This window comes from Streptomyces sp. NPDC012794 (genome assembly GCF_042901085.1).
Taxonomy (GTDB): Bacteria; Actinomycetota; Actinomycetes; order Streptomycetales; family Streptomycetaceae; genus Streptomyces.
Genome location: NZ_JBIBCI010000006.1, coordinates 168801 through 283349 on the forward strand (window position 1 = coordinate 168801; position 114549 = coordinate 283349).

Annotated in this window: 96 protein-coding genes and 3 pseudogenes (2 of these 99 running past the window's edge); 43 read left to right on the forward strand and 56 right to left on the reverse strand. The window is 73.9% G+C overall.

Annotated features, from left to right (window positions below; genetic code table 11):
* The 3 genes from ACFY7H_RS14130 to ACFY7H_RS14140 form a co-directional block, all read right to left on the reverse strand.
* Positions 1-71 carry the start of a hypothetical protein gene (locus tag ACFY7H_RS14130; protein WP_388937759.1) on the reverse strand. The gene continues 1090 nt to the left of window position 1, outside the view, so 71 of the gene's 1161 nt are visible here — the first part of the coding sequence; the start codon lies at positions 69-71; the stop codon falls past the left edge of the window.
* Between the two features lie 119 nt (positions 72-190).
* Positions 191-2380, reverse strand: coding sequence for a catalase/peroxidase HPI (katG, locus tag ACFY7H_RS14135; RefSeq protein WP_388937761.1), 2190 nt, complete (start codon positions 2378-2380; stop codon positions 191-193).
* A gap of 261 nt (positions 2381-2641) precedes the next feature.
* On the reverse strand, positions 2642-2869 hold the full coding sequence (locus ACFY7H_RS14140; protein WP_388937762.1) for a hypothetical protein: 228 nt from the start codon (positions 2867-2869) through the stop codon (positions 2642-2644).
* Positions 2870-3069: 200 nt separating this feature from the next.
* On the opposite strand from ACFY7H_RS14140, the gene ACFY7H_RS14145 reads away from it, so the two are divergent.
* From ACFY7H_RS14145 to ACFY7H_RS14160, 4 genes are all read left to right on the forward strand, one after another.
* Complete coding sequence (locus tag ACFY7H_RS14145) at positions 3070-3336, forward strand: DUF4235 domain-containing protein (RefSeq protein ID WP_388937763.1); 267 nt, start codon at positions 3070-3072, stop codon at positions 3334-3336.
* Between the two features lie 160 nt (positions 3337-3496).
* Complete coding sequence (locus tag ACFY7H_RS14150; protein ID WP_388937765.1) at positions 3497-4246, forward strand: UdgX family uracil-DNA binding protein; 750 nt, start codon at positions 3497-3499, stop codon at positions 4244-4246.
* Between the two features lie 81 nt (positions 4247-4327).
* Positions 4328-4651 carry a plasmid stabilization protein gene (locus tag ACFY7H_RS14155; protein WP_388937767.1) on the forward strand — a complete coding sequence of 108 codons (324 nt, stop codon included), beginning with the start codon at positions 4328-4330 and terminating at the stop codon, positions 4649-4651.
* Positions 4652-4744: 93 nt separating this feature from the next.
* The gene (locus ACFY7H_RS14160) at positions 4745-5179 is read left to right on the forward strand and encodes an ATP-binding protein (RefSeq protein ID WP_388937769.1); all 435 of its coding nucleotides are present in this window, start codon (positions 4745-4747) and stop codon (positions 5177-5179) included.
* A gap of 60 nt (positions 5180-5239) precedes the next feature.
* Here the strand turns inward: ACFY7H_RS14160 and ACFY7H_RS14165 are convergent, their stop codons facing one another.
* From ACFY7H_RS14165 to ACFY7H_RS14175, 3 genes are read right to left on the reverse strand one after another with little or no spacing between them, the layout of a single operon-like run.
* The gene (locus ACFY7H_RS14165) at positions 5240-6079 is read right to left on the reverse strand and encodes an ABC transporter ATP-binding protein (protein WP_388937771.1); all 840 of its coding nucleotides are present in this window, start codon (positions 6077-6079) and stop codon (positions 5240-5242) included.
* A gap of 1 nt (position 6080) precedes the next feature.
* Entirely contained in the window at positions 6081-7199 is a 1119-nt protein-coding gene (locus ACFY7H_RS14170) for a FecCD family ABC transporter permease (protein ID WP_388937772.1), read from the reverse strand.
* Positions 7196-8260, reverse strand: a complete 1065-nt coding sequence (locus tag ACFY7H_RS14175; protein WP_388937773.1) for a FecCD family ABC transporter permease — start codon at positions 8258-8260, stop codon at positions 7196-7198. The genes ACFY7H_RS14170 and ACFY7H_RS14175 overlap by 4 nt, the downstream gene beginning before the upstream one ends.
* Before the next feature lie 161 nt (positions 8261-8421).
* Here ACFY7H_RS14175 and ACFY7H_RS14180 point away from each other — a divergent pair, with 161 nt between their 5' ends.
* Positions 8422-9438, forward strand: a complete 1017-nt coding sequence (locus ACFY7H_RS14180; RefSeq protein ID WP_388937774.1) for an ABC transporter substrate-binding protein — start codon at positions 8422-8424, stop codon at positions 9436-9438.
* Between the two features lie 107 nt (positions 9439-9545).
* Here the strand turns inward: ACFY7H_RS14180 and ACFY7H_RS14185 are convergent, their stop codons facing one another.
* Positions 9546-10394, reverse strand: a complete 849-nt coding sequence (locus ACFY7H_RS14185) for a (2Fe-2S)-binding protein (protein WP_388937776.1) — start codon at positions 10392-10394, stop codon at positions 9546-9548.
* 247 nt (positions 10395-10641) lie between these two features.
* On the opposite strand from ACFY7H_RS14185, the gene ACFY7H_RS14190 reads away from it, so the two are divergent.
* From ACFY7H_RS14190 to ACFY7H_RS14210, 5 genes are read left to right on the forward strand one after another with little or no spacing between them, the layout of a single operon-like run.
* Positions 10642-11838: an acetyl-CoA carboxylase biotin carboxylase subunit family protein gene (locus ACFY7H_RS14190; RefSeq protein WP_388937777.1), complete on the forward strand. Its 1197-nt coding sequence runs from the start codon at positions 10642-10644 to the stop codon at positions 11836-11838.
* Positions 11835-13604 carry an IucA/IucC family protein gene (locus ACFY7H_RS14195; protein ID WP_388937779.1) on the forward strand — a complete coding sequence of 590 codons (1770 nt, stop codon included), beginning with the start codon at positions 11835-11837 and terminating at the stop codon, positions 13602-13604. Before ACFY7H_RS14190 ends, ACFY7H_RS14195 begins: the two co-directional genes overlap by 4 nt.
* Positions 13601-14878, forward strand: a complete 1278-nt coding sequence (locus ACFY7H_RS14200) for an MFS transporter (RefSeq protein ID WP_388937781.1) — start codon at positions 13601-13603, stop codon at positions 14876-14878. Before ACFY7H_RS14195 ends, ACFY7H_RS14200 begins: the two co-directional genes overlap by 4 nt.
* Positions 14878-16683 carry an IucA/IucC family protein gene (locus ACFY7H_RS14205; RefSeq protein WP_388937782.1) on the forward strand — a complete coding sequence of 602 codons (1806 nt, stop codon included), beginning with the start codon at positions 14878-14880 and terminating at the stop codon, positions 16681-16683. The genes ACFY7H_RS14200 and ACFY7H_RS14205 overlap by 1 nt, the downstream gene beginning before the upstream one ends.
* A complete protein-coding gene (locus ACFY7H_RS14210; protein WP_388937783.1) occupies positions 16680-17888 on the forward strand; it encodes a type III PLP-dependent enzyme in 1209 nt (402 codons plus the stop codon). The genes ACFY7H_RS14205 and ACFY7H_RS14210 overlap by 4 nt, the downstream gene beginning before the upstream one ends.
* Positions 17889-17900: 12 nt before the next feature.
* Here ACFY7H_RS14210 and ACFY7H_RS14215 read toward each other — a convergent pair whose 3' ends face one another.
* Positions 17901-18443, reverse strand: coding sequence for a DUF6328 family protein (locus tag ACFY7H_RS14215; protein WP_388937785.1), 543 nt, complete (start codon positions 18441-18443; stop codon positions 17901-17903).
* Between the two features lie 130 nt (positions 18444-18573).
* Entirely contained in the window at positions 18574-18777 is a 204-nt protein-coding gene (locus tag ACFY7H_RS14220) for a CsbD family protein (protein ID WP_388937787.1), read from the reverse strand.
* A 155-nt stretch (positions 18778-18932) separates the two neighbouring features.
* Between ACFY7H_RS14220 and ACFY7H_RS14225 the strand changes: the two genes are divergently transcribed.
* The 4 genes from ACFY7H_RS14225 to ACFY7H_RS14240 all read left to right on the forward strand — a co-directional run bounded on the left by ACFY7H_RS14225 (position 18933) and on the right by ACFY7H_RS14240 (position 22886).
* Entirely contained in the window at positions 18933-19424 is a 492-nt protein-coding gene (locus ACFY7H_RS14225; protein WP_388937788.1) for a (2Fe-2S)-binding protein, read from the forward strand.
* Positions 19421-20413 (forward strand): FAD binding domain-containing protein, encoded by a 993-nt coding sequence (locus ACFY7H_RS14230; protein ID WP_388937789.1) that lies wholly within the window; start codon positions 19421-19423, stop codon positions 20411-20413. Before ACFY7H_RS14225 ends, ACFY7H_RS14230 begins: the two co-directional genes overlap by 4 nt.
* 57 nt (positions 20414-20470) lie before the next feature.
* Entirely contained in the window at positions 20471-22591 is a 2121-nt protein-coding gene (locus tag ACFY7H_RS14235; protein WP_388937791.1) for a xanthine dehydrogenase family protein molybdopterin-binding subunit, read from the forward strand.
* A 70-nt stretch (positions 22592-22661) separates the two neighbouring features.
* Positions 22662-22886 carry a DUF6213 family protein gene (locus tag ACFY7H_RS14240; protein WP_388937793.1) on the forward strand — a complete coding sequence of 75 codons (225 nt, stop codon included), beginning with the start codon at positions 22662-22664 and terminating at the stop codon, positions 22884-22886.
* 93 nt (positions 22887-22979) lie between these two features.
* Here the strand turns inward: ACFY7H_RS14240 and ACFY7H_RS14245 are convergent, their stop codons facing one another.
* Positions 22980-23558: a hypothetical protein gene (locus tag ACFY7H_RS14245; RefSeq protein WP_388937796.1), complete on the reverse strand. Its 579-nt coding sequence runs from the start codon at positions 23556-23558 to the stop codon at positions 22980-22982.
* Between the two features lies 1 nt (position 23559).
* A complete protein-coding gene (locus ACFY7H_RS14250) occupies positions 23560-24102 on the reverse strand; it encodes a hypothetical protein (RefSeq protein WP_388937797.1) in 543 nt (180 codons plus the stop codon).
* Between the two features lie 130 nt (positions 24103-24232).
* Here ACFY7H_RS14250 and ACFY7H_RS14255 point away from each other — a divergent pair, with 130 nt between their 5' ends.
* The 3 genes from ACFY7H_RS14255 (at position 24233) to ACFY7H_RS14265 (ending at position 28643) form a co-directional block, all read left to right on the forward strand.
* Complete coding sequence (locus ACFY7H_RS14255) at positions 24233-26674, forward strand: SpoIIE family protein phosphatase (RefSeq protein ID WP_388937799.1); 2442 nt, start codon at positions 24233-24235, stop codon at positions 26672-26674.
* A 63-nt stretch (positions 26675-26737) separates the two neighbouring features.
* A complete protein-coding gene (locus ACFY7H_RS14260; RefSeq protein ID WP_388937801.1) occupies positions 26738-27295 on the forward strand; it encodes a nucleotidyltransferase domain-containing protein in 558 nt (185 codons plus the stop codon).
* A 109-nt stretch (positions 27296-27404) separates the two neighbouring features.
* Positions 27405-28643 carry an acetyl-CoA carboxylase biotin carboxylase subunit family protein gene (locus ACFY7H_RS14265; protein ID WP_388937802.1) on the forward strand — a complete coding sequence of 413 codons (1239 nt, stop codon included), beginning with the start codon at positions 27405-27407 and terminating at the stop codon, positions 28641-28643.
* A 61-nt stretch (positions 28644-28704) separates the two neighbouring features.
* Here the strand turns inward: ACFY7H_RS14265 and ACFY7H_RS14270 are convergent, their stop codons facing one another.
* The gene (locus ACFY7H_RS14270; protein ID WP_388937803.1) at positions 28705-29673 is read right to left on the reverse strand and encodes a glycosyltransferase family 2 protein; all 969 of its coding nucleotides are present in this window, start codon (positions 29671-29673) and stop codon (positions 28705-28707) included.
* Between the two features lie 228 nt (positions 29674-29901).
* On the opposite strand from ACFY7H_RS14270, the gene ACFY7H_RS14275 reads away from it, so the two are divergent.
* The 4 genes from ACFY7H_RS14275 to ACFY7H_RS14290 are packed head-to-tail and all read left to right on the forward strand — an operon-like array spanning position 29902 to position 36890.
* The gene (locus ACFY7H_RS14275) at positions 29902-31179 is read left to right on the forward strand and encodes a FrbG (RefSeq protein ID WP_388937804.1); all 1278 of its coding nucleotides are present in this window, start codon (positions 29902-29904) and stop codon (positions 31177-31179) included.
* Entirely contained in the window at positions 31176-33008 is a 1833-nt protein-coding gene (locus ACFY7H_RS14280) for an aminotransferase class I/II-fold pyridoxal phosphate-dependent enzyme (protein ID WP_388937805.1), read from the forward strand. Before ACFY7H_RS14275 ends, ACFY7H_RS14280 begins: the two co-directional genes overlap by 4 nt.
* The gene (locus tag ACFY7H_RS14285) at positions 33008-35470 is read left to right on the forward strand and encodes an HAD-IIIC family phosphatase (RefSeq protein WP_388937807.1); all 2463 of its coding nucleotides are present in this window, start codon (positions 33008-33010) and stop codon (positions 35468-35470) included. The genes ACFY7H_RS14280 and ACFY7H_RS14285 overlap by 1 nt, the downstream gene beginning before the upstream one ends.
* Positions 35463-36890, forward strand: coding sequence for an SDR family NAD(P)-dependent oxidoreductase (locus tag ACFY7H_RS14290; protein WP_388937808.1), 1428 nt, complete (start codon positions 35463-35465; stop codon positions 36888-36890). Before ACFY7H_RS14285 ends, ACFY7H_RS14290 begins: the two co-directional genes overlap by 8 nt.
* A gap of 8 nt (positions 36891-36898) precedes the next feature.
* Here the strand turns inward: ACFY7H_RS14290 and ACFY7H_RS14295 are convergent, their stop codons facing one another.
* Positions 36899-37648: an HAD family hydrolase gene (locus ACFY7H_RS14295; RefSeq protein ID WP_388937810.1), complete on the reverse strand. Its 750-nt coding sequence runs from the start codon at positions 37646-37648 to the stop codon at positions 36899-36901.
* Positions 37649-37707: 59 nt separating this feature from the next.
* Between ACFY7H_RS14295 and ACFY7H_RS14300 the strand changes: the two genes are divergently transcribed.
* The 5 genes from ACFY7H_RS14300 to ACFY7H_RS14320 are packed head-to-tail and all read left to right on the forward strand — an operon-like array spanning position 37708 to position 43072.
* Positions 37708-39609 (forward strand): amino acid adenylation domain-containing protein, encoded by a 1902-nt coding sequence (locus ACFY7H_RS14300; RefSeq protein WP_388937811.1) that lies wholly within the window; start codon positions 37708-37710, stop codon positions 39607-39609.
* Entirely contained in the window at positions 39606-39851 is a 246-nt protein-coding gene (locus ACFY7H_RS14305; protein ID WP_388937813.1) for a phosphopantetheine-binding protein, read from the forward strand. The genes ACFY7H_RS14300 and ACFY7H_RS14305 overlap by 4 nt, the downstream gene beginning before the upstream one ends.
* Positions 39852-39863: 12 nt before the next feature.
* The gene (locus tag ACFY7H_RS14310; protein ID WP_388937814.1) at positions 39864-41183 is read left to right on the forward strand and encodes a condensation domain-containing protein; all 1320 of its coding nucleotides are present in this window, start codon (positions 39864-39866) and stop codon (positions 41181-41183) included.
* Complete coding sequence (locus ACFY7H_RS14315; RefSeq protein WP_388937816.1) at positions 41176-42408, forward strand: MFS transporter; 1233 nt, start codon at positions 41176-41178, stop codon at positions 42406-42408. Before ACFY7H_RS14310 ends, ACFY7H_RS14315 begins: the two co-directional genes overlap by 8 nt.
* 58 nt (positions 42409-42466) lie before the next feature.
* Positions 42467-43072: a hypothetical protein gene (locus ACFY7H_RS14320; RefSeq protein ID WP_388937817.1), complete on the forward strand. Its 606-nt coding sequence runs from the start codon at positions 42467-42469 to the stop codon at positions 43070-43072.
* 6 nt (positions 43073-43078) lie between these two features.
* Here ACFY7H_RS14320 and ACFY7H_RS14325 read toward each other — a convergent pair whose 3' ends face one another.
* Together ACFY7H_RS14325 and ACFY7H_RS14330 are read right to left on the reverse strand one after the other, a co-directional pair.
* The gene (locus ACFY7H_RS14325; RefSeq protein WP_388937819.1) at positions 43079-44059 is read right to left on the reverse strand and encodes a hypothetical protein; all 981 of its coding nucleotides are present in this window, start codon (positions 44057-44059) and stop codon (positions 43079-43081) included.
* A 5-nt stretch (positions 44060-44064) separates the two neighbouring features.
* Positions 44065-45807 carry a hypothetical protein gene (locus tag ACFY7H_RS14330; protein WP_388937821.1) on the reverse strand — a complete coding sequence of 581 codons (1743 nt, stop codon included), beginning with the start codon at positions 45805-45807 and terminating at the stop codon, positions 44065-44067.
* 244 nt (positions 45808-46051) lie between these two features.
* Between ACFY7H_RS14330 and ACFY7H_RS14335 the strand changes: the two genes are divergently transcribed.
* From ACFY7H_RS14335 to ACFY7H_RS14345, 3 genes are read left to right on the forward strand one after another with little or no spacing between them, the layout of a single operon-like run.
* Positions 46052-48214, forward strand: coding sequence for a CHAT domain-containing protein (locus ACFY7H_RS14335; protein ID WP_388937823.1), 2163 nt, complete (start codon positions 46052-46054; stop codon positions 48212-48214).
* A gap of 11 nt (positions 48215-48225) precedes the next feature.
* On the forward strand, positions 48226-49653 hold the full coding sequence (locus ACFY7H_RS14340; protein ID WP_388937825.1) for an esterase/lipase family protein: 1428 nt from the start codon (positions 48226-48228) through the stop codon (positions 49651-49653).
* Positions 49654-49659: 6 nt separating this feature from the next.
* Positions 49660-50019, forward strand: coding sequence for an NTP pyrophosphohydrolase (locus ACFY7H_RS14345; protein ID WP_388937827.1), 360 nt, complete (start codon positions 49660-49662; stop codon positions 50017-50019).
* Positions 50020-50295: 276 nt separating this feature from the next.
* On the opposite strand, the gene ACFY7H_RS14350 is transcribed toward ACFY7H_RS14345, so the two are convergent.
* The 3 genes and pseudogenes from ACFY7H_RS14350 to ACFY7H_RS14360 all read right to left on the reverse strand — a co-directional run bounded on the left by ACFY7H_RS14350 (position 50296) and on the right by ACFY7H_RS14360 (position 52673).
* Positions 50296-50985 (reverse strand): hypothetical protein, encoded by a 690-nt coding sequence (locus ACFY7H_RS14350; RefSeq protein ID WP_388937829.1) that lies wholly within the window; start codon positions 50983-50985, stop codon positions 50296-50298.
* Between the two features lie 169 nt (positions 50986-51154).
* Positions 51155-52014, reverse strand: a pseudogene (locus tag ACFY7H_RS14355) (IS5 family transposase).
* A 77-nt stretch (positions 52015-52091) separates the two neighbouring features.
* Entirely contained in the window at positions 52092-52673 is a 582-nt protein-coding gene (locus ACFY7H_RS14360; RefSeq protein WP_388937831.1) for a hypothetical protein, read from the reverse strand.
* Between the two features lie 478 nt (positions 52674-53151).
* On the opposite strand from ACFY7H_RS14360, the gene ACFY7H_RS14365 reads away from it, so the two are divergent.
* Together ACFY7H_RS14365 and ACFY7H_RS14370 are read left to right on the forward strand one after the other, a co-directional pair.
* Positions 53152-57096 carry a Pls/PosA family non-ribosomal peptide synthetase gene (locus ACFY7H_RS14365; RefSeq protein ID WP_388937832.1) on the forward strand — a complete coding sequence of 1315 codons (3945 nt, stop codon included), beginning with the start codon at positions 53152-53154 and terminating at the stop codon, positions 57094-57096.
* A 36-nt stretch (positions 57097-57132) separates the two neighbouring features.
* Complete coding sequence (locus tag ACFY7H_RS14370; protein WP_388937834.1) at positions 57133-58476, forward strand: M1 family metallopeptidase; 1344 nt, start codon at positions 57133-57135, stop codon at positions 58474-58476.
* Between the two features lie 188 nt (positions 58477-58664).
* On the opposite strand, the gene ACFY7H_RS14375 is transcribed toward ACFY7H_RS14370, so the two are convergent.
* From ACFY7H_RS14375 to ACFY7H_RS14425, 11 genes and pseudogenes are all read right to left on the reverse strand, one after another.
* Positions 58665-61424 (reverse strand): SpoIIE family protein phosphatase, encoded by a 2760-nt coding sequence (locus ACFY7H_RS14375; protein WP_388937836.1) that lies wholly within the window; start codon positions 61422-61424, stop codon positions 58665-58667.
* Between the two features lie 105 nt (positions 61425-61529).
* Positions 61530-62523: pseudogene (locus ACFY7H_RS14380) on the reverse strand (cyclase family protein).
* Positions 62524-62582: 59 nt separating this feature from the next.
* Positions 62583-63545, reverse strand: coding sequence for a TauD/TfdA dioxygenase family protein (locus ACFY7H_RS14385; protein WP_388937838.1), 963 nt, complete (start codon positions 63543-63545; stop codon positions 62583-62585).
* Positions 63546-63638: 93 nt separating this feature from the next.
* A complete protein-coding gene (locus tag ACFY7H_RS14390; protein ID WP_388937840.1) occupies positions 63639-64589 on the reverse strand; it encodes an AEC family transporter in 951 nt (316 codons plus the stop codon).
* Positions 64590-64647: 58 nt separating this feature from the next.
* Positions 64648-65562 carry an aminotransferase class IV gene (locus tag ACFY7H_RS14395; protein ID WP_388937842.1) on the reverse strand — a complete coding sequence of 305 codons (915 nt, stop codon included), beginning with the start codon at positions 65560-65562 and terminating at the stop codon, positions 64648-64650.
* Between the two features lie 13 nt (positions 65563-65575).
* Positions 65576-66406 carry a hypothetical protein gene (locus ACFY7H_RS14400; protein ID WP_388937843.1) on the reverse strand — a complete coding sequence of 277 codons (831 nt, stop codon included), beginning with the start codon at positions 66404-66406 and terminating at the stop codon, positions 65576-65578.
* A gap of 14 nt (positions 66407-66420) precedes the next feature.
* The gene (gene asnB, locus ACFY7H_RS14405; RefSeq protein WP_388937845.1) at positions 66421-68235 is read right to left on the reverse strand and encodes an asparagine synthase (glutamine-hydrolyzing); all 1815 of its coding nucleotides are present in this window, start codon (positions 68233-68235) and stop codon (positions 66421-66423) included.
* Between the two features lie 3 nt (positions 68236-68238).
* On the reverse strand, positions 68239-69210 hold the full coding sequence (locus tag ACFY7H_RS14410; protein WP_388937846.1) for a peptidase: 972 nt from the start codon (positions 69208-69210) through the stop codon (positions 68239-68241).
* Entirely contained in the window at positions 69207-70499 is a 1293-nt protein-coding gene (locus ACFY7H_RS14415; RefSeq protein ID WP_388937847.1) for an ATP-grasp domain-containing protein, read from the reverse strand. The genes ACFY7H_RS14410 and ACFY7H_RS14415 overlap by 4 nt, the downstream gene beginning before the upstream one ends.
* Complete coding sequence (locus ACFY7H_RS14420) at positions 70496-74293, reverse strand: amino acid adenylation domain-containing protein (RefSeq protein ID WP_388937849.1); 3798 nt, start codon at positions 74291-74293, stop codon at positions 70496-70498. The genes ACFY7H_RS14415 and ACFY7H_RS14420 overlap by 4 nt, the downstream gene beginning before the upstream one ends.
* 317 nt (positions 74294-74610) lie before the next feature.
* Entirely contained in the window at positions 74611-75831 is a 1221-nt protein-coding gene (locus ACFY7H_RS14425) for an MFS transporter (RefSeq protein WP_388937850.1), read from the reverse strand.
* A gap of 416 nt (positions 75832-76247) precedes the next feature.
* Between ACFY7H_RS14425 and ACFY7H_RS14430 the strand changes: the two genes are divergently transcribed.
* From ACFY7H_RS14430 to ACFY7H_RS14440, 3 genes are all read left to right on the forward strand, one after another.
* On the forward strand, positions 76248-76733 hold the full coding sequence (locus ACFY7H_RS14430; protein ID WP_388937851.1) for a DUF6328 family protein: 486 nt from the start codon (positions 76248-76250) through the stop codon (positions 76731-76733).
* A 5-nt stretch (positions 76734-76738) separates the two neighbouring features.
* A complete protein-coding gene (locus tag ACFY7H_RS14435) occupies positions 76739-77074 on the forward strand; it encodes a DUF3040 domain-containing protein (protein ID WP_388937852.1) in 336 nt (111 codons plus the stop codon).
* An 85-nt stretch (positions 77075-77159) separates the two neighbouring features.
* Positions 77160-77414: a hypothetical protein gene (locus tag ACFY7H_RS14440; protein WP_388937853.1), complete on the forward strand. Its 255-nt coding sequence runs from the start codon at positions 77160-77162 to the stop codon at positions 77412-77414.
* Positions 77415-77441: 27 nt separating this feature from the next.
* Here the strand turns inward: ACFY7H_RS14440 and ACFY7H_RS14445 are convergent, their stop codons facing one another.
* The 6 genes from ACFY7H_RS14445 to katG (ACFY7H_RS14470) all read right to left on the reverse strand — a co-directional run bounded on the left by ACFY7H_RS14445 (position 77442) and on the right by katG (ACFY7H_RS14470) (position 84756).
* Positions 77442-77666 (reverse strand): hypothetical protein, encoded by a 225-nt coding sequence (locus ACFY7H_RS14445; protein ID WP_388937854.1) that lies wholly within the window; start codon positions 77664-77666, stop codon positions 77442-77444.
* A gap of 10 nt (positions 77667-77676) precedes the next feature.
* Entirely contained in the window at positions 77677-78516 is an 840-nt protein-coding gene (locus ACFY7H_RS14450; RefSeq protein WP_388937855.1) for a class II glutamine amidotransferase, read from the reverse strand.
* A gap of 183 nt (positions 78517-78699) precedes the next feature.
* Positions 78700-79002 carry a DUF1876 domain-containing protein gene (locus tag ACFY7H_RS14455; protein WP_388937857.1) on the reverse strand — a complete coding sequence of 101 codons (303 nt, stop codon included), beginning with the start codon at positions 79000-79002 and terminating at the stop codon, positions 78700-78702.
* Positions 79003-79100: 98 nt separating this feature from the next.
* A complete protein-coding gene (locus tag ACFY7H_RS14460) occupies positions 79101-80435 on the reverse strand; it encodes a cytochrome P450 (protein WP_388937858.1) in 1335 nt (444 codons plus the stop codon).
* A gap of 108 nt (positions 80436-80543) precedes the next feature.
* A complete protein-coding gene (locus ACFY7H_RS14465; RefSeq protein WP_388937860.1) occupies positions 80544-82337 on the reverse strand; it encodes a protein kinase in 1794 nt (597 codons plus the stop codon).
* A 187-nt stretch (positions 82338-82524) separates the two neighbouring features.
* Positions 82525-84756 carry a catalase/peroxidase HPI gene (katG, locus tag ACFY7H_RS14470; RefSeq protein WP_388937862.1) on the reverse strand — a complete coding sequence of 744 codons (2232 nt, stop codon included), beginning with the start codon at positions 84754-84756 and terminating at the stop codon, positions 82525-82527.
* Between the two features lie 303 nt (positions 84757-85059).
* Here katG (ACFY7H_RS14470) and ACFY7H_RS14475 point away from each other — a divergent pair, with 303 nt between their 5' ends.
* Positions 85060-85473: a Fur family transcriptional regulator gene (locus tag ACFY7H_RS14475; protein ID WP_388937864.1), complete on the forward strand. Its 414-nt coding sequence runs from the start codon at positions 85060-85062 to the stop codon at positions 85471-85473.
* Between the two features lie 29 nt (positions 85474-85502).
* Here the strand turns inward: ACFY7H_RS14475 and ACFY7H_RS14480 are convergent, their stop codons facing one another.
* The 5 genes and pseudogenes from ACFY7H_RS14480 to ACFY7H_RS14500 all read right to left on the reverse strand — a co-directional run bounded on the left by ACFY7H_RS14480 (position 85503) and on the right by ACFY7H_RS14500 (position 90486).
* Positions 85503-87008 (reverse strand): cellulose binding domain-containing protein, encoded by a 1506-nt coding sequence (locus ACFY7H_RS14480; protein ID WP_388937866.1) that lies wholly within the window; start codon positions 87006-87008, stop codon positions 85503-85505.
* Between the two features lie 227 nt (positions 87009-87235).
* Positions 87236-87442, reverse strand: a pseudogene (locus tag ACFY7H_RS14485) (SDR family oxidoreductase); the annotation flags it as partial.
* Positions 87443-87495: 53 nt separating this feature from the next.
* Positions 87496-87666 (reverse strand): hypothetical protein, encoded by a 171-nt coding sequence (locus ACFY7H_RS14490; protein WP_388937868.1) that lies wholly within the window; start codon positions 87664-87666, stop codon positions 87496-87498.
* A gap of 106 nt (positions 87667-87772) precedes the next feature.
* A complete protein-coding gene (locus ACFY7H_RS14495) occupies positions 87773-89344 on the reverse strand; it encodes an alpha/beta fold hydrolase (RefSeq protein WP_388937870.1) in 1572 nt (523 codons plus the stop codon).
* A 179-nt stretch (positions 89345-89523) separates the two neighbouring features.
* Positions 89524-90486, reverse strand: coding sequence for an AraC family transcriptional regulator (locus ACFY7H_RS14500; protein ID WP_388937872.1), 963 nt, complete (start codon positions 90484-90486; stop codon positions 89524-89526).
* A gap of 103 nt (positions 90487-90589) precedes the next feature.
* On the opposite strand from ACFY7H_RS14500, the gene ACFY7H_RS14505 reads away from it, so the two are divergent.
* Both ACFY7H_RS14505 and ACFY7H_RS14510 read left to right on the forward strand, forming a co-directional pair.
* Positions 90590-91525 (forward strand): MBL fold metallo-hydrolase, encoded by a 936-nt coding sequence (locus tag ACFY7H_RS14505; protein ID WP_388937874.1) that lies wholly within the window; start codon positions 90590-90592, stop codon positions 91523-91525.
* 78 nt (positions 91526-91603) lie between these two features.
* Complete coding sequence (locus tag ACFY7H_RS14510) at positions 91604-92128, forward strand: GNAT family N-acetyltransferase (RefSeq protein WP_388937876.1); 525 nt, start codon at positions 91604-91606, stop codon at positions 92126-92128.
* On the opposite strand, the gene ACFY7H_RS14515 is transcribed toward ACFY7H_RS14510, so the two are convergent.
* Together ACFY7H_RS14515 and ACFY7H_RS14520 are read right to left on the reverse strand one after the other, a co-directional pair.
* Positions 92118-92837, reverse strand: a complete 720-nt coding sequence (locus tag ACFY7H_RS14515; RefSeq protein WP_388937878.1) for a hypothetical protein — start codon at positions 92835-92837, stop codon at positions 92118-92120. The two genes, ACFY7H_RS14510 and ACFY7H_RS14515, sit on opposite strands and share 11 nt — an antisense overlap.
* 76 nt (positions 92838-92913) lie before the next feature.
* Complete coding sequence (locus ACFY7H_RS14520) at positions 92914-94170, reverse strand: serine hydrolase domain-containing protein (RefSeq protein ID WP_388937880.1); 1257 nt, start codon at positions 94168-94170, stop codon at positions 92914-92916.
* A gap of 529 nt (positions 94171-94699) precedes the next feature.
* Between ACFY7H_RS14520 and ACFY7H_RS14525 the strand changes: the two genes are divergently transcribed.
* Positions 94700-95524: a PP2C family protein-serine/threonine phosphatase gene (locus ACFY7H_RS14525; protein ID WP_388937882.1), complete on the forward strand. Its 825-nt coding sequence runs from the start codon at positions 94700-94702 to the stop codon at positions 95522-95524.
* A gap of 57 nt (positions 95525-95581) precedes the next feature.
* Positions 95582-96535 (forward strand): MASE1 domain-containing protein, encoded by a 954-nt coding sequence (locus ACFY7H_RS14530; protein WP_388937884.1) that lies wholly within the window; start codon positions 95582-95584, stop codon positions 96533-96535.
* On the opposite strand, the gene ACFY7H_RS14535 is transcribed toward ACFY7H_RS14530, so the two are convergent.
* The 3 genes from ACFY7H_RS14535 to ACFY7H_RS14545 form a co-directional block, all read right to left on the reverse strand.
* A complete protein-coding gene (locus tag ACFY7H_RS14535; protein ID WP_388937886.1) occupies positions 96536-97501 on the reverse strand; it encodes an aldo/keto reductase family oxidoreductase in 966 nt (321 codons plus the stop codon).
* Positions 97502-97524: 23 nt separating this feature from the next.
* Complete coding sequence (locus ACFY7H_RS14540) at positions 97525-97797, reverse strand: hypothetical protein (protein ID WP_388937888.1); 273 nt, start codon at positions 97795-97797, stop codon at positions 97525-97527.
* 302 nt (positions 97798-98099) lie between these two features.
* Entirely contained in the window at positions 98100-98255 is a 156-nt protein-coding gene (locus tag ACFY7H_RS14545; protein ID WP_388937890.1) for a DUF6131 family protein, read from the reverse strand.
* Between the two features lie 179 nt (positions 98256-98434).
* Between ACFY7H_RS14545 and ACFY7H_RS14550 the strand changes: the two genes are divergently transcribed.
* Positions 98435-99643 (forward strand): cytochrome P450, encoded by a 1209-nt coding sequence (locus ACFY7H_RS14550; RefSeq protein ID WP_388937892.1) that lies wholly within the window; start codon positions 98435-98437, stop codon positions 99641-99643.
* A 63-nt stretch (positions 99644-99706) separates the two neighbouring features.
* Here ACFY7H_RS14550 and ACFY7H_RS14555 read toward each other — a convergent pair whose 3' ends face one another.
* The 3 genes from ACFY7H_RS14555 to ACFY7H_RS14565 all read right to left on the reverse strand — a co-directional run bounded on the left by ACFY7H_RS14555 (position 99707) and on the right by ACFY7H_RS14565 (position 101764).
* Complete coding sequence (locus ACFY7H_RS14555; RefSeq protein WP_388937894.1) at positions 99707-100231, reverse strand: DUF5133 domain-containing protein; 525 nt, start codon at positions 100229-100231, stop codon at positions 99707-99709.
* A gap of 87 nt (positions 100232-100318) precedes the next feature.
* Complete coding sequence (locus tag ACFY7H_RS14560; RefSeq protein ID WP_388937896.1) at positions 100319-101086, reverse strand: maleylpyruvate isomerase family mycothiol-dependent enzyme; 768 nt, start codon at positions 101084-101086, stop codon at positions 100319-100321.
* Between the two features lie 69 nt (positions 101087-101155).
* Positions 101156-101764 (reverse strand): TetR/AcrR family transcriptional regulator, encoded by a 609-nt coding sequence (locus ACFY7H_RS14565; protein ID WP_388937898.1) that lies wholly within the window; start codon positions 101762-101764, stop codon positions 101156-101158.
* Positions 101765-101914: 150 nt separating this feature from the next.
* Between ACFY7H_RS14565 and ACFY7H_RS14570 the strand changes: the two genes are divergently transcribed.
* Together ACFY7H_RS14570 and ACFY7H_RS14575 are read left to right on the forward strand one after the other, a co-directional pair.
* A complete protein-coding gene (locus ACFY7H_RS14570; protein ID WP_388937900.1) occupies positions 101915-103345 on the forward strand; it encodes an amidase in 1431 nt (476 codons plus the stop codon).
* Positions 103346-103398: 53 nt separating this feature from the next.
* Positions 103399-104673 (forward strand): DUF1266 domain-containing protein, encoded by a 1275-nt coding sequence (locus tag ACFY7H_RS14575; RefSeq protein ID WP_388937902.1) that lies wholly within the window; start codon positions 103399-103401, stop codon positions 104671-104673.
* Positions 104674-104697: 24 nt separating this feature from the next.
* Here the strand turns inward: ACFY7H_RS14575 and ACFY7H_RS14580 are convergent, their stop codons facing one another.
* The 4 genes from ACFY7H_RS14580 to ACFY7H_RS14595 form a co-directional block, all read right to left on the reverse strand.
* On the reverse strand, positions 104698-105666 hold the full coding sequence (locus ACFY7H_RS14580) for an SMP-30/gluconolactonase/LRE family protein (protein ID WP_388937904.1): 969 nt from the start codon (positions 105664-105666) through the stop codon (positions 104698-104700).
* 80 nt (positions 105667-105746) lie between these two features.
* Positions 105747-106880, reverse strand: a complete 1134-nt coding sequence (locus ACFY7H_RS14585; protein WP_388937906.1) for a hypothetical protein — start codon at positions 106878-106880, stop codon at positions 105747-105749.
* 152 nt (positions 106881-107032) lie between these two features.
* Complete coding sequence (locus tag ACFY7H_RS14590; RefSeq protein WP_388937908.1) at positions 107033-107815, reverse strand: ATP-grasp domain-containing protein; 783 nt, start codon at positions 107813-107815, stop codon at positions 107033-107035.
* A gap of 317 nt (positions 107816-108132) precedes the next feature.
* The gene (locus tag ACFY7H_RS14595) at positions 108133-108810 is read right to left on the reverse strand and encodes a DUF4232 domain-containing protein (RefSeq protein ID WP_388937910.1); all 678 of its coding nucleotides are present in this window, start codon (positions 108808-108810) and stop codon (positions 108133-108135) included.
* Positions 108811-109100: 290 nt separating this feature from the next.
* Between ACFY7H_RS14595 and ACFY7H_RS14600 the strand changes: the two genes are divergently transcribed.
* Positions 109101-110078, forward strand: coding sequence for a TAXI family TRAP transporter solute-binding subunit (locus ACFY7H_RS14600; protein ID WP_388937912.1), 978 nt, complete (start codon positions 109101-109103; stop codon positions 110076-110078).
* 222 nt (positions 110079-110300) lie between these two features.
* On the opposite strand, the gene ACFY7H_RS14605 is transcribed toward ACFY7H_RS14600, so the two are convergent.
* The 4 genes from ACFY7H_RS14605 to ACFY7H_RS14620 all read right to left on the reverse strand — a co-directional run.
* The gene (locus tag ACFY7H_RS14605; RefSeq protein ID WP_388937914.1) at positions 110301-111701 is read right to left on the reverse strand and encodes an ATP-binding protein; all 1401 of its coding nucleotides are present in this window, start codon (positions 111699-111701) and stop codon (positions 110301-110303) included.
* Complete coding sequence (locus tag ACFY7H_RS14610; RefSeq protein WP_388937916.1) at positions 111698-112414, reverse strand: response regulator transcription factor; 717 nt, start codon at positions 112412-112414, stop codon at positions 111698-111700. Before ACFY7H_RS14610 ends, ACFY7H_RS14605 begins: the two co-directional genes overlap by 4 nt.
* Positions 112415-112500: 86 nt before the next feature.
* Positions 112501-113895, reverse strand: coding sequence for an MFS transporter (locus ACFY7H_RS14615; protein WP_388937918.1), 1395 nt, complete (start codon positions 113893-113895; stop codon positions 112501-112503).
* Positions 113896-114087: 192 nt separating this feature from the next.
* A protein-coding gene (locus ACFY7H_RS14620; protein WP_388937920.1) for an exo-beta-D-glucosaminidase crosses the window boundary here: on the reverse strand, positions 114088-114549 show its end. Its footprint extends 2265 nt past the window's final position; the window shows 462 of its 2727 coding nt (coding positions 2266-2727); its start codon lies beyond the right edge, outside the window; it ends in the stop codon at positions 114088-114090.

Genomic DNA, 114549 nt, shown 5'->3' on the forward strand with positions numbered 1-114549 from the left:
TACACCGACGCCCAGGGGCCGGGACGGGAGAAGAGCGGTTTGAGGAAGCCCAGTTCCATGACGTCCCCCATTCAGGAAGGCGTGAGGGTCCTCCTCCAGAATGCCCCGCCCGCCCCCGGCGCGCCCACCGGCCGGCGGTGACCGGCGGGCCGGGGCGGCGGGGGCGGGCGGGCGTGCCGGCACGGGCGGGTCAGGAGAGGTCGAAGCGGTCGAGGGTCATCACCTTGTCCCACGCCGCCACGAAGTCACGTACGAACTTCTCGCCCGCGTCCTGGGAGGCGTACACCTCGCACAGGGCCCGGAGTTGGGAGTGCGAGCCGAAGACGAGGTCGACCGCGGTCGCGGTCCACTTGACCCGGCCCGTGGCGCGGTCCCGGCCCTCGAACACGTTCTCGTCCGTGGCCGAGGGCGACCACTGCGTCCCCATGTCCAGCAGGTTCACGAAGAAGTCGGTGGTCAGCGTCTGCGGCCGGCTGGTGAAGACGCCGTGCGGGGAGCCCTTGAAACCGGCGTTCAGGGCCCGCATGCCGCCCGTCAGGACCGTCATCTCGGGGGCCGTCAGCGTCAGCAGGTTGGCGCGGTCCAGCATGAGGGTCTCCGGCGACAGCTTCTCGCCCTGGCCGAGGTAGTTGCGGAAACCGTCCGCCCGGGGTTCGAGGACGGCGAACGCCTCCACGTCGGTCTGTTCCTGCGAGGCGTCCGTACGTCCCGGCGCGAACGGGACCGTGACCCGGTGCCCGGCGTCCTGCGCGGCCTTCTCGACGGCCGCGCAGCCGCCGAGGACGATCAGATCGGCGAGGGAGACCTTCTTCCCGCCGGTCTGCGCGGCATTGAAGTCCTCCCGGATCCGGTCGAGGGCCCGCACCGTCTGCGCCACCTCGTCCGACGCGTTGACCTCCCAGTCCTTCTGCGGAGCGAGCCGGATCCGCGCCCCGTTGGCGCCGCCCCTCATGTCGGTGCCGCGGAAGGAGGCGGCCGCGGCCCAGGCGGTGGCCGCCAGCTGGGAGACGGACAGCCCCGAGCCGAGGACCCGCGCCTTGAGGTCGGCGATCTCCGCGTCCCCGACCAGCTCGTGATCGACGGCGGGGACAGGGTCCTGCCACAGCTGCGGCTCGGGGACCCACGGGCCGAGGTAGCGGGAGACGGGCCCCATGTCGCGGTGCAGCAGCTTGTACCACGCCCTGGCGAAGGCGTCGGCGAGCCGGTCCGGGTTCTCGTGGAAGCCCTTCGAGATCGGCCCGTAGACCGGATCCAGCTTCAGCGCGAGGTCCGTCGTCAGCATCATGGGGGCGTGCCGCTTCGACGGATCGTGCGCGTCGGGCACCGTGCCCTGTGCGGCGGGGTCCGTCGGGGTCCACTGCTGGGCGCCGGCCGGGCTCCTCGTCAGCTCCCAGTCGTACCGGAAGAGGTTGTCCAGGTAGCCGTTGTCCCACTTGACGGGTTCGGTCGTCCACGCACCCTCGAGCCCGCTGGTGAGGGTGTCGGCCCCCTTTCCGGAACCGTACGAATTCGTCCATCCGAGGCCCTGCTGCTCGATGGGCGCGGCCTCCGGTTCCGGACCGACGTACTCGGGGTCGACCGCGCCGTGGCACTTGCCGAAGGTGTGCCCGCCGACGATCAGCGCGACCGTCTCCTCGTCGTTCATCGCCATGCGCGCGAACGTCTCGCGGATGTCCCTCGCGGCGGCGAGGGGGTCCGGGTTTCCGTTCGGACCTTCCGGATTGACGTAGATGAGTCCCATCTGCACGGCGCCGAACGGACCGGAGAGTTCCCTGTCGCCGCTGTAGCGCTCGTCCCCGAGCCAGGTGTCCTCGGGGCCCCAGAAGATTTCCTCGGGTTCCCAGATGTCCTCCCGGCCGAAGCCGAATCCGAAGGTCTTGAAGCCCATGGACTCCATCGCGCAGTTCCCGGCGAAGACCAGGAGGTCCGCCCACGAGACCTTGCGGCCGTACTTCTGCTTCACCGGCCAGAGCAGACGCCGCGCCTTGTCGAGGCTCGCGTTGTCGGGCCAGCTGTTGAGGGGAGCGAAGCGCTGGGCGCCCGACCCGCCGCCGCCCCGGCCGTCGGCGATCCGGTACGTTCCCGCCGCGTGCCAGCTCATCCGGATGAAGAGCGGCCCGTAGTGGCCGTAGTCGGCGGGCCACCAGTCCTGCGACGTCGTCATCACCTCGAAGACGTCCCGCTTGAGGGCCTCGACGTCCAGGTCCGCGAATTCCCGCGCGTAGTCGAAGTCCTCGCCCATCGGGTTGGACCGGGGCGAGTGCTGGTGGAGAACCTGGAGGTCGAGCTGGTTCGGCCACCAGTCCCGGTTCGTCCTGGGGCGGGTCGGCGTGGCGGCCGGGGAGGGAATTGCGGGGTTCTCGCTTTCGCTGCCGGACACGTCCGTCCTTCTTCCTGTCTCGGTGTTTCCACCTGCTGGCTGCTTTGCTCTGCGCGTCCGTATGGTCGCGCACGGTGGACGGTGCCGCCGAGAGAACACGCAGGGCGTCTCCACCCGGCGGGCGGACGAGATGCGGACCCCCACGCCGATGACCCCGATCAGGGGAGGGGAAATCCGGTGTCCCGCGCCGTGCGCGGGGTGGAACGGGTGCCGTCCCCCGGGCGGCGGCCCGGGGGACGGCGGACGTGCGGGGAACGGCGGCTACGGCTTGTTGGCGAGCGCTCCCAGGTACCGGTTGAGCTGCTTCATGCGGGCGTCGATGCCCTGGATGGAGGACGTCAGGAGCTGGAGCTCCTGCACCGCGGCGAGGACGGCCAGCAGGCCGGCCCGCGCCGACGGATCGGTGACGTCACGCAGAGCCGTCCGCGCCTCTTCGAGGAGGTGCGACGGGGCCGGGCCGGCCGTCGGTGCCGAGGGCGGTTCCATCACGTCATCCCACCTTCCGGTTGAGGCGGAGGCTCCGTCGCGGTTCGAGGATGGCCTCCACCCGGTTTCCTCGCCTGCCCCCGCCGCGCGCGGTCAAACGGCGGGTGCGGCCCGTGACGGCGGACGGGCACCGGGAGGGCGTTAGCGGCGCGCGCCACCGGGCAGATGCCGGGGGACCGGACGTGCGAGGAGGAGGAAACGCGGTGAAGGCATCGAAGATCGCGTACAAGCCCGTGGGGCTGGTGCTCGGCGCGACCGGGGGCGCACTGGCGGGCGTCGCGTTCAAGCAGCTGTGGAAGAGGCTCGGGCACGAGGACGACGCACCGAACGCCACCGACGAGGACCGTTCGTGGCGGGAGATCCTCATCGCCGCGGCGCTGCAGGGCGCGGTCTTCGCCGCCGTCAAGGCGGCGGTCGACCGGGGCGGCGCCGTCGCCGCCAAGCGCCTGACCGGCACCTGGCCCGCCTGACCCGGCCGCGGGGCTCCGGGGCCTCGGCCGCGGGGCTCCGGGCGGGCCGGCCTCCCGTTTGGCGCGGGGGCCGCCGGGAAGAAGCCGACTGCCGCCCCGCGGCCTCGAACGCGGGGCGGACCACAGCACGGGAGCCGGACCCCGGCCGGAGGTGGTGGCGATGGACGCGGGCGCGCGTACCGGCTCGGCCCCCGCGGCCGCCGGGCGGGAGCACGGACGGGAGCCCGGACCCGAGCTCGGACAGGAATACGACGCCACCCCCTACCTCCCCGCGCGGGGAGGCCTGAAGAACCTTGAGCGTGCGGCGTCGGGGTGCAGGGGTTGCCCGCTCTTCCGCGACGCCACCCAGACGGTCTTCGGCAGCGGCCCGGCCGGCGCGCGGCTGATGCTGGTCGGGGAGCAGCCCGGTGACCAGGAGGACCTGCGGGGCGAGCCCTTCGTGGGTCCCGCCGGCCGGCTGCTGCACAAGGCCCTCGACGAGGCCGGGCTCGCGGACGAGGGCGCCTACCTGACCAATGTGGTCAAGCACTTCAAGTTCGCGCTCGCCCCGCGCGGCAAGCGCCGCATCCACAAGGCCCCCAGCCTGCGCGAGATGACCGCCTGCCGGCCGTGGCTCCTGGAGGAACTGCGGCTGGTCGACCCGGAAGTGCTGGTGGTGCTCGGCGGTACCGCGGGCAAGGCCCTGCTCGGGTCCTCGTTCAGGGTGGGGGAGCGGCGCGGAGTGCTCCTGCCCATGCCCGCACCGCCCGGCGGGGAGCCGGGCCCGCCGGCCGGGCAGCTGCTGGCGACCGTCCATCCGTCGGCCGTGCTCCGCTCCGAGGACCGGGAGGGCGCCTTCGCGGGGCTGGTCGCGGACCTCTCCGTGGCCGCCGCCGCGCTGGGCCTCCCGGGCCCGAAGCCGTCTGAATGAGCCGCCCCCACCCGGGCAGGCGCACTGTACGGATCCGGTCCGGCCGGATCCGTACACACGCACCAGAGCGAAGGAGTCACCATGCCTCGCGGTTCCAGCCCCAAGCGTGAACGTCAGTACGAGCACATCAAGGAGAGCGCAGAGCAGCGCGGCGAGAGCACCGGACGGGCCAAGGAGATCGCCGCGCGCACGGTCAACAAGGAACGCGCCCGCTCCGGCGAGTCGAAGACCGCGAGCCGTTCCTCCACCCAGGACACCTCCTCCTCCAAGCGGGGCGGGCAGCGCTCTCACAGCGGCTCGCAGGGCCCCACCAAGGAGCAGCTCTACAACGAGGCGAAGCAGAAGAACATCGAGGGCCGTTCGAAGATGGACAAGTCCGAACTGAAGCGTGCCCTCGGCCGCTGACGCCTCGCCCAGTGGGCCCGGGCGGGCCGGCGTGCCGCGCCCCCGGCCATGTCCTCCCGACCGAAGCACCGAGGCTCCCGGGAGTAGGTCTCCATGCCCCTCCACCCCGTCCACCCGACACCGACGCTCCACTTGGCCCTGCGCGGGCGGGGTGCGGCCGCCGAGGCGCGCCAGGCGGTGCGTGACTTCCTCGAGCCCTTCAGGGGCGGGGAGCCGCCGTATTTTCCGGCCCGCGCCCTGGATGCGGCCCTGCTGGTGATCAGTGAACTCGTCACCAACGCCGTCCGCCACGCGACCGGCGACTGCGCGCTCGACCTGCACGTGGTGCCGGACGGCGTCGACGTCGACGTGACGGACAGCAGCAGCGCGGAGCCGCGGGCCCGGCGACCGGACGAGCGGGGGGAGGGCGGATGGGGGTGGCACCTGGTCAACCTGCTGGGGACCGATGTGGAGATCCACCACCACGACGGCGCGGAGGCGGGCAAGACCATCCACGTCCACATCCCCCGCGGTCCGTTCGTACGGTGACCCGCTCCGGGCGGGTCACCGTACGAACGGCGGCGCGGTCCGACGCCGGCGCCGACGGGGTCAGACGACCTCGCCGCGGCGCCCGCCCTCCGGGATGACCAGCGGCGTTCCGGCGACCGGGCAGCGGATCACGGCCGCGCGCAGGCCGAAGACCTCGTGGACGAGGTCCGGCGTGACGATCTCGGACGGCGGTCCGGCCGCGACGACCCGCCCGTCGCGCATGGCGACGAGGTGGCCGGCGTAGCGGCAGGCGAGGTTGAGTTCGTGCAGGACCATCACCACGGTGCGGCCCTCTGAGCGGTTGAGCTCCGCGACGAGTTCGAGGACGTCCACCTGGTGGGCGAGGTCCAGGTACGTCGTCGGCTCGTCCAGCAGCAGCACCGGCGTGTGCTGGGCCAGCGCCATCGCGATCCACACGCGCTGGCGCTGACCGCCCGACAGCTCGTCGATGGAACGCGCCGCGAGCTCCTGTGAGCCCGTCGCCGCCAGCGCCGCGTCCACCGCGGCCTCGTCGGAGGAGGACCACTGGCGCCACCACCGCTGGTGCGGGGTACGGCCCCGGGCCACGAGGTCGCGTACGGAGATTCCGTCAGGGGCGCTGGGCGTCTGCGGCAGCAGGGCGAGCCGCAGGGCGAACTCCCGTGCGGACAGGCCCGCGATGTCCTCGCCGTCCAGGTGGACGGCGCCGCCGGCCGGCTTGAGCAGCCGGGCCAGGGCCCGCAGGGCGGTGGACTTTCCGCAGGCGTTCGGGCCGACCAGAGCGGTCACCTTCCCGGCCGGGATGTCCAGGTCGAGGTCCTCGGAGACGATCCGGTCGCCGTACCCCAGCCGCAGCCCTTCCGCGCTGAGCGCGGAGGGGGCGGTGCCGGTCGGCGGGGTCTCGGTCAGCGGGGCGGTCATGTCAGCCTCCCTTTCCGGCCCGGTTGGTACGGGCGAGTAGCAGCAGCAGGTACGGGGCGCCGACGGCGCCGGTGAGCACGCCGACGGGCAGCTCGGTCGGGGCCAGGACGGTGCGCGCCCCGAGGTCGGCCAGGATGAGCAGGACCGCTCCGGTGAGGGCGCTGGTGATCAGCGGGATGCCGGCGGTGCCGGCGAGCCGCCGGGCGATCTGAGGGGCGCCCAGGGCGACGAAGGCGATCGGCCCGGCCGCGGCCGCGCCGAGCGCGGTGAGGCACGTGGCGAGGACCAGCAGCACGATCCGCGAGTGCCGCAGCGGCATGCCGAGGCTCCGCGCGGTGTCGTCGTCGTACTGGAGCAGCTGGTACGGGCGCGCCAGTGCCAGGGTCAGCGGCAGCAGTACGGCCAGCGCCAGTCCGGCCCACTGGACGTGCTCGTAGCCGCGGCCGTTGAGGCTGCCCGTCAGCCACACCATGGCGCGGGACGCCTGGTCGATGTCGGCGCGGGCCAGCATCCAGCGGGTCAGCGCGACCAGGGCGCCGTTCGCGGCGAGGCCGACGAGGACGAAACGGTAGCCGGTGATGGTCCCGTCGCGGAACGCCAGCAGGTAGATGACGATCGCGGTCAGCAGGGCGCCGGCGAGGGCTCCGAACGGGACCGCCGCGAAGGTGCCCGCGCCGGCGGCGGTCACCCCGCCGATGAGGATGGCGCTCACCGCTCCGGCTCCGGCGCCGGACGCGATGCCGATCAGGTCCGGGCTGGCCAGCGGGTTGCGGGTGACGGCCTGGAACACGGCCCCGGCCAGCCCGAACGCGGCCCCCACCAGCAGGGCCGTCAGGGCCCGCGGGAGGCGCAGCTGGTGGACGATGAGGTCGGCCGAGCCGGAGCCCGTGCCCAGGACGGCGGCCAGTACGTCGCCCACCGGAATGGCGAAGGTGCCCAGCGACACGGAGGCGATCAGCCCCGCGAAGCCGGCCGCCACGAGGGCGAGCACCACCAGCGCGACCCTGGGCCGCACGGCCACGCCGAAGGGCCCGGCTTCGAGCCTCAGCCGCGGAACGGCCTTGCGGCGGGCCGCCGGGACCGCCGGGACCGGCGTGCCGGTCGTACGCGTCACGCTCATCGGGTGTGCTCCTTGAGCTTGCCGCGCTTGACCAGCAGCGCGAGGAACGGCGCGCCCAGCAGCGCGGTCACCACGCCCGCCTCCAGCTCGCCGGGCCGGGCGACCATCCGGCCGACCACGTCGGCGGCGAGCATCAGCGACGCCCCGCCCAGCGCGGAACACGGGACCAGCCAGCGGGCGTCGGGCCCGGTGAAGGCGCGTACGACGTGCGGCACGACGAGGCCGACGAAGGTCACGGGGCCCGCGGCGGCCACGGCGGCGCCGGTCAGCAGGACCACCGCCAGCGCGCCCAGGGCACGGGTGGACCTGACCGGGGTGCCGAGCGAGCTGGCCAGGTCGTCCCCGAGGGCGAGGGCGTTGAGCCGGCCGCTCAGGCCGAGGGCGAGGGCGAGGCCGACGATAAGGAACGGGAGGAGTTCCATGCCCAGTTGGGCCTCCCGGCCGGCCAGCGAGCCGACCGCCCAGAACCGGTACTGGTCCAGGGTGCGCACGTCCATCAGTACGAGGGTGTTGGTGCCGGCGTCGAGCAGTACGGTCACCGCCGCGCCGGCCAGGGCGAGCTTGGCGGGAGTCGCGCCGCCGTAACCGGTACCGCCGACGGCGTAGGCGATGAGTCCGGCCAGCGCTCCGCCGAGGAAGGCGAACCAGATGTACTGGTACGGGCTGGTCAGCCCCAGGACACCGATGCTCGCGGCGACCGCGAACGAGCCTCCGGCGCTGATGCCGATGAGGCCGGGATCGCCGAGGGGATTGCGGGTGATGTCCTGGGCCACCGCTCCCGCGGCGCCCAGGGCGAGGCCGACCAGCAGCCCCAGGAAGGTTCTGGGCATGCGCAGTTCGCGGATGACGATCGCGTCGCCCTCCTCGCTGCCGCCGATCGCCGCGAGGACGTCGGAGAGCGGCACGGATTTCGTGCCGATCGCCAGGGAGGCGCACACCATGGCCACCACGAGGGCGAGCAGGAACGTGAGTACGAGGGTTCGGGACAGGGTTCGTCGGGGTGGCGGAACTGCCGGGACGGGGACCGCGGCGGCATCGGCGGTGACGGGCTTCAGAGACACTCAGACAAGGTAAGGGATGCCTAACCGTATCGGCTCTTCGGCCCCCGTCTGGATTTGGCCACGAAGAGCGGCTACTGTTCACCACGCATTTACTCAGGCAAGCCTTACCTAAGAGCGCCTCGCCCTTAGAGCACGCGTTCCCTCTGGAGAACTGAGAACCGATGAACAGCTTCACCCACCGTCGCCGGCCGGGCCGGATCGCCGCTGCCGTCCTCACGGCGGCCATGGCCCTCTCGCTCGCCGCCTGTGGCAGCGGGGATGACGGCAAGTCGGCCGCCGAGTCGTCGCCGAAGCCGGCCGCCGCCGAGTCCGCGGGCTTCCCGCGCACCATCACCCACGACAAGGGCAAGACCGAACTGAAGGCCAAGCCCAAGCGCGTGGTGGCGCTGGACAACAGCCTGGTCGAGGCGGTCGTGGCGCTCGACGCGCCGCTGGTCGGCGGCATCGGGTCCTACCGTGACCAGAAGGGCTTCCCGGCGTACCTGGGTGACGCGGTGAAGGACACCAAGGACGTCGGCCCGCTCGACAACCCGAACCTCGAGGCGATCGCGGCCCTCAAGCCCGACCTCATCGTCTCGGCGACCGTCCGGCACGCCGACTTCTACGACCGGCTGAGCCAGATCGCGCCGACCGTCTTCGTGAAGACCACCGGCCCGATCTGGAAGGAGAACGTCACCTTCCTCGGCCAGGCACTGGGTCAGGAGGAGAAGGCTCAGGCGAAGCTCACGGCCTACCAGACCCGCGCCAAGAAGATCGGTGACGCGATCAACGCCAAGGGCGGCGGCGCCAACGGCAAGCCCACCTTCTCGGTCCTCCGCTTCGTCGACGGTCCGACGCGCATCTACCTGCCCAAGACGTTCAGCGGCATCATCCTGAACGACATGGGGCTGACGCGGCCCGAGAACCAGCGCGACGAGTCCAAGTTCAACATCGAGATCAGCGAAGAGCAGATCCAGCAGGCGGACGCCGACCACATCTTCATGACCTCCTTCTCGGGCGGTGACGAGCGCAAGAAGAAGTTCACCGCCAACCCGCTGTGGCAGCGCCTGAACGCGGTCCAGAAGAACCAGGTCCACGAGGTCGACGACTCGACCTGGATGACCTCGGTCTCCCTCCAGGGCGCGGACATGGTCCTCGACGACCTGGCGAAGGCCTTCCAGGTCGACCCCGCCAAGTAGGCGGACGCCGGGCGGGCGGGCCCTGCCCGTCCGCCTCGACGGAAAAGACCCCGGCCGCGTACGGGAGTACGCGGCCGGGGCCTTTCGGCGTCCGGGAGGGGTCCGCCTCAGTCCGTCTCCTCGATGCGGCGGATCCGCTCGTCGTCGCAGGTCCGGGGGCAGGTCGCGCACGCCCGGGCCGACTCCAGCGTGTAGTACATGCAGCAGCCGAGCCGGGTGCGCGTCGGGTGCAAACGCCCGTCGCGCGTCTCCAGCCGCCTGAAGTCCGCACCGCCGGGGAAGGGGGCGATGGCGGTGGGGAGCAGTTCGGTCGCCTCCCGCACCGCCCGGTCCTCCTGGCCGAGGACGCGGCCGAGGTACCAGATCCCGGAGACGAGGTCGTCCGCGGCCATCCCCCACAGGGCCCGGTCGCGGCGCCGCACCAGCGGCCCGAAGGACGCCAGCAACGGCCGTACGTGATCGGCGACGGCGGCGCGCAGCTCGGCGCGCAGCGCCTCCTGCCCGGCCACGGGCCGCGCACCGGGAAGGTGCGCCGCCGGGTCGCCGGGCAGACAGGCGAACGCCGTTCCCGGCACGATCTCGAACGTGCCGGCCGACAGGTCGATCCGCACCTCGCGCGGGCGGACGCGCGGTACGCGCCGTTCCAGGTACCAGGCGCCGCTCATCAGCAGGCTGACGGACCAGAGGTAGTCGTGCAGTGCGCGCGAGGCGGCGACGTCCGGGCGCGGTTCGTGCCCGTGGCCGGACCGGATGCGTGCGGCCTCGGCGGCGACGAAGGCCTCCAGGGCCGCCTGGTCCTCCGCCAGCTCGTCGCCGCCGACGAGTCCTTCGGGCCGTGCCGCCGCGGTGGCCACCCGGACGTCGAGCGCCGGGCAGAGGTCCGCGAGGCGCCCGTAGGTCCGCGCGAGCACGGCGGCGGCCACGTTGCCGGGCGCGGTGCGCGGGAGTGCGGTCATCGGTTCTCGATCATGTGCGGCACGAAGCTCCGGTGCTAGCTGATAGGTAAGCCTTACCTTAACCCAATGGTTTACGATCGTGGGTGCCGTGTCAGGTCCCGTGTCGCAGGGGAAAGTTGAAGCTAAGGGTTGGCTAACCTAAGCTGACCTTCGCCGACGTCAGTGCAGGACGTCGGTACCACGGCGTGCCGGAAAACAGCCACCACGTGCACCGCCACTGCTCAGCACTCGGAAGGGGCTCCAGCCCATGCGGTTGTACCTGCTCGCACTCAACCCGACCGACTCGGTCACCGAGGGGTTCCTCCCCGCCGCGGCCCGGCTCGGCCTCGAGGTCACGATCCTCACCGACCAGCCCGAGGGCCACCGCCGCTCGGCGCCGGACGCCGAGGTCCTGGAGTGCGACGTCCGCGACTTCCGCGCGGTCATCACCCGCATATCCACCCACCGCACGCCCGCCGCGGTCTTCACCAACAGCGACCACCTCCAGACCCAGGCGGCCCTGGCGGCCGACTACTTCGGCCTCCCCGCCAAGGACTGGCGGGCGACGCTGCGCGTCAAGGACAAGGCCGAGATGCGCCGCCACCTGGCCGCCGCCGGGCTCGACGCCGTCTGGTCCACGGAACTGGCCGCAGGCCAGGACCCGACCGTGTTCACCGACCTCGACGTGCCCTACCCGTGCGTGGTCAAGCCCCGCGAGGGCGTCGCCAGCGAGGACGTGGTGCTGGCCGACGGACCCGGGGAACTGGTCCAGCGCTGCAAGGAGATCCAGACCCGCCGGCCGGAGGCGGCCCTGGTGGTCGAGGAGTACCTGGCCGGCGAACTGTGCAGCCTGGAGACCCTCGGCGACGGCCGGGTGCGCCACGTACTGGGCGGCTTCCGCACGCGGCTCTCCCCGCCCCCGTACTTCATCGAGCAGCGCTGCACCTTCGTCAGCGCCCACCCCGAAGCCGTCGTCGAGCAGGTCCTCGCCCAGCTCGACGCCCTCGGCGTCGGCTTCGGCATCTGCCACACCGAGTTCGTCGTGAAGGACGGCCGGGCCCGCATCATCGAGGTCAACTACCGGGCCATCGGCGACCAGGCCGACCTGATGCTCGCCCAACTGCTGGACATCCCGCTCTTCGAGCACGTCCTGCGCACCCACCTCGGAGAGCCCCTCCCCGCCGACCTCGGCATGCGCACCGACGGCGTCGCCCTGGTCGACAACCCCTGCGCCCAGAGCGCCGGCACGCTCACCGCCGCGCCCGAGGCAGCCGACCTCGTCGTGGACGGCATCGAACTCACCTACCGGCCGCTGCGCGCGGTGGGGGAGCGGCACGAGCTGTACAACACCAACCGCGACTTCATCGGCGCCCTCCGCGCGCTGGGCCGGAACACCGACCAGGAGACCCTCGACCGCGTCGTCGCCGACTTCCTCGCGGCCCAGCGCTGGGAGATCACCCCGTGAACACCACCACCCGCACCGGCACCACCGAGGCGGAGCTGCTGCTCCGCGTCCTCGGGGCGCTCCTGCGCGAGGACGTCGTAGGCCTGCGCACCCGCACCACCGCCGTCGACCGCGCGGACGGCCGCTGGCTGCGGCTGCCCGCGGATGACGGCGACGCCCTGCTCCTTCCGGTCACCGAGGACGGCTACCAGAGCGTGTACGCCGCCCGGCTGCCCCTGCTCGCCCGGGAGTCGGACGGCCGCGAGCTCACCACCCACGACGAGGTCCTCGAAGCCCTCGGCGCGCTCGCCGACCCCGTCGACCGCGGCGGCTTCGACGCCTTCGCCGAAGAGTGCCGCCAGACCCTCGCCACCATGCGCCTGCACGCCGACACCGCCGACGAGGCCGCCGACGGCCTCACCGCCGAACACGGCACCGACCCCGCGCACTGGACCGGCCTCACGGGCGGACTCGCCCACGACGCCCTCGCCGCGCGCCTCGACCACCCGGTGTACCCCACCGCACGGGGCCGCTCCGGCCTGGACGAGGACCAACTGCGCGCCTACGCGCCCGAGTTCCACCCGCGCTTCGCGCTGCGCTGGATCGCCGTGCCGCAGCGCGACCTCACGGTCGCCGGCGGGCCCGCCGCGCTGCCCGACGTCTGGCCCACGCCGGCCGCGCTCGGCCTGCCCGAGCTCGACCACAGCCACCTCGCCCTCCCCGTCCACCCGCTCACCGTCGGCGCGCCGCTGCGCGAGGCCCTGGACGCGGCGGGCCTGGCCGGCCGTGCCGTCCTCGCCGAGCGCCCGTACCTCCAAGTCGTCCCCACGCTGTCCATGCGCACGGTCGGCGTCACCGCCGACCCCACCCTGCACATCAAGGTCCCGATGGCCACCGCCACCCTGGGACTGCGCAACCGCCGGATCATCCGGCCCGGCTTCCTGGCCGACGGGGTCGCGGGACAGCGGCTGATCGAGACCGTCGTCGCGCGCGAACCCCGCTTCCAGGGCGTCATCCTGCACGCCGACGAGACCGTCTACGCCCACGCCGGCCACGAACTCCTCGCCGCCCTCTGCCGCCGCTACCCGGCCGGCCTCGACGACGCCGTCGTCACCCCGCTCGCCGCGCTCCTCGCCGAAGCCCCCGGCGGCCGGCTGCTGATCGACCACCTCGCCGACCGGTTCTACGGCGGGGACCCGATCGCCCTGCTCGACGCCTACCTGCGGCTGCTCATCGACTGGCAGACGACCCTGTTCGGCTACGGCATAGCGCTGGAGTCCCACCAGCAGAACGTCTCCCTCGTCCTCGACCACGGTCCGGCCGGCGAGACCCGCGTCCGGCTCCTGTTCAAGGACGACGACGGCCCGCGCGTCCACCCGGCCCGTGTACGCGCCACGCTCGGCGCCGACGCCCCCCTCGGCTTCGACGACCCCCGCGCCTTCTGCGACGACGACCGCCCGCTCACCGACCTGCTCACCACCATCACCCTGCACCTGTGCGCCGGTTCGTACGCCTTCGGGCTGGCCCGGCACGGCCGCGCCGAGGCCCGGGTGCTGCTGGACCTCGTACGGGACCGGCTCGCCGAGGCCGCCGAACGCCTCGGTACCGGACCGGGCGAGCCCGGAGCCGTCCTCCGCGCCCACGTCCTGGACGCCCCCCACCTGCCGGTCAAGGCGATGGTCAGCGCCGGCACCCTGCTCAGCAAGGAGCGCTCGGGCGCCGCCGACATCAACAAGCACTACACGACCGGCCCCAACTACCTGCTCCGGAGCGGGGGTCCGCGATGAGCGCCGCAGCGCCGACGGACCAGCTCCAGGCGGCCCCCGCCGCCGGGCCGCAGCCCCGTCCCGTCCTCGGCCGCAGGCAGGTGCACGCGGTGGCGGGCTGCTACTTCGTGGCCTCCTTCGCCGCGCTGGGCCTGCCGCCCTTCCTCACCGAGATCCTCCCGGAACTCGGCGACCGCGACGCCAGCTGGGCCGGCGTGCTCTACATCGTCCCCACCATCTTCGCCGCCGTCGGCGCCCCCCTGTGGGGACGGCTCGCCGACCGGTTCGGCCGCAAGCGGCTGCTGCTGAGGGCCCAGCTGGGCCTCGCGGCCTCCTTCCTGCTGGCCGGCTGGGCCGACTCGATCGCCACCTTCACCGTCGCCCTGGTGCTCCAGGGCATACTCGGCGGCACCTTCGCCGCCTCCAACGGCTACCTCGGCGCCTCGCTGGAGGGCCCGCAGCTGTCCAAGGCGCTGACCCTGATGCAGGGTGCCGCGCGCGCCGCGCTGGTCTTCGCCCCGATCGTGGTCGGCAGCCTCTCGCCCTGGATGTCACCGCACCGCCAGTACGCGCTGCTCGCCGTCCTCCCGCTCACGGCCGCGGTGCTGATCGCCGCACTGCCGGAATCCCGCGGCGTGAGCGCGAAGCCCCGTACATCCGCGCCCGCGGAAGCGGCGGGCGTGACCGCGGCCGGAGAGACGGGCCGCGAGCGCGTCACCTCCCTGCGCGGGCTCTACGCCCTGGAGTTCGCCTTCGTCTTCTCCACGGTCATCTCCTTCCCGTACCTGATCTCCCTCGTCGAAGAGCGAATACCCGGCACCTCACCGCTGGTCTCCGGCGTCCTCTTCGCCCTGCCCCACCTGTGCTACCTCGCCGCCGCGATGTGGGTGCACTCCGGCTTCCACCAGCGTCCCCGCCTCGGTGTGGCGCTCGGCTTCGCCTTTATAGCCCTCGGGCTGGCCGGGCACGGGCTCGCCCACTCGCTCGCCGGGCTCGTCGCCGTCCGCCTGCTGCTGGGCGCGGGCCTCACCCTCGGCCTCGTCTGCCTCTCCGTCATGGCTTCGGACTGCGCCAAGGGCCGGGCCGCCGGCGGGCTGTTCGGCTCGATCGAGTTCTTCTCGAAGGCCGGAGCCGTCGTCGCGGGCCTCGCCGCCGCCGTCGGAAACGGCCTGTACGGGCCTTCGGCGCCCGTGCTGACCGGCACCGCCGTGGCCCTGGTCACCGTCGGCGCGACCGCCCTCCCGGCCCTGAACGTCCGTTCCCTCCGCTCTCTCCGCACCCGCTGGAGCCGTTGATGTCCCTGACCGATGCAATCGGTGCCCACCCCGTCGCCGCGCGTGCCTCCGTCTCCCCGGCCGGGCTGCCCACCGCCGACGAGGCGGTCACCCACACCCTCCTGAACTGCCTGCTGCGCGAGCTGTCCGGACCGGAACACCAGACCGCCGTCGCCGACGGCCACCTCATGCTGTGGCTGCCCCGCCGCGGGGTGCTGCTGCGCGCCGCCCTGCGCCGCACCTCGCTGATCGGCGCCCACCGGTTCACCGGACCGGTGCGCGAGCGGCAGGAGGACGGCTGGGTCCAGGTCGGCTGGCGCCGCCTCGCCGAGTACGTCCACGACGAACTGGCACTGCGGACCGACGTGCGCAACGAGGAGTTCCTGGAGCAGATCGCCTCCAGCCACGAGGCCGTGTCGGCCGCGCTCGCCGTACGCGCCGGCCGCCCAGCCCGCGCCACCACGGTCGGCGAGGGCGACGGACTCGCCGCCTACCTGGAGTCCGAGCAGTCCCTCGTGCTCGGCCACCGCTTCCACCCCACCCCGAAGGCCCGCAGCGGCGACACCGCCTCCTGGCTCTCGTACGCGCCCGAGACCGGCGCCTCCTTCCGGCTGCGCCACCTCGCCGTCCGCGAGCACCTCCTCATCGAGGAGACCGCCGAGGACGGCGCGACGCGACCGCTCGACCGGCTCCGCGCCGAGGTCCCCGAGGGCTACCGGCTGCTGCCCGCACACCCGTGGCAGTACGAGATGCTCAGCGGCCACCCCGGGCTGCGCGACGCCCTCGACCGCGGCGACATCCTGGACCTCGGCGACGGCGGCGAGCCCTTCGCCGCCACCGCCTCGGTCCGCACGCTGTACGACGGGGACACCTTCCTCAAGTTCAGCCTCAACGTCCGCATCACCAACTGCCTGCGCAAGAACGCCAGTTACGAACTCTCCGGTGCCGTCGCCCTGACCCGCCTGCTGGCCCCGGTCCTCGCGGAGCTGGAGACCCGCTTCCCCGGCACCGCCATGCTCCGCGAGCCCGCCTACCGCAGCCTCGCCCTGCCGGGCCCCGACGGCACTCCCGACCGCGCCCTCCTCGAAGGCTTCGGCGTGATCGTCCGCGAGGGCCTGCTCAGCCGGCTCATGCCCGGCACCACCCCGCTGCTGGCCGCGGCCGTCGCCGACGAATACCCCACCGGCCCCGGGCACATCTCCCGCCTCGTCGACACCACCGACCCGCAGGCGGCCCTCGACTGGTGGGCCGCGTACGTCAAGCTGCTCGTCCCGCCCGTCCTGTCGGCGTACTTCGACCACGGACTGGTGCTGGAGCCGCACCTGCAGAACGTGGTGGTCTGCGTCGACGACGAGGGCATGCCCGCCCAGGTGCTCTTCCGCGACCTGGAGGGCACCAAGCTCGTCCCCGAGCACCACGCCGACCTCCTCGCCGCCCTGCCGGCCGAGGTCGCCGGCCCCATGACGTACGACGCCCAGCGCGGCTGGGACCGGGTCGTGTACTGCCTCCTGGTCAACCACGTCGCCGAGATGCTCGCGGCCCTCGCCGACCTGCACCCGCAGACCGAAGCCGCCCTGTGGGCGCAGGTCCGCACCACCGTCCAGGAGCACGCCGACCGGTACGGCTGCCCGCCGCGCCTGGCCGCCCTCCTCGCCGGCGTACCGCTGCCCGCCAAGGCGAACCTGCTCACCCGCTGGGAGCGCAAGGCCGACCGTGAGGCCGGCTACGTCCGCCTGGCCTCCCCGCTCACCGAGGACGTGCTCTCCCAGGTCCTGCGGAACCACACCGAAGACGACCACGCCGACGCCACCCGGAGCATCCGTTGACCGCCCCCACCCCCGCCGTGCGCGAACGCGCCCTCGACCTCCCGGCGACGGAACTGCCCGCCTACCTCTACGACCTGACGGCACTGCGCGCGCACGCCGCCGCCGTCCGGGCCGCACTGCCCCAGCGCGTCGAGCTGTACTACGCGGCCAAGGCCAACCCGGAGGCGGAGATCCTCGCCGCCCTCGAACCGTACGTCGACGGGTACGAGGTCTCCTCCGGCGGCGAACTCGCCCACGTCAGCAAGGCCGTCCCCGGGCGCCCGCTGGCCTTCGGCGGTCCCGGGAAGACCCCCGCCGAGATCGTGACCGCCCTCGAACTGGGTGTCGAACGCTTCCACGTGGAGAGCCTGTACGAACTGCGCGTGCTGGCCGACCTCGTCGCGAGCACCGCACCCGGCGGGACCGCGCCGGGAGTGCTGCTGCGCTTCAACCTGCCCCTGGCCGCCGCCTCCCTCGAAGGCAGCTCCCTGGCCATGGGCGGCCGCCCCACCCCCTTCGGCCTGGACCCCGCCGAGGCCGACACCGCGGTGCGCCTGCTCACCGACGGCACCTACCCGCAGCTGCGCCTGCTGGGCGTCCACGCCCACCTGGCCAGCGGCCTCGACGCCCCCGAGCAGCTCGCCGTCGCCGAATCCGTCCTCACCTGGGCCACCGGCCTCGCCGCCCGCCACGGCGTCGAGTTCGCCGAGGTCAACGTCGGCGGCGGCATGAGCGTCGACTACGCGGACCCGGAATCCCGCTTCGACTGGGCGGCCTACGGCGCCGGCCTCGGAGAACTCGTGGACGCCCACCCCGGCCTGACCCTGCGCATCGAGCCCGGCCGCGCCCTGACCGCGTACTGCGGCTGGTACGCCACCGACGTCCTGGACGTGAAGCACAGCCACGGCGAGGAGTTCGCCGTGGTCCGCGGCGGCACCCACCACCTGCGCACCCCCGCCACCAAGGGCCACGACCAGCCCTGCACCGTCTTCCCCGTGGCCGAGTGGCCCCACCCCTGGCCCCGGCCGGCCGCCGGCGCCGAGCGGGTCACGCTCACCGGCCAGCTGTGCACCCCGAAGGACCTGCTCGCCCGCGGTGTGGAGGCGCCGGGCCTGCGGGCCGGAGACCGGGTGGCCTTCGGCCTCGCGGGCGCCTACGCCTGGAACATCTCGCACCACGACTTCCTGATGCACCCCCGGCCCGGCTTCCACTTCCTGGAGGCCTGAGGCGGCACGTCGTCAGAGTCCCGCTCGTCCCGCTCGTCCCGCCCCGGAGCGCACCGGGGTGCGGCCGGCCCCGGCCGCCGCGGCGGTGCCCGGGCGGGTCCGGCGGCGGCGCAGCAGGGCGGCCGGGAACAGCCAGCAGGCGCCGCACCACAGTGCCAGGGCGGCGTCGAGGAGCAGCGCGGTGCCCGGAGCGGTGACCTGGCGCAGCAGCACCAGGATGCCCAGGGAGGTCATCGCCAGCAGCAGGGCCATGCCCGCCGCGACGAGCCGTGACGCCCAGACGACGGTCTCCGGCTTGAGCCGCAGCCCCGTCACCAGGCGGTGCAGGGCCACCGGCCCGGTCAGCGCCGCCATGGCGCCGACCCCGCACAGCACGCAGACCAGGTACAGCTGCCGGTCCGTCCCGCCCAGGTGCCCGAAGGCGGGCGTGAACGCCACCGCGAGGAGGAAGGCCAGCAGCAGCTGCACGGCGGTCAGCACCACCCGCACCTCGTGCATCAGCTCCAGCCAGAGCCGGTCGGCGCGCTCGTCGCAGGTCTCCTGGCGCTGACCCACGTTCGACGCCCGGGCGATCACGGCGCACCGCCGAGGGCGGGGACCGCCGCATCCGGGTGCATGGCCGCCACCTCCTGAGATCTGCGTGCCCCCTGCCGGACCGGCAGGGGGCACGCCGTACGGATGCGGGTCAGGTGTCGCGGCGACGGCCGCGCAGGGAGTCGCCGACTCCGCGTGCGCGCTGATCGGCCTTGCCGATGGTCTCCTCGGCCTTGCCCTTGGCCTGGTCGACCTTGCCCTCGGTCTTCATCCGCTCGTTACCGGACATCTTGCCGACGGCTTCCTTCGCCTTGCCCTTGGCCTGCTCCATCTTGCCCTTGGCCTTCTCCGCCATGGTGAACTCCTTTCGAGGGTCCCGCACGGCGCCTGCCCAGCTTCGGCCGTCCGAATCCGATCGGGTGGAACCGGGCGGCGCGGCGGGGCGCGGGGCCCCCGCCCGGTTAGACCTCACCGGGCGGGGGGACCGTGCGGAGAGGAAGGCGTTTCGTCATGGACGGCCACGGGGCCACGCACGCGCAGGTCACGCTCCATGTCAACGGCGAACGGCACGTCCTCGACCTGGACCACCGCACCACCCTGCTCGACGCGCTGCGCGAGCGGCTGGACCTCACCGGGGCGAAGAAGGGCTGCGACCACGGTCAGTGCGGGGCGTGCACCGTCCTCGTCGACGGGCGGCGCCTCAACAGCTGCCTGCTCCTCGCCGTCGCCCAGGAAGACACGCGGATCACCACCGTCGAGGGCCTCGCGGACGACGACGGACGGCCGCACCCCCTCCAGGAGGCCTTCGTGGCCCGGGACGCCTTCCAGTGCGGCTACTGCACGCCCGGCCAGCTCTGCTCGGCCGTCGGCATGCTCGCCGAGGCGGCCGCGGAAGAGGCCGAACTGACCCGCGAGGCCATCGCCGAGCGGCTCAGCGGCAATCTGTGCCGGTGCGGCGCGTACCCCCGGATCGTCGACGCCGTGCGGGACGTGATCGCGTGAAGCCCTTCCGTTACGTCCGTCCCGCGAGCCTCGCCGAGGCCGCCGAGGCCCACGGGGCCCGGCCCGGATCCGCCTACCTCGCGGGCGGCACCAACCTCGTCGACCTGATGAAGCTCGGCGTCGAACGGCCCGACACCGTCGTCGACGTCGCCCGCCTCCTGCCCGGCGGCATCGAGACCACCGCCGGCGGCGCGGTACGCGTCGGCGCCGGGGTCCGCGGCGCCGACCTCGCCGCCCACCCGCTGGCCGGGGCCCGCTGCCCCGTCCTCTCCCAGGCCCTGCTGTCCGGGGCCTCGGCACAGCTGCGCAACGCCGCAACAACCGGGGGCAACCTGCTCCAGCGCACCCGCTGCGGCTACTTCCAGGACGTGTCCAAGCCCTGCAACAAGCGGGCCCCCGGCAGCGGCTGCGCGGCCCTCGACGGCGTCAACCGCGAACACGCCGTGCTCGGCCACTCCCCGCTGTGCGTGGCCACGCACCCCTCCGACCTGGCGGTGGCGCTGAGCGCGCTGGACGCCGAGGTGGAGGTCACCGGAGCCGACGGCGTCCGCACGGTGCCGCTCGACGGCTTCCTGAGGCTGCCGGGGGAGCAGCCCGAACGGGACACCACGCTGCGGCACGGAGAACTCGTCACCGCGGTTCTGCTGCCGCCCGGGGCCTTCGGCGTGCCGTCCGCCTACCGCAAGGCCAGGGACCGGGCCTCGTACGCCTTCGCCCTCGCCTCGGTGGCGGCGGTCCTGGAGGTGCGGGACGGCCGGGTGGCACGGATCGCGCTCGCCTTCGGCGGACTCGCGCACCGGCCCTGGCGGGCCCGGGTCGCGCAGCAGCGGCTGCTGGGCGAGCGCCCGACGCCGGACGCCGTCCGCGCGGCCGTCGACGCCGAGCTGGAGGCGGCCCGTCCGCTGCGCGACAACGCCTTCAAGGTGCTCCTCGCCCGCAACCTCGCCCGCGAGGTACTGGGCCGGCTCGCCGCACCCGGGCAGCACTGACCCGGGCGGGCTTCCGCCCCGCCCGCCAGGGCGGAAAAGGAAAGAGGGAGACAGACCATGGAAGGCTTCCCCGCGCTCGGTTCGCCCGCGACCCGGAGGGAGGGCGCGCAGAAGGTCACCGGCGCGGCCCGCTACGCCGCCGACCACACCCCGCCCGGCTGCCTGTACGCCTGGCCGGTGGCCGCCACCGTCGCCGTCGGCCGGGTGGTCCGCGTGGACACGGCCGCGGCCGCGGCGCTGCCCGGAGTGGCGGCCGTGCTCAGCGCCTCCGACGCGCCCCGGCTGGGACCGGCCGAGGACCCGGAGCTGCGGCTGCTCCAGGACGACCGGGTGCCGCACCACGGCTGGTACGTGGCCTTGGCCGTCGCCGACACCCTGGAACGGGCCCGGGAGGCCGCCGCGGCCGTGTCCGTCACGTACGACACCGAGGGCCCCGCCCCCGACGTCCGGCTGTACGAGGACCACCCCGACGCCTACGCGCCCGAGAAGGCCAACGGCGGCTATCCCGGGCGCCGGGAGCGGGGCGACGCCGCCGCCGCGTACGCCGCCGCCCCGGTGCGCGTCGACTGCCGGTACGCGGTGCCCCCGCTGCACAACCACCCGATGGAGCCGCACGCGGCCACCGCCGTCTGGGAGGCGGACGAGGGCCGGCTGACGGTGTACGACTCCAGCCAGGGCGCCTGCACCGTGCGCGCCGACCTGTCCTCCCTCTTCGGGCTGCCCGAGGACCGGATCACCGTGTACTCGGAGCACGTCGGCGGCGGCTTCGGATGCAAGGGCACGACCCGCCCCCACGTGGTGCTCGCCGTGATGGCGGCCCGGCACACCGGGACGCCCGTCAAGCTCGCGCTGCCCCGCGGCGGCCTGCACGAGGTGGTGGGGCACCGCGCCCCCACCCTGCACCGGGTACGCCTCGGCGCCCGGCCCGACGGCACCCTCACGGCCCTGGCGCACGAGGTCACCACCCACACCTCGCGCATCCGCGAGTTCGTCGAGCAGGCTGCCGTCCCCGCCCGGGTCATGTACGCGGCCCCGGACCTGCTCACCGCGCACCGCGTCGTCCCGCTCGACGTGCCCACCCCGTCGTGGATGCGGGCCCCGGGAGAGACCCCCGGCATGTACGCGCTGGAGTCGGCGATGGACGAACTGGCCGACGCGGTGGGCGTGGACCCCGTCGAGCTGCGCGTGCGCAACGAGCCCTCCGCCGAGCCGGACGGCGGCCGCCCGTACAGCAGCCGCAACCTGGTCGCGTGCCTGCGCGAGGGCGCGCGGCGCTTCGGCTGGCCGGGGACCCGCGGGCCGCGGACCCGGGGCGCCCTGCTGACCGGTGCGGGCGTGGCCGCGTCCACGTACCCGGCCCTGGCCGCCCCCTCCCAGGCGCTGGCGCACGCCCTGCCGGACGGCACCTACCGGGTGGAGGTGGCCGCTACCGACATCGGCACCGGGGCGCGGACCGTCCTGGCCCTGGTGGCCGCCGACGCGCTCGGCGTGTCCGCCGACCGGGTGCGCTGCGAGGTCGGGCACACCGGACTCCCCCCGGCATCCCTGGCGGGCGGCTCGTCCGGCACCGCGTCCTGGGGTTGGGCGGTGCACGAGGCGTGCCGGGCGCTCGCGCTGAAACTCGCCCGGCGCGACGGGAAGGTGCCCGAGGGCGGCCTGTGCGCCTCCGCGGACACCACTGCAGCCGCCAAACAGCGCTCGCCGTACGCCCGGCACGCCTTCGGCGCCCAGTTCGCCGAGGTCTCTGTCGACACCGTGTCCGGCGAGGTGCGGGTGCTGCGCATGCTGGGCGTCTTCGCGGCCGGCCGCGTCCTCAACCCGCTGACGGCCCGCTCCCAGTTCGTCGGGGGCATGGTGATGGGCCTGGGGATGGCACTCACCGAGCACGCCCCGCTGGACCCCGCGTACGGCGACTTCACCGCCAGGGACCTGGCCTCGTACCACGTCCCGGTGCACGCGGACGTGCCCGACATCGAGGCGTACTGGGTCGAGGAGCACGACAAGCACCTCAACCCGATGGGGAGCAAGGGGATCGGCGAGATCGGCACGGTCGGCGCGGCCGCGGCCATCGGCAACGCCTTCGCCCGGGCGACCGGCCGCCGGATCCGCGAACTGCCCCTCACCCCCGACCGGGTCCTCGCCGCCCTGGATGCGGCCGACGGCCCGGACGGCACCTGAGCTCCGGGCGACGGTTGCCCTCCCGGAGCGCGGGTAGCCGCCGTTAAGGAGCCGTCCGGGAGGAAGTCCCATGATCCAGGTCTCGATACCGCTGTTCCCCGCCGAAGACGGTGGTCTGCTGATCCCCGCCGACCACGTCACCGCCCTGCTGCGCCAGCTCGCCGCGGACTGGCTGCACGCCACGGAGACGGGCGAGCTGCCGGCCGATGAGGAGACGGTGTCCGAACTGGCCGACGTACTGACCGAGCTCGCCGATCAGATCGACGTCGAGTGCATCGGCTGCGCCTCGCAGTGACCGCCCGCCGCACAGCACCACCGTAGGGGGGCGGAGGCGCGACAGCCAGTGCTGTCGCGCCTCCGCCCCCCTACGGGGTCCGCCGGGGCCTCCTCAGGTCTTCAGCAGCCGGTTGAAGAACGACCGGTACTGCTGGAGCGCCATCCGCAGGTCCTCCGTAGCCACCTCGTCACCTCGCTGCCACTGGCCCTCCAGGTCCTGCTTGTGCGCCGCGAACGTCCCGGCGAGGTTCTGCATCAACTCGGCCACCAGACCGTCCGCCGAGGTGACCGCGTCCTTGGGGTCGTCGACGAAGCGGCCCTGGATCTCGCCCCACGCGGTGCGGTACCGCTCGGTCTCGTCGGCCGACAGCAGCGGCTGGTCGTCCCCCGCGTCGGGTTCCACGGCCTCCCGCGCCGTGCTCTGGTCGCCCGCGCCCCCGGTCACGCCTCCGGCGCCCGGGACGGCCGTGACGTCGTCGTCCCGGCCGGCCAGGCCTTCGTCGTACCGGCCGGAGACGGTTTCGTCCGCGTCGTCGCGGCCCGGGACGCCTTCGTCCGCGCCGCCGGAGAGGTCCCCGGCCGCCTCGCCGGGGTAGACCGGCACGTCGCGCCCCTCGGTGTCCTGGCCCGCGAGGTCCTCCGTGCTCAGGGGGGTGCGCCCGGCCGACTCGTTCTCGTCATGGTTCCGCATCTCACCGGCTCCTCTGATCCGTGAGCAGTTCCTCGAACAGGGCGCGATAGTGCACCATCGCCCCCCGCAGCTCCTCCGTCGTCGCACGGCCGTCCACGCTCCGGGCCCGGACGTCGTGCGCCGCCCGGTAGTGCTCCAACGTCCGGCCGTGTTCGACCGACAGGTCGCGCACCGCTCCCTGGTACCCCTCCGTGGGGTAGCCGCGCTCCCGCATCAGCCGGGAGACGAGGTCATCGGCCTCCTCGACGGCACCCGCCGGCCGGTCCACGAAGTGTTCCTGGACGCCCGTCCACTGCTCGGCGTAGTGGCGCCTGCGGTCCGGGGGGAGTTCCTTGATGTCGAGCTTGTCATGCCGCGCCTCACGGGCGCGCAGTTCGCGGTCGGCGGCCAGCGAGCCGCCCTTCTCCTCGACCGTGCGCTCGTACTCCGGTCCGAAGCGGTCGCGCAGATGGCGCCGCCGCGCCAGCAGCCACATGATCGCGGCGAGTGCGATCACCACGACCACCGCGACGACGATGACCGCTATGAGTGTGCTTGTGGACATCCTGGGCCTCCGTCTCGGGGCCTTGTAACCCGTATAGCGCGGCTGCCCGTCCTGCCCCCGGACAAACCCGGCACGGGCCGGCCCGGCCGTTCCGCACGCCCACCGGAGCCGTGCGTGGCATCCTCGTCGTATGGAGGGCGAGTCCGTGCTTCGCGCCGCCGGTGACGCCGCGGCCCCGGAGGTGCTCGCGCTGGCCAAGGTGGTGGCCAAGCTGCGTGCCGAGGTGGTCGACCTGGAGGGCGTGGCGTCGGTGACGGCCGTCCTCGAGCGGGCCAAGGGCGTGGTGATGGCCCAGGCCGACGTCCCGGCCGACGCCGCCCATCAGCTGCTGCTCGACCGGGCCGCCCAGCACGGGCGCAGCCTCCTGGAGGAATGCTGGATCACCCTGGGCCGCACGGGCAGGAGCCCCGCCGAAAACCCGCCGGGCGCGGCCGGCCCCGCCCGGGCGCAGGCGCCGGCCCCCGAAGCGCCGGAGCCGGACTCCGGCTCGGTCTTCCGCACGGGCCGGTTCGTCATCGGTGCGGGACGCCCCGCCGGGAACCGGCGGATCCTCGCCCGGCTGGCCCGGGAACTGGCCGGCGTCCGCACCCCGGACGGGGTCGCGGAGCTGCTGCGCTCGGCTCTCGGTGAACCGGAGGACGTGGACGCGGTGATGATCTACAACGTGTCCCCGGCCGGCAGCCTGGAGCTGGCGGGCCACGCCGGTGCCGGGGACGCGACCGCCGAACGGTGGAGCCACATCCCGCCGCTCAGCGGGGTCGCCGCGCTGGAAGCAGCGGGCACCGGCGAGGCGGTCTGGCTGGAGGACCCGGACCGGGACGGCGGCCGGTACCTGCTGATCGGCGACCCCCCCGAGCGGTGGCCCTCGCGGGCCTGGCTCCCGGTCCCCGGCAACGGGCCCGTGACGGCGGTCGTCGGCTTCTTCCGCACCCGGCACGGCCCCTTCGACGCCCGCAGCCGCACCCTGCTCAGGCGGGCCGTCCGGCTCTGCGGCGGGCTCCTGCGCGAAGACCACCGGCTCCGCGGCCCCGACCCGGTGGTCGCGGACGTGGACGCCGTCCAGACCGTCTTCGACGCCCTGGCCGGACCCGCGGTCCTGCTCACTCCGCTGCGCTCCGCCTCGGGGGAGATCGAGGACTACCGGATCGAGGCGGCGTCGTCGGAGTCGGTCGACGTGGCGGGCCGGCGCGGCAAGGAACTGGTCGGGCGGCGGGTCCTGGAGACCTACCCGACGGTGGCGGGCACCCCCCTGTGGGAGGGGTACCTGGAGACGCTGGCCACGGGCACGGTGTACGAGGGCGAGCCCTTCGTCTACGAGGAGGTCACCGCCGGGGTGCCGCAGCAGTCGGTGTACTCCGTGCGAGCCGCCCGGCTGGGGGACCGGCTGGTGGTCTCGTGGATCCGCCACGACGCGAGCGAGCGGGAGACCCGCAGGCTGGCCGACATGCAGCGGCTGGGGAACCTCGGCTGGGCCGGCTGGAACCTGGTGACGGACACCATCACCTGGTCCGACCAGGTCTACGCGATCTTCGGCCGGGATCCGGCGCTGGGCCCGATGAAGCTGGAGGAACTGCCCCGGCACCTGCTCCCCGAGGACCTGCCAGGGCTGTCCTCGGCGGTGCGGCGGCTGCTGGGTGACGGCAGGGCGATCGACCAGCCGTTCCGGATCACCACCCGCCACGGGGTACGCCACCTGAGGATCGTGGCGGAGGCCCAGACGGACGCGGACGGCAGCCCCATCGAGGTGCACGGCTTCTTCCAGGACATGACCGCGCAGCGGGACACGGAACAGGCCCTGCTGGAGAGCGAACGCGCCAACCTGGTCCAGCGCGGCATGCTGAAGGCCGAACGCGCCCTCGCCGCCCGCCTCCAGGACACCCTCCTGCCGATCCCCCAGCAGTCGCTGGAGCTGGCCGGGCTGCGCGTGGACGTCGCCTACGTGCCCGCCGACAGCGGAGTCAACGTCGGAGGCGACTGGTACTCGGCGATCGAACTCCCCGACAAGAGCGCCCTGTTCGTCGTCGGTGACGTCGCCGGACACGGCCTGAGCGCGGTCGGCACCATGGCCCAGCTGCGGTTCACCACCAAGGGCATGACCATCACCGGCTCCCCCCTCCCGGACGTCCTGCGCCTGCTGAACACCCTGCTCATGCACACCGCGGGAGATCCGTACAGCGCCACGGCCACGATGGTGATGGGCCGCTACCAGCCCTGGGACCACCGGCTGACCTGGGTGCGCGCCGGCCACTTGCCGCCGCTGCTGATCCGGGGCGGCGAGGCCCGCTACCTGCCGCAGCCCGACGGCAGCCTGCTGGGGGCCGCGTTCGACGCCACGTACGGCCAGGACACGATCGACCTGCTGCCGGGAGACCACCTGCTGCTCTACACGGACGGTCTGGTGGAGAACCCGGGCGAGGACATCGAACAGGGCCTCGCCCGCCTGGCCGAGACCGCCCTGCGCCTCCTCCGTGAGGGCCGGGGCGACACCCTGGCCCGCTCGCTGGCGGCGCTGCGGCCGGGAAACCGCGACGACATCTGTGTCCTCGACGTCAACGTCCCCGAGGACACCTGACCCGCTGCCCGCCTCGGCGATATCGGGCTGCCAGCCGGGGGAACGCCGCTTAGCCTGCCGGTCATGGCCTCTCCGATCACGAACGTGGAACGCACCGACCGACAACTGCGCCTGATCGCCGAGACGGTCGGGATCGCCGGGGCCCTGGGGCTGGAGGTTCGGCTCCGAGGGGGCTGGGCCATGGACTTCTTCCTGGGCGAACCCACGAGGGACCACGAGGACATCGACTGGTTCGCCTGGAGCGAGGACGCCCCCGCCCTCACCGGCGCACTGCTGCGCCGCGGGTACCGGCCGGTGCCCGGTCCGCCCGCCGGCCAGCAGCTCGACTTCGTGAAACAGGGCGAGGAGAGCAGCTTCGCCCTGCTGGCCCGCGATCCCTCGGGGCGGCCCGTCGTCGCGGGCGGGCCGTGGGCCGGGCGACCGTGGCCGGACGGCATGCTGGACGCTCCCGCCGGCCGCATCGGCGCGCTGCGGTGCGCCATCGTCAGCCCGCGCGTCCAGGTGGAGATCAAGCGGATGACGCCGGTCTGGATCCCGGGCCGGCCCCGCCGGGCGAAGGACGCGGAGGACATCCGCCGCCTGGAGGAAGCCCTGCGGGCCGGGGACCCGCGCCCGGCGTGAGCCGCCTCAGCGCCCGGCCGGAGCGGGGCCGGTGAAGCGGCGGCGGGTGTCGACGTGGGCTCGACGGGAGCTCGAGCCTGCTGCCGGGCGGCCCGCCTAGCGTGGAGGCATGCGCAAACTACCCCTCCTCGCCGTGGTGTTCGACCGCGGGTCGGCCGGATACATGGAGGTCCTCGCCTCCGCCCGGAAGCTGTGTTCCGTCGTGTTCGTCTGTGACGAGGACCTGCCCGGCTCGGCCGGTGTCGTGCGCCGGCTCGGCGAGGTCGCCCGGGTGCTCGACGTCACCGGGCTCACGCCCGACCGGCGCCGCGCCGCTCTCCGGGAGCTGCGCCCCGACGGCATCACCACCTTCAGCGAATACCGCCTCGCGGCCACGGCGGAGCTGGCCCGGGCCTGCGGACTGCCCTTCCACACCCCCGAGGTGGTGGCCGCCCTGGTGGACAAGGAGCGGCAGCGGGCGAGGCTGCGCGAGGCCGGCGTCCAGTCGACCCGTTGCGTGGCCGTACGGACGGTGGCGGAGGTGGCGGCGGCCCTTGACGAGGTCGGCCTGCCGGCGGTCCTCAAGCCGCGCAGCGGGGCGGGCAGCGTGGACACCTGCCGGGTCGACGGTGCCGAACAGGCCCTGGCCGTCGCCGCCGACTTCCTGGCCGGCGGAGACGCGGATTTCGTCGTGGAGGAGCTGCTGGCCGGGGACCCGGACGCCGCCGGGCCCGGATTCGGTGACTACGTGTCGGTGGAGTCGGTCAGCTCGGCCGGCACCGTCCGCCACGTCTGCGTGACGGGCAAGCTCCCGCTCGCCGAGCCCTTCCGGGAAACGGGCATGTTCCAGCCCGCCGCCCTGCCCGAGCCGCTGGCAGGCCAGGTGCTCGAGCTGACGGACGCCGCCCTGCGCGCCCTCGGGATCACCGACGGCGTGACCCACGTGGAGATCAAGCTGACTCCGGACGGCCCCCGGCTGATCGAGGTCAACGGCCGGATGGGCGGCTACGTGGGTGCCCTGCTGCGGCGCTCGACGGGCTTCGACCTGCTGCGCGCCGCGCTGCGCGCCGCCCTCGGTCTTCCGCCGGAGATCCCGGAACTGACCTTCGGCGGCGTGGAGTTCGTCTACTTCGTGACTCCGCCCGCCGATGCCGGTGCCACCCTGGCCGGGGTCCGGGGGCTCGACGAGGTGGCCGGCATGAAGGAGGTCTGGCAGGTCAAGGCCGACGCCGCGGCGGGCCGTGCCCTGCACTGGCGCGCCGGTACGGAGGGCCACCTCGGCACCGTGCACGGCACCGCTGCCGACCACGACCGGCTCCGGACCGTCCTCGGAGCCATCGACACGGCCATCCGGCTCGACTACGCCTGACCGGAGCCGGAGCCGGAGCCGGAGCCGGAGCCGGAGCCGGAGCCGGAGCCGGAGCCGCCGGTCACAGCGGGATCGTGGGGTCCAGCGGCTCCCGCAGCCGTCGTGCCACCAGGGCGCGTACCGGCGCGGCCAGCGGAGCCAGGTCCCACCAGCGGCCCGGGAACATCAGCCGGAACAGCCGGAAGTTGCGCAGCGCCACCGCCGTCGGCCGCAGCGGCACGCACGACACCAGGAGCGCCGTCCGCAGGGCGCGCAGGTGGTGCGCGGGGCGCCGTGAGGTCAGCAGCGACTGGGCGAAGGCGTTGCGGTAGGCCCACCACATCATCTCGTGGCGCTCCGCGCCGATCTGCATCCGGGTGTTCGGCTCACCCGAGTGCGGGTCCGCCGAGTGCGCGAGGCCGTCGGCGATGTGGTGGACGTACGGGTACCGGTCGGACACCCGCCACAGCAGGGTGCCGTCCAGCCCGAGCCCGTGGCTGAACTCGAACGGCAGGTTGCTGGGCAGCTCGTCCTGGAAGACGTCGAGCAGATCGGTCCTGCGCATCAGGGTGCAGGAGGCGCTGACGGGCACCTGGTCCTCGACCGTGGCCGACCGCACCAGGAACTCCAGCGAGGACATCCGCCCCTCGCGGTGCCGGTAGCAGGTCTGCGGCCGCTCGTAGTGCCACGTCATCGCCGTGAACACGAATCCGGCGCGCGGGGACCGGTCGAGCACCTCCACCGAGCGCTCCACCGCGTCCGGGGATATCCAGTCGTCAGAGAAGAGGAGCTTGACGTATTCACCCTCGCTCAATTCGAGCGAGCGACGCCAGTTCAGGACCCGGGGCAGCAACGAATCATTGCGGTACGCCCGGACCCGCGCATCGGATTCCGCGATTTTCGTGATGACGTCCCAGGTTTCGTCCGTACTCGCATTGTCAACGACGACGACTTCAATATCGCTATAAGTCTGTTCGAGGGCGCTGCGTACGGCGCGCTCCACCTCCGCAGGCCGGTTGTACACCGGGATACAGATGCTGACCTTGGCCATCGCGCGCTCCCTTTCGTCGAGTCGGCACATTGAAGCACAGTCCGTCAACCCGCGGCAGGGTGAACGGACATGACCATTCACGGCCTCCGCGATCAAGCTGTGTTGACTTATCGTTCACCCCGTGTTTGGTTTATTCGGCGATCAGTTCAGCCATTCCCAGCGCAACTTCTGCACACCAAGCAGGCGGTTATGCCGGGACGGAGAACCATGCTCTTGGGGGAAACTCTCTTGCCGTCTGCCGACCACTCCTTCGGCTTTGTGTTCTGCGGTGGAGGACCCGCAGCACTCGGCCCGGTCATCACCGCCGCCCGCTCCGGCCGCCTCGACGAGCTGCTCGGCCGGGGCATCGCCCTCGTCGAACCAGGACCCGTCGGACCCGGCGGCCTCGCCCACTACCGCATCGGCGCCAACTCCCTCGGCGGCCCCTTTCTGGAGTGCCTCGACGGCCTCGGCGACACCGGCCCCTTCGCCGCACTCCACGACCTGCCCGAGACCCGGCTGCTGAGGGCCCACGCCGACGGCCACCCGCCGCTGTCGGTGGTCGCCCCCTTCCTGACCCGTCTCGGCGCCGTCGTGGCCGGCCTGCTGGAGGCGCACCCGCGCTGCGAGGTCCTGCGGGACCGCGCCGAGGCCGTCCGGCTCACCCCCGAAGGCGTCGTCGTCACCACCGGCTCCGGCCGCGGGATCACCGCCCGGCGCGCCGTACTCGCGACCGGCGGCCGCCCGCTCACCGGGTACGCGGACGCCGAGGTGGCACCCGGCCTGGAACTGGCCCCCCACCGCGACAAGGTCGTGCACTCCTCGTCGCTTATCGACGCCCGCCACACCCCGCCCCCCGCACGCGGCAAGGCCGTCGTCGTGGGCGGCTCGCACAGCGCCTGGTCCGCCGTCGACCTGCTGCTGGCGGGGGACACCGACGGGATCACAATGATCCACCGCACCGCCCTGCGGCTGTGGTACGACAGCGCCGACGAGGCCCGCGCCGATGGCTACGCCTTCGACGCCGAGCTCGACGTCTGTCCGGTCAACGGCCGCGTCAACCGCTACGGCGGCCTGCGCGGCCGCGCCCACGAGCTGGCCAGGGCCGCGCTCGGGCTGCCCGGCGCGGCCCCCGCACCCGTGCGCCTGCTCCGCGCCGGCGACCCGAGGGACACCGAAGCGGCCCACAAGGCGCTCGCCGAGGCCGACGTCATCGTCATGGCCAACGGCTTCGAGGCCGACCTGCCGCCCCTGCACCACGCCGACGGCACCGCGCTCACCCCGGCCACCGGCCCCACCGGCACAGTCGTCACGGACCGGGGCCACCTCGTGGACGTCCACGGCACGGCCCACCCACGGCTCGTCGCGTACGGGCTGGGAGCCGGCCTGGCCCCCTCCGCCGACATCGGCGGCGAACCGAGCTACACCCGCAGAGCCGACGGCGTCTGGCTCTACCAGCACGACATCGGCGAGATCGTCCTCGACGACCTGCTGCACACCACGACCACGGGGGAGAACCACACATGAAAAGGCCGACCAAGGCAGTCGTCCTCGCCGCGGGACTGGGCCGCCGTCTCGGGCTCGACCACGCCAAGCCGCTGCTCCCGGTGGCCGGCACTCCCATCCTGCTCCGCACGCTCGACAGTCTCGCCGCCGCGGGCGTGCGCCAGGCCGTCCTCGTCGTCGGCCACCTCGCCGACGAGGTGCGCGCCGCGGTGGGGGAGACCCACGCGGGCATGAGCGTCACGTACGTCCACTCCGACGCCTACCGCACCACCAACAACGCCTACTCCCTGTGGCTGGCCCGCGAAGAGCTGGACCAGGACGTCTACCTCGTCGAGGGCGACGTGGTCTTCGACCCCGAACTGCCCCTCGCCCTCGCCGCCGCGGACGGTGAGGTGATCACCGCCGTGGCTCCGCACCGCCCTCCGATGAACGGCACCGTCGTCACCCTCGGGGCCGACGGCACCGTCTCGGCGATGCTGCTGCCCGCCCAGCAGGGTCCCGGGATCGACCTCGGCGAGACCTTCAAGACCGCCAACGTCCACCTGCTGCGCGAGCGCTACCTGCGCGAGGAGTTCGTACCCGCGCTCACCGCCCTGATCGCCGACGGCGGCCACGGCGCCTACTACGAGCTGGTCATCGCCGACACCGTCACCGGCGGCCGCTTCCCCGTCCACGGCGTCGACTGCGGCCACCTGCGCTGGTACGAGGTGGACGACCTCACCGACCACGCCGCCGCCGAGTACCTCTTCGCCGACGACGACGACCGGCTGACCATCCTGGAGAACCTCCACGGCGGCTACTGGCGCTACGACCTCGTCGACCACCGCCTCCTGTACAACCTGTACTTCCCGCCGGCGTCCCTGGTGGACGAGCTCGCCCACGACTTCCGCGACGCCCTCGTCCACTACCCCGTCGGCCACCTGCCGCTCCAGCAGCTCCTCGGAGCCGCGATCCGCCAGCCGGCCGACCGACTGGTCGTCGCCAACGGCGCCTCCGAACTCATCAAGATCCTCGGCGGCCTGCTCGGCCGCGTCGGGCTCGTCGTCCCGGGCTTCAACGAGTACGAGGCCGTCTTCGACGAGGCCGACATCCACCGCATCCACCTGCCCGCCCCGGCCTTCACCATGGACCCCGCACGGGTCGCCGAGGAAGCAGGGCGGGCCGGCGTGGCCGCCGTGATCATCACCTCGCCCAACAACCCCACCTCGATGGCCGTCCCGCGCGCCGACCTCGTCACCCTGGCCCGCCTGCTGGCCGCCGCCGGGATCCGGCTGGTCGTGGACGAGTCCTTCGTGGACTTCTGCGCACCGGGCCACAGCCTGGAGCCCGACCTTGCCGAACTGCCCGGCCTGACCGTCGTCAAGAGCATGAGCAAGGTCTACGGCATCGGCGGACTGCGCCTGGGCTACCTGCTCTCGGCGGACCTCGGCTTCGTCGCCGACGTCCGCGCCGCCCTGCCCATCTGGAACGTCAACGGCTTCGCCGAATCCTTCCTGCGACTGCTGCCCCGCTACCGGGACGCCTTCGCCGCCAGCTGCGCCCAGGTCCGGCGAGACCGCGACGAACTCGCCGGCCTGCTCGCGGCCCTGCCCGGCGTCACGGTCTACCCCCCGGACGCCAACTACGTGATGCTGCGCCTGCCGGAGGGCACCTCCGCGCTCGACGTCGTCCGGCGCACCTTCTCCGGCCACGGCATCCTCATCAAGGACTGCGGCGGCAAGTCCATGCCGGACGGCGACCGCTACCTCAGGGTGGCCTGCCGCGCCCCCCAGGAGAACGCCCGGCTGGCCGACGCGCTCGCCGCCGTCATGGCCGAACGGCCCACCCCCCTGGCCACGGGGGCCTCCTGATGCCCGCCGCGTCCCGCCGGGACGAGATCCATGCCGCGCTGAAGTCGGTACTGCGCCCGCACGACCGCCTGATGGTGCTGCACTCCAGCCTGTTCGCATTCCGCACCCCCGCCGAGGGGCTGCGCGGGGACCTGCTCGCCGCACTGCGCGCACTGGTCGCCGAGGGCATCACCGTCGCCTTGCCCGCCGTCACTTTCGAGTTCTGCCGGACGAAGGAGTACCACCACCGCACCTCCGCCCCCAACACGGGCGTCCTCGTCGAATGGTTCCTCGGCCTGCCCGAGGTCCGCCGCACCCCCCACCCCGTGTACTCCTTCGCCGTGGCCGGCCCCCTCGCCGACGAGCTGGCGGCCTGCCCGCCCGACACCGCCTTCGGCGCGGGCACCGTCTTCGAGGTGTTCGAACGCCACGACGCGCGGATCGTCACCCTCGGCGCCGAATGGAACTCCTGCACCCAGGTCCACCGCTACGAGGAGCTCGGCAAGGTCCCGTACCGCCACCCCATGACCGTGAGCGGCACCGCCGACTTCGGCGCCGGACCCGTCGCCGTGGACCTCGAGATGATCGTCCGCGACACCGCCCTGAACTCCACCCTGGACTTCACCCCCGTCTTCGACCGGCTGCGCGAGGACGGCGCGCTCGCCCGCACCGGCCTGTGGGGGGCCGCCGTGGAGGCGGTGTCCACCCGTGAACTGGCCCGCACGTGCGACGAGCTGATCACCGCGGACCCGTACGTCCTGGTCCGCGAACCCCGCGTGATCGAGCACCGGGCCCGCCAGCTTGCCGCCGCGCCCGTACGGCTGGCCCTGCTGGGCACCCGCAACCTGGAGATCCTCGCCGCCGAGATCAGCGCCGAGGGACGGCGGGTCCTCGGCTCCGCGCCGCACACCGTCTACGCGCCCGAGTACGGCACTCTCGCCCGCCAGATCCACGACCCGGCCTCCGGCCTGCGCGGATTCGACCCGCACGTGAGCTTCTTCACCGACCGGCTGGAGGACGTCCTCGCCTCCGACACCCTCGGCCCCGCCGACGGCGAACGCCTCGCCGCGGCGATGGAGCACTACACCGGCCTGGTCCGCGCCTACGCCGAGACCACCGACCGGCCGGTCTTCGTCCTCTCCTTCGCCCCCCTCCAGCCCTCCCCGCTGTCCACCGGCCCCCTGCTGCGCGAGGCGGACCGGCTGCTGCGGGAGGCCCTCGACGGCCACGAACACGTCCACGTCGTCGAACTGTCCGAGATCATCGCCCGCGCCGGCGGCGGTCCCCTCGTCGACCAGCGGCTGTGGCTGGTGGGCCGCGTTCCCTACGGCGCCGCCCTGAGCCGCGCGCTGGCCCGCAGGTTCTGGGGACTCACCCTGTCGGTGACCGGCCGCACCGCACGGGTCATCGTCACCGACCTCGACAACACCCTGTGGCACGGGGTCGTCGGCGAGGACGGCATCGACGGCATCCAGATCGGCACCGACCACCCGGGCAACGCGCACAGCAGGCTCCAGCGCGCCCTCAAAACCCTGCGCGAACAGGGAGTCGCCCTCGCCATCAGCAGCAAGAACGACGAGGACCTCGCTCTGCGCGCGATCCGGGAGCACTCCGGGATGGTGCTGCGCGAGGAAGACTTCGTCGCGACGGAGATCAGCTGGCGGCCCAAGGCCGAAGCCATCGCCGACATCGCCGAACGCCTCAACGTGGGCCTCGGACACGTGCTGTTCCTCGACGACAACCCCGTGGAGCGCGCCCGCGTCCGGGAGTTCCTGCCCCAGGTGATCGTGCCGGAGCTGCCCGAGGACCCCGCCGGGTACGCCGACGCCCTGCTCGACAGCCCCTACACCACCGTGTTCAACGTGACCGACGCCGACCGGCGCCGCACCGAGCAGTACCGCGCCCGCGAGAAGGTGCGACGCCAACGGCGCGGCTTCGAGCGGATCGAGGACTTCTACGCCTCGCTCGGCACCGAACTGCACATCGGCCCCCTGACCGAGGGCAACACGGCGCGCGCCGAACAACTCTGCGCGAAAACCAACCAGTTCAACACGACGACCCGCCGGTACACCCGCGCCGAACTGCGCCGCCTCGCCACGGCTCCCGACTCGGACGTGTTCGTCCTCGCCGTGGCCGACCGGTTCAGCGCCCGCGAGGACCTGGGCCTGCTGGTGCTCACCCACCAGGGCACCGAGAGCACCGTGGACACCTACCTGCTGTCCTGCCGCGTCCTGGGACGCGGCGTCGAGGAGGGCGCACTGCGCTGGCTGGCGGCGTCCCTGGCCGCCGGCGGACGCACCCGCCTGCACGGGCTCGTCACCCCGACCGAGCGCAACGCGCCCTGCCGCTCCGTGTTCGCGGACGCCGGCTTCGGACCCGGAGCGGCCGAGGGGACCTGGCGGCTGGACCTGACCGGCGAGCACCACGCCCCCGCGTGGCTGCGGATCGTCGACCACACCGAGGCGGAGAACCACCGTGCATGACGTCAAGCCGGGCGACATCGCCCACAGCAGCCACACCTTCACCGCGGCCGAGTTCACGGCCTTCGCCGCCGTCACCGGAGACCACAACCCCCTGCACCACGACGCCGGGCACGCCGCCGAGACCGAGTTCGGCGCACCGATCGTCCCCCTCGTGATGACCCTCGGCCCGGTGTCCGCGCTGATCGGCATGGTGCTGCCCGGACCCGGGGCGGTCATCCTCGGCACGGAGTTCCGCCCCGTGCGCCCCGTCTCCTTCGGCCGGCCCGTCCACTACTCGCTGCGCGTGACCGCGGTCAGCGGGGCCGGCGTACTGACCTGCCGGGTGCTGGCGTACCAGGACCGCGAGGTCGTACTCGAGGGGGAGGTCCGCAGCACCGCCCGCGCCCCGCGCCCGCGCCCCGACGCGACCACCGGCGGACTGCTGATCCCGGCCGACGCGGCCCGCACCGCCGTCGTCACCGGCGCCGCCGGGGACATCGGCTCGGCCGTCGCCCGTGAACTGGCCCGCCAGGGCTGGGACCTGGCGCTCGTACACCGCGGCGGCGCCGAGGAAGTCGTACGGCAGTGCGAGGAGGCCGGAGCCACCGTGCACTCGGTGACGGCCGACCTCGCCGACCCCGCCGCCCGCGGGGCCGCGGCCGGGAAGCTCGCCGCGCTGCGACCGGCCGCCCTGGTGCACGCCGCCGCCGCACCGCTGGCCGCCGGCCACGCGGCACACCTGGAGGTGGGCTACGCGGCACTGCGCGACCTGGCCGACGCGGTCCTCGACGGGATGCTGCTGCGCCAGCGCGGCAGCGTCGTCCTGATCGGCTCGGAGGCCGTCCGCTACCATCCGCGTGGCTGGTCGGACTACATCGCCGGCAAGGCCGCCGCCGAGAGCGTGCTGCACGGCATCGACCGCCACCACGGCGCCCACGGCATCCGCGCCGTCGTCGTGGAGCCGGGCTACGTCCAGGGCCGCTACTCGGCCGATGTACGCCCCGAAGGGCTCGGCCTGCTGCCCGAGGAGGTGGCCGAGGCCGTCGCCGCCGAAGCCGCCGATACGGACGCCCCCGCGCGGCGGGTGTGGCTCACCACGGGCGGCGCCACCCGCTTCGCCCTCGACGGCACCCCCGAGGGCGCCGCCGTACCGTCACGGGACGGCGCCCCGGCCCCGCGTACGGCCGCCGCCGCACCCGCCGCCGCGCCCGGGGACCTCGCCGACCGGGTGGAGGCCGCCGTGCGCGGGGTCCTGGGCCCGGGCGTCGACGTACGCGGCGGCGGGGTCGGGCTCACCCCGGGCTGGGACTCGCTGGGCCAGCTGCAGATCGTCCTCGCGGTGGAGGCGGAGTTCGGCATCCGGCTTCCCGCCTCCGCCCTCACCGGCGCCGGCCGCTTCGACCGGCTGGTCCGGGTCGTCGCCGAGCAGGCCGGGACGTGAGCGTGCGGTCAGTTCCAGCAGGGGCAGGCCACCGGGCGGGCGGTGAACACCTTGTCCGGGTCCGGCTCGGGGGCGACCCGTCCGGCCGGCGGAACCAGCGTGAAGTCGCCGGCCGGGTCGACCTGGTCGAAGGAGGCGAACAGGTGGGTGCGCGGGAACCAGTCGCCGAACGGGGCCGTGGCCGCGCCGATGCCGATGAACTCGCTGCCCGTCGCCACGGCGGCCCGTACGTCCCAGGGGCCGTCGCCCACGCACACCACCCGCTCGAAGCCGCCGCCGTTGCGCTCGACGGCCTGGTGGACGGCCTCGCGCACCACGTGCTCGCGGAAGGTGTGCTCGCTCGCGGTGGACACCGGGCCGCCGGCCCCGCCGCCCAGCGGCGCCAGCTTGGCCGCGGTCACCTCCCGCAGGCCGCCCGTGGCGAAGGCCACCGCGTACGCGCCGTCGGCCTCCAGCGCCCGCAGGAAGGCGGCGGCGCCCGGTATCTCCTCGACGCCCTCGCGGGCGGTCACGGCCAGGAAGCGCTCGTTCAGCAGGCCGGCGAACCGCTGGACCTCGGCCTCGCCGGGGAGGCGGCCGGTGTTGTGGCGGAAGACCTCGCGGAAGATCCACGAGTCGGTGTGGTGGGCGTAGCCGCCCCACGCCGAGTCGATGTCGGTGAGCCCGCAGTCCTCCAGCGCCGCGTGGAAGGCGGCCTGATGGGGGGCGACGCTGCGCAGCAGCGTGCCGTCGATGTCGAAGACGATCAGGGTGGTCATGTCCTGCTCCCTCGGTCGGCTGAACGGACTTTTCAAGATCGTAGGGGAAGGGGCTGGACATGCCGTCGAACGTGACCGGGCACACCGCCCGGGTGATCCGGCTGGAAGCGGAAGCCGTCGCGGCGGCCGAAGCGCTCGCGCGGGCGGCGGGCACCACGGCCGAGCGGGTGCTCGGCACGGCGTGCGCGGCGCTGGTGGCGCGGCTGTGCCGGTCCGACAGCGAGACCCTCGCCGCCGGGCCGGCCGCGGGCGCGGCGGCCGACGGACCGTCCGCCCTGCGACGGCCCGACGGTGCCGCCGAGTTCCCCCTCGCCGGCGTGCCGGACGACATCGCCGTCGCGATCGCCGACGCGGCGGGCCCCTTCGTCGCCGCGGCGCTGGCCGAACCGGGCCGTCCGCTCGGCGAGCTCGACCTGACGGACGAGACCCACTGGAAGCAGCTCTCGGCCTGGTCCGGCGAGGACACCGGGCCCGTCGAAGAGCCGGTGCACCGGATGTTCGCCGCCTGGGCGTCCCGCCGGCCGGACGCCGTCGCGGTGTCCTGCGACGGCGGCTCCCTGACCTACCGCGAGCTCCTGGAGTACGCCAACGGCATCGCCCGCGCGCTGCGGGACCGCGGCATCGGCGCCGGGGACGCCGTGGGGCTGCTGTTCGAGCGGAGCGCGGAATCCGTGGCGGCGACCGTCGCCGTGGCGATGGCCGGGGCCACCGCCGTGCCGCTCGACCCGCACTACCCCGCGCCCCGGCTGCGCCTGATGCTGGAGGGCCCGGCCGTGGCCCTCACCCTGACGGCCGGGCCCCCCGAGCCCGGAGCCGCCGCGCTGCCGGGGGCCACCCTCAGCGTGCTCGGCATCGCCCCCCGCACGGAAACACCGGACGCACCGGCCCCCGAGGTGGCCACGGTGATGTACACCTCCGGGTCGACCGGGCAGCCCAAGGGCGTCCGCCTCACCCACCGGGGCATCGCCCGCCTCACCCGCGACGAACGGATCGACTTCGGCCCCGGCGACACGGTCCTGCACCTGGCGCCCGCCACCTTCGACGCGGCGCTGCTGGAGGTGTGGTGCACCCTGGCCCGGGGCGCCCGCCTGGAGGTCGCCCCGCCCGGCCCGCTGACCCTGACCGAGCTGGCCGACCTGATCACCGCACGGTCGGTCAGCGCGCTCTGGCTCACCGCCGGACTGTTCCACCAGCTGGCCGAGCACCGCCCCGACGCCTTCGCGGGCGTACGGAGGCTGTTCACCGGCGGCGACGTCGTCTCCCCGCACCACGTCGCCACCGTACTGTCCCGCCACCCCGGCCTCACCGTGGTCAACGGGTACGGCCCCACCGAGAACACCACCTTCACCTGCTGCCACCCGCTGAGGGAACCCCCGGCGCCGGGAGCGGCCACCGTCCCCATCGGCACCCCCGTCCGCGGTACCCGGGTGTACGTGGTCGACCGCTCCGGCCACCCCGTCCCCCCGGGCGCGCCGGGCGAGCTGTGGGCGGCCGGGGACGGCCTGGCGGCCGGCTACCTGAACCTCCCGGAACAGACCTCCGAGCGCTTCCCCGTACCCGCGTCCGGACGGCTGCGCGGCATCCGCTGCTACCGCACCGGAGACCTCGCCCGCTTCCGGCCGGACGGAACCCTGGAGTTCCTCGGCCGAGAGGACGGCCAGGCCAAGATCAACGGCCACCGGATCGAACCCGGCGAGATCGAACAGGCCGTCCTCGCCCAGCCCGGCGTACGGGGCGCCTGCGTCCTCGTGGAGAGCGACCCCCTCGGCGGCAAACGGCTCGCCGCGTACATCGAGGGCGACGACCGGAAACTGGCCAAGGCCGTCCGGGCGGGGCTGCGCGCCGCCCTGCCGGCCTACCTGGTGCCCGCCCGCTACATCGTCATCGACAGGCTTCCGTTGACCGCCAACGGAAAGATCGACAGGAACCGGCTGCGCGCCGGAGAGAGCGAGTCCCGATGAACACCCCCGTACGGGAGACCGTGGAGCGGATCTGGTCCGAGGTCCTCGGCACCGCCATCGACGAGGAGTCCGACTTCTTCCTCCTCGGCGGCCATTCCCTGCTCGCCACCCAGATGGTGGCCCGGCTGGAGGCGGCCCTCGGTGTCCGGGTCACCATGCGCGAGGTCCTCGAGTACCCCGAGTTCGGCGAGTTCGCCGACCTGGTCGCCGAGCGCGCCGCCACCGGCCTCCCCACCGCCTAGGAGCACACGCACATGTCCGCACCACTGTCCCTGCCGACCCTGAGCTACCAGGAGGGCCGGCTGCTGATGGACGAGCGCGGCCGCGCCCTCGGCGTCCCCTCGGTCCGTACGATCTCCCAGGCCTACCGGGTCCGCGGGCCGCTGGAGCTGCCCCTGCTGGACCATGCCCTGGCCCGGCTGGCGCAGCGCCACGAGGCCCTGCGCACCCGGTTCGACGGCCCCCGGCGGCAGACCGTGCACCCGGCCGTCACCCTGCGCGCCGAGGTGCACGACGCCCACGGCGACGAGGCCGCGGCGGTCGCCCTGGTGCGGACCGAGGCGGACCGCCCGCTCCCGGCCGAACGCGAGGAGCGGCTGAGGGTCAGTGTGGTGCGGGTCGGGGACGAGGACCACTTCGTCGTCCTAGTCTTCGACCACCTCGTCGTCGACGGCTGGGCACGCGGCGTGCTCACCGACGAACTCTCCGCCCTCTACCGGGAGCCGGCGGCCGGCCGCGAGGCGCGGCTGCCGGAGGTCGCCTACGCCTACCGGGACCACGTACGCGAACAGAGCCGCCTGCTGGCGGGCCCCGACGGCGAGCGCATGATGTCCTTCTGGCGCGAGCGCCTGGCCGGCACCGGCGCGATACCCCGCCTGGACGTTCCCAAGCGGGAGCCCGGCGCCACGCCGGAAGGCGGCTACCAGGTCCGCCGGCTGTCCCCGGAACTCGTCGCCGAGGTCCGGGGGTTCGCCGCCAGGGAGCGGGTCACCCTCTTCATGCTGGTGCTGTGCGCCCTCAACGTCGCCCTGCGCGAGCACACCGGCAAGGACGACCAGGCCGTGGCGGTCAACGTCTACAACCGGGAGACGGAGGGCCGCGAGAACCTGGTGGCCCCGCTCGCCGAACTCCTCGTCGTACGCAGCGACCTGTCCGGCGCCGGCACCTTCCGGGCGGCCCTCCGCCGCGTGCGCTCCGACAGCCTCGACGCCCAGGAGAACGCCGCCGTCCCCTTCGCCGAACTGGTGAAGGCCCTCAACCCGCAGGAGTACGCCGACCCGGACGTCCCCATCGGCGTCGTCCTCAACATGCTCTACTCCCAGCTCCACGGCGGCGGCCTCGACCTGACACCCGCCACCACCACCCCCTTCCCCCTGTCGGACGAGGGCTTCCGCCCGCGCAGCGAGCTGATGCTCGTCGGTGAAGCGGGGGGCGACGAGCTGACGCTGGCCGCGTACTACCAGGCCGACCGGCTGCCCGAGGCCTTCGTCACCGGCCTGCTGGACCGCCTGGTCGCCCTCCTGGAGACCGTCGTCCGCGAACCGCTGCTGCCGCTGGACGGCGACCGTGACTGACCGCCGCGACGAGGGCCTGCTGCGCGCCGCGTTCATCGTCTCCACCTGCGGGGACTGGGTGTTCCGCTTCGCGCTGCCGCTGCTGGTGCTCCAGCTGACCGGTTCGGCCTTCCTGGCCGCGTTCACCTACGCGCTGGAGTTCGTCCCGTACGTCCTGGTCGGGCTGTTCAGCGGAGTGGTCGCCGACCGGGCGGACCGGCGCCGCCTGATGACCGGCTGCGACCTGTGCTCGGCCGTGGTGGTCGGCGGGATCGGCCTGCTGTGCCTGCTGGACAGCCCGCCCGTGTCCGTGGTGTACGTCGCCGCGTTCGTGCTGGCCTGCATGCGCCCGCTGTACTTCCCCGCCTTCCAGGGCTTCCTGATGGAACGGGTCCCGCAGGAGCGGCGCGCGGTGATGAACGCGTGGGTCCAGGGGTCGGAGAGCCTGCTCAACATGCTCGGGCCGATCGCGGGCATCAGCGTCGTCGCCTTCCTCGGACCGGCCGCGGCCAGTGGCGTCAACGCCGTCTCGTTCGCCCTGTCGGCCCTCCTCGTCTTCCTCACCGCCGCCTCCCCGGCGACCGCCGCGAGGACCCCGCTGCGCGAGGCGGTGCGCGGGATGGGCCCCGACCTGCTCACGGGATTCCGGCTCCTGTTCGCCGAACCCGTGCTCCGGCAGGGCACCATCCTGCTGACCCTGACCAACTTCGCGGTGCACGCCGTCGAGGCGAACCTCGTGTACGTGGTCACGGACGCCACCGGCCAGTCGAGCTTCGTCCTCGGGCTGGTCGTCGCCGCCCAGGGCGCGGGCGCGGTGGCGGGCGCCGCCTTCGTGCCCCGGCTGCTGAAACGCTTCAGCGAGGGCCGGCTGCTGTCCGCCGGGATGGGCGCGCTCGCCGTGGCCCTGCTGGCCCCCGCCGTCACCGCGGACGTCCGGCTCCTCGCCCCGGCCTGGGCCGTGGCGGGTGCGGCGACCTCTCTGATCGTGGTCGGCTGGTTCACGTACCGGCAGAGGGTCATCGACGCCGAGTTCATGGGCCGGGTGGTCGCCGTGAACCGCGCCGTCTCCTTCGCGGCGATCCTGCCGGCCGCGCTGCTGGGCGGCTGGGTGGCGGCCGAGTTCGCGCCCGCCGCCCTGTTCGCCACCGCCGGCGTCGTGCAGGCGCTGGCCTGGATCGCCACGGCGGCGGGACTGGTCGGCAGGGCGGGGCGTACATCCGCCCCGGTGATCATGAAAGCCGGATGATGGGAGAGAATGCCCATCACCGGACATGACCACCCGAAGAAGGACAGGAGCGCACCCGTTGAACGAGGAGAGGCGCCAACAGGCCCGGGAGTTCCTCCAGCCGGGGGAGCACCTCATAGCCGTCTGCTCCCACGACCTCGGGCCAGGGGTCCCCACCCCTCCCGAGTCGATGCTCGCGCCCCCGGAGCCGGCCGGCCTCCAGCAGCGGATCGAGGCGAGGCTGTCCCGCCCGCTGCGGCACCTGGCCAAGCCCCGGGCGCTGGATCCGCGGCGGCCGAGGCCGGCCGGCGCGGCGGACCCCAGCGGCCGGACGTCCGACGCAACGGACGCCAAGGGCATGGAGGGCGGCTGGCAGAGCTCCGCCGGAGACTTCGTCATCAGCCGGGCCAACGTACGCGGTCCGCTCGCCTGCGTACTGGCCCTCACCGACCGGCGGTGGTTCGCCCTCGGCGACGTGTCGCCGCTGTGGCACACGACGCCGGTGATGAAGCAGTACTGGGAAGTGCCCCGTTCGGCCGTGGCCGCCGTACGTGCCAACCCGGGCGGCGCCGCGCAGTTCGGCCGTATGGACATCGAGTTCACCGACGGCTCCTGGGTCGCCCTCCTCGCCACGGTACCGGCGCACGCCATGCCCTTCGCCGCCGCCTCCGCCCGCTACCGCTGAACCTCTTCACGGTGCGGGGCAGTTGTACTGCGCCTCCATCGGCACGGTGACGCAGTACACCCCCTTGCCGCGCGTCTCCTCCACCACGGCGGCGGGGACGGTGAACACGGCCGTCCTCGACCGGGGCATCACCACCGTGCCGATCTGGCGGACCAGCGAGGCGCTGTTGGAGGAGGCGTCGGCCGCGTACAGGCCCACGGGCAGTCGCGTGCCGGGCTCGAAGCCGTGGACGAGGATGCGGTGGCTGCCCTCGTCCACGCGCATGCGGTCCGGCCTGTCGGGGAGTTCGACCGGGTGGCTGTGCCGGGCGGACAGCGCGCCCTGGGTCGCCCGGATCGTGAGCTCGCCCGCGGCGGCGAGGTCCTCGCGCGCCGTGTCGGGCGGCACGAACCACCACTTCTCGCTCTGCAGGACGCCGTTGCCCAGTTCGTGCACCGTGAGCTCGCGATGGGCGAAGAGCGAGTCGGACGGTTCGAGCGTGCTGGAGGTCAGCCCGGAAGAGGCGGGCCGTGCCGTGGTCGTGTACTGCTTGCCACCGGCCGTGACGGTGACCTCGACGGGCTCACCGGGCGCGAATCCGTTCAGGCACAGCGCCACCTCGTCCGGGGTCAGCACCCGGTCCCGGCCGCGGATGTTCCCGATCCACACCGCGGGAACCTCGCCGGCCCCCGGGATCCGCCCCAGGTCGGCGGCGCAGTCCGGGACGGCCCCGTCACCGGCCGCGAGGAGCGTGATCTGCTGCGCCAGCAGCACGTCCGTGGCCGGGTCGGCGGTCACGGACGGTGACGCGGAGGGTGACGCGGACGACGGGACGGTCGGCGGTACGGTCGGCGCGACCGAGGTGGCGTCGGCGGCGCGGCTGGTGGTGACGGGCGGAACGGGCACGTCGGTGGCACCGCCCGAGGTGCCGGAGGTCGAGTCCGAGCCGCAGCCGGTGACGAGCCAGCCCAGCATGACGATGCCGGGGAGCAGGGTGCGTGGCCTCACGTGTATCAGGGTCCTTTCGACGGGGGGACGTCCTGCGGAGCCCCCGCGCAGGGGGCCTTCGCGGCCGTGGCCTGTTGCCGGAGCGCGTCCTCGATCTCCTCGTACCGCTGAGCGGTGATCTCCCCCTTGGCGCGGGCGTCGCGGAGCTGGCCGAGCGCCTCCCGCAGGTCCGCGCAGCCCGCCGCCAGGTCCCCGCCCCGGAATTCCCAGCCGGCCGCGAGCGCCTGCCACAGGCCGCGCCGGGCGAAGCCGCGCTCCTTGGCGACCGCCTCCTTCATGGTGGCCACCGCCCCCGCCAGGTCCCCCCGCCCGTAGGCGTGCACTGCCGCGATGGAAGTGGCCAGCACCCGCAGCTCCTCGACCGCCGCGCCGCCCCCCTGGGCGGAGCGGACGCGCGTCACGGCCCGCTCGATCGTCCCGTCGTCCCGGACGAGCCGCGCCGTCACCCGGCACAGCTCCACCTGGGCCAGGTTCACCGACGCCCGCAGCCGCCCGGTCTCGGTGAAGGCGTCGTCCGCCGCGAGGGCGCGCAGCTCGGCGGAGGCGGCGGCCAGCGCCTCGGCGTCCACCGTTCCGGGGAGGCAGCCGGGCTTCGGCCCGAGCGCCAGCTGGTACCGCGCACCCGCCAGGCTGAGGCGGGCGCGCAGGGCGATCGGCCCGTCCGGGGCGATGGCCCGGTAGTCGGCGCGGGCCGCCTCGAAGTACGGTGCCCGCCCGGCGGCCGGGAGGCCGACGGCGATCTGCTCCAGGGCGTGTCCGCGGAACAGGCGCACCAGGTCGGCCGTGACGAACTCGGACCCGTCGTCGCGGGTACCGTCCGCGGCCGGTGCCAGCAGCCGGTCCAGTTCCCGCCTGGCGTCGGCGACCCGGCCCGCCCGCCAGAGGTCGAGGGCATGCGTGAAGCCCGCCAGCCCGCGCGTACGGCGGGCCAGCTCGGCGATCACGTGCCTGCGGCCGGTGTCGGAGTTCCAGTCCTGGTCGAGCCGGATCGGGCCGCTCAGGTACCACCCGGCGAGCTCGGGCGCGTCGAGCACCTGCGCGGCCCGTACGTACACGGCCGGCCGCAGTCCGATCTGCCCGGCGGCGTCGGCGCTCACCAGGCCGCCGACGACGATCCCGGCGTTGGTCTCGTCGACGAAGCCGGCCGTCCAGTCGTCCAGCTTCCGGCGGTCCCGGCCGGTTCCGGCGAGCACCTCCAGCGGAGGCGAGGTGATCCGGGCGTAGTCCCGCGCCGTGCCGCCCTCCGGCAGCCGGCCCTCCAGCAGCGTCGCGGTGAAGGCCTCCGACACGTCGTCCAGGACCCGCTGGTCGTGGCCCGGACCGACGCCCGCGAAGCCGACCACGGCCACGCCCTGCGTCCCCGGCAGCCGGGCCAGGTCCGCAGGCGGCGGGCGCGGCCGGAAGACGACCACCAGAGCGGTGCAGGCGAGCAGGAAGACGGCCAGGCCCGCGACGGAGAGCCGGCGGGCCCGGCGGGACATCGCGGGCCGTTCCTTGAAGGCCTTCCTAACGGCGACGATCCCCCCGACCAGCACCGCGAACAGCACGAGCCCGGAGGCCACGGGGCTGGAGTGGATGCCGAGCAACTGGAGCAGCGGGCCCATCAGCGCCGAGAGGAGGGTGGTCGCGAGGGCCAGCAGGGCCAGCCCCCACGGCGGATTGGAACCGCCGTCCGTGGGCCCGGGGGGACGTGGCGGCCGGTCGGCGGGGTTCTCGTCGGGGGCGTCCTGCGGCCCGGGGCCGTCCACGGCGGCCTCCCTTCGGAACACGGTCGCGGCGCGCGGCGCGCACGGGGCCGCCCCCACCCTCGGGGCATCGGGCCCGCGTCCGCGGGTGGCGCGCCCCGCGGCCCGCGCATCCCCCACGTTCGGGCGAGCGGTCCGGCGGTACCGCCCGAGCGGGGCCGGCGGGGAAACGGTGGGATAATCCGGTTGGGGGGACAGGTGCGGCGCACCCGCTACGCAAGCTCGGGCGACCCGAAGGAGGAGCGTGGTGAGCACCCCCGCCGCTCGCATCGCTGACCTGCTGGAAGGCGTACCGACGCCCTCCAACCCCCGGCCCGCCCGCTACCCCGACCCGGCTCCGGTCCCGCCGCCCCGCCCCGACGGTCCAGCCGTCACCGTCACCGTGGTCTGGGGCGACCTCGTCGAGGTCCCCGCCGATCTGCACGTCACCGGGCACTACCGGTCCGTGGTCCCCGACGCGGCGGAACTCGCACTGGACCGCGCCATATCGGGCGGCCCCCGACCGCTGATCACCGAGCACACCCGGCTCGGCTGGATCGACGCCCAGCTCGGGCAGGTCACCTATTTCCCGTGCGGGACGGGCCCGGTACGGTCGGCCGCGGTCGTCGGCATGGGGCCGATGGGCACCCTCACCGAACCCCGCGCCGTCCAGCTGTACGCCTCCCTGCTGGGCGAGGCCGCCGCCGTCGGCCACGTCACGACGATGGCGACCGTCCTCATCGGCGCCGGCACCGGGAACCTCAGCGTCGGCCAGGCGGGCCGCGCCCTCGTCCGGGGCTTCGCCGCCGCCCTGGCCTCCATGGGCCCGCCGACGCCGCCACCCCGGCTCACCGAGGTCCTGGTCGTGGAGGTCGACCGGCTGCGCGCCGAACAACTGCTGCTCGCACTGACCGGCGCCGCCGCGAACCAGCCGCAGGTACGGATCCGGCAGGAACTCCGAGAGGAGAGGGGCGGCCTGCTGTTCGTCCCCTCCGCCGCCGTGTACGCGCTGACCGCGCTGTCCGGACTCGCCCGCCCGGCGGACGCCGCCGCCCCCGGCGGCCCGGATCCCCCCGTCGCCGAGCAGGCCCTGAGCGCCGTCCTGGCCGGATTCGAACCCGGCATCCGCGACAAGGTCCGCGAGCAGCTGGCCCGCCTCGCCGAGGTGGCCCGCACCGACCTCTCGCTGACGGTCCGCGGCCCCACCGCGCTCCAGGACGGCTCCGTACCCGTGCGGATGTCCGTCCAGTCCGGCACCGGCGGCCTGCGCTGGGCGGCCCTGACCGGGCGCGCCACCGTACCCGAACGCCTCGTCCCGGTGGACACCGACCTGCTGCGCGAGCTCGTGGGCCGGCTGACGGAACCCACCGTCGAGGACGCGCGCGGACTGCCCGGCCTGCTCTCCCGCTTCGTCGTCCCCACCGACTTCCAGCGGCTGCTCACCGACGACGCCACCGTGCTGCTGGAACTGGACCGCGACACGGCCTCCGTCCCCTGGGAGTTCCTGACGGAAGTCCAGCAGGCCGGCGTCGAGCGGCGCGACCCCCTCGCCATCCGCACCCAGCTCTCCCGCCAACTGCGCACCACCTACTCGCGCGTGCTGACGGAAGGAACGGCGGACGGACCACTGCGCGCACTGGTGATCGGCGACCCGGGAGATCCCGAGACGGGCCTCCAGCTGCCGGGCGCCCGCAGCGAGGCCCTCGCGGTCGCCGCCCGGCTCTCGGCCCTGGGCGTCCAGGTCAGCCTCTTCGTCGGCGCGGCGAACTCCACCCGCCAGCCGGGAGTGGAACCCGCCCGCCGGCTCGACGTCCTGCGGGCCCTGCTGTGCGGGCGCCACGACATCGTCCACTACTGCGGCCACAGCGCCTTCGACGTCTCCGGCACCGGACGGCGCTCCGGCTGGGTCTTCGCCGACGGCCTGCTGACCGAGCAGGAACTGGCCCTGCTCGAACGGCCCCCGCAGATCGTCGTGGCCAACGCCTGCTACACGGCCCGCCTCGGGTCCGCCGGCCCGGCCGGCACCCACGCCGGAGCGCCCGACGCGGCCGGCCGGAGCCCGTGGGGGAACCCGCAGGCAGCCCTCGTACCGAGCCTCGCCGACGAGTTCCTGCGCATCGGGGTCGGCCACTACATCGGGGCGGCCTGGCGGATCCCCGACGACCAGGCGGTCACCTTCGCCGAGGAGTTCTACTCCCACCTGTTCGCACGCGGTCCCGGCGAATCCGAACCGACGGTGGGCGCGGCCGTCCGGGCGGCGCGCAAGAAGCTCTACGAGCAGCGTGCCCGGGAGGAGCAGGAGGGCGGCGCCGACCGGCAGCGGTGGAGCTCGTGGGCCGCCTACCAGCACTACGGGGACGCGTCCGAACCCTTCCTCACGTCCGGGAACCCCTCTGACCGCCAGGGGGACGGCGGGGGCACCGCCTCCTAGGAGGCCGGCTCATGGCCAGGATCCCGATGCCCGACGTCGTCGTACTGATCCCCGGCATCGCCGGCAGCGTACTGACGCGGAACGGGACGGACCTGTGGGCGCCCTCGTCCTCGGCGGTGCCGGGCGCCCTGGCGCTCCTGGGGCGCTCCCTGGAGGAGCTGGAACTGCGCGACGGCCAGGACGACTGGCGCGTGGACGGCCTCGGCGACGGCGTCGTCGCCGACCGGCTGGTACCCGGCCTGCACATGCTGCCGGGCCTGTGGAAGATCGACGGCTACACCGCCGTCGAGGAGTTCCTGCTGGACCGCTTCGACCTGAAGCGGGGCCGGAACTACTTCCCCTTCCCGTACGACTGGCGGCGCGACAACCGGGCCGCCGCCCGGCAGCTCGCCGGGCGCGGCGCCGGCTGGCTGCGCGACTGGCGCGAGAGCAGCGGCAATTCCGCCGCACAGCTCGTCCTGGTCGGGCACTCCACGGGCGGCCTCGTCTCCCGCTACTACGTCGAAGCGCTCGGCGGCTGGAAGGACACCCGGGCCGTCGTGACCTTCGGCACCCCCTTCTACGGCTCCCTCAACGCGGTCGAGTTCCTCTGCAACGGCTTCCCCCAACGGATCGGCCCCTTCGAGCACGACCTCACCCGCCTCCTGCGCTCCTTCACCGGACTGCACCAGCTCGTGCCCGTCTACCGCTGCGTGTACGGGCGGGACGGGGCCGCCACCACCCCCGCCAAGGCCGGACTGCCAGGCTGGCAGCCGCAGTGGAGCCGCCAATCCACCGCGTTCTACGAGGAGATGGAGGCCGCGGCCGCCGCCAACCGGCAGGACCCCGCCTGGGAGGCCGGCCAGGTCGTCTACCACCCCGTCGTCGGCGCGGACCAGCCCACCCGGCAGTCGGCCAGGATCACCGGCGAGGAGGTCGAGACCCCGATGGCCCGCGAGGACCACGACGAAGGCGGCGACGGAACCGTGCCCCTCGTCTCCGCCGCCCTCTCCGGCACCGAGGACGCCCGCACCTTCGTCCCGCAGAAGCACGGCGGCCTGCAGAACCACGGCGCGGTGCTCGACCACCTCGAGGGCGTCCTCCAGTCCCTGCACGACATCCGCACCGACGACCTGCGCGCCGCCGCGACCACCTGGTTCAGCCACCTCGGGGACGACCTCTACCTCGCCGGGGAACCGGTGGTCTGCGAGATCGGCGCCCACAGCGCCCAGGGCGAGAGCGAACTGCCCGAGGTCCCCGCCAGGCTGTCGGTGACCAGCCGGACCACCGGGCGACCGGCCGTCGACCTCACCGTCATCGTCCCGCGCGAGCGCCGGCGCCTCGACCTGGGCGTACTGCCCCCCGACACCTACGACCTGCTGATCAGCGCCGGCGCCGACACCTTCCCGCTGTCCGACGTCTTCGTCGTGGTGGCTCCGGAGGCGACCGTGGCAGAATGACGGAACGTGACCGAACCCCTCACCTCCGTCCTGATCGTCGACGCGGCGAACGTCGTCGGCTCCGTGCCCGACGGCTGGTGGCGCGACCGCAAGGGCGCCGCCGAACGGCTGCGCGACCGGCTCGCCCGGCGGGACACCGGCGAGGAGGTCATCCTCGTCGTGGAGGGTGAGGCCCGCGGCATCGCGTCCGTGCCCGGCGTCCGGGTCGACTCCGCGCCCGGCAGCGGCGACGACCGCATCGTGGAACTCGCCGCCGCCCACGCCGGCCGCCCCTGCGTGGTGGTCACCGCCGACCGCGCGCTGCGCGAACGGGTGAAGGCGTACGGGGCCGAGTGCGCGGGCCCCCGGACGGTCCGGCCCTCCTGAGGATCTTCTGATCGATTTCTGTGTCCGCTGGGGCTGGGGCTGGGGCTGGAGGTGGCAGGGGCTGTTCGGGTCGGTAGGCACATACCGTCTCTTTCCAAGTAAGCGGTTCGCGATGGAACTCAGGGGCGACCGGGGGTGCTCGCGGGCACCTCCACCCCGCCGCCGCGGCCAGAGGCCGCACCGGCCACGCATCCGTTCGCCACCGCGACGTTCCACGTGGCCGAGTGCTGTAATGACGTTGCGCAACGGATCTGATTCGGTGCCGCGCGGCACTGTCTATGCCGGGGGTCCCGGATTGTTGACGCGCTGTGGGTCTTGATCTGAAAGGTCACCGAGTCGCTCGGTGAGGGCATCGATGTGCTCCGGCTGAGCCAGGAGAGATATAGCCACTTCTTGTCTGCGATGGAGCGCGGCGACGTCTTGACGCAGCACGCGAAGGCGCGCATGCATCCGCAACCGCGTCTGCCATGGGTGCCACAGCGCCCGGAGCAGGTGTTGAGCTGTCGCCTGCCGATATTCCTCACACTGCGTCATGAGTTCTTCGAGCGACTCACCCAGGACACCGCCCAGGTGGAGATCGACCACTCTGATGACCTCGCATTGCAAGGCACGTTCCTCGCTGCCTCCGGCGAAGTCCAAGATCCTGCGGGGTATGCCCGCCGAGAGCGCAGCCACCACAAGATCTGAGACCGCTTCCCGCTGGGCGTGCTCGGCGTTCCGGCCGTCCTCCAGGACCGCCGTGACGCCAAAACGTGCCGTGGCGAGCAGTCGTGCCCCGGCTAAGTGCCGCGACGGACTCTCCCTCCGGCTCGGCACGATGTCGCATATCCTGTCGCGCACCGCTGCGACGCGGAGGAGCTGTTGCATGACCGCTGCTCGCTGCTGCCGACGTTCCTGGTTCCTGGAGAGGTAGTTGGTCACCGCGGCGCCGACGACACCGCCGGCCGTGGTGTATGCCAAGTCCATCCATCCAGGCATGGAAGCCGCCTCACTGTACCGGGAGCAAGCAAATCACTTGGCACCGAAACGGTCCGAGCGTAAGCGGGCTGCTGGGCCCAGGGGAAGACCGAGATCACGTGAAGGCAGTGTGGACCCAACACGACTGCCAGGCACCCGGCGGGCGCGGGCTCACCGGTCACAGCCACTCGTTGAGGACTGCGACCAGCACGGTTGCCTCGTAGCGGACGGCAAGCTTGTCGTATCTCGTGGCCACGGCCCGGTGGCGCTTGAAGCGATTGATTGCGCACTCGACGGCATGCCGCTCGCGGTAGTCCGTCTTGTCGAACCCGAGTGGCCGACCGCCTCGAGAGCCGGGCTTCTGGCGGTTGCGGACTCGGTCGGCTGGGCCCGGGATGGTCGCCTTGATCCCGCGTCTGCGCAGGTAAGCCCGTTACGGCGGGTGCCGTACGCCTTTTCGGCCCGCACCCGGCCCGGGCACCTGCGGGGCCGCCCGCGCCCCAGCCGGGGTACCCGGATTGCCGCCAAACCGGCTCGAACTGCGGAGAATCACCCCGCTGCCCAGCCGTGATCACCACCGACAAAGGCTCCTGTCCCAGCTCGACGGCGAGGTGGATCTTGGTAATCAGTCCGCCTCGGGAGCGTCCGAGCCCGACGGCAATGCCGCCGGGCGGCTCCTTCTGCAGACCCCCATTTTTCGACGCACCGGCAGCGTGCTGGTGGGCCCGGCAGACGGTGGAGTCGATGTTCACGCCCCAGGCGATCAGGCTCTCCGCGTCCGCCTGGGCCTGGAGCTGGGTGACGATCCGCGCCCAGGTGCCATCGCGCTGCCAGCGTCTGAACAGGTCGTAGACCCGGTCCCACCGGCCGTACCGCTCGGGCACGTCCCGCCATGGGGCGCCGGTCCGGGTCCGCCACCGTATGCCCGTCAACCAGATGCCGCCGTGTCCACACCGCCGGACGGCCCGGCTTGGTGCCCTTGGGCAGCAACGGCTCCAGCCGGTCCCACTGGCTGTTCGTCAGGTCACCACGCCCCACAAAGCGTGATCATCCCCGTCCAAGATTCACTTTCGCAACACGCTTCTAGGCAGACGGACCTGCCGCCACCGGCGTGCTCAGCCGGTGAGGAAGGCGCCCTCCGAGCAGGGGCGGCAGACGAAGACGTAGCCCAACCGGCCGCCGAGGTTCATCGCGGTCCTCTGGTCGATCCCCTCCTCCAGGTGTGCCGCGAATTCCGTCGGGCCGGAGCAGGAGGGGCACCTGGGCAACCGGTCGTCGTCCAGGTAGGAGGGACTGCCGCCGAGCGATCCGAGCACCTCGCGTTGCTTCCCGAACCGCTCGTCCGGCTCCCGCTTCCACCCTGAACGGGCGAGGTCGTACGTGTCGCGCGGGAGATCGCCGCTGTCATCGTCCTTGGGTTCGAGCGTCACGACCCGGGTCGTGATCGCCGACACCGCGGGCAGCAGCGTCACGCCCTTCTCGGGTACGGCCACCGGTACCAGTCCTGCGGCCGGGAAAAGAAGGACCCGGTTCGCCCCGGAGGTCGCGTCCCACAGCTCGCAGGCGCCCGGATCGTTCTGGCACACGAACACCGACAGGACGCCGTACTCGACCGGCAAATGCGCGAAGAACTGCATCGGCCCTCCGCAGTAGTCGCCGCACACCGGCCAGATGAACCCCGCGGGGGCCAGCGGCACACCCCCGGTCCGTGGCACGTCTGCATCGGGCGCGGCCGTGCCGTCGTAAATCATCAAAGTCGCCTGCATGAAAAAAGGGTACGGGCAGTCGGCAGCTCAGGATCCAGCATGCGCAGTGGGCCGTCGCGGATCATTTCCCGATGTACCCCGAGGACGGAGCACTCCGCAGGATGGCGACGCCGGCGGCGCTAAGCGTCAAGGACGCGATGGTGATCCTCGGCCAGTTTCCGCGCTTGCCACCGATCCGGCGTCTGCGCATACGCCGGCGGCGGTCTCGATCAGGGCCAAGGCTGCCGTCAGGGTCCCGCCCGGCAGGTGACGCAGGGTACCGCTTCCCGCCACGCCCGGGGGCTTCCCCGGGAAAATCCACGGCCGCGCACTAGGCTGGTGGGCCGTTCTCCGCCGGACCGGAACAACCCGGGCAGACCCGGGCTCCGCCGGCGCCCCGGACGCGTCCGGCAGCGAGACGTGAGGGCCCATGGCAGCCACACCGGAACGCGGCGAACTCACCCTGACGCCCTGCGGAGCCGCCCCTGACGGCCCCGCGCCCGGCGGGGAGTCACCCGGTGAAGCCGGGAAGGCCGCCCGGTTCTCCGCCGGGCCCGCCGCCCCGCCCCGTACCCTCCTCGACGTCTTCGAGGCCTCCGTACGGGCCCACCCCGACGAACCCGCCCTGGACGACGGCACCTCCCGGCTGACCTACCGGGCCCTGGCCGCGCGGGTCGAACGCCGCCGGCGCGCGCTCGCGGCCGCCGGGGTGGGGCTCGGCGACCGGGTCGGGGTACGCGTCCCCTCCGGGACCAACGAGCTGTACGTGGCCGTCCTCGCCGTGCTCGCCGCGGGCGCCGCCTACGTACCGGTCGACGCCGAGGACCCCGAAGAGCGGGCCCGCCTGGTCTTCGCCGAAGCCGGCGTACGGGCGGTCCTGGGCGCCGGCCGGCGCATCGACCTCACCGGCCGTCCGTCCCCCTCCGCCACCCCCACGCCCGCCGCCCGGCCCGGACCCGAACACGACGCGTGGATCATCTTCACCTCCGGCTCCACCGGCCGGCCCAAGGGCGTCGCCGTCACCCACCGCAGCGCCGCCGCCTTCGTGGACGCCGAGGCCGCCCTGTTCCTCGCCGACGAGCCGATCGGCCCCGGCGACCGGGTCATGGCCGGACTGTCCGTCGCCTTCGACGCCTCCTGCGAGGAGATGTGGCTGGCCTGGCGCCACGGCGCCTGCCTCGTCCCCGTGCCCCGCCACCGGGTCCGCAGCGGCGCCGACCTCGGGCCCTGGCTGGTGGAACAGGAGATCACCGTCGTCTCCACCGTGCCGACCCTGGCCGCGCTCTGGGAGCCGTCGGCCCTCGACGAGGTCCGGCTCCTGATCTTCGGCGGGGAGGCCTGCCCGCCCGAACTGGCCGCACGCCTCGTCACCGAAGGCCGCGAGGTCTGGAACACCTACGGCCCCACCGAGGCCACCGTCGTCGCCTGCGCCTGCCCGCTGACCGGCGAGGAGCCCATCAGGATCGGCCTCCCGCTCGCCGGCTGGGAACTGGCCGTGGTCGACGGCTCCGGCGAGCCCGTCCCCATGGGCGGCAGCGGCCAGCTCGTCATCGGCGGCGTCGGCCTCGCCCGCTACCTCGACCCCGCCAAGGACGCCGAGAAGTACGCCCCCCTCGAATCCCTCGGCTGGTCCCGCGCCTACCGCAGCGGCGACCTCGTACGCGCCGAACCGGAAGGCCTGGTCTTCCTCGGCCGCGCCGACGAACAGGTCAAACTGGGCGGCCGCCGCATCGAACTCGGCGAGGTCGACGCCGCCCTCCAGGCCCTTCCCGGGGTCGCCGGCGCGGCCGCCGCCGTACGCACCGCGCGCGGCGGCAACCAGCTGCTCGTCGGCTACCTCGTCACCCAGGACGGCTGGGACCGCGCCGATGCGGTCGACCGGCTGCGCGCCGAACTGCCCGCCGCCCTCGTGCCGCTGCTCGCGCCCGTCGACGCGCTGCCCACCCGCACCTCCGGCAAGGTCGACCGGGACGCCCTGCCCTGGCCCCTGCCGGACGCGGAGACCCCCGCCCCCGCCGAGCGGCTGCACGGCACCGAGGCCTGGCTCGCCGAACAGTGGGGCGAAACCCTGGGCGTGCCCGTGACCGGCGCCGACGACGACTTCTTCGCCTCCGGTGGCAACAGCCTCGCCGCCGCGCAGCTCACCACCCGGCTGCGCACCCGCTACCCCGCGGTGGCCGTCCTCGACGTCTACCAGAACCCGACGCTGCGGAAACTGGCCCGGCGGCTGGAGCGGTCCGTACGCGACGACGGCGCCGCCCGCACCGTCGCGCCGGTCCCGCTGCGCTCCAGGGCAGCCCAGTGCCTGCTGCTGCTCCCGCTGTTCACCCTCGTCGGCCTGCGCTGGACGGTGGCCCTGCTGGCCCTGGGCAACCTGCTGCACCGGCTCGGACCGTACCCGTGGGCGCCGACCGCCTCCTGGTGGTACGTCACCGCGGGCGCGGCCTTGCTGCTCAGCCCGCCGGGCCGCCTCGCCATCGCCGCCGGCGGCGCCCGCCTGCTCCTGCGCGGGGTCCGGGCCGGCCGCCACCCGCGCGGTGGAAGCGTGCACCTGCGGCTGTGGACGGCCGAGCGGCTCGCCGAGTGCTCCGGCGCCACCTCCCTCACCGGCCCCTGGCTCCAGCGCTACGCCCGGGCGCTCGGCGCCCGCGTCGGCCCCGAGGTGGACCTGCACTCCCTGCCCCCGGTCACCGGCATGCTCCGGCTCGGCCGCGGCTGCGCGGTGGAGGCCGAGGTGGACCTGTGCGGCCACTGGCTGGACGGGGACCGGCTGGAGATCGGACCCGTCCGGATCGGCGCGGAGGCCGTCGTCGGCACCCGCAGCACCCTCTTCCCCGGAGCCCGGGTCGGCAAGCGGGCCGAGGTGGCACCGGGTTCCGCCGTGACCGGACGGGTCCCGGCCGGCCAGCGCTGGGGCGGGGCCCCCGCCGTCAGGCTCGGCAGGGCGAAGCACGACTGGCCCGAGGAGCGCCCGCCGCGCCCGCTCCACTGGCGGGCCTTGTACGGGGCGACCGGCTTCTGCCTGACGGCCCTGCCGCTCGTCGCCGCCCTGCCCGCGCTGCTCGTGGCCGCCCGGTTCGTGCCCGCCGGCGCCGGACCCGGCAGGGCCCTGCGCGGAGCGCTGCTCGCGGCGGTGCCCGGGGCGCTCGTCTTCGCGCTGGCGTACGCGCTGCTCCTGCTGGCCGCCGTACGCCTGCTCAGCCTCGGGCTGCGCACCGGCAGCCACCCCGTCCACAGCCGCGTCGGCTGGCAGGCCTGGGCGGTCCTCCAGTTGATGGACCTGGCCCGGGCGGCGCTCTTCCCGCTGTACGCCGGCCTGGTCACCCCGGTGTGGCTGAGGCTGCTCGGCATGCGCGTCGGGCGGGGCGCCGAGGTGTCCACCGTGCTCGCGCTGCCGAGCCTGACCACCGTCGGCGACGGCGCGTTCCTCGCCGACGACACCCTCACCGCCCCCTGCGAACGCGGCGGCGGCTGGATCCGGATCGGGCGCTCCGAGATCGGCCGCCGGGCCTTCCTCGGCAACTCAGGGATGACCGCGCCCGGCCGTACCGTGCCCGACGGCGGGCTGGTCGGCGTCCTGTCCGCCACTCCGAAGAAAGCCAAGAAGGGCAGCTCGTACCTGGGGCTGCCGCCGGTCAGACTGCCGAGGTCCGCCGCGGCCGCCGACCGCGGCCGCACCTACGATCCGCCCGCCCGGCTGCTGTGGGCGCGCGGCCTGGTCGAGACGGCCCGGTTCGTGCCCGTCCTCTGCTCGGCCGCGCTGGCCGTGCTCACCCTGGCGGCGCTGTGCGCGCTGAGCTCGACGGCCGTGCTGGGCGTCCCGGGCGCCGCCCTGCTGTCCGGAGCGGTCCTGCTCGTGGCGGGCGCCGCCGCGTGCGCCGTCAGCGTGGCCGCCAAGTGGCTGCTGGTGGGCCGGCACCGGGCGGGGCAACACCCGCTGTGGAGCGGCTTCGTCTGGCGGGGCGAACTGGCCGACACCTTCGTGGAGGTACTGGCGGTGCCCTGGTTCGCCGGCGCGGTCCCCGGCACCCCGCTGCTGGTCCTGTGGCTGCGCGGGCTCGGGGCGCGGATCGGGCGCGGCGTGTGGTGCGAGAGCCACTGGCTGCCGGAGGCGGACCTGGTGACCCTCGGCGACGGGGTCAGCGTCAACCGGGGCTGCGTGTTGCAGACGCACCTCTTCCACGACCGGATCATGCGGACGGATACTGTGGTCCTCCGCGAGGGCGCCACCCTGGGCCCCGGCGGAATCGTCCTGCCCGGGAGCACGGTCGGGGCACGCACCACCCTGGGTCCCGCCTCCCTCGTGATGGCCGGGGAGTCCGTCCCGGCCGACACCCGCTGGCTGGGCAATCCGATCGAGGCGTGGCGGTCCTGAACGGACCCGGGCACGGCGCAGGGAGCGCGAGCGGCGATGATTGGCCAGACAGCGGCGGCTGACCCGTACTTCCCGGACAACGGAGACCCCCGGTACCGGGTGCACCGGTACGAACTCGCCCTGGACTACCGGCCCGGCCCCAACCGGCTGGCCGGCACCGCCCGGCTCAGCGCCATCGCCGGGCCGGCCCCGCTGGCCGAGTTCCACCTGAACCTCGCCGCGTTCAGGATCGGCCGGGTCCTGGTGGACGGCCGCGTCCCGCGCCACACCCACCGGGCCGGACGGCTCCGCGTCCGGCCGGCCGCTCCGCTGCCGCCCGGCGCCGCCTTCACGGTCGAGGTGCACTGGGCGGGCAACCCCCGGCCGGTCCGCAGCCCCTGGGGCGGCCTCGGCTGGGAGGAACTGACCGACGGGGCGCTGGTGGCCAGCCAGCCCGTCGGCGCACCCTCCTGGTACCCGTGCAACGACCGGCCCGCCGACAAGGCCGCCTACCAGATCTCCCTCACCACCCCGTCCGCCTACACGGTGGCCGCCGTCGGCCGGCTGCTCACCCGGACCACCGGGGCCAGCACCACCACCTGGGTGTACGAACAGGCCGCGCCCACCGCCAGCTACCTCGTCGGCCTGTCCATCGGCACGTACCGGACGGTGCCGCTGGGCGACCCGGACGGCGGCGGGGTTCCGCAGTTCGCCCACGTGCCCGCCCGCGTGCTGCCGCGCTTCTCGCGGGACTTCGCCCGGCAGCCCGCCATGATGCGGCTCTTCGAGGAGCTCTTCGGCCCCTACCCCTTCGGCGAGTACACGGTGGTCGTCGCCGACGAGGAACTGGACGTACCCGTGGAGGCCCAGGGCCTCTCCCTGTTCGGCACCAACCACGTGGACGGCGCCCGCGGTTGGGAACGCCTCGTCGCCCACGAGCTGGCACACCAGTGGTTCGGCAACAGCGTGGGTGTCGCCGACTGGCAACACATCTGGCTCAACGAGGGCTTCGCGAAGTACGCCGAATGGCTCTGGTCGGAGCGCTCCGGAGGCCGCCCGGCGCACGAGCACGCCGCGGCCGCGCACCGGCTGCTGGCGGGGCGGCCCCAGGACCTGGTACTGGCCGACCCGGGCCGCAAGCTGATGTTCGACGACCGCCTCTACCAGCGGGGCGGCCTCGCCGTGCACGCCGTCCGCGGCGCCCTCGGCGACGGGGCCTTCTTCCGGATGCTCCGCGACTGGACCGCCCGCCACCGGCACGGCGTGGTGACCACCGGCGGATTCACCGCGCACGCGGCCGACTACGCCGCCGGGCCGCTGGACGGCCTGTTCCGGGCCTGGCTGCACGAGCCGGCGCTGCCGCCGCTGCCCCCGGCGCCCGCCGGGGGCCCCGCCGCCTGACCGGTCCCGGGAGCCCGGCCGGGCGTCATGGCCCGGCGCGGCCGCTCACCAGGGGCCACTCGCGGTGCAGGGCGCCCAGCGGGACGCGCCGCTCGACGACCGGCGTACCGAACACGGACAGCTGGAGCTGGAGCTGCCCGCTCAGGCCGAAGCCGCCGTACAGCGCCCAGGAGCCGTTCGCCGTCGGCTCACGCCGCGTCCAGGGCGCATTCGGCCCATATGACCTTTCCGTCCGGCGTGTAGCGGGTGCCCCAGGCCTGGGCGAGCTGCGCGACGAGGAACAGGCCCCGGCCGCCTTCGTCGGTGCCGGCCGCCCGGCGCATGCGCGGGGCGGTGCCGCTGGCGTCGTACACCTCGCAGATCAGGGCGCGGTCGTGGATCAGGCGTACCCGGACCGGCCCGCCGCCACCGTACCGGATGCCGTTCGTGACCAGCTCGCTGAGCAGGAGTTCCGCCGCGAAGGCGGCCTCCTCCAGGCCCCATCGGCTCAGCTGGCCCATGGCGGCGGCGCGGAGGTCGCAGACGCGGGCCGGGTCGGCCGGCAGCTCCCAGCCGGCGATCCGGTCGGCGGGCGTGGCGCGGGTGCCGGCGACCAGGAGCGCGATGTCGTCGGCGGGGTGCTCGGGCACCAGCGCGTCGAGGACCGCCCGGCAGGTGTCCTCGGGGGAGCGTCCGGGGTGGCCGGTCAGGGTGCGGCGCAGCTCGCCGAGGGCCACGTCGATGTCGCGGTGGCGGTCCCCGAGGAGCCCGTCTGTGTAGAGGACCAGCCGGCTGTCCTCGGGGAGGCGGAGCTCGGCGGACTCGAACGGCAGACCGCCCAGGCCCAGCGGGGGGCCGGCGGGCAGGTCGGGGAAGGTCACGGTGCCGTCGGGCCGTACCAGGGCGGGCGGCGGGTGGCCGGCCCGGGCCATCGTGCACAGCTGCGTGGTCGGGTCGTAGACCGCGTACAGGCAGGTGGCACCGACGATGGCGGTACGGCCCAGGGCCGGATCGTCCCCGCCCTCCTCGCGGTCCAGCCGCACCATGAGGTTGTCCAGGTGGGTCAGCAGCTCGTCGGGGGCCAGTTCCAGCTCGGCGAAGTTCCGGGCGGCGGTGCGCAGCCGGCCCGTGGTCGCCGCCGCGTGCAGGCCGTGGCCGACGACGTCGCCGACGAGGAGGGCGACGCGGGTCCCGGACAGGGGGATGACGTCGAACCAGTCGCCGCCCACTCCGGTGTCGGCGGGCAGGTAGCGGTGGGCCACATCGACGGCGCTCTGTTCGGGCAGCCCGTGGGGGAGCAGGCTCCGCTGCAGGGCCAGGGCGAGGGTGTGCTCACGGGTGTAGCGGCGGGCGTTGTCGATGCACAGGGCGGCGCGGGCGGCGAGTTCCCGGGCCAGGGAGCGGTCGTCGTCGCCGTAGGGAGCGGGGTCGCGGGAGCGGTAGAAGCTTGCGACGCCGAGGACGACGCCGCGGGCGAGCAGGGGGGCGGTGATCAGGGAGTGGACGTTGTGGGCGAGGAGCAGTCCGGTGTGCTCCGCGTCCTGGGCGATCCAGCCGAAGGCGGCCTGCAGATCGGGTTCCAGCACCGCCTGTCCGGTGGCCAGGGCGCGCATGTGGGGCGTGGTCGGGCGGAGCTCCACCCGCTCGCCGGCCGGGTAGAAGGGACAGTCGTCGCGGATGCCGTGGACCACGGTGCGGACCAGCTCGCCGGTCGGGTCGCCGGACTCCTCACCGCGCAGCACCGACTCCGGCAGGTCGACGGTGACGAAGTCCGCCAGCCTCGGGACGGCCGTCTCGGCCAGCTCCCGGGCCGTGCGGCCCACGTCCAGCGTGGTGCCGATCCGGGTACTGGCCTCGGCCAGCAGCTCCAGGCGCCGGCGGGCCGCGACGGCGTACTTCCCCACCTCCGGCTCGCCCACCAGCACCAGCCCCCGGACGGCACGGCCACCCGGGCCGGCGGCCCCGGCGGGGGCGGCGGCCGTCCCGGACGGCGGGCGGGCCGCGTGGGCGGGCGGGGGCGCGTGGTGCTCGTCCTCGTCGGGCAGCAGCGCCTCGACGACGACGCCCTCCACCCCGTCCGCACTCGTCACGGGCCGGCTCACGAGGGTGACCCGCCGCCCGCGGGACAGCGGCACCTCGGCGGCGGCGCGGTGCGCGCCGCACAGCAGCTCGGTGGCCTTCTCCTCGAGGGTCGTGTGGTCGCTCTGCTCCAGCTCGCTCAGGAGCAGCTCCGCCAGGGTGACCGGGTGCCCGTCGAGGGCGTCCCCCCGGGCCAGGGCGAGGGCCCGGGACCGGCTCCCGGCCTCCAGGTACGCCTGGAGCAGGCCCCGCTCGCGCGCCGAACTCTGCTCCATCAGCCGCCGCTCGATGGCCTCGGCGGCCCGGCGCACGACCGCGGCCAGTGCCGGGTCGGCGTCCGTGCAGGGGTAGCCCAGGCACAGGACGCCCTCGATGTGCCCGCTGAGCTGGTCGCGGACGGGCATCGCGGTGCAGGCGCTGGACTGGGAGCGCTCGGCGAAGTGCTCGGCGCCGTTGACCTGGACGAACCGCCGTTCCGCGAGGGTCAGGCCGATCCCGTTGGTCCCCGCGACCCGCTCGGCGAAGACGAAGCCGGGCTGCGTCTGGATCGGCGGCAGCCGGCCGGGCAGGGACCTGTCTCCGAAGCGGCGTTCGAGGACGGTGCCGCGGCCGTCCGCGAGGCAGATGTTCATCGGGCGGCCCGCGAAGATCGACGCCAGCCGGTCGAGTACGGGTGTCGCGGCGCGGACGAGGGGACCGTCCGCGTCGAAGTCCTGGGTGAACGGCAGTTCGGTCTGGTCCGGCGACAGCCCCAGCAGCATGCTGCGCTGCCAGGAACTCAGGATCGGACCGCGCACGCTCCGCACGACCGATTCGGCCGACCCGCCGTGCAGGAACCGGTCACGGGACTGCACGGGGCCGGTGCCGGTGCGGTCGTCCACGACCCCCATGTGCACCACTTCCCTCGCCGCAGCAGTCGCGATGGCGTCGATTTGAGTATATTCCCCACCTTTTGCCCGGGTGTGGGGGTGGGGGGCGGCCCGCCGAAGGTCCGGTCACGGCACCGCGACCGGATTGACGGGGGATCCCGTGCCGCCCGGCACGTTCAGCGGGCCCACGACGAGCATGAAGGTATGGCGGCCGCCTCGGCGCAGGCGGCGGACAGCGCCTCCAGGTCGAGGTTGTCCAGCAGCGGCACCCCCATCGCCGTGATCGCCAGCGTGTGCACGGGGGAGTGCAGGCCCTCCACCGGTGACGGCCGTACGTCGCTGTCCCCGTCGGCGCCGAGCAGGGCGACGGCCCGCCGCGCCAGCAGCGGTACGGCGTCCACGTGCCAGCCCGCGCTGCCCGTGGCCGGGTCCCACGGGCCCTTCTCCCGCCGGCGGCGGAAGCGTCCGGAGCGCAGCAGGACCGCGTCGCCGTCGCCGATGGTCACGCCGAGCACCTCCTCCGCGGCCAGGACGTCCCGCGCCCGCACCGCGTGCCCCGGCTCCAGCCGCGGCACCCCGAGGACGGCGGGCAGGTCCAGGAGCACGGCCCGGGTGACCAGCGGGCCCAGGGCCGCCACCGAGCCGAAGCGGACGCCCCCGGCGCCGATCTCCTCGCGCGCCGTGCGCCCGTCGTAGAGGCGTCCCCGGTAGCCCATGTGCCCCAGCGCGTCGAGATGGCTGACGGCCTTGCCGTGGTAGTCCGCGCCGAGGAAGTCCATGTACGCGGACGGCTCCTGGGTCGCCACGTCACCGAGGTCGGTCATGTGGTGCAGGGCCGGCCGCGCGTTGTCCGGGCCGGGGACGGTGTCCCAGGGGCGCCCCAGCGGCACGACCGTGCCGGACCGGACCAGTGCGGCGGCCCGGCGCACGTGGTCCGCCGTCACCACGTTGAAGGCGCCGCGGCCGGGGTCCTCCCACCGGCCCCAGGTCCGGACGGCGTTGAACACAGGGCGTCGAACTCCCGGCGGGAGACGGAGGCTCCGCCCGGGGGAGTCCCGCCGGGACCCCCGCCCCCGGGGCGGGGCGGGGGAGCGGGGGCATCGGCGGCACTGGGACTCATGGGGCACTCCGGGGTCGTACGTCCGTGGCCCGAGCTCTATCCCCGCCGGGACGCGCCCTCTACCAGGCCCGCATCGGCTCGCCCTCCACGAGCTGGGAGACGAATCCGTCCGGACCCTGCGCGGGCTCCCCCAGGACCGTCACGCGGTGCATGACCCGGTCGACGTCGAGGTGGGCGAAGTCGGTCGGGGCGAAGTGGCAGGTGCTGCGGTTGTCCCAGAAGGCGATGCTGCCCGGCTCCCAGCGGAAGCGGACGGTGTACTCGGCGCTCGTCAGGTGCTGGAACAGCAGATCCAGCAGGTGGCGGCTCTCCAGCTCGGTGAAGCCGGTGATCCGGGTCGTCGAACCGGGGCTGACGAACAGCGCCTTCTCGCCGGTCTCCGGGTGGACGCGCACCACCGGGTGGACGGCCACCTGGGGGTCCTCGCAGTAGATCCGCAGGATTTCCCGGTCCCGCGCGTCGGAGTGGCGCAGGTGGACGGCCGTGAAGAAGGCGTGCTCGGCGGTCAGCCCGTCCACGAGCTCCCGCAGCGGTGCCGACAGGCCCTCGTACGCGGCGACCGTGTTGGTCCACTGGGTGTCGCCGCCGAAGGCCGGCGTCCGCTCGGCCCGCAGGATGGACAGGCTGGGCGGGTTGACGGCCTGGGTCAGGTCGCTGTGCCAGCCGGCCAGCGGCGAGGACCACTTGCGGCGGTAGTGCTCCTCGAAGTCGGCCCCGTAGCGCTCGGTGTCCGCCTTCGGGTCGACGGTGAGGATCTCCGGGTGCCCTTCGGGGTGCACACCGTGCTTCTTGCCCGGCCGCCGGGTCAGCGCGCCGAAGCGGCGGCCGAAGGCTATGTGCTGGGCGTGGGTGATGTCCTGGCCGCGGAAGAAGACGACCCGGTGGGTCAGGACGGCCTGCCGGATCTCGGCCACCGTGGCCTCGTCGAGCTCCTGGCCGAGGTCGACCCCGGAGATCTCGGCCCCGATGCGGCCGGCCACCTGCTCGACGGAGATCCTGGTGGGCTGCGCGGTCTGCGTCACGGTTCTGCCTTTCTGGTACTTTCCACGCAAATGGTGCAAGGAGCGGCGTGGGTGAACAGCCCCTCGTCCGAGGGGCTCCGACGGTTGACGGGCTCAGGCCGGCCGGGCCACCAGCTGCGTCCACAGGGGGAGCAGCAGCAGCGCGAGGACCGAGCTCTTGATGACGAGGGAGGCCGACATGTCGACCCCCACGTCGTAGCGCTGGGCGAAGATGAAGAGGTTCTGCGGCGCGGGCATCGCCGCGATGAGGACGAGGTAGCTCAGCCACTCGCCCTCCACCCCGAAGACGTAACGGCACATCGCGAAGGTGATCAGCGGCAGCGCCACGCACTTGAAGCCGATGATCCAGATCTCCTCCAGGGTGGTGCCCCGGACACTGATCCCGCTTCCGCCCAGGTGCAGGCCGAGTGCGAACAACGCCACCGGCGAGGCGCTGTCGCCGACGAAGGCGAAGCTGTCCAGCACGACCCCGGGCACGGTGACGGGCAGCAGGTTGAGCACGATGCCCGCGTTGCAGGCGATGACGACCGGGGTCATCAGCGAGGCGGCGACGGCCGATCCCAGCCGCCGCGCGGGACTCCCGGCCCGGTCCGGCCGGCCCAGCTCCATGATCGAGATGACGATCAGGGACAGCACGCACACCTGGAAGAGCAGCACCGGGAAGATGGGCGCCGCGTTCCCGAACAGCATGATGAACACCGGCACGGCGAAGTAGGCCGTGTTCACCTGGACGGCGGCCATGATGCGCAGCGCCACACCCCGCGGATCGCGTACGCCCACGGTCCAGGCGATGACCCCGATCAGCGCGGCCGCGGCGCACGCCGCGGCCGCGTAACCGCTGATGGCCCGCCAGTCGAACAGGGCCCCCAGATCACTGCGGTAGATGTTCCCGAAGAGGAAGCAGGGCACGGCGAAGAGGAACGCGTAGTCCGCGAAGACCTTGGAACTCTCGGCCGGCACCACCTTCCGCCGTGCCAGGACGACCCCGCATCCGAAGGCCAGCACCACCGGTGCGAGTTTTTCCAGAGCATCTACCGCTCCCATGCACGTGCCCTTGCTCTTGCGGCCCCCACGGGGCCTGCTTTCCCGTCGCGACGGCTTCCTACCGGGCCCGTGCGCCGGGGACGCGCAGCTCCGCGCGCCCCCGGACCAGCTCCCGGTAGGCCGTGACGATCTTGCGTGTCACCGCGTTGCCGGCGACGTCGTAGTGATGATCATCGAGGCGGCCGACGGGGAGGATCTCACACGCGGTCCCGCACAGGAACGCGCCGTCGGCCTCGCCCGCGAACGCCGGGGCCAGATCGGCGACCACGCACTCGATCCCCTCCCGCTCGGCGATCGCCAGCACGCACGCCCGGGTGATCCCGTCGATGGTGCATCGGGTCGTCGGGGTGTACAGCACCCCGCCCTTCGTGAAGAACAGGTGCGCCCCGGTCGCCTCCACGAAGTTCCCCCGGTCGTCGAGGAGGAGGGCGTCGTCGAAGCCCGCCCGCAGCGCCTCGTTCTTGCTGACCGTACCGATCATGTAGTTGCCGGCGGCCTTGCTCTTGACCGGGGCGTACTCCGGCGAAGGCCTGCGGTAGCGGCCCGTCACCAGAGAGATCCCCTGGTCGAGGGCGTCCTCCGCCGCGTAGTAGCCCGCGGGGAGCTCCCACGCGGCCACCGAGGTGTGCACCGACGTCTTCAGCGCGGCGGTCTGGATGATCTCCGAACCCCGCCAGGCGTTCATGCGGACGTAGCCTTCGGTGAGGCCCGCCACGGCGATCACCGCGCGGGTGGCCTCGTACAGCACGTCCTCGCCGTACTCGAGCTCGAAGTCGAGGATGCGGGCCGAGGCGCCGAGGCGCGCGATGTGCTCCTCCAGCATGAACGCCTCGCCGCCGTACACGCGGATGCCCTCGAAGACGCTGGAGGCGTAGTGCAGTCCGTGGCTGAGCACGTGGAGCCGGGCGTCGGCCCAGTCCACGAGGGCGCCGTCGTACCAGATCTTCCCGGTGCGCTGGTCGAAGGGGATCACTGCTGCCTCCTTCTCAGAGCGCGAGGTCGAAGAGCTGACGGGGCAGGTCCCCGACGAGGGCGACGAAACGCCGCTGGTGCCGGGTCAGGCTCCGCACCGACACCCCGTGCAGGGCCAGCGGGTTGATCGGGTACAGCACCAGGGTGTTGCTCCGGTACGGGACGGTCGTGACCTCCTCGACGTACTCGGGGTCGATGTCGAAACGGTTGTCACCGTACTCGGAGGCGCTGGTGCGGAACTTGTGCGCGCCCGGCCGGTACTTGTAGAGCACCAGGTCGCCGCCGGTCGCGTCGTCCTCGGGCAGGCGCATGTAGAACAGCCCGCCGAAGAGCTTGTGCGGCTTGTCCACGTGCGGCCCCCGGTACGCGGAGGGACGCCCGGTGACCGCCGAGTTGATGACGGCCGTGCAGTCCATGAGGATGTCGTGCGTCTCGAAGCCGTCCCGGTTGCGGCGGCCGACGCGCAGCTCGCGCAGCGGGCCCACCAGCTTCTCGGCGTCCGGGAGGTTGGCGAGCAGGTCCTCCTGGAAGAGGTCGAGGAACTCCTCGTAGAAGGCGGGGGAGGAGTGGTAGGTCACGAAGTCCTTCCACACCGCCGCCATCGTGTCGTCGGCCAGGACCATCTCGGACATGTAGTTGTAGCGCTCGTTCGAGGTGATCGGCTTGCCGATCCGCTCGCCGATGTACTCCGCGGTCGGCATCGACTTCGCCAGCGCCTCGTACAGCTCCTGGGGCAGGGCGTCGCTGATCACGATGTGCGGGAACGGGTCGCGGCGGATGTCGTCCTTGGTGACGCCGGCCAGGAGCGAGGTGATGGCGGGCCGGGACTCGGGCGTGTCGGTCATGTCCTGTCTCTTTCCTAGGGGTGGAGGGGGGCGGGGGTCAGGCCGCGTGCGGAGAGCCAGCTCTCCAGGACCAGGAGGGACCAGAGCAGCTCGGCGGCGTGCGCCCCCGGGCTCTCGGTCTGGGCGCGGAACAGCTCGTGGACGGCGTCCCGCCGCACGTAGTCGCGGCAGCGGGCGCCGGGGCCGAGGAGGAGGTCGCCGACCATGTCGTACAGAGCCTCGCCGGGCCGGATCATCGCCGCGACCGGCAGGGTGAACGGCTGCTTGGGCCGCTCGATGACGCTCCGGGGCACCCAGCGCCGCGCCGCCCGCGCCACCGGCGCCTTCACCGTGTCCCCGGCCACCTTGACGGCGGCGGGCAGCGCGTGCGCCAGTCGCATCACCGACGGCTGGAGGAACGGGATCCGGGCCTCCACCGAGTGGGCCATGCTCAGATGGTCGACCCGGCGCAGGATGTAGTACGGGAACCGCTCGGCCTGGTCGTAGCGCAGCAGCGTCTCCAGCCTGCCGTGCCCGCCCGCGCCCGCCCGGCGCGCCAGCTCGTCGCCGCTGCGGTCGCCGAAGTGGCCCCCCGACGCCCGGACGTGCGCCAGGTAGCCGGGCGTGTACAGCCGGGCGAGCGACCCCGTGCCCGCGACGGCCATCGTGTCCTGGTAGGCGCGGTGCCAGGCGGAGTCGCCGTCCCGGTCGGCCTTGACGAAGCGGGCGTACCCGGCGAAGAGCTCGTCGGCCCCGTCGCCCGTCAGGGCCACCTTGAAGCCGGCGTCGTGCACGGCCTCGAACAGGGCGAAGGTGCTCAGGCTGTGCGGGGCGTTGTTCGGCTGGTCCAGGTGGCGGGTGAACCGCTCGACGAGCTCGGGGAACCCGGCCGGGTCGAGGAGCACCTGGTGGTGCTGCGTACCGCAGTGCCGGGCCACCTCCGCGGCGTAGTGGCGCTCGTCGGCCGGCCAGTCACCCCGGTAGGCGATGTTGAACGAGGCCACGTCGGACACCAGATGGGCGGCGAGCGCGGTGGTGTAGCTGGAGTCGAGCCCGCCGCTGGTGATCACACACACCGGCACGTCCGCGTCGAGCATGCGGCCCATCTCGGTGAGCAGCAGGCCGTCCAGCAGCTCCGCCGCCGCGTCGACGGTCGCGACCCCGCCGGGCCAGTCCGGCTCGGCGGGCTCCAGGGCGGTCCGGGTCAGGGCCGGGCGTCCGTCCGCGAACCGCAGCACCGAGCCGGGCTCCAGGGTGCGGACCCGGGTGTAGACGGTGCCCGGTCCCCACACCGCCTTTCCGCCGAGGTAGCGGTCGACCGCGAGCGGATCGAGCTCGTCGGGGAAGTCCGGGAAGCGGGAGAGCGCCCGCAGTTCGGAGGCGAAGCACAGCCGGCGGCCGTCGGCGGACACGTAGTAGTAGAGCGACTTCATGCCCGCGTGGTCGGTGAAGAGCTTCAGGCACGGCTCTTCGCGCTCGTCGACGACCGCGATGGCGAACATGCCCTCCAGACGGCTGGTGAAGGCGTCGCCGTACAGCTCGTACAGCGGCAGCAGCACGTCACCGTCGCAGTCGCCCTCGAAGGAGTAACCGTGCGCGGCCAGTTCGGCACGCAGCTGCCGATGGTTGTAGATCTCGCCGTTGAACACGCAGCACAGCGCGCCACGTACGAAGGGCTGGTCGCCGGCGGAGACGCCCTGGATGGCGAGCCGGTTGTTGCCGAGCGCCCAGCCGTCACCGCGCCGGACGGTCTGCGCGTCGGGCCCGCCCTCGAACATCGCCGAGGAGACGGCGTCGAGCACGTCCCGGCCCGCGGGCTCCCCGCCGAAACAGCCGTGGATGCGGCACATGGCTCATACCTCCGTCCGAGCGGGGGCGGGGACGCTCCCCGCCGCTTCGAGGGAGAGCGCGGCCGATCCGGCGCGGCTCTGCCGCGCCCCGGGGTGGTGCCGGCCGACGAACTCGGTGACCAGCTCGACCTGCCGCAGGATGTCGTCCAGCTGCACGGGGGAAGGACTGACGCCGTGGCCCTCCAGGGCACTGTTGCCCGTCTTCAGGTAGACCGGCGACGCCACCCGGACGATGTCGGGGGCCTCGTAGGTGCGGATGAACCCGCCGGAAGACCGCGGGTTGTCCACGTGCAGGTCCAGCGGGACCGTCACCGCCTGCCGCAACGCCGCGATCATCGGCAGCGTCAGGTCGCGCACCGGGTTGAAACTGTCCGCGCCGAGCATCTCCAGCATCTGCGCGGACGCCGGATTGCCCTGACCGCAGTGCGCGGAGACCTTCAGATGGATCCCGGCCGGCAGGTCACCGGCGGTGCGCAGCCGCCCCAGCACCCACAGCAGGCCCTCGTCGTAGACGACGAACCCGCGTACGCCCAGGCCGATCCCGCGCTTGACGTCCTCGACGGCGCGCACGATCTGCTCCTGGCCGCGCAGCCGGTAGCCGATCCGGGCACCCTCGGGCGTCTGGGCCCCGGCACCGATGTCGTTCGTGGCGCGGGGGCCCACCGACATCAGGACCTCGGCGCCGAACTCCTCGCCGAGCGCGACGTACTCGCCGATCTCCCTGGCCGTGTGCCGGTACATGCCCCGGGTCTCGGTGATGCGGTTGATCGTGAATCCGCGGCGCCGGCTCTCCCGCAGCAGCCGTTCGGCGGCCGCCACCGAGTTCACCGTCGGCACCTCGATGCGGAAGTGCCCGCCGTCGGCGAAGACGGCGTCCGAGTCGGGGGTGAGCTGGGGGTCCCCGTCCGGCAGGCCCAGCCGGGCGAGCTGCCGGCGGGTCTGGTCGAAGAATGCGGTCGTGGTCGTCGTCCTCACCTCGTCACCTCGATGCCGAGCCGGTCGGCCATGCCCCCGACGATGTCCTCGGCGATGCGGATCGACGTCTCCCGGTCGGCGTGCACGACCTGGACCTCGCCGAAGTTGCCGAGGTTCCCCCGGCAGGGCAGGAGGGTGTCGCCCTCGGGGAAACGGACCGTGAGCGAGTGCAGGCTGTCGCCGTACTCCTCGGCGGCCCAGCCGAGGTCGGGCACCCGCTCGGGGGTGGCCACCCGGTCGGCGGCCCCGAACCAGCGGACCGTCGCGTACGCGTCGAAGACCGTCGGGCCGCGTTCGATCGGTTCGTTCAGGTGGATCCGGACGAGCAGTTCGAAGATGTCACCGCCGCCCGCGAGCCGGAACAGGTTCGGCAGGCAGGAGCCCATGATGCGGGGGTTCAGCTCGATCAGCCGGGGCGTGCCGTCCGCGCCCAGCATCACCTCCACGTGGAAGACGCCGAGCCGCAGTCCGACGGCGCCGACCACCTCCTCGGCGAACCGCATCACCCGCTCGTGTTCCTCCGGCGAGATCCCCGCCGGGATCGTGGTGCCGGTCTCCAGGGCCTCGTGCCGGTGCCAGGTGGACCGCTCGCTGACCGCCAGCCGCAGGAACCGGCCGTGCACGAGGCCGATCTCGGCGGAGACGAAGCGTCCGCTCAGGTACTCCTCGACGAGGATGCCGGCCGCGTACGCGTCGTGCGGGGCGTCCGCGAGGACGGCTGCCAGCCGCTCCTCGTCCGCGACCACGTGGGCGCCCTCGCTGCCGGACCCCCGGGCCGGTTTGACGACGACGGGGTATCCGCCGTCGGCCGCGAACGCGGCGGCCTCCTCGAAGCCGGAGACGACCGCGTACCGGGTGGTGTCCACGCCGGCCGCCGCGAGGATCTCCCGGCAGCGGTCCTTCTGCTTGGCCGCCTCGGCGGCGCCGGCGTCGGTGAAGGGCACCCCGATCTCCTCGGCGATCCGCGCGACGGGGACCACCAGCGCGTCGACGGTGGCCACGAACCCGTCGACCGGCCGCTCCCGGTGGACCTCCAGGACGAGGGAGCGCAGCGCCACGGGGTCGGTGGCGTCCTTCAGGACGTGGACCCGGTCGACGAACCGCGCGTACGGGGAGGCGTCGAAGTCGATGTTCTGCGCCTGCTCCATGACCAGTGAGCGGATCAGCGTCACGTGGTGGCCGAGCCGCTTGGCCGCCTCGAACGCGGGCGCGTTGCCGGCCTTCCAGGTCACGAAGACCACGTGCCGGACGGGCGCGGACGGGTGTGGGGGGTGGATCGGGTCTGTCATCGTGTCTTCCTCGCGAAGCGCTGGCCGATGCGGACGAATCCCGGGACCGCGGTACCGGGGGTGGGAATGAAGGAGATCGAACCGGCGAGGACGTTCTTCTCGGACATCGAGCTGAAGCCGCCGGCGCCGGACAGCACCAGGTCGCCCTCGTCCAGGCACAGCCACGCGCCGTCCGGCTGCCGCTCGGAGTACGCGTAGCGCAGGTGCTCCGTGCCGTGCAGCACCTCCAGCCGGTAGCCGTCGGAGGTGTACACGCCGGCGCAGTCGTCGAGTTCCATCTCGAACGGGCGCCCGGTGCGGATGAGCCCCTCGCCGGTGAGGGAGCGCAGCAGGTCCTCGTACAGACCGAAGGCCGGGTAGGCGTTGGCGAGCAGCAGCAGGAAGGAACGTTCCTCGGGGAAGATCTGGACGAAGTTGTGGTGGCCGCTGCCGTTGGAGTTGAAGCCGAAGGCGGACGGCCCGAACATCAGCCAGCCCAGGCCCCAGGCGTGCATGAAGTGGTGACCCGGAACGGGGATCTGGGGCGTGCGCATCTCCCGCGCCAGCCCGGCCGACAGCAGGCGCTCCCCGCCGGGGGCGACCCCGTCGCCGACGGCCAGCATCGCGATCCGCGCCAGTTCCTCCAGGGTGAGGCACACGGAGAACGAGCCGGCCGCGTCGTCGGCGATGGTCTGCGGCGGCGGGTCGTGGCGTACGTAGCCCTTGACCCGTTCGGTCCACACGTAGCCGACGGAGACGGCGTCCCCGTAGTGGCCGCCCTCGGTGAGGGTCTCGGGGACCTCCCGGATGCCGAGCGGGGCGAGCATCAGCTCGTTCACCGCACGCCGCCAGGGCATGCCGAGCAGCTTCTCGATCAGCGCGGCGACGATCGACGTGCCCACCGCCGAGTACGCGAACACCTCGCCCGGCTCGAACAGCTGGCCGTAGGCGGGCAGGGTGGCGATGTAGCTGTCGAGGTCCGGCAGGCCGCCGGTGTCGTGCCAGACCTCGTACGAGTCGTCGACTCCGCTGGTGTGCGACAGCAGGTGCCGCAGGGTGACCTTGACGGTGCCGCCGTCACGGCGCCGGAACGCCTGCGGCAGCAGCTCGTCCAGCGGCTGGTCGAGGCCGAGCAGCCCCCGGTCCACCAGCCGCAGGGCGACGAAGGCCAGCATGGGCTTGGTCACGCAGGTGACGCGCTGGCGCGTGCCGGGACCGTACGGGGCCCCTGACGCGGTGTCGGTGACGCCGTGGTAGCTCAGTTCCAGGGTGCCGTCGAGGAACACGGCGGCGCCGGCTCCCGGTACCCCGTGCCCGCGCGCGGACTCCCGCAGCGTGTCGGCCACGGCGCGGCGCCGCTCCGCCGGCCCCGCCGCCGCCCCGGAGGCGGAGGCCCCGGCGGCCTCCTCGCGGGTGCGGCGCAGCAGCGCGGCCTGCTCCGCGAGGGTGCGGTGGCGGTAGACCTCCGCCACCCGGACGGGCCGGCCGGCCGCGTCGGACAGGCGCGCCGCCAGCAGCGTGGCGAGCAGGGAATGCCCGCCCACCGCGAAGAAGTCCAGGCCGGGGGAGACCTCGGTCAGACCGAGGAGGTCGGCCCACACCCCCGCCACTTCCGCCTCGTCGGGGCCGGCCGGGCCGTCACCGGTGATCCCGGCCGCCGCCGGCCCCGGCCCCCACTCGATGTCCCGTGCCGCCAGGGTCTTGCGGTCGACCTTGCCGTTGGGCAGCCGCGGCAGCCGCTCCTCGACGATGATCCGGGCGGGCTGCATGTAGTGCGGCAGCTTGGCCCGCAGATGGGCGGCCATGGCCTCGACGGTGATGTCGTCGCCCTCCAGGCCCACGTAGCAGACCAGCCGGGTGTCACCGCCGGTGCGCACGGCCAGGGCCGCGACGTCGCGCAGGCCCACGACCTCGCGCAGCGTGGCCTCGATCTCGCCGAGCTCGATCCGGAAGCCGCGCACCTTCACCTGGTTGTCCTTGCGCCCGAGGAAGCGGAGCTCGCCCTCCTCGGTCCACCGGGCCAGGTCGCCGGTGCGGTAGAGCCGTCCCCCCGGCACCGCGCCGAGGTGCGCCGGTGCGGCGACGAACGAGGCCGCGGTGCGCTCGGGGTCGTTGATGTAGCCGCCGGCCAGGCCGTCGCCGCCCAGGTGGAGTTCGCCGGTGGCGCCGTGCGGGACGAGCCGGCCGAGCGGGTCCAGGAGGTGGGCGGTGGTGTTGTGGACCGGAACCCCGATCGTGGGGGCTCCGTCGACGCGGCCGGTGAAGCACTTCCAGGTGGAGTACGTGGTGTCCTCGGAGGGCCCGTAGAGGTTGTAGAGCCGCTCGGTGCCGGTGGACGCGAAGGCCTCGTTGACCAGTTCCCGGGAGAGCGGCTCGCCCGCCACGTTGAGGACGCGGGTGGAGGAGGGCACCGCGCCGCGCTGGAGCAGGACGTTCAGGGCGCTCGGCACGGTGTTGACCAGGGTCGGGAGCAGCCCCTCGTCCTCCGTGAGGGCGAGGACGTTGTCCACGACGACGACGCAGCCGCCCCGGGTGAGCGGCGCCCACAGCTCGAACACCGACAGGTCGAAGTTGAGCGAGGTGGAGAAGAGCACCCGGCGCAGGTCCTCGGCCGTGTACGTCTCCTCGGCCCAGGCGAGGAGGGCCACCACGTTGCGGTGGCTGATCATCACGCCCTTGGGCAGGCCGGTGGAGCCGGAGGTGTGGATGAGGTGGGTGGTGGAGGCCGGGTCGACGGTGACGTCCGGCGCGCTCTCGTCCTCCGTCTCCGCCTTCTCCCACAGCTCCCGCCACGGCAGGGCCCGCACGGGACCGTCACCGAGCCAGGCGGGGGCGTCCTCGCCGTCGTGGACGACCGCCGCGAGGTCGGCGGTCGCGGCGATGGCGCCCAGCCGGTCGGCCGGATAGGCGGGGTCGAGCGGCACGTACGCGCAGCCCGCCTTGTGGACGGCGAGCAGGAGGACGACGCTGCGGTGCGTGCGGGCCAGCGACAGCCCGATCCGCGAACCCGGCGCGATCCCGTGGGAGGCCAGGGCCCGGGCCAGCCGGTTGGCCTGGCGGTCGAGCCGGCGGTACGTCAGTACGCTGTCCCGCCACGCGACGGCGGGCGCGTCGGGGGTTCGGGCGGCCTGGGCCTCCACCAGGGCGTGCAGCGGAGTGTCCCGGTCGTAGGGGCGGGCCGTGTCGTTGAACCCGTGGAGCAGCCGGTGGGCCTCGGGCCCGGACAGCAGGGCCAGTTCACCCGCCGGAACCCCGGGGCGGGCGGCCGCGTCCGCCAGCAGGGTGTCCAGGTTCGCGGCCATCCGCGCGATCAGTGCTCCGGGGAAGAGGGCCCGGTCGTAGTGGAGGGTGAACAGCGGGCCGTCCGGCCCGGTCCGCGCCTCCAGCAGGAGCGCGAAACCCCCGGGCACGGGGGCGGTGCCGTCGGACTCCAGGAAGCCCGCCCGCAGGCCGTCGCCGAGGTCGGCCACCGTGCCGGGCGCGGCCTCCCGTACCGCTTCCCGGTACGCGCCGGCGAGTGCGAGCGCCAGGGCGGGGAGGGTCGGCTCCTGTGCGAGCACGGAGCGGACGGCGACCGGCGGCGTACTGTGCGCGCCGCCCGCCCGGGCCAGCACGATGTCGTCCTGGCCGCTGTAGCGGTGCAGGAGCACGGCGAACGCGGCGTGCCACAGGTCGGCGGGCCCGGCCCCGGCGGTCGTCCCGCCCGGCGCCGGGACGGTGCCCGGCCAGGAGTGCGTGCCCCGGCCCGCGCCGTCGGCGCCCTGCCTGGTGTCCCGCACGGGCAGTTGCAGGGCCTGCGGTGAGTCGGCGGACATGTCGCCCACAGTGATGGTCCCCTCGTTTGCATTTCGTTCGCCGGCCGTGCGGCGGACATGCCGAATACACGCACGGCACATCTTCGGACCCCGCGCAATCGGATTTCGCCGCAGCGGGTCATTCGTACGGACGCGTCATCACCCGGACCGGAATGCGGTAAAGGGCGACGGCACGGAAAAACACCGGAACAGGAACGGGTAAAGGAACGGCGGAAAACCGGACGGAAGGCCGGAAGGGCCGTGAAGACAGGGAATGACGGGAAGTGGGCGGGAAGAACCGGAATCAGCGCGGGCGGAAGGGGCGGGTGGGGCCCCCGTCACGCGGGGAGGGCCTCGGGGGCGGCCTCCCGGCTCCTGAGCGCCCGGTCGGCGATGCGCGGCATGGCGGCTCCGGCCAGCGCGAACCCGAGGGCCATGGCCAGCCAGCCGAGGCTCCCGTGCTCGATGGCGAGCCAGGTCAGCAGCGCCGGAGCGATCATCTTGCCCATGTCCGAGCCCATCGCGTACGTGCCCTGGTACTGGCCCTGGGCGTGCTCGGGCGCCAGCGCGAACGACATGCCCCAGCTGCCCGCCGACTGGCGGATCTCGCCCAGCACGTGGGCCAGGGCCCCGAGGAGCAGCAGTACTCCGGCGAGCGTCGCCGAGGTCCCGCCGCTGAAGGAGAAGACCACACAGGCGAGCGCGAGGCACAGCGCCCCGGACCGCGAGGCCCTCGCCGCGGCCCGCGGCTCGTCGGTGCCGCGAGCGGCCCTGACCTGGAGGAGGACGACGGCGGCCGTGTTGGTCAGCAGGATCGCCGCGATCATCCAGCGCGGTGCGTCGGTGCGGTGCAGCACCCACAGCGGCAGGACGACGTCGAGCAGCAGGTTGTGCATGGACAGCAGGCCGTCCAGCACCACGAACGTCAGGTACGGGCGGTCCCGCAGCACCTTCAGGGCCGGTCCGGGGCGGGCCGGCTGGGCCGCGACCGCGGGCAGCATCAGGGTGAGCAGCCCCGTCGCCAGGTAGGTGGCCGCGTTGAAGGCGACGGCCGCCTTGTACGCCCAGACCGAGTCGGCGGCGAGCAGCAGCCCGGCGAGGGCGGCTCCCACCGAGACGCTGACGTTGCTGGTGGCCCGCAGGTAGGCGCGGACCGAGACCCGGTCCTGCGGCGGCACGAGTCCGGCGACCATGGCCATGCGGGCGCTGCGGCTGGCGCTGTAGGCGACGGCTTGCGCGCTGACCACCAGCAGGTAGGCCGTGAAGCCCTCCACCGCGAGCAGGGCCGCCGTGAGCGGACCGAGGGCGATGAAGGACCAGATCTGCACCGAGCGCGGACCGATGCGGTCGGCCAGGTGTCCGGTCGGGGTGCTGACCAGGAGGGCGATACCGGCGGCGACACCGACGCCGAGGGCGAACCGCCCGGCCGAGAGCCCGAGCACGGCGGTCGCGAAGATGGCGTTCAGTGCCATCCAGAGGCCCTGCCCCAGGGTGTGCACCAGGGTGATGCCGGTCAGGACGCGTGCCGGGCCGGCGGGCGGCAGCAGGCGGTTCAGCATCGGCCTGCCGCGTTGCGGTCCGCTCGTACGGACGTCATGAAGCTTCCTCGTGCGCACGCCAGGATCACTGACACGCCCCCACCCCTCGTTAAGCGCCGTTGCCAACGACAAGATTCGGGAAATTCCCCCGTGGTCGCGGGGCCGAGATCGTCGGCGCCGCAGGCCATATCGAAACTTGATCGACATCTGGCTGTCCAGGAAATACACCTGTGACCCCGATCACATGATCGAAATCCTGGGATCGGGTAAAGGGCGCAGAAAAACCATGTGGAGAAACGGTCGCCCCCCTGCCCTTACCGGCCGGTAGGGCATAGGGCGGAGCGCTGCATTCCGGGGGGTCTTCCGGTCATCCCGCCGCTCAGGAGGATTGGCCGGGCCGTCCTCGGGCAGGCGGCGGGTGGAGCGGAGGAGGTCGTATGTCGCGAGAGACGCCCCGGGGGCGCGATGAGAGCCCGGACGAGCGGGCGGACCGTCAATGGCAGGAGCTGATCCAGGAGATCCGGGTGGCCCAGACGGGGGTGCAGATCCTCTTCGGGTTCCTGCTGACCGTGGTCTTCACGCCGCACTTCCAGGGGCTGGCCGAAATGGACAAGGCCGTCTACGTCGCCACGGTCGTCCTCGGCGCGCTGGCCACCGGCGCCCTCATAGGACCCGTCTCCTTCCACCGGATCGTCTCGGGCCGCCGCATCAAGCCCAAGGCGGTGGTCTGGGCCTCGCGCCTCACCTTCGCCGGCATCGTGCTGCTGCTGGCCACCTGCACCTCCGCCCTCTTCCTCGTCCTGCGGGTCGCCGCGCCCGACACGGTCGTGCCCTGGCTGGTTTCCGCCGTCGTCGCCTGGTACCTGCTGTGCTGGTTCGCACTGCCGCTGTGGGCGCGGATGCGCTACACCTCCGAGGAGTAGGAACCATGGCCGGGCACGCACTCTCCCGCAGCGAACGCAGGTCCCTGACCGCCATCGAACGGACCCTGCGGACCGACCCGCGGTTCCGGCGGGTGATGACCGTCGGCGCGGAGCTCCTCCCCGACGGGCGCGGCACTCCGGAACGCCGGGCCGAGCCGGAGGAACCGCGCAGCAGGCTCCCGGGCGCGGTCTGGGCGTCGGTCGTCCTCTCGCTCGTCCTGCTGCCGCTGGCGGCCGCCACCTCGTCGCCCACCCTGATCTGCGCCTTCGCGGTGTCCTACGCGATCACGCTCGTCGGCATCGGGCTGCTGCTCCGGCACTGGTGCGGCCGGTGCGGCTGATCCGCCGGGCGGGACCGCGAGGGCAAACGAAAGGACCGAACAGCCCGCGAAGACAGAGGAGACCCAGAAGACCGAGGAGTGCGATATGAGCGAGCACAGGCAGCCCCACCGGTCCGCGCCGCCCACCCCCTCAGGGCCGGCCGGCGAGAGCGGCGACGGCGCGGCGCGCCGTCCGGCGGACGAGACCGAGACCGGCAGGGCCGGGGACACCGGCCCCGAGGAGGAGGGCGGCGGCCGCTTCGCCAAGCGGCAACGGCCGGGCCTCGGCCGCGAGGAACAGACCCGCCCCTACCCGCCGGGCTCCGGCCCGCGGCCCGAGAGGGAGAGCGACGACCGCTGACCGCGTGCCCGACAGGGCCTGGGCCGTCTAGAGCAGCGCGGCCGCGCACTCCTCGGCGAGGTCCTCGGCGTGCGGCGGCAGGGGCCCGCCGACGCGCGGATGGCGGCGGACGACGACCGAGAGCGGCAGGTCGACCATGGCCAGGGTGACGCGCTCGTGGCCCTGGGCGCCCTCGTCCGCGTCCTCGGCCCCAAGAGCTGGATTTTCGGATCTGGCCGGGGGCGGCGCGACGCGCCGAGGTCCGAAAGGCATTCCCTGGAGGTCAGGGGAGCTCGGGGATGAACGGCAGGTAGTCCTCGGTGCCCTCCGACGGGACCACCGCGTAACTCGCCTCGGGCAGTTCGTTCCACACGCCGGGCAGGCTTCCGAGGGGTTCGGAGACCACTAGCCGCGTCTCGTCGGACACCTCGCGCAGGTACGGCAGCTCCGGGTACAGCTGGCGCACCGTCTCGGCCCTGCTGCTGTAGTACAGCGAACGGGACCGGCCCTGGCTGGAGTAGCGGAAGGCCCAGACCCGGGTGCCCTCGCTGACGGCGACCGTCATCTGGAGCGGGTCGGCCACCCCGTGCTCCTTGCCGAGCCGCTCCACCAGACCCGCCATCCGGGCGACCGCCCCGGGCGGGTCCTGGTCGAGCCCGAAGGTGACGGCCAGGTAGAACATCACCTCGGAGTCGGTCGACCCCTCGATGCAGGGGAACAGCGCCGGATCGACGGCCATGCACAGATCGCGCTGGAGGCGGCGGAAGTCGGTGATCGCGCCGTTGTGCATCCACAGCCAGCGGCCGTGCCGGAAGGGGTGGCAGTTCGTCTGCTGGATCGCCGAACCCGTGGAGGCGCGGACGTGCGCGAAGAACAGCGGTGAGCGGACGTGCGAGGCCAGCTCCCGCAGGTTCTGGTTGTTCCAGGCCGGGCCGATGTCCCGGAACACCGCGGGGGTCCCGTCGCCGTCGGCGCTGTACCAGCCGATGCCGAAGCCGTCGCCGTTGGTGGACTCGACCCCCATGCGCGCGTGCAGGCTCTGGTTGATCAGCGAGTGCTCGGGCTGGTAGAGGACGGCGTCGAGCAGCATCGGTGAGCCGGAGTAGGCGAGCCATCGACACATGTGCACCATCCCTCTCGTGCGCCACTGCGTCCGAGCCTAACTCGCCGGGCGATCGCACGGCCTCCCGTTGCGCCGGGAGGGTGGCACCCCCGCATGGCGGCACGCCGAGCGGGGCACGCGGCCCCGCCCCGCGTCCGCACGCCGCTTCCCCCGCGGCGGGGAAGCCGGTCCTCCGCGCCCCGCCTACCGTCCGTCGCCGGAGTCGTCCGGCCAGCCGTACCCGGTGCGCGGCGCCTCCGGTACGGCGCCCAGCGCCGCCAGGTCCCGGTCGGCGGCCCGGCTCAGCTGCCCGGCCAGGTCGCGCATCGCCCGGCTCGCCGCCAGTTCGTCACCGATGGCCGGGACATCCACGTCCTGCGGGTTGCAGCGCGCCCGGCCCCGGCCGACCATCGTGGCCTTCCCGGTCTCGAGCACCGCCCTGGCTTTGGTCGTGCCGTCCTCCTCGACGAGGTAGACGCCGACCTTCCACTCCTCGGCGTGTGACATGGCCTGCCTCCTGACCTCCCGGGCCTCGTCCTACCAGGATCCCTCCGCCGGGGCCGGTCCGGCCACGGCAGGACGGTCGCCGCCCCGCCAGGGCCGTGTCACACCGCGGGGACGAGGCGTGCGGGGGTCGGGCCGTCGGGACGCACCGTGATGCTGTACGCGGCCCCGGCCGGGACGGAGTCGAACACCGGGGCCTGCAGCGGCAGCAGCCGCTCCAGCAGGGCGGTCGACTCGCGCAGCGCGAACTGCGTGCCGAGGCAGGCGCGCGGGCCCATGCCGAAGGGCAGGTAGGCGCCGGGCTGCGCGGGCCGGCCGCCCGGGGTGGTGAAGCGGCCCGGGTCGAAGCGCTCGGGGTCCGGCCACAGCCGCGGGTCGCGGTGCGTGAGGTACGGGCACACCAGCAGGTCCGTCCCCGCCGCGACGGCGTGACCCGACAGGGTGTCGGCCTCCGCCGCGTGCCGGGGCAGGAGCCAGGCCGACGGGTAGAGCCGCAGCGTTTCGCTGACCAGTGCCTGGAGGGCCTCCCGGCGCTCCGGCGAGCCCTCGGGCCCTGCGGCCAGAGCCTCCTCGCGGGCCGCGGGGTGCCGGTCGAGGAGCAGGTACAGCCAGGTCAGCGTGGTGGCGGTGGTCTCGTGGCCGGCGACCAGCAGCGTGACCAGCTCGTCGCGCAGCAACCGGTCCGTGTACTCGGGGTGGGTCGAGGAGGCGTCGACCAGCACCTGGAGCAGCCCCGGCCCGTCCGGGCCCGTCTCGCGGTCCCGGGCGGCGGCGACGGCGTGCCGGGCGACCGCGTCGATCCGGGCCAGGTCGGCGGCCACCGACCCCCGGGCCTCCACCTCGTCGGCGGGCAGGCTCGGCAGCGCCGCCACCACGGCCGCCACGGAAGCGAGCTCCCGCGCGGTGCGGGCGTCCAGGGGGTGGCCGGTGAGCGCGCGCCAGATGGTGTCCAGGGCGAAGAGGCGCATCTCCTCGCCGACGTCGAAGGTCTCCCCGGTACGCGCGAAGCGTGCCCAGCGCCCGGCGGCGGTACCGGCCGCCGCCGCGATCCGCTGCTCGTACCGGCGCATGCCCGTACCGGTGAACTGCGCCTGGAGCAGCCGTCGTTGGCGCTTCCACGCCTCCCCGGCCGCGGCGAGCACCCCGTCGCCGATCAGCAGGCGGGCCCGGTGGGAGCGCTTGACGTACCGCTCCGGATTCCGGGCCAGCACGTGCTGCACGGCCTCCGGCCCGGTGACCAGCACGGTGGGCTCCGGCCCGATCCGGACGGCGGCCACCCCGCCGCAGCGCTCACGCGCCAGTGCCAGCAGCTCGATCAGCCCGCCCCCGCCCGCCCGCCACCGCCCGACCTCGGCGGTGTCGAGCTCGGGCACCGGCAGCCCCCCTCCGGCGGGCTCCTCCTGGGCGGGCGGCCCGGTAACGGCGTGCGTGGCCACGGCGGTTCTCCTGTCCGGCGGGGATAGGGCAGCACGGACTGTACGCGTGCGCGTACCCGCGCACGAGGGCGCTTCGAGCCGATACGGCCAGGTACGCCCCGACAGGACCTAGCTCTGGGGTGCCCAGCGCTGTGAGGCGTTGCCGTTGCAGGTGTTGGCGACCAGGCCGCTGCTCAATCCCAGGTCGAGGCAGCCGCCGTTGTAGACGTTGCGCAGGGTGCCACCGGAGCCGGTGCGCCAGGTGCGGGCGGTGTCCTGGGCGCAGTCGCCCACGAAGACGGCCTGGCCGAGCATGTTGCCGTAGAGGCAGCCGCCCGTCTGCTGGTTGACCAGCTTGAAGCTGCCGTCGCCCTGGCTCCGCACCGTCCAGCGGGCCGTCGGATCGGAGCAGTCGCCGTAGTCGGAGGAGCCGTAGACCTGGGTGACGCACTTCCCGTTGTTGCCGTTGCGGTAGTGGCGGGTGCCGGAGGCGGGGGGAGGCGCGGCCGTCGAGGATCCGCCTCCGCCGGGGGTGCCGGAGCCGCCCGGATTGTCGGGCGTGCCGGCCGTGGGGCCCGGGCCCGTGCCCGTGCCGGGTCCCGCGCCCGTGCCCGTCCCGCCGTTCCCGGCGGGCGGGGCCGGCGGTGCGCCCGGACTCTGGCCCTGCGCCGGGGACTGCCCCGGGGAGGCCGCCGCCGGACCGGGCGGGCTGCCGCTCGCCCCCGAGGGCACTACCGGGCCGGACGGCGCGGCCGACGGAGCGGTGCCGCCCTGGGGCGCGCCCGGGCCCGGAGCGGACACGGAAGGCTGCGCCCCGGCCCGGGAGGGGGCGGTGATGTGCGGCAGGTACTGGACGGCGATGGTCGTGCCGCCCGCCACCACGACGACGGGGAGCACGGCGAGGAAGACCCGGGTGCGGCGGCGCCGTTCGGGACGGGTGGCCGGCGGCTCGGCCCCCGCGGCGGGCTTCCCGCCGCCCAGGGGCAGCGTCGGTACGTCGATCTCCTGCACGTCCGCGGCGAACGCGGCCCGCTCGGCCAGTCGCCCGGTGACCGCTTCCGGCCACAGTGGCGCCTCGAAGGGGCCCTGGGCGGAGGCCCGTTCGAGGAGTCCGGCGGCGGTGGGACGGTGCGCGGGGTCCTTGGAGAGGCAGGCGGCCACGACCTCCGCGAGGTCGGGGTCGAGCTCCCGCAGGGGTGCCAGGTCGGGCTCCTCGTGGACGATGCGGTAGAGCACGCCGTGGCCCGATTCCTCACCGAAGGGCGGCCGGCCGCAGGCCGCGTACGCCAGCACCGAGCCCAGCGCGAAGACGTCCGTGGCTCCGCTCAACGCCTTGGCCCCCGAGGCCTGTTCGGGTGCCATGTACGCGGGCGTGCCCACCACCATCCCGGTCCGGGTGAGCTGGCTCTGCTCGGCGGCCCGGGCGACCCCGAAGTCGATCAGGGTGAGGCCGTCGAGGGTGAGCATGATGTTGGACGGCTTGAGGTCCCGGTGCACCATGTCCAGTGCGTGCACCGCCGCCAGGCCCTCGGCGGCCTCCCGCAGCAGCAGCCACAGCGCCCGCGCGGGCAGCGGGCCGCCGTGCAGTGCGAGGGCCTCGCGCAGGGTGAGGCCGGGGATGTAGGCGGTGGCGAACCACGGGGGATTCGCGGTGCGGTCGCTGTCGAGCAGCGGGGCGGTGACCTTCCGCGGCAGCCGGGCGAGGTTGTCGAGCTCGTGCCCGAAGCGGCGCCGGAAGTCCTCGTCCTCACCGACGACGGAGGCGAGGAGCTGCTTGACGGCCACGTACCGTCCGTCCAGGACCCCCAGGTACACCCGCCCCATGCCGCCGGCGCCCAGCCGGCCCGCCAGTGCCGCGCGCCCGATCAGCCGCGGGTCCTCCGCGTCCAGCGGCTCGGCCCCGCTTCCCCTCAGCTCTAACACGTCAGCCCCGTCAGAATTGGAATGAGTTTCCGGAAACCTACCGGACGCGGCGGGATACTTCAGCGGTGATCCCCAACGATTTCCGCCCTGTTGGGCGCGAGCACCCCGGGACGGCAGGCCCGTACCGGGACGGCACGACGCCCGGGCCGGCCGGCCCGGGCGTCGTGATCGGGATCGCTCAGGCCGCTCAGGCCAGGTCGAACCGGTCCAGTTCCATGACCTTGTGCCACGCGGCGACGAAGTCCTCGGCGAACTTGCGCCCGGCGTCGTCGCTCGCGTACACCTCCGCCAGCGCCCGCAGCTCCGAGTTCGAGCCGAAGACGAGGTCGGCACGGGTGCCCGTCCACTTCACGGCGCCCGTGGCGGCGTCGCGGCCCTCGAAGGTGTTCTGGTCCGCCGAGGTGGCCTTCCACGTCGTGCCCAGGTCGAGCAGGTTGACGAAGAAGTCGTTGGTCAGCGTGCCGGGGGCGTCGGTGAACACGCCCAGCTGGGACTGCTGGTGGTTGGCGCCCAGGACGCGCAGGCCGCCGACGAGGACGGTCAGCTCGGGGGCGGACAGGTTGAGCAGGTTCGCCCTGTCGACCAGCAGGTACTCGGCCGGGAGGCGGTTGCCCTTGCCGAGGTAGTTGCGGAAGCCGTCGGCGGTGGGCTCCAGCGCCGCGAAGGACTCGACGTCCGTCTGCTCCTGCGAGGCGTCGACCCGGCCCGGGGTGAAGGGCACCTCGACGTCGTGCCCGGCGTCCTTGGCGGCCTGCTCCACGGCGGCGCAGCCGCCGAGGACGATCAGGTCGGCCAGGGAGACCCGCTTGCCGCCGGTCTGGGCGGAGTTGAAGGACTCCTGGACGCCCTCCAGGGTGCGCAGCACCGTGGCCAGCTGGTCGGGCTCGTTGACCTCCCAGCCGGCCTGCGGCTGGAGGCGGATGCGGGCGCCGTTGGCGCCGCCGCGCTTGTCGCTGCCGCGGAAGGAGGAGGCCGCCGCCCAGGCCACGGAGACGAGCTGGGACACGGTCAGGTCGGTGCCGAGGATCCGCTCCTTGAGGGAGGCGACGTCCGCGGCGTCGATCAGCTCGTGCGTGCGGGCCGGCAGCGGATCCTGCCAGAGCAGGGTCTCGGCCGGCACCTCGGGGCCGAGGTAGCGCACGACGGGCCCCATGTCGCGGTGGGTCAGCTTGAACCAGGCGCGGGCGAAGGCGTCCGCGAACTGCTCCGGGTGCTCCAGGAAGCGGCGCGAGATCTGCTCGTAGGCCGGGTCGAAGCGGAGCGCGAGGTCCGTGGTCAGCATCGTCGGGGCGTGGCTCTTGGACGGGTCGTGCGCGTCCGGGATGGTGCCCGCGCCCGCGCCGTCCTTCGCGACCCACTGCTGGGCGCCGGCGGGGCTGCGGGTCAGCTCGTACTCGTAGCCGAAGAGGTTCTCGAAGAAGTTGTTGCTCCACCGGGTCGGCGTCGTGGTCCAGGTGACCTCGAGGCCGCTGGTGATGGTGTCGGCGCCCTTGCCGGAGCCGTACGTGCTCTGCCAGCCGAAGCCCTGCGCCTCCAGCGGCGCGGCCTCGGGGTCGTTGCCCACGTGGTCGGCCGGGCCGGCGCCGTGCGCCTTGCCGAAGGTGTGGCCGCCGGCTATCAGCGCGACGGTCTCCTCGTCGTTCATCGCCATCCGGCGGAACGTCTCACGGATGTCGCGCGCAGCCGCGAGCGGGTCCGGGTTCCCGTTGGGACCCTCCGGGTTGACGTAGATTAGACCCATCTGGACGGCGCCGAGCGGGCTTTCCAGCTCCCGGTCGCCGGTGTAGCGCTGGTCGTCGAGCCAGGTGGTCTCCGGGCCCCAGTAGACGTCCTCGTCGGGCTCCCACACGTCGGCGCGGCCACCGGCGAAGCCGAAGGTCTCGAAGCCCATCGACTCCAGCGCGACGTTGCCCGCGAGGATCATGAGGTCGGCCCAGGACAGGTTCTGGCCGTACTTCTTCTTCACCGGCCACAGCAGCCGGCGGGCCTTGTCGAGGTTGGCGTTGTCCGGCCAGCTGTTGAGCGGGGCGAACCGCTGCTGGCCGGAGCCCGCACCGCCCCGGCCGTCACTGATCCGGTAGGTGCCGGCGCTGTGCCAGGCCATCCGGACCATGAACGGGCCGTAGTGGCCGAAGTCCGCGGGCCACCAGTCCTGCGAGGTGGTCAGCGTCTGCTCGATGTCCCGCTTCACGGCGGAGAGGTCGAGGGACTTGAAGGCCTCGGCGTAGTCGAACCCCTCGCCGAGCGGGTTGGCCACGGCGGGGTTCTTGGCGAGGATCTTCAGATTGAGGCGCTCGGGCCACCACTGGCGGTTCCCGCCGCCCTGGGTGGGGTGGAGGGCGCGCTCGTGCGCGACCGGGCAGCCGCCTGCGCCCTCTGTTTTGGCGTCTACGACGACTGCGTCATGGTTCTCAGACATGGAAATCCTTCCGGACCAGGCGGATCACGCTGTTCAGGAACGGGCGCGAGGTAACGGTGGTGCGACAGCAGGGGGTGCGGCGGCGGACCTCGCCCCGCCGTCCGTCATCCGGACGACGGACCGGCCCGTCACCTCGCTGTCTCCTGCCGCGTCGGGATGTTCTTGTCCCTTGGCTATCAACGCATCAGATCCTACGATGGACGCAGTCCAAGTCAAGAAGCACACCAAGCCCGGATCCCATCGGCTCCCGGATTCCCACGGGGGCTCCGGGCGGCCCCGTCGAACCCGAAGAGGTGAGCCGACATGAGTGACCTGCTGGAACGGCTGCGCAGGCGCGGCTGGCGGATGACGTCACAGAGGCGCGTCGTCGCGGAGGTCCTGGACGGCGACCACGTGCACCTGACCGCCGACGAGGTGCACGCCCGGGCCGTGGACCGGCTGCCCGAAATCTCCCGGGCCACCGTCTACAACGCCCTGGGCGAACTCGTCGCCCTCGGTGAGGTCGCCGAGGTCTCCACCGACGGCCGGGCGAAGCGCTACGACCCCAACGCGCACCACCCGCACCACCACCTCGTCTGCTCGGGCTGCGGCCTCATCCGGGACGTCCGCCCCGCCGGGAACCCGCTCGCCGACCTCCCGGCGGGGGAACGCTTCGGCTTCTCGGTGTCCGGGGCCGAGGTCACCTACCGGGGGCTGTGCCCGTCCTGCGCCCCCTGACGGGCGTCAGCCCCTCGGCCGCGCCGCGCCTACCCGTACGCGGCGAACGCCTTCGTGAAGGCCAGCGGCTCCTGGAGCACGGAGCTGCAGGTGGCGTCGGCGTGGCCGAGGGCGCCCGCCGCGCACTGCCGGTCGCGCGCCGAGGACCACATCGCCAGCCGGCCGATCCCCTTCGACTCGGCGAAGCGTACGAGCTCCGTCGCGTCCGCCACGCCGAACACCTCGCTCGCCACGTCGTTGACGCCGATCATCGGTGTGACCGCCACCGCCTTCCAGGCGGCCGCGTCCGAGAGCCCGAGCACGCCCTTGAGCTGCGCCTGGGTCGCGGTCGCGGCCTGGATGGCGTACTGCCCCATGTCCCCGCCGTACGCCGGCCCGTAGTCCATCGCCATGATGTTGACGGTGCTGATCCGCACCCCGTTCCTCGCGGCGTCGGCCAGCAGGGCCACGCCCGGCTGGGTCAGCCCCTCCGGCATCACGGGCAGGGTGAACGCCACGTCCAGGCCGGGGTGGGACTTCTGCAGCCGGGCTATCGCCTGAGCCCGGCGGGTGTTGGCGGCGGTGTCCGGCAGGGCGGCGCCCTCGATGTCGAAGTCGACCTTGGTGAGCCGGTAGGCGTCGACCACCTTCCCGTAGGCGGCGGCCAGTTCGTCGACGGTGGCGCAGTTCAGCGCCAGCTCGCGGCCCGCGGCCCCGCCGAACGACACCCTCACGTCGCCGCCGGCTCCGCGCAGGGCGCCGACCTGGGCCGCCACCTTGTCGCTCGCCAGGTCCGTGACCCCGCCCCACAGCGGTGAGCAGCCCCCGCCGGCAGTGACGAAGGCGAGGTGGAACTCCTTCACCCCGGTCCTGGCCGCGGTGTCGAGGAGGTCGTGGGCGGGATACAGCGAGGTGTCCACGTACGGGGCGAACCGCGCGCCGCCGCCGGGAGCGGCGGTGGCCGTCCCGGTGGGGGAGTGCGGAGCCACCGGACTCGCGGTGGCCGTGGCGGTGGCTGTCGGTGCGGCCGTCGGTGCGGCCGTCGGCGTCGCGGTCGGCGCCGCGGTCGGCGCCGCCGTGGGACGGCCGGCCGGCAGGGGTGTGGCGCCCTGGCCGGGCGAGCACTTCACCGCGTCGATCAGGCAGCCGGTGGGATCACCGGGCGTGCCCGCGCCGCTCGCCACGAAGCCGACGGTCACGGACGCGCCCGGCGCGAGCACCGCGTTCCAGCCGGCGGGCTTCACGGTGACGCGCTGCCCCACGACCGTGTGGGTCCCGTTCCACAGCGAGCCGATCCGCACCCCCGCCGGCAGGTCGAACTGGAGCGTCCAGCCGGACCGCTCCCGGCCGGTGTTGTTGGTGATCACGTACTGGCCGGTGTAACCGCCGCTCCAGGAGCTGGACTTGGTGTACACGGCCCCGACGGACGTGGCCTGGGCCGTGCCGGTGAACGCGAAGACCGCGCCCGCCAGTACCGCCGCCGCCAGGCCCGCCCCCGCGGCGGCCTTCGCCCTGCCGCTCGTCCTGCGCCGGTGTCCGCCCGTGCTGCTGCCCATGGAGTGCCTGCCTCTGTATGACCGGGAAGTTGGGTACGGAGCAGCACGCTAGCCACCGGGAAACGGACATTCGTCCGCTTCGGGGCACCGCCGGCGAAGCTTAGGTTCCGCTTAAGGCGGCGGAAAGGGCGTCCTCAGGAATGGACGTCCTCAGGAATGGACGTCCTCAGCAATAGGCCGCCCTCAGGAAGGGGCGCGTCCACCAGCCCGGCCCGCCGGCCGCCGGATCAGGCGGCGGTCCTTCCACCGTCCATCGGCAGGGAGGCGCCGGTGACGTGGCCCGTGTGGGGGCCGCAGAGCCACCGGGCGACCGCGGCCACCTCCTCCGGCTCGATCAGCCGCTTGATCGCGGGGCCCCGCGGCAGCACCTCCTCGACCACCCGCGACGCGGGGAGGCCGTGTGCCTCGGCCTGGGCGGCGATCTGCCGCTCCACCCCGCGCAGCAGCGGCCCGGGACGCGCTGTCACGCGCCGCCGGGCCGCCCGTCCTACTGGTGGGGGCGCCAGGCCGGCAGGCCGGCCGACGACGGGCGCCAGGCCATCACCTGTGCCAGGTGGCGGAGGATCTCCTCGGCCTCCCGCCGGACCTGGACGGGGACGTCGCCCCGCTCGCGTACGAGCTGGGCGTAGATCGGCGCATCACTGCTGGTGCTGCTCACTTAGGACTTCACTCCCCTGAAGCCGGCACCGCGGGCCGGGCGGCACAAGTGTAGGCGGCGGCTTCGCGGCAGCCGAACAGAGGTCGGTACGGGCGCGGACGGGCGCTCACTTGCATTCGGTCCCGTCGGCCGGAGCGGTGCCGTCGACCAGGAACGCGTCGACCGCCTTGGTGGCGCAGGCGTTGTTCCCGTAGCTGCCGTGTCCCTCGCCCTTCACGGTGAGGTTGATGCCGACGCCGCGGCCGAGCGCGTCGGCCATCCGCTTCGCGCCCTCGACGGGGGTGGCGGGGTCGCCCGTGTTGCCGATCACCACGATCGGGGCCGCGCCCTCGGCGGACACCTGCGGCTTGTCGCTCGTACCGCGCACCGGCCACTGCGAGCACCCGAGCAGGCCCTCGGCCATCTCCGGGCCGAACACCGGGGAGGCCGCGCGGAAGGCGGGCTCCTGCGCCGTCTTCTCCTCGACGGTGTACCGGCGGCTGGTGTCGACGCAGTTGATCGCCGCCTGCGCGGCGTTGGAATTGCTGTAGCGCCCGTCCTCACCGCGGCCGCTGTAGCTGTCCGAGAGCAGCAGCAGGATGTTCCCCGTTCCCAGCTGCCGCAGCTCGCCCAGACCCTGGACGAGGTACTCCCAGGACTCCTTGTCGTAGAGGCTGGCGGCGATGCCGGTGAGGGCCATGTCGGAGGTCAGCTTGCGGCCGCTGTCCGTGGCGGCGGGCTTCGTCTTGAGCTTCTCCAGCAACTCGTTGATCCGCTTGTTGCCCTCGGCGTCGCTCGGGCCGGTCGGGCAGTTGGCGGTGTACTTGTCACGGCAGTACTTCATCGCGTGCTCCAGCGCCTGCTGGAAGCCCTTGGCCTGGCCGAGACCGGCCTGCGCCTCGTCCGCGGTCGGGTCGACGACCGCGTCGAACACGGTGCGGCCCACGTTCTTCGGGAACAGGTGGGCGTAGACCCCGCCCAGCTGGGTGCCGTACGAGATGCCGAAGTAGTTGAGCTTCTGGTCGCCGAGCACCTGGCGCATCAGGTCCATGTCGCGGGCCGTGTTGGCCGTGCCGACGTGGGGGAGCAGCTTGGCGGACTTCTGCTTGCAGGCGTCGGTGAACTTCTTGACCTCGTCGAGGATGTTCTCGGAACCGGTGCCCTCGTCCAGCGTCTTGTCGTCCAGGCAGATCACCGGAGCGCTGTTGCCCACGCCGCGCGGGTCGAAGCTGACGAGGTCGTAGACCGCGCCCAGCTTCTTGTAGTCGTCCGCCGCCTGCGGGAGCGTCTGGACGCCGGAGGCGCCGGGACCGCCGAAGTTGTAGACCAGGGAGCCGATGCGCTTGCCGGTGTTCGTGGCCTTCTTGCGGATCAGCGCCACGTCGATGGTCTCGCCGGCCGGCTTCGCGTAGTCGAGGGGCGCCTTCATGGTGGCGCACTGCCAGGCCGCTCCCGGGGCCTCCCCGCCGCCCTGGGCCGCCGACGGCGCCGGGCAGCCGCGCCAGTCGGGCTTCTGCCCGGTCAGCGAGGCGGGCAGCGGGGGCAGCTGCGTGGGCGTGGCGGCGGGAGCCGACCCCGAGGGCTTCGCACGCGCCGGAGCCTTCGCATCGCTGCCGCAGGCCGCCAGGACGGGCACCGTCAGCAAGGAGACGGCGGCCAGGGCCGCCGTCCGGACGGGGCGGCGTATGAGGTGGGGCATGCGGGGACTCCTGCGCGGTTCGGAGGGCCATGGGTAAACGAAGGACAAAGTGTAGGGGCGGGTTCCGGCCATGCTTCCCCGGGGTCCGCCCAGGCCGCCTCTTTCGGTTCTCGCCGGTCAAGCCCGCGTCTTCTCCCCTGCTGCCGCTGCGTGCATCGCAGGGGAGGAGCGGGAGCGGGTCAGGCGGATCCGGAAGAGGCGGCCTGGCCGGCGGGCGTCGCGTCCGCCGCCCGCAGGGCCCGGTACCGGCCCGGAGTCGTACCGAACTCGCGGCTGAAGGCGTGCGACAGGGCGTACGGAGTGCCGTACCCCACCCGGCGCGCGACGACGGCCAGCGGCTCCTCGGTGTTCCGCAGCCGGGCGGCGGCGAGGTTCAGCCGCCACCAGGTGAGGTACGCCATCGGCGGCCGCCCCACCAGGGCCGTGAAGCGCCGCGCCAGCGTGGGGCGGGACACGCCCGCCTGGGCGGCCAGCCGGTCGTTGGTCCACGGCGCGGCCGGATCGGCGTGCAGCGCGCGCAGCGCGGCGGCCGCCACCGGGTCGCCCAGCACGGCCGGCCAGCCGCCCGCCGCACCCCCGGCCGTCAGCCAGGAACGGACCATGTAGACGAGCAGCAGGTCGAGCAGGCTGGGCACCGCGATCCCGGCCCCCGGCCGCTGCCCGCAGAGCTCACGGCCCAGCAGGTCGATCGCCGACCGGAGTTCGGGGTGGCTGCCCACCCGGTTCGGCAGGTGGACCACGGGCGGCAGTTCCGCCATCAGGGGGTGCGCCCGGCTGCGGTCGAGCCGGTACTTGCCGCACAGCATCTCCACCGCCCCCGTGCCGCCGCCCGGCCGCCCGGGCCCGCGCCACGCCTCCGCGACCGACTCGAACGGCACCGCCCGCGCCACGGCCGCCGCGTCGGCGGGGCCGTCGGCGATCACGTGTCCCGTGCCGTGCGGCAGCAGCACCGCGTCACCCGCGCCCAGCGACACGGGCGGTCCGCCGTCGGGCAGCAGCCAGCAGCCGCCTTCCAGTACGACGTGGAAGCCGGCGCCCTCGTAGGCCGCGAACCGCGCGCACCAGCTGCCCTCCACCCGCATCCGGTCCGACGAGGGCCGGCCCACCCGTACCGCCGCGATCGCGTCGCTCACCACATCCACCGCGGCAGCCTATACGAGGGGGCTCCCGTGTGAGCCGTTCCCGTATGCGGAAGAGCAATCCGGGCATTGAGCCGCTCATGGGAGCCTCCCTAGGGTGATGATCATGGACAACGCGAACGGAAACACCATCGTGCTCGGCGACGTCGAGGTCATCAGGGTCGTCGAGTGGCAGGGCCCCTTCGGACCCGCCGCGGGCCTGGTCCCCCGCGCGGGGGAGCGGCTGTGGCGGGACAACGAGGACTGGCTGGCCCCCGACCACCTCCGCCCGGAGGACGGCACCGCGGTGATGGCCCTGCAGACCTGGGTCCTGCGCAGCGGCGGGACCACCGTCCTCGTCGACACCGGCGTGGGCAACGGCCGCGAACGCCCCGGCACCCCGCTGTTCCACCGGCGGGAGGGGGACTTCCTCGGAGCGCTGGCGCGGGCGGGCGTCCGCCCCCAGGACGTCGACTACGTCGTCAACACGCATCTGCACGCCGACCACGTCGGCTGGAACACCCGCGACGGCCAGGACACCGACGGCGCCGCGGGGGAGTGGACGCCCTCCTTCCCCAACGCCCGGTACCTCATCCCGGCCGCCGACGACCACCACTTCGGCCCGCGCGGCCGTTACGCCGGAGGAGAGAGGGAGGACGACCGGCTGACCTACGAGGACAGCGTCGCGCCCGTGCACCGGGCCGGACAGGCCGTGCTCTGGGAGGGCTCGCACCGCATCGACGAGCACCTCACCCTGGAGGCCGCCCCCGGACACACCCCCGGCTCGTCGGTGCTGCGCCTGGCCTCCGGCACCGACCGGGCCGTGTTCGTCGGCGACCTCCTGCACAGCCCGGTCCAGATCCTCTCCCCGTCCTGCGACAGCTGCTTCTGCATGGACCCCCGGCAGACCGCGGCCACCCGCCGCGAGGTCCTCGGCCGGGCGGCGGACCTGCGGGAACTGGTGGTGCCCGCGCACTTCGGCGGAGCGGGGGCCGTGGAGGTCCGCCGGGAGGGGGAGGGATTCGGGATCTTCCGGTGGGCGGCCTACGGCCCCGGCCGGTGAGCGAGCGGGACCCGGGCGGGGAGCGGCCGGAGCGGCCGGATTGCGGAGCCGGATCATCCGGCTGTTACGGTCCGGAGCATGCCCGCACTGGTCGCCCCCACCGCCCGCCTGCATTCCTCCTGGCTCGCCGCGCAGGAGGAATGGGGGCCCGACGCGCACATGGACGGCGCCGGACTCGGCTCCGCCGACGACGTCGACACCCCCGAGGGCTTCGCCGACTGGACCGGGGAGCTGCTCCGCCGGTCCGACCGCACGGCCCCGCTGGAGCAGGGCCGGGTCCACGCCACCCACTGGTGGATCACCGAGGGCGACACCTACCTGGGCGCCATCGACCTGCGGCACTACCTGAACGGTTTCCTCCTCGACGCGGGCGGCCACATCGGCTACGGCGTCCGCCCCTCGGCACGCGGGCGCGGTCTGGCCACCTGGGCCCTGGGCGAGGTGCTGCACGAGGCGCGGCTGCTCGGCATGGACCAGGTCCTGCTCACCTGCGACCCCGGCAACGAGGCGTCCGCCCGAACCATCGAGCGGAACGGCGGCGTCCTGGAAGACGTACGGGAGACCCTGGTCGGCCCGAAGCGCCGCTACTGGATCACCCTCTGACGGACACCCCCGAGCCCTGCGCCAGACCGGAGAGGCGCAGCGCGCGCAGCATGGCCGGAAGGTCCCAGCGGCCGCAGGAACAGCCGCCGGCCAGCGCCTCCAGCGTCCCGGGCGTCAGCTCGCGGCGCAGCGCGGCGTCCAGCAGCCGCGCCGCCGTCTCCGCGCGTCGGGCGGCCGCTCCGCAATCGCAGTCGTCCCAGGCGCCTTCGAGCAGCCGCAGCAGGTCCCGTCGATCGGTGAAGCGGCTCATCCCGCAGTCCAGCCCGTCGTCGTCCAGGTCGTCCGGGTAGGGCGCCCGGACCCAGGAACCGTTCTCGGACCAGTAGACACAACCGAGCTGCCAGCCGCCCAGCAGGTCGCGCAGGGTCTCGTACGGCAGCCAGTCCGGGCCGCCCGCCAGCATGTCCACGGCCGGCTCGTGCCACTTGACGGCGCTCGACTCGTCCTCGCCGAAGAGCACGTACCGGCCCTCTCCCGTCCGGGCGAAGGTCCACCAGGTGCAGCCGCAGTCGTCGAGGTGCAGCCCCTCCCCGTCGATCCAGTGCCCGGTCCGGTGGACACCGCGGCCCTCCGCCTCGGTGGTGGCCTCCAGCACGGCGACCAGGGCCCAGTGCGCCCACAGCACCTCGGCGGGCGGCAGGTCCCCGGGCAGGCCGGGGCGGTGGATGGTCATGGTGGCGGAATCCCCCTGGACGTGACGGACGTTCACCCCCCCAGCGTAGACCGTGTGCTGCGTGCCCCCGCCGTACGGCCGCCGCGGGCCGTGAGCCCGCGGCGGCCGGCCCTCATCGGGCGTTGTTCTCCGGCAGGTCCATCTCGGCCGGGGCCACCGCGAAGCCGCGGGCGGTGGCCTTCACCGGCTTCTTGCCGCAGAAGGCCCCTTCGAGGGTCCCGCCCAGGGCGGTGTTCGCCGAGCCCCGGTTCGAGGTGTTCGCCATGGCGCTGAGGGTGCGCGCGCCGTCGCGGGTGGCGAAGGCGTAGGTGTAGAAGCCCTGCACGGTGCCGGTGTGCCCGTAGACGGACGTGCCGCACGAGAGGTCGTAGCGGCGCAGGCCCAGACCGTAGAAGCGGGTGTTCGTGGCGTCGGTGGGCGTCATGGTGAGCATCTGGTCCAGCAGGGCGGGCGAGACCAGCTTCCCGCTCACCAGCGCGGACATGAAGGTGCCGAGGTCGGCCGGGTTCGAGATCATCGCGCCGGCCGACTGCGCCCACGACACCGTCTGCTCGGTGGAGTCGACCAGCGGGGCGCCCGCCTCGTCGGGCGTGAGGTAGCCGTGCGTGTGCAGCCCCTTGATCCTCGTGTCGGGGTGCACGTACGAGGTGTTGCGCAGCTTCAGCGGCTTGATGATGCGGCGGTCGTACTCCTTGGCCACCGGCCGGCTCGTGGCCTTCTCGATGAGCATGCCGACGACCACGAAGTTGGTGTTCGAGTACTTGTACGCGACTCCCGGCTCCGTCGTGCGCGGCTCGGCCAGGGAGAGCTTCACCAGCTCGTCGTAGCCGAACACCTTGTTGCGTACGGCCTCGAAGCCGGGGACGGTCTTGTCGAACATCACGTTCGTGTAGTCCGCCAGCCCGCTGCGGTGGGTCAGCAGGTGCCGCACGGTGATCCGGTCGTCGGGCAGCAGACCGGGCAGGTAGCGGTTGACCGGCTTGTCCAGCTCGATCTTCCCCTCGTCCACCAGCTGGAGGAGCACGACCGTCGAGAACGTCTTGGTGACGCTGCCGATCCGGAAGCGGGCCTGGGGGTCCATGGCCTGGCCGGTGACCGTGTCGCGGACACCCACCTTCTCGACCCGGACGTTCTTCCCGTCGCCGATGCGGGCCAGCGCGCCGGGGGCTCCGGCGGCGGTCGTGTTCCGCAGCGCCTGCGCCACGGCCTCCAGGTCGGGATCCGGCAGGGTGGCGGCGGTGGTGGCCGCCCGGGCCATCCCGGGGAAGGCCGCGGGCGCGGCCTGGGCGGCGGTGGCGGGCGCCACGGCGGCCACCGTGGCCAGCAGGGCGGCGCTGACGGCCAGACGGCGGTTCAGGGGCAGGGGCACGTTGTTCCTCTTACTCGGTCGGTGCGGTTCCCGGGACGCGGAGGCCGCCTGCCGTACGGTGCGGGGGCGGGCGGGCGTCCGAGTCGATCAAGAGCTTACGCAAGATCACGCAAAGCCGGTCATCGCGGTTGCGGCCCCCGCTGCCCTCATCTCGCCGAGCCCCGAAGCCCGCTGACGTTCCGTAGGGCACCGGATGGCGACGGCCTCCGTGCCGGACGGGGCGAGCGGGCCCGCACCGGGACGGCCTCCGGCGGGCGGTGGCCGACGCCGTCCACCGCCCCGGCGGCCGCTTCGGCAAGAGACGCGAAGACCCGGGAAGCGACGGGAAGCGACGGGAAGAGCCGGGAAGACGCTCGACACCTGCGACGACGGCCCGCGGCGGCGGCCGCGGCACACACCGGGACGGGCCCCCGTCCCGGGGCCGGGGCGCCGCGGACGCCCGGCGGAATCCACCCGGCCGAAATATGATGGGGCCCGGATCTTCACGCGGCGGGAGCAGGGAGAACATGGGCGTACCCCGGAGGGGTCCGTGACCCGGTGGCGTCAACCCCATCGGCCGGACAGCGCCGACCTGCTGAGCATGCTGGGACGGCTCAGCGCCCAGGCGAGGGAAGGGGCCCGGTTCCAGCACGCCCGGGTGGAGCTGGCCGGAGCCCTCCAGCGCGAGATGCTGCCCCGCTCCCTGCCCGTACTGCCGGGCCTGCGCACCGCGGCCCGCTACGCGCCCGCCCAGCACGGCCTGGAGATCGGCGGCGACTGGTACGACGGGTTCCGGGTGCCCGAGGAGGCCCTCGCCTTCTCCGTCGGCGACGTACAGGGGCACGACGTGGCCGCCGCCGCCTTCATGGGGCAGGTCCGGGTCTGCCTGCGCGCCGTGGCGGCCGTCGTCGGCGATCCGGGCGAGGTGCTGGGCCGGGCCAACGACGTGCTGCTCTCCCTCGACAGCGACCTGTTCGCCACGTGCACCCTGCTGCGCTACGACCCGCGCACCGGCGACCTCGCCAGCGCCCGGGCCGGCCACGTGCCGACCGTCTGGGCCACCACAGCCGGCCGCCACGGCATCGCCGAGGACGCGGGCGGCCCGCCCCTGGGCACGGTCCCCGGGGCGCGGTACGCGGTGACCCGCCGCCGGCTGACGGAACCCGGATCCATCGTCCTGCTGACCGACGGCGTGGTCGAGGGCCCGGCGTTCCCCATCGAGGTGGGCCTCGAACGGGTGCTGCGGATCGTCAGGGAGGGGGCCGGGGGCGACCCCGGAGAGCTGGCGGCCGAGGTGATGAAGGTGGCCGACTCCACCGGCCACGCCGACGACGCGGCCGTGCTCGTCCTCAGCCACGACGCGGCAGCCCCCTGATCCCGGGCGCCAGGCGTGTCACGCCCCTCCCCGACGGCCGGGCTGTTGTCTGATGCTGTGGTGCGCACCGTGGAATGGCGAGGCCGGTCCGAAGCGCTCCTTCGGATCCTCGGGGTCGCCGCCGCCTACTACCTGAGCGGCCGGCTCGGCCTGCTGCGTCAGGTGGTCGTCGAGGGCTCGGTCGTCACGCCCCTGTGGCCGCCCACCGGAATCGCCCTCGCGGCCCTGCTCTGGTTCGGTCCGCGCGTCTGGCCGGGCCTCGCCATCGGCACGTACCTCGCGATCGAGGGGATCAGCGGCTTCCGCCCCGCCGGCCTCGTCATCGTCGCGGGGAACACCCTGGCGCCGCTGTGCGCCTACGCCCTGCTCCGCCGCACCGGCTTCCGGCCGCTGCTCGACCGGCTGCGGGACGGTCTGGCGCTGGTCTTCCTGGGCGGCCTGCTGCCGATGCTGATCAGCGCCACCGCCGGAGCCGGGACGCTCGTCCTCACCGGCGACCTGCCGCTGCCGGAGTTCTGGGGGGTGTGGTCGGCCTGGTGGGCCGGGGACACGATGGGGGTGCTGCTGGTGACCCCGCTGCTGCTGGTCCTGCGCGGGGCCCGGCTGCCCCGCGACCCCTTCCGGATCGCGGAGGCGCTCGCGCTGCTGGTGGCGGCCGGCGTGGTGACCTGGGGGGCCTCCCGCAGCACCCTGTCGCTGCTCTTCCTGGTCTTCCCGCTGCTCATCTGGGCGGCGGTGCGCTTCCAGCTGGCCGGCAGCGCGCCCTGCGCCCTGCTGGTGTCCGTCCTGGCCGTGGGGGCGGCGATCGAGCAGGAAGGCCCTTTCGCCCACCACACCCTGCTGGAGGTCATGGTCAACCTCCAGGCCCTCAACGGGGCGGCCGCCCTGACGGGGCTCCTGCTGTCGGCCTTGGTCACGGAACAGAACAACATCCGCCGCAAGATCGAGGAGGTGTGCGAGGACCTGGCCGAGGCCGTGGCCCACCTCGCCCCCGGCCGGCGGGACGAGTGATCAGGGCAGCGGCACGCCCCGGGCCGTGGTCCACAGCTCGTACCACTCCTCGTGCGTGAGGTCGGGCCGGCGCAGGGCCGCGTCGCCGCAGGCGCGGATCCGGTCGGGCCGGGCCGTGCCGATGACCGGCGCGATGCCCGCAGGGTGCCGCATCAGCCACCACAGCAGCACCGACTCCGGGGTGGTGCCCTTCTTCCGCGCCAGTTCCTCGAGCAGGGCGGCGGTGGCGTGCTCGGCGGGGGTCCGCTGAAGGCCCGTGAACCGGCCCTGCGCCAGCGCGCCCCAGGCCTGCAGCCGGATGCCGTGGTCGAGGCAGTGCTCCAGCGTCCCGAAGGGGAAGCCGTGGGCGGCGCCGTCGGGGGTGTTGAGCAGCACCCCGGCTTCCACCCAGGCCCGGCTGTGCAGGCTCATCTCCAGTTGGTTGGCCACCAGCGGTACGTCCAGACGGGCCTGGAGGCGGGCGATCTGCGCGGCCCCCATGTTCGAGACCCCGAAGGCGCGCACCAGTCTCTGGCCGTGCAGGGACATCAGGGCGGCCGCCACCGCGTCGGGGTCCGCGAGCGGGTCGGGGCGGTGCAGCATGAGCACGTCGATGACGTCGGTCCGCAGCCGTTCGAGGCTCTCCTCGACCCGCCGGACGATGCTCGGGCCGCGCAGGTCGTAGCGGCCCTGGCCGCCGCCCTGGCCGGCCAGGCGGATGCCGCACTTGGTCTGGAGGGTGATGCGCTCACGCAGTCCGGGGGTCCGGGCGAGGACCTCGCCGAAGACGGCCTCGGCCTTGCCGTACCGGTAGATGTCGGCGTGGTCGAAGGCGGTGATGCCGATGTCGAGGGCGGCGCGTACGGCTTCCTCGGCGGCGTCGATGTCCTGGGGCCCGTACGGGCCCGGCTCCCAGCTTCCGCCCAGCCCCATGCACCCGTACAGCACCCGGTGGGCTTCCGCACCCGCGTTCGCGTTCTTCGTCACGGGGGTCACCCTAGACAGGTCTTCTAATGCCGGCGCCGGTGGGTGCGGGCCTGGCAGGTCCACCACGTGACGGCCCCGGTCAGTCCGCCCAGCCACCACAGGAGGACCGCGGGGGCGGACGCGTACGAGGGCCACAGCAGCAGGCCGATGGCCCAGCCGGTGGCGATCACGGCGAGCGGGGGAGCCGCCGCGTACGCCCACACGGGCGCGCGGCGCGTCAGCCGGACGGCGAGGCGGCCGAAGGCGAACGCGACCAGGGCGAAGCCGCTGATCAGGAGCAGAGGGACGAGCCCCACGGTCGGAGCCTCCAGTGTCGGGAACGCCAGGACGATACGCGACCGCCCTCCGCGCGGCCGCCGGCGGCTGGAGGAGTGCCTCAAGGCCGCCGGACAGGTCGCCGCCGAGGTCTTCGCCGCACCGGAGTGGGCCCCGGCCGAGGTCGGGACCCTGAGTGCCCTGCTCACGCGCATGGGCGGCACCGGACTGCCCGAGGACCGCGGGCCCGCGGCCTGACCGGGAGGTGCCGGCTACGGGCCGGAGGGCTGGGCCCTCCGGCCCGTACGGGTGTCCGGCGACGGCCGGAGCCCGTCCGGCACGGCTACCAGTAATGCCGTCGTCCTCCCACGGCGTGCCCGACGGCTCCCAGGATCCACAGGACGAGGCCGATCAGGACCAGGATGATGCCGATGGTCCACAGGATGGATATGCCGGCGATGTAGCCGACGATCAGCAGAATGACACCCAGAACGATCATGGTGTTCTCCCATCTCCGGGTGGACGTCTGCCCGCTTACGGCGAGGGAATGCCTCGGCGCGGGGGCCAATGCGGAACGACGAGGCCGCCCGCCGCCCCGGGTGACGTCGCGACTACTGTGGGATGAACGCACGGCGCGGCCCGAAGCCGCGCCCGCATCCGATTCAGGGGGAATGAAAAGTGGCATCTCAGCCCGCCGTGGTCGATCTGCTGGAGCTCAGCCCGGACTTCGTCCGCGACCCGTATCCGGTGTACGCGGCGCTCCGGGAGCGGGGACCCGTCCACCGGGTACGCACGCCCGACGGCGAGGAGCTGTGGCTGGTCGTCGGCCACGAGGCATGCCGCAAGGCCTTCACGGATCCGCGGCTCAGCCGCGACTGGCGCCGGTCGGGGGACATCGGCCAGATCATCAACACCGAGCAGGACGACCCGTCGCTGGCGCACATGCTGATGTCCGACCCGCCGGACCACACGCGCCTGCGCCGCCTGGTGGCCCGGGAGTTCACCCAGCGCCGCATCGAGTCGCTGGCGCCCCGCATCCAGCAGGTCACCGACGAGCTGCTCGACGCGATGGCGGCGAACGGGGACCGCCGCGGCGACCTGGTGGAGGCCTTCGCCCTCCCCCTGCCGATGACCGTTATCTGCGAACTGCTCGGCGTGCCCGAACTGGACCGCGAGGCGTTCCGCGGCTGGTCCAACGAAATGGTCGCCCGCACCAGCCCGGAGGCCGAGGCCGAGGCGTACGAGGCGATGCCCCGGTACCTCTCCGGCCTCATCGACGCCAAGCGCGCCGAGCCCGGCGAGGACCTGCTCAGCGCGATGATCCACGCCGTCGACGAGGGCGGCGACCGGCTGTCGCCGTCCGAGCTGATCGGCATGAGCGTCCTGCTCCTCATCGCCGGCCACGAGACCACCGTCAACATGATCGGGAACGGGATGCGCGCCCTGTTCGCCCACCCCGACCAGCTCGCCGACCTGCGCGCGGACCTCGGTCTGCTGGACGGCGCGATCGAGGAGATGCTCCGGTACGACGGACCGGTCGAGACCTGTACCCCGCGACTCGCCCTGGAGGACGTGGAGATGGGCGGTGTGGTGGTCCCCGGGAACTCCACCGTGCTGATAGCCATGGCCGACGCGGACCGCGACCCCGCCCGCTTCGAGGACCCGGACCGCTTCGACATCCGCCGTGGCGCGCGCGGCCACATCGCCTTCGGCCACGGGCTCCACTACTGCCTCGGCGCGCCTCTGGCCCGGATGGAGGGCCGCATCGCGCTCCGCTCGCTGCTGGAGCGCTTCCCGGACCTCGCGTGCGACGCCGACGAGGCCGGGCTCCGCTGGGTGCCCGGCATGCTGATCCGCGGGGTACGGGAGCTCCCCGTCCGCTGGTGACCGGCCGTCCGGTCCGCTGCGGCCGGCGCCCGCCGCCGGTCTGACGCGGACCGGCGCGGCGCCCTACTCGGGGGCGGAGAGGTGCCGTTCGGCGGCGAGGACCGCTTCGTGGGTGGTGGGCCGTCCCATCAGGACGCACAGGGTGTAGGCCACGTCGTCCATGGCCCGCAGCGTGCCCGGGTCCGTGGGGGAGGCCGCGAGGCGGGCCTGACAGCCGCGCAGGCGTGAGAGCACCTCCTCGGTCCGCAGGCGGCTCGGCAGGATCCCGACCCCCTGGAAGGTGCCCGGCGGAAGTGGCGTGCGGGCCGCCTGCACCGCCCTGCGCAGGGCCCGTTCCACCCGTGTCGGCACCGGCAGGCCGAGCGAGCCGGCGACCATCGCGGCCGACGCCTCCGCCGGGGTGATCCGGGCGCGGTCGGCCGCCGCCAGGAGGATCTGCTTCGCCTCGCGTGCCGAGCATGGCGCCGCGGCCATCACCAGGCCCAGCGCCCACAGCTCGGTCGGCGCCTCCCGGACGGGCCGGCCCGCGAGGGGAGCGGCCTCCGTCGTGAGGGCGGTGGCGGACGGCGGATCACCAGGAGACGCCACGTAAGGATCCCTTCGGCGGGGCGTGTGCCCTCCCACGCTGACACAGGCGGTGGCGATCCGCACGTTCCGCTCCGCGCGGCTCGCTTGTCAGAACGCCGAGTTGGCGAACCAGCGGCCGAGCAGCTCCCCGTCCCCGGCGGCCTCCACGGCCGGCGCCGTGCGGTCCAGACGGCCGTAGAGCAGCAGCAGGAGATCCGCCGCCCCCGCCCGGACCTCGGCCCCGGCCGGGACCGAGGCGTCGTCCGGGACCGGGCCGAAGCCGTCGGGCCGCAGGCGCACGAGCCAGGTCCCCTCCGTGCCGGTGCACCGGAACCGGATGGTCTCGCCGGATCCGCGCAGGCCGGCGACGTTCGGTGCGAACGGGGCGGCGAAGGGCAGGTTGGTCAGGAACTCGTCCACGCCGTCCCGGGCGAGCGCGGGGTCGATGAAGGAACCGAGCCCGAGCGCCCGTTCGGCGTCGACCCGGTGCACCAGCGTCTCGAACAGCATCCGGCGGGCCCAGAACCGGGCGTGCCCGTCCGCACCCCACACCCACATGGGTGAGTCGAGGTCGGTGCCGGCGAACACCTCCGCCGCCTCGGCGGCCCCGGCGCGCAGCCATTCGGCGTAACCGTCCTGCCGCTCGGGCAGGCCCAGTTCCACCTCGCGGCCGGCCGGGGGCCGCTGGATCCGCCGGCGCAGCAGCACCGAGAACCAGCGGTGCACGCCCCCGGTGTGCCGGACCAGGTCGCCCAGCGTCCAGCCGGGGCAGGTCGGCACGGGGGCCGACAGGTCGGCGTCCGCGAGCAGGGCCGCGAAGCGGGCGGTCTCCGCCGCGACCGCCGCCCCGTGGTCGATCCGGTCGGCCGTGTGCATGGTGGGAATCCTTCCGTCCTGTTCGTCCGCGTTCCGTCGGAACCCTTTCGGGGCCCCGGAAGGGCGGTTTCACCGGCCGCCGGCCGTCCCCTCCCACAGTCCGCGCAGGTGGGCGTGGAGCACCTCCTCGGCCTCCGCCGGGCCGAGGTGTCCGATCAGGACGTGCGTGGTGAGACCGTCCGCCAGGGCGAGGAGGGTGCGGGCTTCCCGTCGCGGATCGAGGGGCGCCGGACGGCCGGCCCCACCGGCCTCCGCGATGAGCTGGGCGAACGTCTCCTGCAGGGCCGCGTAGTTCGCCCTCAGCGTCTCGGCCAGCGGCGCGCTGACGGCAGCCTGCGCGACGAAGGCCAGCCAGACCCTGGCCTCGGCCCGGTGCTCCTCGCGCAGCAGCGCGACCTCGGTCGCGGCGTGCCCCACGGCGGACGCGGCCGACTGGGCCGGACTGCGCACCAGCCGGGCCCGTACGCGCTCGGCGATCCGCTCGCCGACGTGGCCGAGGGCGAAGAGCAGCATGTCCTCCTTGGTGCCGAAGCACCGCTGGACGGCGCCCATCGACACCCGCGCGTCGGCGGCGACGTCGCGCAGGGTGACGCCCTCCAGCCCGCGTTCGTCGGCGAGGCGGCAGACGGCCTCCGCGATGAGACGGCGCCGCTCCTCGTGATCCACCTGCCTGGGCATGCCCCGACCGCCTCCCCGACCCGGCCGCTGCGGCGGCCTCCGGCGTACGGACCTCCGTACGCGGCCACTTTATCCGATGCGATTGCATCGGATCCTCGGTTATGGTTCCGATGCAAGCGCATCAGAACGAGCAGGGGGAGCACCCGGGCCATGCAGGAAACAGAGGAAGCCTTCTGGCGGCGGCCGGCCGCCGCCCAGGCACGAGCCGTCCACCGGGGCGAGGTCTCGGCCGTGGAACTCGTCGAGAGCCACCTGGAGCGGATCGCCGAGGTCAACCCGCGCGCCAACGCCGTGACGCAGCTCATGGCGGACCGGGCGCTCGAAGCGGCCGCCGCCACCGACCGCCGACGGGCCGCCGGCGAGCCCCTCGGGCCGCTCGCGGGCGTGCCGTTCACGGTCAAGGAGACCACCCCCGTGGAGGGCGTACCGACCACCTTCGGCGCCCAGCGCTTCCGTGACTTCGTGGCACCCGCCGACGCACCCCCGGTGGCCCGCCTGCGCGCCGCCGGCGCCATCCCGATCGGCCACGCGAACATGCCCACCCTGGTCCTGGCCGGGATGCACACGCGCAGCGAACTCTTCGGCGACACCGCCAACCCCTGGGACCCCAGCCTGACACCCGGCGGCACCAGCGGGGGCGACGCGGTCGCCGTCGCCACCGGCATGGCGGCACTCGGCCTCGGCAACGACTCCGGCGGCTCCATCCGGATCCCCGCCCAGTTCTGCGGTGTGGCGGGGCTCAAGCCCACCACCGGGCGTTTCCCCGCCGACCACCGCGTCCTCGGCCCCGACGACCCCGGCCCGGCCTCCCAGGGCCTGGTCACCGACGGACCCCTGGCCCGCCGCGTGGACGACCTGCGGCTGGCGTACGAGGCCCTGGCCGGCACCGATCCGCGCGACCCCCGGGCCGTCCCGGTACCCCTGTACGGGCCCCCGCTCCCCGGCCCCGTGAAGGTGGCGGTGGTGACCGACCCCGGCGGGCACGGCGTCCACCCCGCCGTCGCCGCGGCCGTCGCCGACGCGGCCGCCGCCCTCCGCGACGCCGGCTACGACGTGCGCGAGGTGGCGGACGTACCGCGGCTGGACGAGGCCCTGGAGGCGTACGACCGGATCACCGTGACCGAATTCGCCCCGAGCTGGCCGGTGGTGCGCACGCTCCTGGGCGAGGGAGGCGACCGCTACATCCGGATGGCGATGGAGAAGACCCCGCCCGTCACCGCCGGCGAACTCGTCCGGCTGATGGGAACCTGGCTGAACATCCGCCGCTCGTGGGCCGAATTCCTCGACGAACACCCCCTGTTGCTGGGTCCCTCCTTCACCGAACCGCCCGTCGAACCGGGACTGGAGTCCCGCGACGCCGCGTCCCGCGACCGCGTGGCGTCGGCCATGCGGCTGTGCAGCGCGACCAGCTTCGTGGGCGTGCCCGCCGTGGCCGTGCCGACCGGCCTGTACGCGGGCCTGCCCGGCGGGGTGCAGCTCGTAGGACGTGCCTTCCGGGAAGACCTGTGCCTGGACGCCGCCCGGGCGGTGGAGGACCGGCTCGGCGTCCTCACCCCCGTCGACCCCCGCCCGGCGGACTGAGACCGGCGGGACCGCCGCCCCGGCCCCGGCGGCCCACCCTTTAGGGTTTGCCCATGGGTTTGACAGCAGGTCACGAGGGAGGAGCCCTGCCCGGTCCGACGGTACCGGCGCAGGGCTGGCAGGCGCCGAGCGCGGTCGAACGAGGGCTGTACGAGGCGAGGACGCGCGGCGACTGGCCCGCGTACTACGACCTCGTCGCCCGCGCGGACCTGTACATGATGCAGTCGCGGGCGGACATCGACGCGAACCCGGGCAACTCCCGCTTCCACCCCTACTGGAACCCCCAGACCCAGTCCATGTGCCTGGCCGTCTACACCGGCGGCATGCTGCCGCCGCCCGCCGCCGACCCGGTCTACAACTGCTACGACCTCGGCTGGTTCGCGCGGGTCTGGAACCCGAACGACCCGCCCTACCTCGTCGTCAACCCCGGCAGCCCCTGCGAGGGCGTACTGCCTGCCGGGCCGGAGGGCCGCGCCCTGTGGCAGCGCCACTCCGCCCCCGTCGAGCGGCCCGGGCTCGCCCAGGACGCCATCCACACCCTGGTGGTCGGCGGCCCCCGCACCGGCCCGGTCGCCTTCGGCCTCGCGGCCGGCGCGCACATCGCCGTACGCAACGGCCGCTACTGGAACTCCATGGCCTACCACGGCTGCGGCTACCTCGACGAGAAGCGCACGCTGGAACGCTGGTGGGGCGTCACCACCCGGCAGGACTGGCTGGACACCGTGGAACAGCTGCTGCGCGCCGACATGGTCAGCGGCGTCTGGGAGTTCGTCCTGCAGCTGCGCCGCTCCATGGCCCTCGACTTCGCGGGACCCGTCGAGGTGGACCACTGGCGCCAGGCCGCGGGCAACGTGGTGCGCCGACGGGCCGAGGCGGCCGCCGAACCCAGGCTGACGGCCGACGGCGTCACCCAGGGCAGTACCGTCACCCCGGCGGAGATCGAGGGCCAGGTGACGGGCGTGCAGCGGCTGATCGGCCGCATCGCCCGCTACGAGGCGCGTTTCCGTGCCGACGGCCTGCTCCCCGAAGGCGGCTTCGTCCGCTCCGTCGAGGCCTGGGACTACGGCCGCGCCTCCGGCATGGCCCGCTGGGGCCTCGCCGCCCGCCTGTGCTCCCTCCAGGAGGCGGAGGCGGCCGTGGTCCGCGCAGGCCGCCTGGTCCAGGTCAACTACCGCTCGTGGGAGGACTTCTCGGCCGCCTACGTGCTCGGCCGCTGCCTCCACTTCGACGAGGAGGAGTTCGGGGAGTGGTACGAGTCGGTCCTCGGCGTCCACCGCGTCCTGACCACGGACCCCGGGAGCCCCTGGCGCACCCTCCCCTGGACCTGACGGCGCCCCTCCGGGCGCGCCGGATCAGCGGACGGGTCCGGCACCGGCCGGCACCTCGTAGATCCTCCCGTCCACACCCGCCCGGTAGAGCCGGCCGGCCGAGAAGCCCTGATCACCACGCCCGTAGGTGATCTGCGTGGAGAGGTGGAGCCCCGACTCGACGGCGCACAGCCTGCCGTCCTCCACCCGCCAGATCTGTCCGGCCGCCTGCGTGGCGATCAGCGGGCGGCCCCGGCCGTCCAGGGTCAGCCCGTCCGGCAGGGCCAGGGCCTCCGCGGCGTCGGCGGACACCCACAGGCGCGGACGCGCCGGGTCGCCGACGGGGATCCGGTACAGCCCGGGGGCGACGGTCGTCTGGACGACGTAGACCTCGTCGCCGTCGGGGGAGACGGCGATCCCGTTGGGCTGGGGCACCCGCGCCCAGGCCGGGTCGACCCGGCCGTCCGGGGTCACCCGGCCGATGTTCCGCCCGCCGAGCGTCGTGGTGTACACGGTCCCGTCCGGCGCCAGGGCCACCCCGTCGATCCCGCCGAGACCGGAGGCGTACGTACTGACCGCGCCGGATTCGGGGTCCACCCGCAGCAGCTTCGAGGTGGGGAAGAGGTCACCGGTCAGCGAGTGCGCGAGGTCGTTCCCCGTACCGACGAGGAGCTGCCCGTCGTCGCGGACGACGATCCCGCCGTTGGCCCCGATGTTCCCGGTGAGGGCGACCGGTGCGCTGCCCGGCGCGTCGATGCGGTAGACGCGGCCGCTGAAGTACGCGGTGGCGAACATCCGGCCTTCCCGGTCGACGGCGATCGACTCGACCCAGTCCGGGACGTACGCCACCTGAGCGGGCGGAGCCGCTTCCGCGGCGCCGCCGCACGGGGCCGCCGCGTACGCGGGCCCGGAGGCGGCCGGCACCGCCGTGGCCGCGGCCAGTACGGCCGCCGTGGCCACCAGGCCCGCGCGCGGCCCCCTCCGGGCGCTGCCCAGCACCCTGTTCAGCCTCATCGCTCCCCCTCCGTGCCCGGACCGCTCTGCCCGTGAAGTATCGGCGCCGGCCGGGCGCCGCACCACCCCGCCCCGGTCGCCTACGCGCGGGCGTCGGGAACGTGCGGCATCGGCGTGGAGTGCAGCAGCTCCAGCCGGCGCTGGACGGCTTCCACCGCGCCCGGGCGGGCTCCGGGCACTCGGCGGCGCAGGGCGGCCAGGCCGGGGCCGAGCTCCTGAGCCCTGCGCGGGTCCCGCAGTTGCTGCCACTGGTGGTGGGCGCGGTCGACCGCCCCCACCACGTCAGGGGCGTCCATGGCCTGCCGGCGGGCAAGACGGGCCGCGGCGGCGGCCATCCACAGCTCGCAGCTACCCGCCGGATCGCCGGCGACGTGGGCGAGATCGGCCCGGACCTCCAGCCAGTGGATGGCCTCCGGGGACCCCGGGCCGTGCAGACCCACGGCCCGCCCCTCGCACCGGGCAGCGAGCACGGCGGCCTCGCCGTGCCGTCCCGCGTGCGCGGCGGCGAAGACCACCGTCAGCGGATCCTCGTCCATCGCCACCGGGGCCGGCGCGGTGCGGGGCCAGGGGGCAGCGGTGGCGTCCGAGGCGAGGAACAGCGCCTCCGCGTGGCCCGTTTGGAAGGCGGCCTTCGCGTGGAGGTCGGCGAGCGGCGGGGTGAGTCCGCTGCGCCAGATGGTGGCCACGGCCCGCAGGTAGGCCGGTTCGGCGGGCCGGTGACGGCTGAGCGGCGCTGCCACACGGCCGTGGAGGGAGGCGCCGGTGCCGAGGGTGAGACCGTACGCGCGGATCTGCTGCCAGGCATCGGGGGCGGCGACCAGGTCGACGATCACCCGGGTGGTGTGCGGGCGGCGGGGCTTGAGCTCGTCGGCCAGCCAGGGCCAGGGAAGCCCGGTGTAGCGCACGGTCGCCGACGTGGTGCCGGCCAGGGCGAGGTGGAGCCGGTGCTGGCGGGGATCGAGGTGGAGCTGCCCGGCCAGGAACAGACTCAGCGGCCCCGGGGCGGCGGCGGCTGCCCGGATGCGGGTGAGGACGGTCTGCTGATCCACCGGGTCGGCGAGCTCGATGATGGTGCCGGCCGAAGCCTGGGTCAGGGAGCCGGGCGGGACGGCGGCGAGGGTGGACAGGGCGCTCGTCGCGTTGATGAGCCGGCCTTTGCCCCTCGGCGCGGCCGCCAACAGCAGCGCGGTCCCCGGGGTCTCTCCTGTGATCACACCGGCACCGTACGCCTCCCGGGGAGCGAAGTGCACCGACGGCTGCGGGCGGACCGCCGGGGGTGCGTACAGCCGCCGGTGTTGGTCACCGGCTCGGTCGCGAGCGACAGCGCGGTCTCCCCGCCGCGGCCGGCTGGGCCGGCCGGGGCTCGTCATACCCGTTCCGGGCGGTCCTCCGGCCCGCTCGAGAGGTACGGCCGGTCCCGGTCGGCGACCGCGCCGATCGGGCCGGCGGCGCGGAGCACCGTGTCCAGTACGCGTTCCGGCTCGGCGGCGTAGCAGTGGGCGAACCACGCCATGTTCGCCTCGACCACGGCCCAGCCCCCGTCGGCGAGCCGGCCGATGTCCAGGCACACCGCGCTGGGCAGGCCCGCGGCCGTGGCGTCGAGGACCGTACGGCCGAAGGCACGGCTCCCGGCGTCCAACGGCGCCGGGTCGAGGTGCCCGTGGACGGCGTAGCGGCTGCCGGTGACGAGTTCGCCGTCGAGGACGAACAGCCGGTACTCCGCGATGAACTCCACCACGCCGCTCACCAGGACCGGCGTGGAGCCGTCGAGCTCGCCGGGCAGGCCGGTCCCGTCCTCGTGGACGGCGGCGGGCAGCAGGTCGATCTTGGCCGACGGCGGTTTCACGAAGGCCCGTTCCCGCAGCTGACGCGCCTCGGCGAGGGTGGTGAGCCGTACGTGGCGCCGCAAGAGGGCGCCCGGGACGCGGGTCAGCCAGTCGTCGGCCGGTTCGAGCAGCCCGAGGCCCAGCGGGCCGGCGAGTCGCGCGGCCGCACGGGGGCCGCCGTACCAGTGCGCCCTGCGCCCCGCGGCGCTCGCCGCCCGGTCGGTCACCTCGTAGCCGCGCCAGGCCGCTGCCCGGGCGATGAGTTCTCCGGTGGAGGTGCGGGGTGCATGCAGGACGAGGACGGGCGGGGTACGGGCTTCCATGCCGGGGAGCCTAGGCCCTGTCGTCAAAGTAGCGCCGGTCAGGCCTGCGGCGGCCGGTGCCGTGCATCGCAAGGCGGAGGGGTGCCCGAGTACTGGACGTACTTGGGTGCCCCGACAACGCGGCGAGGTGCGGTGCCGGGGGCCGCGGGCCAGGCGGGACTTTGACGACAGGGCCTAGCGAAGGGCGGGGCGAGCGCGGACGCGAACTCCGCCGGCCGAATCCGCCGCGTCCCAGAGCCTGTTCGCCTTCGTGGCGCTGCGGGCGGGCGCCGGACGCGCGTACCGCGCCGGCGCACTCGACTCGGTACGGCTCCTCGTCAGGACGGCTTGGCGGCCGAGAAGGCGGTCACGGTCACCTTGTTGTCGCACAGGGCGAAGACCCCGTCGTCCATGGCGATCTGGTGCGCGCCCGCGCCGGGGACGCCGATGACGAGGGTCGGGAAACCGGCGGGAGTGGCACCGGAGACGCAGTACCCGTCCGCCTCGCCCTGGACGTTGACGAAGGTGAGCTTCGTCCAGGCGCGGCCGCCCGGCGCCAGCGGCACGGGCGACGCCTTGCCGCCGTGGGTGACGGAGAGGGGCAGGTTCTTGTCGGGCGAGCCGTTGCCCGCGCCGGCGACCGTCGGGAACCCGGTGAGCGTGCAGGGGTGCTTCGAGGTGTTGGTGACCGAGAGGACGGCGGCGCCCGTTCCGGTCCCCGGCGGCCGGACCTGGGCCTGCTGGGCGTCCGAAACCTTCACCCCGTCGATCGTGCAGGGCTTCGCCGCACCGCCGCCCGGAGCGGACGCCGAGGGGGTGGGCGCCGTCCCGCCCCCGCCGCCGGTGGAGGAGCTGCCCGGGGGCGTCGGCTTCGCCGGGACCGACGCGGCGGGCGGTGCCGGCGGGGTGCCGGCCGCCCCGTCCTCGGCCGGACCGCAGCCCGCCATCAGAGCGGTGGCCGCGGTGGCCGCCACGAGGGCCGCCGCAGAGCGGCGCAGGCCTGCTGTGTGGTGCATGGGTGCTCCTCGGTGTTTCCCGGCCGGCCCCGCACCGGCGCGTGTGGAGGGACACGACGCCGCGCCCGGCCGGAGTTCCCGGGCCGCGCCGTTGTGGCGGTCCCGTCACGCGACCATGACGTTTCCGGCGACGCCCCGGGCGAAACGGGGCGCGCGGACGGGAACCGCCTTCCCACGGTAGGCCCCGCCGGGGGAACCCGGGCGGATCGGAACGCCGTGTTCCGGTGTGGCGCCGAGCCGCGGTGCGCATCCCGGGGTCACCGGACTCCGGGGAGGGCTACGCTGCCGCCGTGACGGGTACACGGACGGGCCGGAGGCGGCTGGTGCGGGCCGGGCTCGGCGTGGCCGCGGCGGCGCTCGCGGGCTGCGCGGCGCACCCCGGCCCGGCGCGGCGGCTGCGGCTCGCGACGGGGCCGCGCGGTGGCCCGTACAACGCCTTCGGCCGGGCCCTGGCGCGGGCCGCCGCCGCGAGCGGGCAGCACCTGGAGGTGCTGCCGGTGGACACCGCCGCGAGCGTGGACAACCTGAGGAGGCTGGACGAGGGCTCCGTGGACCTGGCCCTGGCCATGGCGGACGTCGCCCAGGACGCGGTGCTCGGGCGGGAGCCCTTCCCCCGGCCGGCCGGGGTGACGGCACTGGCCCGGGTCTACGTCAACTACACGCACCTCCTAGTCCCCGGGGACGGGCCGGTGCACTCCGTGGGGGACCTCGCCGGGCGGCCCGTCGCGGCGGGCGCCGCGGGGTCCGGGGTGCAGGTGGTCGCCGGACGCATCCTGCGGGCGGCCGGGCTGAGCGGCGCCACCCCGGCCGCCACCCCGGCGTACGCACGGCAGCTGGGCCTCGCCGAATCGGTGGCCGCCCTGCGCGCGGGAACCGTCGCGGCGCTCTTCTGGTCCGGCGGGGTGCCCACGCCGGCGCTGACGGCGCTGGCGCGCGAACTACCGCTGCGCTTCCTCCCGCTCGACGGCTACGCGGGCCCGCTGCGCGAGCGCCACGGCCCCGTCTACACGGCGGTCACCCTGCCGGCCGGGGCGTACGGACTGGCCGGACCCGTCGGGACCCTCGGCGTCGGCAACTACCTCCTGGCCCGGGACGCGGTGGCCGCGGACGCCGTGAGCGCGCTGCTCCGGGTGGTGTTCGACCGGCGGCGCGACCTGCTGCGCGAGGTGACGGCGGGGGTGCGGCTGGAACCCCGGTTCGCCATCTCGACCGGCGAGGTCCCCCTCCACCCGGGCGCCGCCGCCTACTACCGCTCGGTGTACGGCTGAACACCCTGCCCACGCGGCCCACGGCCGACCCCCTTACGGCTGGGGCCCACGGCCGGGCGGCCTCGGCCAGGCCGTTCACGGACGCGCGGTGAACGGCCTGGCCGCCCGCGGCGAGGTCCGGTCGCCGAATCGTCCACCGAGGCGTGCCTGCGGCCGGGGCGGCCCCCGTCCCTGGCCGGCTCACGGCCGCGCGCCCGCCCGGCCGTCCGGCGGCACGGGGTGTCACGCCGGCGGCAGGCGCAGCTCCACCGTCAGGCCGTGCGGGTCCGTGCCGCTGACGGCCAGACGGCCGCCGCTCAGCCGGGCGATCTCGTCCGCGATGGCGAGGCCTAGCCCGCTGCCGCGCACGTTCTGGTGGGCCGGCGAACGCGCGAACCGGCGCAGCAGCAGCGCCAGTTGCTCCTCGGGGACCCCCGGCCCGTCGTCGGCGACCCGCAGTACCGCCCACCCCTCCCCGTCCCACCGGGCGCACACCTCCACGCGGCCGCCGGGCGGTACGAACTTCACCGCGTTGTCCAGCGCGGCGTCCAAGACCCGCCCCGCCGCGTCCGGCAGCGCGCGGGCCCACAGCTCCCCGGAAGGGGCGCCGGCCGTCAGCTCCAGCCCGGCGGCCTCGAAGACGGGAGCCCAGGCACGCACCCGCTCCCGTACCGCCCGGGACACGTCCTGCTCGCGCGGCTCCGGCGCCGCCGACTCCACCCGGGCCAGCGCCAGCAGCCCGTCGAGCAGCTCCTCCAGCCGCTCGGTCTCCTCGAGCGCCCGGCCGTGTTCGGCCCGGCCGGGGCCCGGGGCGATGTGCGGCTCGACGTTCTCCAGCTGGAGCACCAGGGTGGCCAGGGGGTTGCGCAGCTGGTGGGAGGCGTCGGCGACGAAGTCGCGCTGCCGGCCGATGGAGTCGGCCAAGGCCTGCGCCATGATGTTGAAGTGCCGCCGCAGCCGTCGCACTTCCGGCGGGCCGGTGTCGGAGACCGCCCGTGTCTGGAGGCTTCCGGCGGTCAGCCCCTCCACGGCCCGGTCCAGGTCGAGCAACGGGCGCATCAGCCAGCGCGTGATGCCCACCGCCACCAGCGCCGCCGCGGCGAAGGCGGCGGCCGCCCCGGCGGCGATCAGCGACCAGCGCACCGCCACGTCCCGCCGGGCGGCGTCCGTGGGCACGGCCAGCAGGACCGCCCCGCTGACGCGCTCGTCCCGCCCCACCGGCTCCGCGAGCACCACCCGGGCCGGTCCCCAGGGCCGCACCGTGGGCAGCCGGTCGGTGGAACGGCCCGTCAGCGCACGGTCCCGGGCCTCCGCCGCGGCCATACCGCCCGGGCCCGCACCCGTGAGGGCGTCCGGGGCGGGGTCCGCACCGGCCCGCGCCACCGTCGCTCCCGCCGCGTCGACCACGACCACCCCGGCCCCGTACAGCTGGGCGTACCGTCCGATCTCGGCCGACAGTTCCGCCCGGTCGGCGGCCGTGCCCGCCCGGTCGGCGAGGTCGGCGAAGCGCACCGCCTCCGAACGCCGTTGCAGGAGCAGGTGTTCGGTCCGCCCGCGCGCGTACGCGTCGGCCAGCGGCACGCACAGCAGCAGCGCGGCGGCCCCCATGAGCACCATCAGCACCGCGAGGAGCCTGCGCCTCACGAGTCCCGGTCCCGCTCTTCCCCCGCGTCCGGGGTGCCGAGCCGGTAGCCGAACCCGCGCACCGTGCGCACCAGGCCGGGACGGCCGGTCTTGGCGCGGATGCCCGCCACGTGCACGTCCAGGGAGCGGGAGGCGGCGAGGAAGGCGTCCCCCCAGATCCGGTCCAGGATCTCCTCCCGGGAACGCGCCTCGTCGGGGCGCGCCGCCAGGATGGCCAGTACGTCGAACTCGCGCCGGGTCAGACGGACTTCGGTCCCCGCCACCGTGACGGTGCGCCCGGCCGGGTCCACCTCGACGTCCCCGCGCCGCACCGGCCCGCCGGCATCCCGCGCCGGGCCGGCTCCCGCGGCGCCCGCCCGCGCGCCCGTGCGGCGCCGTACGGTGTCGATCCGTGCCATCAGCTCGGCCATCCGGAACGGCTTGACCACGTAGTCGTCGGCGCCCGCCCGCAGCCCCTGCACGATGTCGCGCTCCTCGCAGCGGGCGGTCACCACGATCAGCGGTGCGTCGCACACCGTACGCAGCCGGCGCAGCAGTTCCAGCCCGTCGAGGTCGGGCAGGCCCAGGTCCAGCAGGACGAACTCGGCCTCGCGGACGTGCCGCAGCGCGTCCAGTGCCCGGGCCGCCCGGCGCACCGTGTGCCCGCGCTGTACGAGGGCGGTTCCCAGGGCCCGGGCCATGCGGTCGTCGTCCTCGACGAGCAGTGCGTGCATCGGCGGTTACCTCGAGACGCGTGACCGGTGCCCGTGAGCCGGGGCAGCAGCTTACGGGAGCCGCCGCCCCGGGTCACCGGCGCGGATCAGCGGCCGGCCCCGGCGGAGGCCTCCGCCGGCTTGCCGCCACCGCTGGACCCGGCCGCTCCCGCCCCGGCCTCGGCGCGGCTGAGCGCGGCATTGCGGGTGTCGGGCATCAGGACGTAGGTCACGAGCGAGATCAGCGCGCAGCCGGACACGTACCAGAAGAACATCTTCTCGTGGCCGCCGCTCTTGAACCACAGGGCCACGTACTCGGCCGTGCCGCCGAACAGGGCGTTGGCGATGGCGTACGGCAGCGCCACGCCCAGGGCGCGCACCCGGGTCGGGAACAGTTCGGCCTTCACCGCCGCGTTGATCGAGGTGTAGCCGGTGACGATCACCAGGGCCAGCAGGGACAGGCCCAGTGCCGGCCAGTACGAGTCCGCGGAGCCGAGGGCCGTCATGATCGGGTACGTGCCGACCGTGCAGCCCACCGCGAAGGTGATCAGCAGCGGACGGCGGCCGATCCGGTCGGACAGCATCCCGGCGAAGGGCTGGAGCACGGCGAAGAGGGCCAGGGCGGTGAAACTGACCAGCGTGGCCGTGGTCTTGGCCATGCCCGCGCTGCCGACCAGGTACTTCGTGAGGTACGTGGTGTACGTGTAGTACGCCACGGTGCCGCCCAGGGTCAGCGCCATCACCAGCCCGGCCTGCCGCCGGTGCTCCCACAGTGCCTTCAGCGAGCCGCGCGGGCTGTCGTCGTGGGCGTCCTCGTCCGCGGACTCCTCCTTGAACGCGTCGGTCTCCTCGAGCCGCCGCCGCAGCCAGAAGACCACCACCGCGAACAGGGCCCCGAGGGCGAAGGGGATCCGCCATCCCCAGCTCGACAACTGGGCGGGACTGAGCGTGTGCTGCATCGTGATCAGGATGCCGAGGCCCAGCAGCTGCCCGCAGGTCATCGACACGTACTGGAACGACGAGCCCAGCCCGCGCCGGTCGCGGGCCGACGCCTCCGTGAGGTAGGTGGCGCTGGCCGCGTACTCGCCGCCGATGCTCAGCCCCTGGAGCAGGCGCGCGAGCAGCAGCACCAGGGCGCCGAAGTACCCGGCCTGGCCGTAGGTCGGGGCGATGGCGATGAGCAGGGCGGCCACCGACATCATCGTGACGGTGAGGGTGAGTGCGCTCTTGCGGCCGTGGCGGTCCGCGGCCCGGCCGAGGATCCAGCCGCCGACGGGGCGCATCAGGAAACCGACCGCGAAGATGCCCGCCGTGTTCATCAGCTGGGTGGTCGGGTTGTCGCCGGGGAAGAAGGAGTCGGCGAAGTAGATCGCGAAGCTCGCGTAGACGAACCAGTCGTACCACTCCACGAGATTGCCGAGCGAACCGCCGATCAGGGCGAGACGGCGTTTGCCGCGCTCGTCCCGGGGCGGCGACTCGGGCGTGACGGTGGACGAGGACATGGCGGCTCCAGACGGAAGTCCCTGATGGGCGGGGGAAACACCCCGGATGAGGGGGTGCCCAGAGCATGGATCCGGTGCCGGGGCCGGACAAGGCCCGGCACCCAGATCTAACGTTCCGCTAAGAAACCCGCGCGCGCCGCGGCCCCTACCCCCTCGGCGGACCCGGGGGCGGCCCCGCCGGGGCCCGGCCCGTCAGCCGGCCGGGAGCGTCGTCGTCGCGGTGTTCCAGCCGGAGATTCGCAGGGCCGGCGCCGCGCCGCGCAGGTCGGCCGTGCGGTAGGCCGCCGTCAGCGTCACCGACTCGCCCGGCCATAGGGTGACCTGGTTGTCGCTCCAGCGGACGGGCAGCAGCGGCCTGCCCTCCGCGCCCAGCAGGTGCACGTCGGTGAGCAGGGCCGGCGCGTTGCCCGTACCGGCGTGGCGCACCGTCACCGTCGTCGTGGACAGGCCCCGGCCGTCCGCCGTCGTGGACGCGGTCGCCCCGACGGCCGTCCGCGGCATCGTGTTCAGGCCCGTCAGGTCCGCGTACGCGGTGGTCGGCGTGTGGTACCAGGTGCTTCTGGAGTAGTCGAGCACGTCGGCCTCGGCCGAGAGCCAGTAGACGTTGCGGCTCACCTCCCGGCCCGCACCGTCGGTGAGCAGCAGCCGCGCCAG

Excerpts from the sequence above, each read along its gene's own strand:
- ACFY7H_RS14150 (WP_388937765.1), top strand. The coding sequence starts at position 3,497 with ATGGACGCGGGCGCGCGTACCGGCTCGGCCCCCGCGGCCGCCGGGCGG.
- ACFY7H_RS14155 (WP_388937767.1), top strand. The coding sequence starts at position 4,328 with ATGCCTCGCGGTTCCAGCCCCAAGCGTGAACGTCAGTACGAGCACATC.
- ACFY7H_RS14160 (WP_388937769.1), top strand. The coding sequence starts at position 4,745 with ATGCCCCTCCACCCCGTCCACCCGACACCGACGCTCCACTTGGCCCTG.
- ACFY7H_RS14165 (WP_388937771.1), bottom strand. The coding sequence starts at position 6,079 with ATGACCGCCCCGCTGACCGAGACCCCGCCGACCGGCACCGCCCCCTCC.
- ACFY7H_RS14170 (WP_388937772.1), bottom strand. The coding sequence starts at position 7,199 with ATGAGCGTGACGCGTACGACCGGCACGCCGGTCCCGGCGGTCCCGGCG.
- ACFY7H_RS14180 (WP_388937774.1), top strand. The coding sequence starts at position 8,422 with ATGAACAGCTTCACCCACCGTCGCCGGCCGGGCCGGATCGCCGCTGCC.
- ACFY7H_RS14185 (WP_388937776.1), bottom strand. The coding sequence starts at position 10,394 with ATGACCGCACTCCCGCGCACCGCGCCCGGCAACGTGGCCGCCGCCGTG.
- ACFY7H_RS14190 (WP_388937777.1), top strand. The coding sequence starts at position 10,642 with ATGCGGTTGTACCTGCTCGCACTCAACCCGACCGACTCGGTCACCGAG.
- ACFY7H_RS14200 (WP_388937781.1), top strand. The coding sequence starts at position 13,601 with ATGAGCGCCGCAGCGCCGACGGACCAGCTCCAGGCGGCCCCCGCCGCC.
- ACFY7H_RS14205 (WP_388937782.1), top strand. The coding sequence starts at position 14,878 with ATGTCCCTGACCGATGCAATCGGTGCCCACCCCGTCGCCGCGCGTGCC.
- ACFY7H_RS14220 (WP_388937787.1), bottom strand. The coding sequence starts at position 18,777 with ATGGCGGAGAAGGCCAAGGGCAAGATGGAGCAGGCCAAGGGCAAGGCG.
- ACFY7H_RS14225 (WP_388937788.1), top strand. The coding sequence starts at position 18,933 with ATGGACGGCCACGGGGCCACGCACGCGCAGGTCACGCTCCATGTCAAC.
- ACFY7H_RS14235 (WP_388937791.1), top strand. The coding sequence starts at position 20,471 with ATGGAAGGCTTCCCCGCGCTCGGTTCGCCCGCGACCCGGAGGGAGGGC.
- ACFY7H_RS14240 (WP_388937793.1), top strand. The coding sequence starts at position 22,662 with ATGATCCAGGTCTCGATACCGCTGTTCCCCGCCGAAGACGGTGGTCTG.
- ACFY7H_RS14245 (WP_388937796.1), bottom strand. The coding sequence starts at position 23,558 with ATGCGGAACCATGACGAGAACGAGTCGGCCGGGCGCACCCCCCTGAGC.
- ACFY7H_RS14250 (WP_388937797.1), bottom strand. The coding sequence starts at position 24,102 with ATGTCCACAAGCACACTCATAGCGGTCATCGTCGTCGCGGTGGTCGTG.
- ACFY7H_RS14255 (WP_388937799.1), top strand. The coding sequence starts at position 24,233 with ATGGAGGGCGAGTCCGTGCTTCGCGCCGCCGGTGACGCCGCGGCCCCG.
- ACFY7H_RS14260 (WP_388937801.1), top strand. The coding sequence starts at position 26,738 with ATGGCCTCTCCGATCACGAACGTGGAACGCACCGACCGACAACTGCGC.
- ACFY7H_RS14265 (WP_388937802.1), top strand. The coding sequence starts at position 27,405 with ATGCGCAAACTACCCCTCCTCGCCGTGGTGTTCGACCGCGGGTCGGCC.
- ACFY7H_RS14270 (WP_388937803.1), bottom strand. The coding sequence starts at position 29,673 with ATGGCCAAGGTCAGCATCTGTATCCCGGTGTACAACCGGCCTGCGGAG.
- ACFY7H_RS14280 (WP_388937805.1), top strand. The coding sequence starts at position 31,176 with ATGAAAAGGCCGACCAAGGCAGTCGTCCTCGCCGCGGGACTGGGCCGC.
- ACFY7H_RS14285 (WP_388937807.1), top strand. The coding sequence starts at position 33,008 with ATGCCCGCCGCGTCCCGCCGGGACGAGATCCATGCCGCGCTGAAGTCG.
- ACFY7H_RS14295 (WP_388937810.1), bottom strand. The coding sequence starts at position 37,648 with ATGACCACCCTGATCGTCTTCGACATCGACGGCACGCTGCTGCGCAGC.
- ACFY7H_RS14300 (WP_388937811.1), top strand. The coding sequence starts at position 37,708 with ATGCCGTCGAACGTGACCGGGCACACCGCCCGGGTGATCCGGCTGGAA.
- ACFY7H_RS14305 (WP_388937813.1), top strand. The coding sequence starts at position 39,606 with ATGAACACCCCCGTACGGGAGACCGTGGAGCGGATCTGGTCCGAGGTC.
- ACFY7H_RS14310 (WP_388937814.1), top strand. The coding sequence starts at position 39,864 with ATGTCCGCACCACTGTCCCTGCCGACCCTGAGCTACCAGGAGGGCCGG.
- ACFY7H_RS14340 (WP_388937825.1), top strand. The coding sequence starts at position 48,226 with ATGGCCAGGATCCCGATGCCCGACGTCGTCGTACTGATCCCCGGCATC.
- ACFY7H_RS14350 (WP_388937829.1), bottom strand. The coding sequence starts at position 50,985 with ATGGACTTGGCATACACCACGGCCGGCGGTGTCGTCGGCGCCGCGGTG.
- ACFY7H_RS14365 (WP_388937832.1), top strand. The coding sequence starts at position 53,152 with ATGGCAGCCACACCGGAACGCGGCGAACTCACCCTGACGCCCTGCGGA.
- ACFY7H_RS14370 (WP_388937834.1), top strand. The coding sequence starts at position 57,133 with ATGATTGGCCAGACAGCGGCGGCTGACCCGTACTTCCCGGACAACGGA.
- ACFY7H_RS14375 (WP_388937836.1), bottom strand. The coding sequence starts at position 61,424 with ATGGGGGTCGTGGACGACCGCACCGGCACCGGCCCCGTGCAGTCCCGT.
- ACFY7H_RS14390 (WP_388937840.1), bottom strand. The coding sequence starts at position 64,589 with ATGGGAGCGGTAGATGCTCTGGAAAAACTCGCACCGGTGGTGCTGGCC.
- ACFY7H_RS14400 (WP_388937843.1), bottom strand. The coding sequence starts at position 66,406 with ATGACCGACACGCCCGAGTCCCGGCCCGCCATCACCTCGCTCCTGGCC.
- asnB (WP_388937845.1), bottom strand. The coding sequence starts at position 68,235 with ATGTGCCGCATCCACGGCTGTTTCGGCGGGGAGCCCGCGGGCCGGGAC.
- ACFY7H_RS14415 (WP_388937847.1), bottom strand. The coding sequence starts at position 70,499 with ATGACAGACCCGATCCACCCCCCACACCCGTCCGCGCCCGTCCGGCAC.
- ACFY7H_RS14420 (WP_388937849.1), bottom strand. The coding sequence starts at position 74,293 with ATGTCCGCCGACTCACCGCAGGCCCTGCAACTGCCCGTGCGGGACACC.
- ACFY7H_RS14425 (WP_388937850.1), bottom strand. The coding sequence starts at position 75,831 with ATGCTGAACCGCCTGCTGCCGCCCGCCGGCCCGGCACGCGTCCTGACC.
- ACFY7H_RS14430 (WP_388937851.1), top strand. The coding sequence starts at position 76,248 with ATGTCGCGAGAGACGCCCCGGGGGCGCGATGAGAGCCCGGACGAGCGG.
- ACFY7H_RS14435 (WP_388937852.1), top strand. The coding sequence starts at position 76,739 with ATGGCCGGGCACGCACTCTCCCGCAGCGAACGCAGGTCCCTGACCGCC.
- ACFY7H_RS14440 (WP_388937853.1), top strand. The coding sequence starts at position 77,160 with ATGAGCGAGCACAGGCAGCCCCACCGGTCCGCGCCGCCCACCCCCTCA.
- ACFY7H_RS14445 (WP_388937854.1), bottom strand. The coding sequence starts at position 77,666 with ATGCCTTTCGGACCTCGGCGCGTCGCGCCGCCCCCGGCCAGATCCGAA.
- ACFY7H_RS14450 (WP_388937855.1), bottom strand. The coding sequence starts at position 78,516 with ATGTGTCGATGGCTCGCCTACTCCGGCTCACCGATGCTGCTCGACGCC.
- ACFY7H_RS14455 (WP_388937857.1), bottom strand. The coding sequence starts at position 79,002 with ATGTCACACGCCGAGGAGTGGAAGGTCGGCGTCTACCTCGTCGAGGAG.
- katG (WP_388937862.1), bottom strand. The coding sequence starts at position 84,756 with ATGTCTGAGAACCATGACGCAGTCGTCGTAGACGCCAAAACAGAGGGC.
- ACFY7H_RS14475 (WP_388937864.1), top strand. The coding sequence starts at position 85,060 with ATGAGTGACCTGCTGGAACGGCTGCGCAGGCGCGGCTGGCGGATGACG.
- ACFY7H_RS14480 (WP_388937866.1), bottom strand. The coding sequence starts at position 87,008 with ATGGGCAGCAGCACGGGCGGACACCGGCGCAGGACGAGCGGCAGGGCG.
- ACFY7H_RS14495 (WP_388937870.1), bottom strand. The coding sequence starts at position 89,344 with ATGCCCCACCTCATACGCCGCCCCGTCCGGACGGCGGCCCTGGCCGCC.
- ACFY7H_RS14505 (WP_388937874.1), top strand. The coding sequence starts at position 90,590 with ATGGACAACGCGAACGGAAACACCATCGTGCTCGGCGACGTCGAGGTC.
- ACFY7H_RS14510 (WP_388937876.1), top strand. The coding sequence starts at position 91,604 with ATGCCCGCACTGGTCGCCCCCACCGCCCGCCTGCATTCCTCCTGGCTC.
- ACFY7H_RS14545 (WP_388937890.1), bottom strand. The coding sequence starts at position 98,255 with ATGATCGTTCTGGGTGTCATTCTGCTGATCGTCGGCTACATCGCCGGC.
- ACFY7H_RS14560 (WP_388937896.1), bottom strand. The coding sequence starts at position 101,086 with ATGCACACGGCCGACCGGATCGACCACGGGGCGGCGGTCGCGGCGGAG.
- ACFY7H_RS14565 (WP_388937898.1), bottom strand. The coding sequence starts at position 101,764 with ATGCCCAGGCAGGTGGATCACGAGGAGCGGCGCCGTCTCATCGCGGAG.
- ACFY7H_RS14570 (WP_388937900.1), top strand. The coding sequence starts at position 101,915 with ATGCAGGAAACAGAGGAAGCCTTCTGGCGGCGGCCGGCCGCCGCCCAG.
- ACFY7H_RS14575 (WP_388937902.1), top strand. The coding sequence starts at position 103,399 with ATGGGTTTGACAGCAGGTCACGAGGGAGGAGCCCTGCCCGGTCCGACG.
- ACFY7H_RS14580 (WP_388937904.1), bottom strand. The coding sequence starts at position 105,666 with ATGAGGCTGAACAGGGTGCTGGGCAGCGCCCGGAGGGGGCCGCGCGCG.
- ACFY7H_RS14590 (WP_388937908.1), bottom strand. The coding sequence starts at position 107,815 with ATGGAAGCCCGTACCCCGCCCGTCCTCGTCCTGCATGCACCCCGCACC.
- ACFY7H_RS14595 (WP_388937910.1), bottom strand. The coding sequence starts at position 108,810 with ATGCACCACACAGCAGGCCTGCGCCGCTCTGCGGCGGCCCTCGTGGCG.
- ACFY7H_RS14610 (WP_388937916.1), bottom strand. The coding sequence starts at position 112,414 with ATGCACGCACTGCTCGTCGAGGACGACGACCGCATGGCCCGGGCCCTG.
- ACFY7H_RS14615 (WP_388937918.1), bottom strand. The coding sequence starts at position 113,895 with ATGTCCTCGTCCACCGTCACGCCCGAGTCGCCGCCCCGGGACGAGCGC.